Genomic DNA, 85,453 nt, shown 5'->3' on the forward strand with positions numbered 1-85,453 from the left:
TCGTATCCAGGAAGCTATTACACCTTACCGAGATAATGTGTCAATCGCAGCGATAAATGGGACAGAAAGCGTGGTTATCTCTGGCAAACGCACCTCTGTGATGGCAATTGCTGAACAACTCGCCACCGTTGGCATCAAGACACGCCAACTGACGGTTTCCCATGCCTTCCATTCACCACTTATGACACCCATCTTGGATGAGTTCCGCCAGGTGGCAGCCAGTATCACCTATCACCAGCCCAAGTTGCTACTTGTCTCCAACGTCTCCGGGAAAGTGGCCGGCCCTGAAATCACCAGACCAGATTACTGGGTACGCCATGTCCGTGAGGCAGTGCGCTTTGCCGATGGAGTGAGGACGCTGAATGAACAAGGTGTCAATATCTTTCTGGAAATCGGTTCTACCGCTACCCTGTTGGGCATGGCACTGCGAGTAAACGAGGAAGATTCAACTGCCTCAAAAGGAACTTCGTCTTGCTACCTGCCCAGTTTACGGGAAAGCCAGAAGGATTGTCAGCAGATGTTCACTAGTCTGGGTGAGTTGTACGTACATGGATATGATATTGATTGGGGTGCATTTAATCGGGGATATCAAGGACGCAAGGTGATATTGCCAACCTATCCGTTTCAGCGACAACGTTATTGGCTTCCCGACTCTAAGTTGGCACAAAGTTCCGATTTAGATACCTTTCAAGCTCAGAGCAGCGCATCATCACAAAATCCTAGCGCGGTGTCCACTTTACTGATGGAATATTTGCAAGCAGGTGATGTCCAATCTTTAGTTGGGCTTTTGGATGATGAACGGAAACTCTCTGCTGCTGAACGAATTGCACTACCCAGTATTTTGGAGTTTTTGGTAGAGGAACAACAGCGACAAATAAGCTCAACCACAACTCCTCAAACAGTTTTACAAAAAATAAGTCAAACTTCCCATGAGGACAGATATGAAATATTGAAGAACCTGATTAAATCTGAAATCGAAACGATTATCAGAAGTGTTCCCTCTGATGAACAAATGTTTTTTGACTTAGGAATTGATTCCTTGATGGCGATCGAACTGCGTAATAAGCTCTGTTCTGCTATAGGGTTGGAACTGCCAGTGGCAATAGTATTTGACCATCCCACGATTAAGCAGTTAACTAACTTCGTACTGGACAGAATTGTGCCGCAGGCAGACCAAAAGGACGTTCCCACCGAATCCTTGTTTGCTTCTAAACAGGAGATATCAGTTGAGGAGCAGTCTTTTGCAATTACCAAGCTGGGCTTATCCCCTGCTTCCCACTCCCTGCATCTTCCTCCATGGACGGTTAGACCTGCGGTAATGGCAGATGTAACAAAACTAAGCCAACTTGAAAGAGAGGCCTATGGCTGGATCGGAGAAGGAGCGATCGCCCCTCCCCATCTCATTGCCGATCGCATCAATTTACTCAACAGTGGTGATATGCCTTGGTTCTGGGTAATGGAGCGATCAGGAGAGTTGGGCGCGTGGCAGGTGCTACAACCGACATCTGTTGATCCATATACTTATGGAAGTTGGGATGAAGTAACTGACCAAGGTAGACTGCAAGCAACCTTCGACCCAAGTGGACGCAATGTGTATATTGTCGCGGGTGGGTCTAGCAACCTCCCCACAGTAGCCAGCCACCTAATGACGCTTCAGAGTTTATTGATGCTGCGGGAAACTGGTCGTGACACAATCTTTGTCTGTCTGGCAATGCCAGGTTATGCCAAATACCACAGTCAAACAGGAAAATCACCGGAAGAGTATATTGCGCTGACTGACGAGGATGATATCCCAATGGACGAGTTTATTGCACTTTCTGTCTACGACTGGCCTGTTACCCCATCGTTTCGTGTTCTGCGAGACGGTTATCCACCTGATCGAGATTCTGGTGGTCACGCAGTTAGTACGGTTTTCAAGCTAAATGATTTCGATGGAGCGATCGAAGAAACATATCGTCGTATTATCCGCCATGCCGATGTGCTTGGTCTCGAAAGAGGCTAAATTTCAGGCGTTGGTGAATAGAAAGTATGAATTTTTCTCACGCAGAGACGCTCCAGGTACAGAGAGGAGCGGTCTGAGACATGGAATTTTTGATTTTCATACTTGAATTCTGTAACGCCAAATTTCAACTATACTTGATGGTGCAAATAATATGTATATGGCAATAAGCTATATATCTATGTGTCACTAATCGCCATAATAGATTAATAAAAGGTCTTATGAATAAAAAACAGGTAGACACATTGTTAATACACGCTCATCTTTTTACTATGCAGGGAAATGGCGTGGGATATATTGCGGATGGGGCAATTGCGGTTGAGGGTAGCCGGATCGTAGCAGTTGATTCGACAGAGGCTTTACTGAGTCAGTTTGAAGGAAATAAAACAATTAATGCTGTAAATTGTGCGGTATTGCCTGGACTAATTGATGCTCACATACATACGACTTGTGCTATTCTGCGTGGAGTGGCACAGGATGTAACCAATTGGCTAATGGACGCGACAATTCCTTATGCACTTCAGATGACACCCGCAGTAAATATAGCCGGAACGCGCTTGAGTGTACTCGAAGGACTGAAAGCAGGAACAACCACATTCGGCGATTCTGAGACTCCTTACCCGCTCTGGGGAGAGTTTTTCAAGGAAATTGGGGTACGTGCTATTCTATCCCCCGCCTTTAACGCCTTTCCACTAGATTGGTCGGCATGGAAGGAGGGAGACCTCTATCCCTTCGATATGAAGGCAGGACGACGTGGGATGGAAGAGGCTGTGGATTTTGCCTGTGCATGGAATGGAGCCGCAGAGGGACGTATCACCACTATGTTGGGACTACAGGCGGCGGATATGCTACCACTGGAGATCCTACACGCAGCTAAAGAGATTACCCAACGGGAAGGCTTAATGCTGCATATTCATGTGGCCCAGGGAGATCGGGAAACGGAGCAAATCGTTAAACGATATGGTAAGCGTCCGATCGCATTTCTAGCTGAGATTGGCTACTTGGACGAACAGTTGCTCGCGGTTCACCTCACCGATGCCACAGATGAAGAAGTGATACAAGTAGCCAAAAGTGGTGCTGGCATGGCACTCTGTTCGGGCGCTATTGGCATCATTGACGGTCTTGTTCCGCCCGCTCATGTTTTTCGACAAGCAGGCGGTTCCGTTGCGCTCGGTTCTGATCAAGCCTGTGGCAACAACTGTTGTAACATCTTCAATGAAATGAAGCTGACCGCCTTATTCAATAAAATAAAATATCATGATCCAACCATTATGCCAGCGTGGGAAGTCTTACGGATGGCGACCATTGAAGGAGCGCGGGCGATTGGTTTAGATCACAAGATTGGCTCGCTGGAAGTGGGCAAAGAAGCCGACTTGATCTTAGTAGACCTCAGTTCCCCTAACCTCTCGCCCACCCTGCTCAACCCTATTCGTAACCTTGTACCTAACTTGGTGTATGCTGCTTCAGGACATGAAGTTAAAAGCGTCATGGTGGCGGGAAAACTTTTAGTGGAAGACTACCAAGTCCTCACGGTAGATGAGTCCGCTATTCTCGCTGAAGCGCAAGTACAAGCTCAACAACTCTGCCAACGTGTGACCGCTGACCCCATTCACAAAAAGATGGTGTTAATGGAAGCGATGGCTAAGGGTAAATTATAGATAGAAGCTTATCTGCAACAACATTTCTGAATCAAACCTGGAGGGGCAAACCAATGACCATATATGAAAATAAGTTGAGTAGTTATCAAAAAAATCAAGATGCCATAATATCTGCAAAAGAACTCGAAGAATGGCATTTAATTGGACTTCTAGACCATTCAATAGATGCGGTAATAGTACCGAATTATTTTCTTGAGCAAGAGTGTATTACAATTTCAGAGCGAATCAAAAAGAGTCAATATTTTCATGCTTATCCCGGTCACCCATCAGTTAGTCGCTTGGGACAAGAACTGTTTGAATGTGGTGAAAGTGAGATCGAATTAGCAAAGCAGCAAGAAAAAGCACTCACATTAATTAAAGAAATGCGGAGGCTGGTACATCCATATATAAGTCCAATTGATAGGCTGAGAATTGAACTTGATGATATTTGGAGATGTGGCTGTAATTTAGCGAAACTTGGTGATAAAAAAGTATTTGCTGGGGTAGTTAGAGAGCATCAAGAGGATAGTCCCGGTCAACCACATTGTGATGTAATGGGATGGGGTTTTCTCGAATCCTATAAAGATAAACCGAATCTCATCAATAACATTGCGGCAAATGTATATTTGAAAATGCCTGAATCAGGGGGAGAAACAATACTCTGGGATGAATGGCCAACCCAAAGCGAATACAAAAATGGTGAATATAGTATAGTACATAACACAGATGTTCCAGATAGTGTTAGTTTTGATAGCACAAAAATCGCACAACCAAAACTTGAGATCCAACCGAACCAGGGAGATTTAATTCTCTTCAATTCCATGAGAATTCATGCGGTGAAAAAGATAGAAACTGGTGTACGTATGACATGGGGATGTTTGATTGGATACTCTGGAACTGATAAACCGCTTGTTATTTGGACTTAATATAGCGTTTCCATTTGAGTCGTGGAAAAATATTGTCGTGACCCTACAGGTTACGGTTTTCACAAATCGTTTGGAAATGCTATAAGTAGTCGTGCAAAATAAATTTGGTTCTACCGCTCCCTTTATAATATTTTGGAATAGATATGGCGTAAACCCTTGCCCTGATTAGGTTTTAGTCTTTAATATACTCAAAAATAGGCGATAGCGAAGCGCTCCGTAGGAATCACTATTAATTTAGATAAAACCCATATACAGCAATGGTTTTGGGCATCTAAAAGGGATATTTAATCACAATGGGAGCGGTAGAACCATAAAAAGCAGTCACCCTATAATTAGCTTTATGTCTCGAGAGAGCCTGGGCTTATACTGTCTTCATATTTTTATTATTAAAACTGCTGTGAGCTTGTCTCAGAAATTTATTGGCAGAATAGATGGAACAAATATTTGTTTTGCTTCCCTGGTGGATGTTTTAGTTATTCTTGCTATTTGTTATCCTTTATCTCACCTGTGGAACGAGATACAAAAAGCAATCAGCAATCAGGGTAAACGCATCTAAATATTCTAGAAAAAACCTACAAAGTATGTGAGAGTAAGCTGATTAAAACTCTGCTATTGGGGGATAAAAGGATCTATCACCTCACATTTAATTTATCAATGACCTTTAATCCGTCCCTACCTCCAATTTTTCAGCTACCATCTGTTGACTGGTTTTTTCTATAGTCAAAGTCAAGGCACGAGAAGCTTCTAAAGCTGGAATAGATACACTATCATTCTCAACTACACTCTCAAATGTCTTAGGTAACTGTGCCCCAAACATCAGCATTCCAATGGCGTTGAACAAAAAGAAAGCCAACCACAAGATATGGTTACTCTCAAATTTAACAGCGGCTACATCCGCAGGTAAAAATCCTACACCAAACGCGATTAAGTTAACATTGCGGAGAGTATGCCCTTGAGCCAAACCCAAGAAGTACCCACATAGTATGCAACATACTGAATTGCATACTAGGACAAGTACCAACCAGGGAATAAAAATATCAATATTCTCAATAATTTCTGCGTGGTTGGTTAACAACCCAAAAACATCATCGGGAAATAGCCAACACGCTCCGCCGAAAACCAGACTCACTAGCAGAGCCATTCCCACAGAAACTTTTGCCAGAGGTGCTAACTGTTCTGTGGCTCCTTTCCCTTTAAAATTTCCTGCCAGAGTTTCTGTACAGAATCCCAATCCTTCAACAATGTAGATGCTCAAAGCCCATATCTGTAAGAGCAAGGCATTTTGAGCGTAGATAATTGTCCCCATTTGTGCCCCTTCGTAGTTAAACGTTAAGGCGGTAAACATACAAACTAAATTGCTGACAAAGATGTTTCCATTGAGAGTTAAGGTGGAGCGTATAGCTTTTATGTCCCAAATTTTTCCAGCTAATTCTTTTACCTCTTGCCACGGGATTTCTTTGCAGACAAAAAACAATCCCACCAATAGGGTGAGATATTGACTTGCAGCAGAAGCTACTCCTGCCCCCATGCTCGACCAGTCTAAGTGGATAATAAACAAGTAGTCGAGTGCGATATTGGCAGCATTGCCCACAACCGACAACAACACAACTAAGCCATTTTTTTCCCGTCCCAGAAACCAGCCAAGCAGGACAAAGTTGAGCAAAATGGCAGGCGCTCCCCAACTCTGGGTGTTAAAATACGCTTGAGCTGAAGACTTCACCTCTGGGGCGACATCTAGTATAGAAAACCCCAACACCCCCAACGGGTACTGTAACAGTATGATCGCCACCCCCAACACCAGAGCAATTAAACCATTAAGCAGTCCCGCCAACAGTACGCCCTCTCGGTCATCTCGTCCGACTGCTTGTGCTGTTACCGCAGTGGTACCCATTCGTAAAAACGATAAAACAAAGTAGAGAAAGTTAAGCAGGTTTCCAGCAAGGGCTACTCCAGCTAGGTAGTGGATTTCCGAAAGATGACCTAAGAACATGATACTGACTAAATTAGCCAGTGGTACCATAATATTCGATAGGACGTTGGTAAGAGCTAGTCGGAAGTAGCGGGGTATAAAGTCATACTGGCTTGGAAACGTCAGGCTCATAAGATTAATTTGACAGTGTTATTCGCAATTTGAGACAGGCTTTTTCGTCTACTTTCCCCTAATAGTACCCCAATATATTTCCTAAACTCCCTTTTTTGGGCTTGATATGTCCAGAGAACATCAAAGCCTTTACCCCATCTATCGAAGCAAGGAGGCATGGCGGCGGAATGGGTCAGTTTTTATAGAACCCATTTGATATCTTTTTGGCGATTGAGTAGAATCAACAGAAATTAGGAGCAAGAACAAGGAAGAGAATGAGAGTTATTCGTTACTGTCACTAAGTTTTCGCCACCTTTAAATTCACTTCTTGAAACCCTTGCTAGAAGGGAGTCGCAAAATGGGATTATATAAATGGCGAAAACTTCGTGACACTAACAAAGGGCAATCTGGATTTGTGCCTGTTGCTGCTAGGTGGGTGATTGAAAGATAAAATGCTTGGGTTGAAAGATGTAAAAGTTTGGTCAAAAATTTCGACCGCACACTCGAACGTTCCAATGTCAAGGTCAACCTATGTTTTATTCGACTAATGCTCAAACGGTTATCTATCACAAATACCGTCTGAAAAGATATTAAATGGGTTCTATAAGAGAGTTTTAACAATACAAATAAAAGACTTTTGACAACCAGACTGGGTATTACTTAGTTTCAGTCTTTCATCTCAAGTTTACGTTATTCTGAAGCGAACATGAATCTTATAACAACAAAAAAACAGGTAGATACATTAGTGATACACGCTCATCTCTTTACCATGCAGGGAAATGGTGTGGGATATATTGCAGATGGGGCACTTGCGGTTGAGGGTAGCCGTATTGTAGCAGTTGATTCGACGGAGGCTTTGCTGAGTCATTTTGAGGGCAGAAAGGTTATTGAGTCCGCGAATTGTGCCGTCTTGCCTGGGCTGATTAATGCTCACGTAGACACAAGTTTGGTGCTGATGCGTGGGGCGGCGCAAGATGTAACTAATTGGCTAATGGACGCGACCATGCCTTATTTTGCTCACATGACACCCGTGGCGAGTATGGCTGCAACACGCTTAAGGGTGGTAGAAGAGTTGAAAGCAGGCACAACAACATTCTGTGACAATAAAATTATTAGCCCCCTGTGGGGCGAATTTTTCGATGAAATTGGTGTACGGGCTAGTTTAGCTCCTATGTTCGATGCACTCCCACTGGAGATGCCACCGCTTCAAGACGGGGAGCTTTATCCCTTCGATATCAAGGCGGGACGGCGGGCGATGGCAGAGGCTGTGGATTTTGCCTGTGGGTGGAATGGGGCAGCAGAGGGGCGTATCACTACCATGTTAGGAATGTATTCGCCAGATATGATGCCGCTTGAGATGCTACGCGCAGCCAAAGAGATTGCTCAACGGGAAGGCTTAATGCTGCATTTTCATGTAGCGCAGGGAGATCGGGAAACGGAGCAAATCGTTAAACGATATGGTAAGCGTCCGATCGCATTTCTGGCTGAAATTGGCTACTTGGATGAACAATTGCTGGCAGTTCACCTGACAGATGCCACCGATGAAGAGGTGATACAAGTAGCCAAAAGTGGCGCTGGCATGGTACTGTGTTCGGGAATGATTGGCACTATTGACGGTATCGTGCCGCCCGCTCATGTCTTTCGGCAAGCAGGCGGACCCGTTGCGCTAGGCAGCAGCTACAATAATATTTTCCATGAGATGAAGCTGACCGCCTTATTCAACAAAATAAAATATCACGATCCAACCATTATGCCGGCTTGGGAAGTCCTGCGTATGGCTACCATCGAAGGAGCGCGGGCGATTGGTTTAGATCACAAGATTGGCTCTCTTGAAGTTGGCAAAGAAGCCGACCTGATCTTAATAGACCTCAGCACCCCTAACCTCTCACCCACCCTGCTTAACCCCATTCGTAACCTTGTACCTAATTTCGTGTACGCTGCTTCAGGACATGAAGTTAAAAGTGTCATGGTGGCGGGAAAACTGTTATTAGAAGACTACCAAGTCCTCACAGTAGATGAGTCTGCTATCATTGCTGAAGCACAATTGCAAGCCCAACAGATTTCTCAATGCGTAGCATCTGACCCTATCCACAAAAAAATGGTGCTGATGGAGGCGATGGCAAGGGGTCAATTGTAGGAATGGTCTTGAGTTATCTAGTAAGCTAAGTTGCCAACTAACAATTAAAAATACGAAGCAGGTGATAAGGCAGAATTACAGCAGGTTGTCTTTCGGATCGCTCGTTGGATCTTTGTACCTTCCCTAGTCATGGCGATCGCCCTCATCGTCTTCGCCCAACCCGTGATGAGCCTGTTCGGTGCAGAGTTTGCTGTGGCTCATTGGCAACTGCGTATTCTTGTTTTTGGGCAACTGATCAATGCCTGCTATGGACCTGTGTGGTACTTAATGAGGATGACAGGTCATCAACGGAAATCCCTAGTGGTCTTCGGCTCTAGTGCGTGTCTAAATGCTGTCTTGAATGCGATCGCCATTCCCCGCTACGGGGCAACAGCTGCTGCTGTCACCACCGCATTAACCATGATTTTGTGGAATATCTGGTTAGGGCATTTGGTCATTAAACATATTGCCATCTACCCTTCTATTTTTCATAACGTACTGGGGAAAATGCTGGGTAAAAAGTATGCCGATACCATCCCTCCAACTGACTTGTCATGATAGTCATGGTGCGACTTTCCCTTCGGTACTGATAAACTGGGATTGAATCCCTTTCAGAGTCATCATGATAGATTTGGGAAGTCTAAATGTGGTCGAGAAGAAAGTGCTTTTCCCATGTTGAGAATAGTCACATTAACATCAGCATCAAAACGCCTAATTCTAGATTTTATCTATGGTTTCAGCCAAGGTAAAGGAACTGAGTCTAAATTACACGCCGTCATGAGATAATATGATTATTTTCTGTATAGCCCAGTTAATTATACTTGATTGTAGGCTATTTTTATCCTCTTCTAATGAAGAATCCAGACTAATCCTTATGTACGGGAATATGTTATGCAAGAAAAACGAATCGCAATGTGGTCTGTGCCACGAAGTTTGGGTACAGTGCTGCTACAAGCCTGGTCGAGTCGGCCAGATACCGTAGTCTTTGATGAACTTCTCTCCTTTCCCTATCTCTTTATCAAAGGGAAAGATATGGGCTTTACTTGGACAGACCTTGATTCTAGCCAAATGCCCCACGCAGATTGGCGATCCGTCATCGATCTGTTAAAGGCTCCCCTGCCTGAAGGGAATTTGCGATCCGTCATCGATCTGTTAAAGGCTCCCCTGCCTGAAGGGAAATCAATTTGCTATCAGAAGCATCAAGCGTATCATTTAATCGAAGAGACCATGGGGCTTGAGTGGATATTGCCCTTCAGCAACTGCTTTCTGATTCGCCAACCCAAAGAAATGCTCTTATCTTTTCATAAGATTGTGCCACATTTTACCTTTGAAGAAACAGGCTGGATCGAATTAAAACGGCTGTTTGACTATGTACATCAAACGAGCGGAGTAATCCCGCCTGTCATAGATGCACACGACTTGCTGAACGATCCGCGGAGAATGCTCTCCAAGCTTTGTCAGGTTGTAGGGGTTGAGTTTACCGAGACAATGCTCAGTTGGCCCCCTATGTCGGTCGAGTTGAACGAAAAACTAGCGCCTTGGTACAGCACCGTAGCAAGTTCTACGCATTTTCACTCGTATCAGCATAAAAATAAGTCGTTGCCGCTATATCTTGTCGATATTTGTAAACGCTGCGATGAAATATATCAGGAATTATATCAATTTCGACTTTATTAGAGAGTATTGGTAATGAAAATTCTATATATCTTTAGAGCGATGGTTTTTATTGGGTTTATTGGGCGTACTACTGATCAAATACCGACTTGCCAGCCTCTGATATCCTTTACCTTTTGGTTACAGCAGCAGCCTGATTTCGCTACTTTTTTGTTCGGCACTTGTGATTCTTTCATGTCTTAAAGGTAATGCCCAACTACCTGAATTTTCTGGTGTCCAGGCAATTGTGCTATATCCTTGACCAATGGTAATCGGTTTATTTTCCGCTATGGATGTGCCACTATTGCAATCTTGTCTTGTAATGTTTCATAGATGCTTAGTCACTTGTGTCTAAATACTGGCGATAAAGACAACTCTGCTAGACAATAAACATTTCTAGTTGGCAATATCGCATCTATCAATTCAAAGGCAGCGTCTTTAGCTCTACCTTTGAATTGATAGGCGGCTTGACGGAATTCTTCTAATCTGGCACGTTTCATATTGGCGGGTGAGAGTTGGTAGTACTTCTCTCAGCCTTCACCAAAAGGCGGACTGTATTCAATCAGACCACCTTTTTTTCTTGAACATGACCGATTTAGTCTCAACTCCAGTATACAAGGGAAAACTATGAAAAAAAAACGAGGTTTTATACTGTGGCTGACAGGACTCAGCGGTGCAGGCAAAAGTACACTTTCTAAGGGAATAGAGAGTTTACTCAAGGAACGCGGAATTTTAGTAGAAGTTCTGGATGGAGATATAGTCAGAACAAACCTTTCTAAAGGTCTGAGCTTTAGCAAAGAAGACCGCGATATTAATGTTTATCGTGTTGGTTTTGTTGCAAATCTACTGAGCCGAAATGAAGTAGGAGTAATTGTTTCTTTAATTAGTCCCTATCGAGATGTGAGAAATAAACTTCGTAATATAACAACAAATTTTATAGAAGTATATGTCAATGCTTCCTTAGAGGTTTGTGAAGCACGAGATGTAAAAGGTCTTTATCTAAAAGCCAGAACTGGAGAAATTAAAGGCTTTACTGGCATTGATGATCCTTATGAAGAACCACTTTATCCTGATATTGTTTGTTATACATCAGTCGAAACTATCGAAGAAAGTATAGCTAAGGTAATTGGTTTTCTCACAGAACAAAATTACCTTACAGATGATTAATTCATAATTGGAGAGCGAAAAATTTTGGGGGAGATAGGGCATAGGTTCAGCAATTCTCATTTTGAAAAAAATAAGATAAAATTCTCTTAATTTAAGTGGAGAAACTGTATTAAATTATCATTTTTTGATAGATAATTATCATCCGACGCTGGAGATAGACAGGTTTTTAAAAATCTTTAAAAATCTAGACATGAAGAGAAGAAGGATTTTACTAGTACACTGCGGCGTAAGTGAATGAACCATTATATTGCTTCATTCACAGCTACACTCAGGAACAAGTATTTTTCAATACTTATTATGGAGGATATTGCTATGCACCACTTTATATTTTCTGTGGAAAACATTTATTAGCAGCTAAACTTAGGGCTTCCAATGTAGATCCAGCAGAGGGAGCATTATCAGAATTACAGAGAGTTATTAAACAAATACGTACAAGGAGGGTAGAATGTAGAAATTTTAGTGCACGGACATTTACCCTACGAAAAACAACAAGAATTGTTGTGGGAACTAGGTCAAATAGAAATTGGGGTGGGAACATTAGTAGCCACAAATGAACGAATAGATAGTGCAGTAGCGCAAAGTATTGACAGCCTCAAAGAGTGGATTAAACTTACCCAGCCCAATATCCATGCGGATGAAACACTTTGGGTAGTCAAAGGTGTAAAAGAATGAACATTACGTTTAGCCGTGACAAAACGAAAAGTCAGTGGCAGTATATTGACGGTTATACAAACTTGTCGTCGTCAAGGACGTTCTGTGATTGAGTTTTTTGACCAAGCTATCAAAGCTATGGTTAATCCTAACCCTGTTTTGTCAGATTGGAAAAATTCAATACCTGAAAGGTTCACGGGGCTTTGGTTTTAACATTTTATGCAGCAATTTTATTTTTTAATACATAAAAAAGTGCCAACCCTTGATCAAATAAGAGTTACAAAAGATGGATTCGATTATTGTTTTCCGAGAGTGACAAAACAGGGCTAATGTGCAGACCCCGGATTTAATCTCTCAAATTTAGACCTGAATCCTTACAATTTAAACTTTATCCATATTCTTGTCAACAACTGTGGAATCAGATTTGCCACCTATTTTATTGAAGATATTACTAGTTAGAACTGCTTGTAAATAATGCTACTAATGTCAAACTCAAATTTCTAGAAAATAATACAAAGGTACTAACGAGATGCACGCTTTGACTGTTGCCCAACCAAATGAGATTAACCAATATGCAAATAAATCTATTGATGTATTACTTGATATGTGGCTACATGGTAAGAGTCAAGCTACTCAGGACAGTTACAAGCGCGTTGCTAATAAGTTTTTAACTTTTGTAAACAAACCACTTGTTAATGTTGGTTTAGATGATTTACAGCAGTGGGTAGATTCTTTAAGTTCTAATGACAACACTAAAAAGACTTATAGCAATATTATTAAGAGTCTAATTAGCTTTGTATATGAGTTAGGGTTGATTAAGTATAATGTTGGGAAACCCCTAAAAACTCCTAAACCTAAAGACGCTTTAACAGAACGGATTTTAACGGAACAGGAAATTACTATCCTGATTCACAGTGAGAACAATAACAGGAATAAACTGATCTTAAAGATGTTGTACTACTGCGGGTTACGTGCTACTGAGTTAAGCGGTTTAACTTGGGGTGATTTATCAGAGCGTGGTGATGGTCACGGTCAAGCCACTATATATGGTAAGGGTAGTAAAACCCGTGTGGTGATTATTCCCAGTAACTTGTATAAGGAATTGGAACAGTTAAGGGGTGATGCTGGTAAAGCCGAGCCGGTGTTCCGTAGTAGACAAGGTAAGGGTTTTTTAACCAGGGCGATGATTTGGGAGATAGTCAAAAAAGCTGCTAAGAGGATTGGACTTGATAACCCTAGTCCCCACTGGTTACGTCATGGACACGCTTCACACTCATTAGATAGGGGCGCACCTATTCATCTGGTTAGTCAAAGTTTGGGTCATGCTAGTGTTGCCACGACTTCACGGTATTTACACGCTAAACCGAGTGATTGTAGTAGTTTGTATTTGGGGTAGTTTTGCCCTGCATTTACCCTGGTTTTTCCTATCTGCTGTCTCTACTTTGTCTTTGCTTTGTCGGGGCGATCACCATCCTACTTTTAAGAAAAAGCAGGTGGCTTGACTTAAATTTGACTTAATGAGACGATATTTTTTATGTATTAATTTAATATTTATGTCTGAAAAAACACGACAAGAACTAGAAAATTTATCAAACAAAGAATTGAAAGAGATTCTATCCCCTTTAATTTTTTTGATAAAACAACTACCTGAAGAGGTAGAAATATGCAAAAGCATGGATATGGATGTAGATAGTAAAAAAAAGGAATTATATGATAATTTCATAGAAAAAATCGTATTGGATTTAACAAAAGCAATAACGAATTATTTAACAGTAAAAAACCATATACGATCAACGCAGAAACATTACATAATCAAGGCTTACCAGGGTGCTTGTGATATAGATAATTTTTCTAACAAAATGACTGTTTTATTAGAGGATTTAATGAACAGGACAAAATTAGAAAAATTATTTATAGGGTAAGAGTATTCATACCCAATCAAGGGGTTTGTTTTTGGCTAGACTGTGCTTAAACGGGAAATTTGTACGTTAAGAAAACCTCAAAAAGTTGAAACCATTAACTACCAATAGTTTCAGAAAGTGTCATCCAAAAGAAATTTTTTGTATTTAAGTCCAATGGGCGATTGCTCTGATTTCTTAGCGTACAAAACTCCCAGTTTTGCACAGTCTAGCCATATACTAAAAAAGTATACGGACAAGCTTTACCAAGCATATTTTCCGTTTTTATACGGATATCGGCTCAATAACATTAATAATAAAAATTGAAAATCATGTCTGTTTTTAACAAGTCTGCTATTGAAACTTTGAACCGCCTTGCGGCACAAAAAATTCTCGAAAAAATGCGGATTTCAAGAATGTCGTCAACTGAAAATACTAAAAGACGCTGGATTTGGGAACTTTTACAGAATGCAAATGATAAAGCAGCAATTGATTTTCCTAAAGAGCAAGTTTCAATATTTATAGAACTTACTACAAAATATATAAACTTTAGTCATAACTATAGTTATTTTACATCTACAAACGTAGAAGGGCTGATTCGTCAAATCAGTTCTGAGGACAAAGATTGGGGACAAGTTGATAGAACACAAATTCCTAAAACAATAGGCAGATTTGGAACAGGATTTTTGACAACTCATTTACTTTCTGAACAAGTCAATGTAAGTGGAGTTTTAAGAAGCGAAGCAAATAATGAAACAGGGAATAAAAATTGTTATTTTCAAAAAATTACTTTTCCTATCGATAGAAGTGGAAGAGAACTATCCAATCTAATTAAGAGTATAAATGATTCATTCCAGTATATAGAAGATAAATTGTCTTTTTTACCCAAGGCTCGAAAACAAGATTTCAGTGCTTTTAATACCAGTTTTCAATACGAGCTTGATGAAGAAGGTAAAAGCATTGCTGAAATTGGGCTGGATGATTTAGAAAATTCACTGCCTTATACATTAATTTTTGTAGATAAGATTGAAAGTGTAAAAATAGTAAGAAATAATAATGAAATTTTTTATAAAAAGCAAGAAGGTTACAATTTGAATAGTGATATCAGAATTGTTGAATTTGATAAATCTATAAATGGACAAGTTGAAAAATTAAATTTTGCTGTTTTATCAAATGATTTAACAAGTCTAGCTATTCAAATTACCATCAAAGATAATCAAACATTTATTAATTCTTTTGCTCATAGTACACCAAAAATATTCCTTGGCTTTCCGTTAATTGGAACAGAAGATTTTAATTTCCCAGTTGTTATCAATAACCCATTTTTTGAACCTACGGAACCAAGGGATGGCGTTTTTCTTACAGATAAAAGAGAAGAAAATATTATTAATAACAAAAAAATATTACAAGATTCTATTAATTTATATTTCATACTTTTACAACACGCTGAAAGTAATAATTGGCAAAATTTATATCTACTTGCCAGTACGGATTTACCTAAAAATAAAGATTGGATTTCAACAGATTGGTATAAAAATGAAGTTCAAAAAATCTTAAGAGAAGAGTTAATGCGCTCTATGATTGTCTATACTGACAATCCACTATATCCAAAGATTAAAGTTGAAGATGCCTTATTTCCTTATAATGCTTCAAAGTCAAAAATTTCAATAATTTGGGAATTTGCTAAAGCACTTTGGAGTAATCGTTTACCCAAAAGAGAACATATTGAATTTTGGTATGAAATCATAGACGATACTTGGGAAAAAGATTTGCGTTACAATTTAAAAGAGCTTGTTGAAGATATAGCATCATTTGAAAATGTCAATCAGATGGCTACTCGTATTAGTCAATCAGAAAATGATGCACTGAATTGGTTAAACCAAGTGATTGAATTTGTTTTCTCTGAAAAGCAAGAATTATTAGATAAATACGCAATTATTCCGAACCAATATGGTGAATTTATAACGAAAGAAGAACTATGGGCAGATAATAATATTCCAGAAGAACTCAAAGATATTTTAAAAATATTGCAAGAAGATTGGCGTGCTAAATTAAAGCATAATCAGATTAAAACTTCTCATTTAACTATTACTAAAGGAATTAAAGATATTGTTTATTCTATAAATCAAATAATCAAGGATCAGCAGAATAAAAATATAAAATTGGCTGTATTCGAGCTAATCGCTTGTTTTCCTAGTTACAATCATAAAGAAGGTTATGATTTTTGGAAATTTTCAAAAGAATTTTATCAGGAAACACCCAGCCAAAAAATATTGATAAATTGGGAATCTAAAATTTGGGAAGAATGCCACAATTGGTTTATTAATAATATTTGTCAAGATATTGAAGACAATGAAAAAGTTACGAACTTAACAGCATACTTAAAGCAAGATGCTTTGAAATGGTTACGTATTTTTGTTAATTTTATTATTGAGCATGATTTTGAAAATTGTTTAAACAATTATGCAGTTTTACCAAATCAAAGAGGTGATTTTAAACATAAAAAAGAATTATTCATAGATGATAAAGTTGATGATACGCTTAAAGATATTTTAGAAGAATTAGGTTCCGATTGGCGAAGTAATTTACTAGCAATAGAAGTAGAACTTGATATTGAAGATAAAATTTTAACTTCAAAAAAAGTTGCTAATGAAACCGTTGAAAGAGTACAAGAAATCTTGAAGAATGAAGGTATAGGGCAAAGACCAGAAAAAACAAGACAAATTTTTGCTAAAATTTTGTTATGGTTTCACGAAAATGAAAATTTGGCAAAGGAAATTTTTAGTGATTTATATGAAAAACGCTATCGTCTGAGAAGTGATGAAGAAATTATTGAAGACATTAAATTTAGACAAGCTATTATAAATAACTCAAATGGCTATACAGAAGAAGAAATTTTACAGTTAATAAATACGCCCAAAGATGAGTTACTCAAATTTCAGCAATGGAAAGAAAGGGAGGATACGGGTACTCAAGAGGAAGCTGAAAATTTAATTAATCATGATCCACAAGACTTGTTAACAGGTTTGGGTATTTATTCACCTGAAGAACTTGAGCGAGCTAAACGTATGTTGGTAGGGACGAAAATTGTTGAAGCATTACGTCACATTCCAAGTAACTCATTAGAAGCTTTCAACCATGTACGTATTATCATTGAACGTGCCAAGAAGAATGTAAAAACTTATTTAAATAACAAGGATGAATACAATTGCGAAAAATGGTACGAAGAAACTTTTACTGTTATTGCAGGTATCAAAAAATACGGTATACCAATTAAAATTGTAGTTAGACCTTCAGATGGAGGACAAGTAATAATTTTTTATCAATCTGAGTTTGACGCTTTAGAAATTTCTGATACAGAACTCTGGATTGACAATAATAAAGTGCAAGAAATTTTGACTCTCGGAAAGGTTCTAAAAACTACAGGAATTGATCGAATACCTCTATACAGAATACTGTAATTAAGTAGCGACTGTCTTGATTGTCAAGCGATAGCTTTGGCGTTGAAAATGGAATAGCAAAAACGAGGCTTGGCATTATTACCTTCAAATCTTTGTCAGTAAAGCTTTTTCCACCAACGTGTCTCAGAAATTATACTTTTTGAGACATACCAAAATCATGTCTCTTTTTATGTCTCAATATGCAATTCTCTCAAAGTCTAAAGAATAATGAGACGTTATCTTAGAAAATCTGCCACTTCTCACTCATAAAAATCCTAATCCTCCTTTTCGAGGGTTTGTACAAAAACCCCCAGAATCAGCAGTCGGAGGATTTGAGTCTTTAAAAGTCAGCGTCGAAGACAGTGAACTGTACATTGGCTTTTGTAGCATAAATGTAGCTTTTTGGTAGTTTTTTTGATTCAAGTAATTTGAAATTCATTGAAATCATCAGTTTTAGCTCAAAAAAACTGCAATCAAGTGTTGTCAAACCATAATAATTGGAACTATGCTATAAACCTTATCTAGAGGCAGTTTGGGATCATCGCAGTTATGCTTTATTCATTTATAACCGGAATAGATATCTTAAATCGCTACAAGGCGGAATTGGCAAGAGGACAGTTTAAAGTGGTGATCTTTTTTCTTGCAACAGTTTATGATAGTCAGCTTCTAGAAGATATAAAGAGGTTAGATAGAGATATTGACAGATTAACGGGGCCGCACGCTCTCGCTATAGCCTTTATGCCACCTTCACTGAATGATTCGCTTCCACGCATTGGTAACAACTTCAACAAAAATACAGACAGTTTTGAAGCTGCTGGCAGGAATTGGAACCCAGGAGAATTTGATAGTTTTGCTAATGCGATGACGCAAAATGCCTATGATCTTGCTGACCTATTTTACATCCCCTATAATGACTTGCCTAGTATTGTATTTGTTAATCCTCAGGATCTTTCAGAAGTAGCGACTTTAAAACTTGATGATAAAGGGCTGTCTCCTGTTTATGGACGCATTCGTGAAGTCTTTGGGGAGTGGTACAAGGAACATAGAAAAATGCTCGATAAGGCAGATCAACTTCTTCTTTTCGCAAATAATCCCTTAACTATTGGCTTTCCTGGTAGTTCCTCATCCTCTTCTCTTGGAGAACACTTTAAGACATCTCGTATGCGTCGTTTATTTGACGATTTTATCAGGGAAACAGTTTATCTAATAGTGGAAAAAGGTATGTTAGAGCTTATTTCAAAAACTTCTGTCGATGAGGGAAAAGTTAAACAGCAACTTATAATGCTTTATAAACACCCTCTAAAGCTAGAAAGCCGGCAGAGCGGCATCCTACGAAAACAGCGTGTGGTAGACTTTCTGAAAGAGGAAAACCTATCAATTAATTTGATAGGAGAGCAAATTACTTGGGATAGGTTTCAGAGTCGCTATTTTGAACTCATTTCTAATGCTGCCAGTCAAGAATTACAAATGAGGAAAGTAAATCCTCCACCGTTCCCACTGCGTAAATTAGAAAATATTGACAAAAACGTAATATTCAAAAAACCTTCTAAATCTCGGTTCAGAGGTGCCTTACAGGCAGGGGGAAAAGAAGCATTCAAAGAGTTAATTGACCATCCCCTAGTTAACATTTTTGTAGCAGCTATTGAGGCGTGGCAAGAAGCGGATTAATTGCCAATTGCAAGGCTTTTAAGCAATATTTGATTGATCATGAGTTATTTTTTCATCTGAAAAATCATCAACAGGAAGTAGAAAAAAAGCTAAAAATAAAATTAGCACTTGATAATGATACCTATGCAGTGCGAGAATTGAAGAAGGAGTCAGTAGGCGTAGATATAGCGAAGCTGTCACCAGGGGCGTGCTACGTGAAAGTTGTGTATTTGTCGGTGGAACCATAATATTGCCGTTTTTACGTGCTTATGCTTCTAATTCAAATTGGCAATATTATCCTTCCAGTGTCTCTAATTCTTACAGACTATACATTTGGCAATAAAATGGTTGATAACGAACTTGGACTAAAAATGTCGGATAGAAATCCACTAAAAACCGGAAGCTCTTTTGGCATAAGCATTTGGTATTGAGCCGAGATAGAAGTAAAAACCTGCAAGATGGTCTGGAAACTCTTGCGCTGTATAGGTTTCAGCAATTTTCAAGTAAAATTGACAGGAGAGTGCTTTTCTTGAGTATATATCGCTACAGAAACCGAAGTATTTATTAACTTTGTTTACAATTTTTACAGATGAGATGATGAGCAACATTGAAAACTAATTAGCGAAAACTTTTGTGAACACTGGGTTAGAGACTGAAAATGGCACTGCATTTATGCAGAAATTCTAGTTCGATATCAAAAAGGCTATAACGTAGATATAGTAAGGGTTTTCAGACCATCTTGCAGGTTTTTACTTCTATCTCGGCTCAATACCAATATGAGCCGGAACACAATCTTAATTGCAATTAATCTGAGCCAGAAAATTTCTTGTTTGCGAGCCGGAGGGTTTATGATTGCAAGCCGTAACACTTAGAGAGAAAAATAGCGATCGCCCCCCCACATTTTATATTTCTGCGTCTTTGACACCTAACACTAATAATTTTATTTCAAAGAGTGATCGCCGCATTTTCCCCCAAGAACCATAAGTATTAGCCTTGACTTTATCTAATTCAGATTGTTTAGATAAATATCCCTCAGTATCATTATTGCCACGAATATAGCGCAGTTCAAATACCTTAAATTGATCAATAGCTCTTGCTCCGACAACTTGAGCTATTTGGAAATCAGTTTTACCTTCGTCGAATTTCACCAGAGCTACTGCCACTTTTTCTCTAGTCATATCTGCAAGTTGCGCTCTAGCTCGTTGTAATTCCGCTACTTTTATTTGGAGGTCGGAGATGGCGATCGCATTTCTGTTAGCTTCCGTATTTACTCCTTGAGAGCCTACAAATAATGGTAGGCCAACTACATTTATCAATCCATTAATTAATCCAGTTTTACCATTAAATATTCCCAATATATTATCTATTAATCCATTTCCTTGTTGTGGACTTCCGGCAGTAGGAGTTGGACCAAGTAAATATTGTAAAGCAGGGGTCAAAATTGATAATCTAACAGTTTTGGCATTTTTACTTCTAGCTTCATCTATTTTGCTAGTTGCTTCTTGAATCCTAGTATCAAGTTCCTTGAGAAGTGGTGAACCTGTAACAGCTTTGGTTTGCAATTGATCTAAACAATTTGATGTAGTTTCTAGGCATGGTAAACCACCGCGCATAATCCGCCACATATCATCATTAAATTGATTGGTTAAAAGTTTATCAATATCAGGTTTAGAAAATGGATTTTGTTGAGTTTTTGGCACTACCTGATCTGATTCGGCTTCCGCTTCTTCAGGGTCTGTATTTTGTTCTGTTTCTGTCGGGATTTGTGATTCAGTCTCGGCTGCGGGGTTTACTGTCGGTGTTTTTATTCCATTACCAGTAGGGGTTACAGGCTTTTTGGCGGGGTTTATTGTCGGTGTTTTTATCCCATTATTAGCAGGGGGTACAGGTTTGGTTGCGGGGTTTGTCGGTGTTTTATTGACGGGTTTCGCTGTCGGTGTTTCTATCCCATTATTAGCAAGCTGTACAGGTTTGCTGACGGGGTTTGTCGGGGTTTTATTAACGGGGTTGACGTGGTTCGCTGTCGGTGTTTGTCGGGGTTTTATTAACGGGGTTGACGTGGTTCGCTGTCGGTGTTTGTCGGGGTTGAGCGATTTCTATTGTGGGTATTGCGATTTCTAAGGAGGGTTGCGCGATCGCTGTCGCTGTTTCTATTCTTAGGGGAAAAATTACAATTGATAAAATTATGAATAATTTGATTTTCATGGAAATAAAAACCATTAACTATTCGTATATTTTATACAAAAAATCCCCAGTTATCAAAACTAGGGAATTGCTGAATCAATCTAGACATTTATTTTACCACTGCCAGATGTCCCTAAAACTACAGCGTGTCCGTTTCTTAAAGTAGTCGGATTCCAATAGCATTAAGAATATTCCAGAGTGCGATAGCGAAGCGCTGCTGCAAGCAGATCGCTCTTTCTCAATTACTTTATTTTGTGGTTTTGCGATTCCTTCGGAGCGCTTCGCTATCGCAGGAATCGGACATTTTATCCAACGGGAAGCACCCCAGACAGTAATTGAAGCCGTGCTTGCCCGCATACAAAGTTGATACAGAAATCAGGTTTTATCTTGCTAAATATACTGAGACTTTAACCAATGTCAGCCCAGGTTTCGGCTAATCAAGCAACGATCGCAAAATCAGCAGTAGTCACACTAGGTAAATTAATCAAATTAGCAAACTCAGCACCAGTCCCAAACCCAGCAGCACTACCATTTTGGTTATAGTAAAGACTGCCACTACCGATACTGTAAACCAAGTATGCAGTACTAGTTGCAGCTAAATCATCATCCTCTACAGTAGTAAAATCAGAAACTTGACTCAACCCATCACCTACAACACTACTTAAAGCAGTAAAAGTCTGTTTACTCAACACCAACTTGTCACTGGCAGATGTAAAGTCAGTCAGGGTATCAACACCAAAGTCGCTACTGGTAAAAACTCGTCCACTACTATACCAAAAGCGATCGCTCTCACTCCCACCAGAAAGAATATCATTTCCCGCCCCACCAGTTAAAATATCTGCACCGCTTCTACCTGTTAACACATCATTGCCACTGCCCCCATTGAGATTATTATTGAGGCTATTGCCAATCAGGCGATCGTTTCCACTACCAGTGACTATATTTTCAATCACATTATTAGCAGATAGAGTCAACTTCAAGTTACTGTTGACTGTCTGCGTAGTAATCACACCCAAATTTAGGCGGACATCAGTAGTAGTACCACTAAAACTGATAGTATCGTTGCCGCCTGTGCTGATTTCTTGTATGGTATCGCTACCTAATGGGGTGGAAGCATTGAATGCGTAGGTATCATTTCCACTACCACCAGCCAGAATATTATTACCACTATTGCCCGTCAATATATTATTGCCACTATTGCCAGTGCCATTAATATTGCTCGTTCCAGTTAGAGTTAAATTCTCGATCCCATCAGCTAAGGTTGTGGTGGTACTAGCCTGCAAAGTGTCAGTGATGGTGACAGTCCCAGAGGATTTTTGCAAAGTTGCATTGGTAGGGCTGGAAAGGTTAACTTTAAAGGTTTCGTTGGCTTCGCTGAGACTATCATTCAGAATAGGAATAGTAATTGTGCCAGTGGTAGTATTGGCAGCAAAAGTTAAAGTACCGCTACTACTGGTATAGTCTGCATTGGCAGTAGCAGTTACAGGGGCTGTAGCGTATTGAACTGTAACTGGTTGACTAGAGGCACTGCTAAGAGTGATAGTTAAGACAGCTTGCGGAGTTTGCCCTTCGACAACAGTGATGTCATTGATGGACAGAGTGGGCAGAGTGTCATCATTGGTTATGGTTCCCACTCCCTGGTTATCTGCAATAGTGGCATTAGTGGCATTGCTAAGGTTAACCAAGAAAGTTTCGTTTGATTCAATTGTCATATCGCCAGTCACAGCAACATTGAGAATTTTACTGGTATCACCGGGATTAAAAGTTAATGCACCTGTGGTGGCGGTATAATCACTACCTGCTGTGGCTGTGCCGTTAGCAGTAGCATAGTTAACTGTGACAACAGAGGTACTAGCGGCAGAAAGAGTCACAGTAAAGGTAGCGTTCTTTGTGCCTGTATTACCTTCGGTAACAGTAATATCTTTGATGCTGAGGCTGGGTAAGGCTGCTGCTTGTACCTCAAATGCGCCGATATCGACTCCACCTCCAACAAGCCGCGTTAAACCTCGTTGGTCGTAGGGAATGGGTTCTGTTCTATTTCCATCGCCATCAAGGTCTTCTGTATCAGCAGGGATTAAGTTGTTGTTACCAGCGTTAATCGCCGGACTACCAGGAAGGAGAGCATGAGTAAGGGTGAGTCCACCGTTATTTTGTAAGGGTCTGAGTCCGGGGTTGGGGTTAACAATATCTGTACCAGTGCCTACAGTGCCTTTAGCGCCAGCCAGAGAGCCAATTAAGTTGTTATTGTTACCATTAAATAGCGCTGAACTCAAAAAAGAAGAGAGAAGATCAGGAGCATTACTATTTATATTCCCAGCCACAATCGTGTTTTTGAGGTTAACCGTGGCACTAAGACTATAAATACCGCCACCGCCATCGCCGTATTCGGTGCTGATAGCAGTATTCTTGGTAACAGTGCTGTTGATCAAATTGAATACTCCATTAGTAGAAGCATATATACCGCCCCCATTTCTCGCACTATTACCACTGATTGTAGTATTGAGTAAAGTAACTGAAGTGCCATTACTTCGTATGCCGCCCCCATTTCCCGCACTATTACCACTAACGGTAGTATTGATCAGAGTCACCGATCCAGATACAGTAGAGATGCCGCCACCGTAAACTCCCCCTTCGTTGTTACTAATTGTCGAGTTAGTTGCAATTAGTGTACCGCCGGAATTGTATATGCCGCCGCCTTCTTGAGAAGAGTCACCAGCAGCGATATTATTACTAACTATGCTGCCGTTGCGTAGGTAGACGAAACCACTGTTGTAGATGCCGCCTCCGCTATTAGAAAAACCGGACGCTTTGTTGCCTGTAACTGTCGAATTATACAAATCGAGAGCGGCATTAGAATCAACTCTAATACCTCCACCATCACTAGATATATTGCCGCCCGTAACCATTACATTCTGTAAGCTTAGTTGACCTCCATCCAGTACCTGAAAAACGCGATCGCTATTTAATAAACCTGACGCATTAATAGTTGCTTGTCCACCAACTGCCACAATATAAAGCACATTACTGCGACTTTTAATATCTAAATCTCCTTTCAAGGCTGCATCTTCATTAATCCCATTTGATGTGAGGTTGTAAGTTGTTCCTCCAGTTAAATGGATTTCATAATCAGTAGTCGGATTCGCATTGGCGATTAAAATCGCATCCCGCAGAGATAAATTATTAAGATCCTTATCATTACCATCATTTTGATCGGCTGTGGTAGTAACTGTCAGAATAGTATGAGCCATTTCACTTTCCTCGTATTACAAGCTGCATTTGAGTTGTCATGTCTATACTACACCTTCGTCAACCTGGAAGGTCAAGGTGATTATACTCGAACCATGAACTCCCTATAACTTGGCAAAAACTATAGGTCTAGAAAATGTCCTATAGGTTTTTTTTACAATTTTACCAGAGGTCTAAGACTATAAATTCAATTCCGTTAGGTTGAATAATCTGAAATTGTCCATCAACCTTTGACCGATCGCTGGCTCTCACTCCCTTAATATTAGTAATGATTCTATGAGTTGCACCCGAACTATTATAAACACCCTGTACCCCTGATGTAGAAGCAATCAAGCGGTTAAACTGGGTTAAAATTCCCCCCTTACTATTGATGCTAAAAGCTGATAGAGCGATCACTGTAAAACCTGTAAATAAAGTTAATAAATACCCAAGATTTGTGCAAAAGTGTTAATTTTACTCAAGCATCGCTGAAACCTATATATATCAAGAGTTTCAGCCTATCTTGCCTCTGGTGACAGCTTTGCGATCGCATCCACCCCTACTTATTCTCACTCTTAGAAGCACTCATAGAAACAATAGTAATAGTAGTAGTGTATTTACCATCCTTACCTACCCAAGGTTTAATCTTTCTCACATAACCATCTTTAGGACTTCTAACAATAGGAATATCTGCTAATTTATCCTCAATAGCTGATAGAGAAATTCCTAATTGTGCAAGTTGATAATCCTTATTCCTGACAGCTTCATCATACTGTAGCCTAGAACGTTCAAAATCCTGTCTAGCTTGTGTTTCAGTCTGACTACGCTTACCCTCCTCCACAGATGCTTGATACTCTTGAATTTGGCGGCGATTTTTAGCGGATTCTAACCTTGATTTAGCAAGCTGTAGTTCTGAATCGGTCAAATTAACATTAGTTTGTAACTGTTCTAATTCCTGATTTTGAATAATAGCAGCAGCCGATAATTTAGCTTGTGCCTGTTCAACTTCCGATTGTGCCTGATCTAATTCTGATTGCAGTTTTTTCAATTTAGATTGTTCATGTTGTAAAATCTCAGACTGCATTTTCATATCATTCATAGCAACAATCATTTGCTCTTGCTCTTGTACCTTCTGTTGTGCGATCGCTAAACTAGCCCCAGCCTTTTCAAATTCAGCCCGGCGTTCTGGATTGTCAGTTTTCAATAATTTGGAACGACTAGATAAAATTAATCTAGCTTGTCTTAACTTCAATTCAGCTTGAGATATGTGAGCTTTTTCCTCTTCAAAAGCAGATGGTGGTAAATTTTTTAGTAGTGGTATTGGTTGCGGTGGTGTTGGAGCTATGAGAGTTTTAGAGTTAAGATTATCAATTTGTAATTTAATAGCTTGTCTTTGACGGTCTAATCGTTGCCTTTCGTTAGAATTGTCAGATATAACATCACCTATTTTAATTTTATCATTTAACTTGACCTTTAAAAATGATTGATTGTCAACAGATATACTCATTTTCAGGAGACGGTCACTGAGTGGGGTCGAAGTGCGGTTTTCTTGCACTATGGTAGTTGGTAATTCTTCTTTATTCACCACTTCAGATTGACTAACAGGTTCAGCAACTGCCTGTCTTTCCTGTGGTTTTAATTTTCCTACGAGAATTGTTGATAGTGCGATAGCGAAGCTCACCGCAGGTATCGCAATTGCAAAAAAGATATTTATTGCCAAATTATTATTTTTCATAAAATTCACCAAAACTAAAACACAGTGAACCATCAATAATATAACATTTTATTTTCCACTATAATTAAAGAGCGATTCTTACGCTATAGAGTGCTTTGTTATTGCTATATAAAAAGAGGTATTTATATTATTATTCATATTAAAATATTGTAAAATTGTAGTACCAGAACCAAAGGAGAACGTCGTAAATTCTCCATTGGCTGTTTCACTGGTAGTCCATTCATACACAATGAACTATGACTAGCATAACATTTGACCAAGATTTTGCATTGTCTCTTTATTTTTCTGATGATCAATTTCCCATAGATTTTGACGACGCATGGCAGTGGTTGGGGTATTCTACCAAGCAAAAAGCTAAGTTAAAACTTCAAAGAAATTTTGAGGTAGAAATAGATTTTACTTCATTTAACCAAGTGGTTAAGTGCGCTGATGGCAAGGGTTCTAGCCGATGTGAGAAGATTATTTTAACCGTTGATTGTTTTAAGTCAATGGGCATGACTATTTTAAAATGCTACAATAGTTGTAATCGCAGAGTAACCCAATATTTTGCAGCAAAATGAATAATAAAATACCTTTTATTACCCCCAACTTGGTTGAAGATTTATCAAAAACTGGGATTTATTGCATTACACAAAAAAGCACAGGGAGAAGATATATAGGAAGCACATCGGTAGGGTTCTATCAAAGATGGAAACGACACTTGAAAGAACTGAAAAGGTTAAAACATCATAGCTTATTCTTGCAACGAGCCTGGGATAAATACGGCTCTGAAGATTTTGTTTTTGAAATCATTGAAACCCACGAAATACTAACGGATAAAAACAATCAGGGGTTGTTGGACTTAGAGCAACATTATTTAAATACTTTTAAACCAGAGTTTAATGTATCACCTTCCGCTCATAACAGAAAAGGCGTAAAAGCATCTAAAGAGACACGTATTAAAATATCTTCAGCAAGAAAGAGGCAAGCCAAAAGACCTTGTAGCGAAGAAACTAAAAAGAAAATATCTGAATCAAATAAAGGGAAACATTGTGCAAGTATTGAAACCAGAAGAAAAATGTCTGATGCAAAGAAGGGGTTATCTGTTAGAGCGATCAATACTTATTTTTTGACATCTCCAAATGGTGCGACCATAACAGTTAACAACTTGAAAGAATTTTGTAAAGAAAATAACTTGAATTATCAAAACTTATTTGCTGTAGTAAGAGGCACTAGAAAGACCTCTCAGGGTTGGAAAATTATCAAAATTGATAATTAGTGGCTGGGACTGAGCAAGGAAAAAAAATTAGAAGCTATTTTCTTCAGTGTGAGGCGATCGCCAAAGAAGCTTGCAAAAAGATTCCTAAAATGGAAATGCAAATTCAAGAGCTTCAACAAAATTTTGCTCAAATGCAAAATCCTCAGCAGTTGCAACTTGATTTTATGCCACCTGGTTGGGAGTCTGAAGTATGGGATTTATTACCGCCACAGGATAAACGGCATTTTAGATTCATGTACACTGAGCGACGATTTATTCCCGGTGATGATGACATCAAAAAATTACCAATCAATTTAAGTGCAGAACAAAAATTGAAACAACAATTGGAAGTGGAAAAATTTAGACTCGAATTGACAGAAGCAGAGAAGGAAGATTTAGCTCAAACCAAGAAAAAATTGTTAAGGGATTACTTAGAGGGCTAAAAACTAATTGTAGCGATTTCTATGGAGCGATCGCTATATTTCCCACTAGAATAGAAAGCGATCGCTATATTTTCCACTAGAATAAAAAGCGATCGCACCCAATAATCCAATATTTATTAATAATTGTTTACCCTTGGTAACGTTCATAAAATGGTAAAAAAGTAGAGACTTTCAAAGGTTCTCTACTCTAGTTTACAACAAAGTTAATTAAAACAACGGAATTTGAGTGTAATTTAGTTCGGTTTTTCCAAGAATTTTAAGTATCTTCTTCCATTGAGTAAGTGAATAAAACTCTTGAGATTTATACCACTCCATTGGATCTGCATTTTGCTTACTAGAATTGCAGATTAAGCAAGCAGGAACTATATTACCTAAACAATCAGGTCCACCTTTACTAACTGGAATAAAATGATCACGAAAAAGCTTAACATTTTTACAGCAGTAAGCACAAGAATTTTGAAATTGCTCATATCGTTCTCTAATCTGCTTATCTGTGTAATTAACTAAATGAACTCCACGCTTTCTAGCTTTTCTTCTTTTACTGGTTCGCCTTGCTGTTAGTTTACCTTTTTCTGTTTTAAAGTAACTTTTTCTCCTTTCAGATATTAACTCGGAATTCTCAGAATAATATTTACTATGATAGTCACTCCTCTTCTCTTTGTTGGTTTCTTCCCATTTTTTCATGTAGGCTTTTATTTTTTCTTTATTTTTCTCTCTGTATTTTTTCTGGCTTTCTTTTACTCTCTGTGGATTCATATCCCTGCACTTTTTAGCAGTCTGTAGCCTCTTTTCTCTGTTTTTTTGGTATTGCGCTCTTTGCTGCTCTGGTGTTGGTCTGTTCTCTTTAATACACTGAACGCAGCGATTAATTGAGCAATAGCGTAAACTTTGTTCAAGTTCATTCCATTTATGGTTATGATGACAAAGTTTACCTAAATAAAACTTATCTTTATCAAAATCCATTTTTACCTCACTTAATTATCCGAAGAATTGCAACTAAAATGATAAAAACTCGGTAATCTTTATCAGTTGACTGTTGAACTTGAACAAATGAAGAATTGGAAATATTTAATGAAAACCTAGTGTTAATAGAAACAAACGAACCACTAACTAAATATTCATTTTTAACAAACTGAGGTTCTGTTGTAGTTGAATTTTGAGCAGAGTAATTATTATTAGTTTGAGAACTATCAACAACGATGCTTGACTGATTAAAACTTTCTAAAAAAACTGATAACTCATCTATTTGTTGAGAATTAAAGTTTTGAACAACCTGCTTAACTAAAGCTAATTATTCTGTTGATTCTAAGCTTTTAATTGCTGCTAATATTTCTTGCATCTGTCTTTCCTTAAATACATGATTAATTAACCCCCCACTGAGTGAGAGGTTAAAAGTGATGGCTTATATTGCTATTGCGGCGATAGCTTCACTGTCAGTTACCCAAACTTCTCGGTTTGAAGTGTAAAAAGGTTGAGAAATCCAAAAACCATCATCTCTTCTGTAAAAAGTACCGAGTAACTTTATACCAAGCCAAACACGATATAAACTTCCAAAATCTTCATCATGTAATGAATCAATTTCAATTTCAGGAAGGATTGAAGAAACAGCAGCAGCTTGTTTTTCCAGTTTTTCAAATAACTCAACGTGAGCTAAGTTGAATTCGTTGGTTAAATATGTCATGATGAGAATTCCATTAATAGTGGATTAGAGAGTGATTGCCTCTGTCTCGCAAACTTAGCGATCGCTCTCTATATTACTAATCATAGTATTATTAATTGTAATAGACAAGCTTTGTTCAATAGCAATTTATGATACTAAAGTCATTTATGATTAAATTTTCTTATTACTATTTGTGGTACTACTATTTGTGTTATAGTTAGTATTATTCGTAGCTATAAGTAGTAAAAATGAGTATAAAAATTAATCTCAAAGAAATTAGAGAGATTAAAAACATATCGCAATTTGAGCTTGCCAAACTTTCAGAAATGTCGCCTCAAAACATTCAAAAGTTAGAACAAGGAAGAGCAAAAGGAATTCAATTTGATGTATTAAATAAACTTTGTGATGTGTTAAATTGTGAAGTCAAAGATTTAATTATCAAAGAATAGTTATTTCTTTATACGCAGGTAGTAAGGTAAAATTTTAGTTTTCATACCATCTCCATCCATCCTGACTAATGCCTCTAAGGGTTGCAAAGAAGCAATCATAGTTTCAGAAAATCTAAATCTCTTTTTAACACTACTAATTTCAGTTTCATCTACAGCTAATACCAGCTTGAGAGACGAATTGGCTAGGACTTCTCCTGAGATATGGGCATCTCGTTGACTAGCCACAATTGTACATAATCCAAATTTACGGGCTTCTGCTGATATTCTGGCAAGGGTTTCCGATGATTTAACTTCTTTACATTCATCCAATATCACATAGCTGCGAGGTGTTTTATCTGCAATTTCACCCTTCAATTTATGAGAATCAAGCAATTGTTTTAAAAGAGTTTCTGCGGCTATAGCTGATAATCCAGGTACTTTAGCTAATGCTGATAAGTCAAATCTAACGAGTGGGAAATCTAAGGACGGCTGTGGTTTGCTAAATATGCCGTACTTAAATGTAGCAGCCATTTTTAACAATAGTTTCTCTGAATCTTTACAACCATCCTCTACACGGCTTTCTAATTCAGCTTCTAAATCAGCAAAGGTAGGAGGTTGATTAGTCCATGTTGATTGTTGCTTCTGAAATATTCCCCTGTTTTCGTAGCAGCTTATAAAACAGTTAAGTAGTAATCCTTGTTGATTATCTCCCATTTTTAAGGATTTTCTAAGAATTGATGAAATGCCGATCGCTTGCAAATCGGGACCACCACCTCTAGGATCTAAGTCTAAAACCAGTGGATTAAGCCCGTGTGGTGATTCTGCATCTAACCTATAGCAAACTTCATTAGGTAGTCCTAAATCCCCATGCAAGTCTATTAAAATAACTTTAATTTCTGGGAACAGTGACGGTAATTCATAAGCCATTGATTTTAAGGTTTGAGTCTTACCACTTCCAGAAGTCCCTAAAACCACTGCATGACCATTTCTTAAAGTAGCCGGATTCCAATAGCATTTATCACCTAAGAATATGCCAGAGTGCGATCGCTCTTTCTCAATTACTTTACCCTGTGGCTTCAATGTAGCTTGTGGTAATGGTTTCATTATTGAATGTTATATTTGTTTTAGCTTAGTTTAAGAAATAAGTCTTTAGAATGACATCATTAGTTACTGGAAATAATTGATCTGACTTCTAAGCTACCTGATGCAAATTCATCTCCTAAAAATTTAATCACGGTATTCAGAGGTGCAGCATCTAATTTAATTGTACTTGGTGAAGCAGTAATAAATTTGAATTGAAAAGGATCTGGTGTTAATACAGTAGTATCAAAATCATCTACCGACAATCCACCACTCACAAATACCATTGCTCCTGACCTGTTAAATTTGGAAATCACTTCTCCAATTACGTCATCTTCTAAAACGATAGTTTCAACGTTGGTAACAGCAGGTTTGCCCACATCAGCAGTAATTTGTTCAATAATAATTTGACTATCCGGGTCTGTTGCGGCCTTGTAAATTTTATTGGTATTAGGATCTAAGACTATAAATCCTGTACCATTGTCTTGAATAATAGTGAATTGTCCATCCATTCTTGATCTATTAACAGCACTGATACCTTTGATATTGGCAATAATTCTATGAGTTGCCCCTGACTTATTATAAATTCCCTCTACTCCTGATGTTGAGCCAATTAGCCTGTTAAATTGGGTTAAAACTCCACCTTCATTATTGATACTAAATACTGATAATGCGATCGCTATTAGAGCAACAAGTACAATATATTCGGCATTACTGCCTGTTGTTAACCGAAAATTACGATTGCCAGGACAAACACATCGAACAGGATTTGGCCAGAACATTTCTGCACCGCCTTTAGTAAAACAATCCGCAAACCAGCCAAATGTATAACCAATTGTTAGGGCGCTCGCTATCGGTATGAATTGTGGGAAAAATAGTGCTATTCCATAAAAGGCGATCGCTACAACACCACTAGCAACCAATGAATGGGTGCAGCTTCTGTGAGGCATGGTACTTTCAAAATATCCAGATATCCAAGGAAATAACCGACCGGCTGGTGAGGTGGAAATATCAACATCTGGAAGTAAACCACCCATTGCCGCAACAATAATTACTACAGGATCAGCAGTTTCGAGTAATAAACTGGCCGCAGTACCACTAATTAATAAGTGTGATAGCCCTAACATTATTTAATTTCTCCTTTTTTTCAATTTGATACTTTTTGATCAACTAAGGATATGCCAAGCCAACATAAATAATTTTGCTAAACAAGTATACTTATTCTTTTAACGGGTTAGTGAAATACTGAGAAAGTCAGAGATTTGTTGAGCTATTTCAGGATTTCCCTGGGGTGCGCTGTTGTATCTAGTAGTTAAGTTTATTTCTTTTTTGGATTCTGTTATTAAGCTGATATAGTAATGAGGATCTTCTATTTGTGCTAGTACCATTTTTATAGTTGCAATGTCTGCAAGTAAATATTCAGTAGTTTTAATTCCTGACAAAAAACTTTTTTCATTGAGAGTAAACTTACCTGTAGATTTATCAAAATCGCAGCTTTCTGGATAATCACGAATTAAGTAAGACAAGCCAAGAATAATAAAAATACTTCCTATTAGAAAAATAGTTGCTCCTTTACTAGAATATTTGAAACTATCTATTGATAACAAATTAGTAAATATCAACGCATAGAAAAATACAGAAAAAACTCCGATTATTAGAAAAAAACTTCCCGTTACCAATTCAGAATTTGTTCCTAGTTTTAGTTTTAATTGTTGTGAATTTTGTTCTAGTATTAGCATTTAAACATTTCCTGTGATTTAAGATAAAACAAAAAATATTTATAAATTGTCTTAGCGACCATTCCCGAAAATATATTAAGTTGTTGGATGTATAATAAATCAGATTATATAGTTTTATGAACAACAAATCAATGATTTATCTTTCACTTTTGTGTAAATTTTTGTGACTATTCAGTGTATTAATTGTGTACGGGTTTAGGATTGCTAATCCCGTACAAATCTAGGTTTTTTGTTATTTTACTTTCATCCCATGTCCCAACCGTTTTGAGTATATACAATATTTAGGTTTGTTCCTAATCATCTGATTCTTCTGTCCTCCCGTGGCAAGCTATAAAGTAATCTGGATACTCCCAGAAATATCGCTGCACTAATTCCACTAAATATATAGAGAGCTTGGTTATTAGTCCCTAATCCGATAAACCGCATAATCACGAAAAATACCCCCACGATTAACATTAGTGGTATGATATCGAAGTAACGGCGGTGATCCGCTCCCTCCATTTCTATCCCTAAATATTCCTCTTCAATGGCACGGATAGCTAACATTGGATTTCCCCCTGCTCGTTCCTGTAATTTGGATAAATCTGCTGCTGTTAAGGCGATCGCTCTTTCAATTGCTGCACGTTTCATAATTTGCCTAACAGCCTTCTCTGGTAATGGTTTTAATTCAATTCTGGGAATGTTAATAAAGATATCGGAACGCGGTGGATCTGTGGCTAAAACCAACATCGGCACACCCTGACGGCGTAACTGTTTGAGCCAAATTCTAAATTTCATATCACAGTTTTGAGCATCATCGAGAATCACAAACGCTGTATTTTTTTTCAAGAAATCAGCGATCGCTCTTTTGAGTTTATCCACAGTTAGATTTTTCCCATCTAAATCCTCAGTTGCCAGATCAAACTGTTGAGCAATTTGCAACAGCATTTGTTTGGTCGTTGTCGGTTCAACAAAGGCCACTAAAAATCCGTCATCACTTAATCTCTCAACTACTGCGTTTCCTAATACAGATTTACCGCTACCTTCTTCACCGACAATTAAAATTGCCCCATTGGCGAGTAATGATGCGGTGGTGCGGTTTAGTTCGGCTTGTCTATAAATGGTAAATTCTTCCACTGCTTCCGGTTCATCTTCATAATCTTTATTTTTAGGGGATGACTTAGGTAGCTGTGGAAAAAGTGAGAATAGTGTAATAGCTAAACTAATGGGATTAAACGAAGTTATTGCTAATAACAAACCGCTTAAAAACAATTTTAACCAATTAGTTTGAGGTCGTCCTGTTTTTTCTTGAGTTTGTTCATCATTATATTGATCAGATTCTGGGAATCGTATGCAGCATCGTCCGTGTTGCTGCGTTGCTGCGTAAAATTTTGGTTGATTACCTCCAGTCTAGCTTTGAGTTCGGGTGGTAACAGATCAGGATTTTCATAAAAATGGGTTGTCATTGCTTTTTTAGCAACGTGCATATTAAACGCGGCTTTTGCGCTTGATTGCATCATGCCTTCCGTTTCAATATCAGGAATAAATTCACTATTTATTGATGTTACTTTTAATTCTTCTGGGCTTTCCGTAATCTCAGATGTTTCGGCTTTGATAATATTAGAAGTTGTACTTTCTTCTTCTTCTGATTGTACAAATCTTGATTCTCTCCATTCTTTAATGATGGGACAAATTGTACTGAAACTGCCACCACCTAACTTTTCTCGTACAACATCCCTGTTTATTTTTTCATTATTTTTATATAGATTTTCACAAATTTCAAAAACCTTTGCTCTTAATTCTTCACCCTGATTTATGGTAGTCATAGATTTTAATTAATGAAGGTATTAAAAAGTATGTACTCTTACATTTTAAAACATTAATTTATATATTGGCAATTGTATCGAGAATTTAGCAAAAAAATGACTTGCTACAAGTTGTACAGTCCAGTTAAAAATAAGAGTATGAAGATTTTATACTAAGGGTTAGGCGGCTGTAATTTTATCTAAATAGCCGGATTTTTGAGAATTATTGTTTAAGAACATATCCACATTCTTTATAAGCTACAAGCAGTTTAGTTAGCAAATCACTTGATTAATATACGCTTCTAAATCTCCACGTCTAACTCGCCACGATTTACCAATTTTCTTTCCTGCTAATTCTTGGGATGCAATTCCAGGGCGATTCCTAGGTCGCGCAACGCTTGCGCCTATTTAAGCATTTCCCTTGGGAATCCCGTCAACTGGTAACATTCATCAATAGTTAGAACTAGCTGATCACTGGCCTTTAATTGTTGACCCATCAGCAACAGTTTTACCATTGCCGACAATTTACTAATATCGCTATATAGTATATACTTGATGCAGTAATTAATTCAGTAATGCAGTAATGCAGTATGGCAGTAAGCAAATCAGTAATTGCATTTATCAATCAGAAAGGGGGCTGCTCAAAGTCCACCTCAGCCGTGCATTTAGCCTATTGGTTATCGCGCAAGGGTCATAAAGTCAGATTGTTAGATGCCGACGCACAGCGCAGTAGTTCAGTGTGGTTGAAGTCTATGGAATCGGAAATTGCCACAACGGTATTAAATGTACCTGATGAACTTTTGGAACAAATCCCAGAATTAGCAGCCGAATGTGACTATTTAATTGTGGATGGACCAGCAGGATTATCAGAAGCAAGTCGGGCAATATTATTTAGGACTGATTTAGCTGTTATTCCTTGTCAACCCACTGGTTTAGATTTACAATCTGCCAGTGATGCAGTGCGCTTAATCAAACAAGCTCAATCTGTACGCGGGGGTTCACCATCAGCGGCAGTATTTATTAGTCGTGCTGTTAAGGGTACTAAGTTAAAAGATGAGGCGATCGCCCTGCTATCAAAAATCCAGGAAGTATCGGTGTTAAAAACGGTGATTCACCAAAAACAAGCAATAGCAGATACCTTTGGACAAGGTACAACTATTTGGGGATTGTCCGGTCGTCCAGCGGCGGAATCACAACGGGAGTATGAAAAATTGTTTAAAGAAATTGTAGGGATGCTGAAGTGAGTACCAAGAAACCTCGAAAGTCCCTAGATGATGCCCTGGCAAATGAGTTTGTCTTTGGCAGTACACCACCGGAAATAGAACAGCCCCAGGTTGATACCGTGGCAGAAACCATATCAGCGCCGACAATCGAAAATGATTCCTCAGTCGTCACACAAACTATCAAAACTATCACCCCATCCCCAGAATCTAAATCATCAATTATGTCTCAACTTCAACAAGTTCCCCCCAAAGAAGCAACAGTGCGTTTAACCGTTGATTTAACTGAATCAATGCACCGCAAATTATCTATGTGGGCTGCGAAAACAGGTCGCAAAAAGTCTGAACTTGTCCGTTTCTTACTTGATCAAGCACTTCAAGAAGTTAATGAGTAATACAGTAAGTAATGCAGTAAGTAATGCAGTAAGGAAGTATCTGGTTCTGACTTTGTTGGCAAATCCTCAATGAATTATGACTGTAGCACTCACGTCACACGATTTTCACTAGAGGAAAGTAAAATATTAATATGTAGCGTGTGCATTTCATTTATTATGGGATACCCCAAACACTGGAAAAAACTAGCCAAAGCCATCAAGGAAAAAGCTAATTGGTGTTGTCAGAAGTGTAATCGCCTTTTACCTCCAGATCAACCAAAGGAATCCCGTACATATCTACAAGTTCACCACTGGAATCGTGATCCATCTGACAATAGACTCGAAAATTTAGTAGCTTTATGTCCAAAATGTCATCTTAGTTATCATCGTGGTGGTAAGGGTAATATTTCTGTGGGGCAGTTGTCGTTGTTTGATATTTCCCAATTTTAGCCATGAAAGGTACTGACAATAAATTACCAATTTCGGTGCAAGATTGTTAGTTGTACATTTGAGGTACTATGAATGTTTAAATTATCAGATATACCTACATTACCCGAAATTATTGATGATTTGCCAAATATCTGCGGTTGGGAACAGGAAGTGTTGACTGTAGTTAACCACAATGAGCCTATTTTTTTACCGATTACTAATCTGAAATTAGCAGATATTAATGCAGTATTTGCTATCGCTCTGCATATGCACCAACCCACTATCCCAGCCGGAAATAATGGTTCATTAATCAGCAATTTGCAATATATGTTTACACATCAGCAAGAAGGAGATAACCACAATGCTGCCCCTTTTGCTAATTGTTATAGTCGCATGGGAGATTTTATTCCTGAATTAGTTGCACAAGGTTGTAATCCCCGTGTGATGTTGGATTATTCTGGTAATCTTTTATGGGGACTGCAACAAATGGACAGAAGTGATATTCTAGATAATCTTAAACGCATCACTTGCAATCCTACCTACCAGCCCTATGTAGAATGGTTAGGGACTATGTGGAGTCATGCTGTCATCCCTTCCACACCCATAGCAGATATTAAACTCCATATTATCGCTTGGCAACATTATTTTGCCGCAATTTTTGGCTGGGAAGCATTAGCAAGAGTCAAAGGATTTTCCCCTCCAGAAATGCACTTACCAAACCATCCAGATACCTTGTTTGCATTTATCAAAGCCTTGAAAGAATGTGGTTATCGTTGGTTATTGGTGCAAGAACATACTGTAGAAACAATTAATGGTCAGTCTTTAAATTATAAACATTTACCACATCGGTTAATAGCTCGCAATTCCCAAGGGGAAGAAATTAGTATTACTGCATTGATAAAAACCCAAGGTTCAGACACTAAATTAGTCGCCCAAATGCAGCCATACTATGAAGCCAAAACTTTATCTAAACAAAAATTAGGTGATGTTGTCGTCCCTCCCATAGTTAGTCAAATAGGTGATGGTGAAAATGGTGGTGTGATGATGAATGAATTTCCCGGCGGTTTTAAACAAGCTTGGGGGGATATGGTGCAAAATGGAGGAGGTAAAACTGGTGTTGTTGGTGTTTGCGGTACAGAATATTTAGAATTATTAGCAGCAGCAGGTTGTCAACCCGAAGACTTTCCTACTTGTCAAGCAAGTGGACAACATCAAATTTGGGCGCAAATTGCCGAAGATAATTATCAACCAGATGCTGTAGAAAATGCGATTCAACAACTGAAAAAAAATCACCCCAATTTTCATATTGATGGCACATCATGGACTAATCATATTAGTTGGGTGCAAGGATACGAAAATGTTTTATCTCCCATGTACAAATTTAGCAATTTATTTCATCAGAAATTTGACGATTTATTATCAGATCAATCCAGTGTAAATCTGACTCAAGACAGTCAATATCGCCAACTGCTATTACATAATCTCTTATTACAAACTAGCTGTTTTCGTTATTGGGGGCAAGGTACTTGGACAGACTATGCCCAAGAAATTTACCGACTTGGAGAGAAATTACTTTAATTAGGGGAAAACCACTGCTAAATTTTCTTGGGGGAAAAAATCAGGCTGTGGAAAACCGGAATTGAGAACACCGTGCAGAATTTTCTTGGGGGAAATCTCAAATAAGCGATAGCGAAGCGCTCCGCAGGAATCGCAAACCACAACCGAGCGATCGCAAACCACAACCGATCGCCCCACAGAAATCGCCCCATCAACACCAAATAAATTTTCCCCAGGGAAAAGGTAAAAGTACAATATTACTTATGAGAATATAACTAGCTAGAAGGAATCTTCGGATAAGTAAATGAATGAATCCCCGCAAATTGGTGAAATAACTGTTGTCAATTCCCTAGCTTTGACTGCACCCACCCCCCTAACTGAACACCCCGCTGCTGTCTATCTTTCTTCTCTATCCCCCGGTTCTCGTTCCGCGATGAGGCAATCTTTAAATGCGATCGCTCGTATCCTCACCAGCAATGAATGTGATGCACTAACTTTAAATTGGGCTGAACTGCGTTATAAACACACAGCTTTATTACGGTGTATAATAATGGAAAGATATGCACCAGCCACAGCTAATAAAATGCTGAGTGCGTTAAGGAGAGTCTTGAAAGAATCATTACGACTTGAATTAATGGACGCTAGAGATTTTGCTAGGGCTGTAGACATCCCGAATATTAAGCTGTCTAAGGAATTGAAAGGGCGCTTTTTATCTGAAGCTGAAATTAATGCCCTGATGCAAGTATGTTTTGATGACCCTACTCCCATTGGTTATAGGGATGCGGCGTTGATAGCAATTTTGCGGGGTGCAGGTTTACGCCGGGGGGAATCGGTAAATTTAATGTTGAGTGACTTCCATTCTGGCAGTGTTAAAGTTCGCAGTGGTAAGGGTGGTAAAGATAGAACTGTTTATTTACCAGATGCAGTTTTACCAACTATCGAAGACTGGTTAGAAATTAGAGGGCGTGTTGCTGGGGCTTTAATCTGCCACATTAATAAATCCGGGGCGGTGACTTTACGACAACTGACACCCCAAGCGGTATTATTTATTTTAGAAAAACGGGGTACAGAAGCTGGTGTTACTAACTTTTCTGCCCATGATTTTCGCAGGACTTTTATCTCTGAGTTGTTGGATTCTACTGATATTGTTACCGTCCAGAAATTAGCCGGTCATGCCTCACCGGAGTTAACATCAAGATATGACCGCCGGGGTGAGGAAGTTAAACAACGGGCTGTACAGGCGATTAATGTTCCCAAACGTCGTTAACAGCTTAATCTCTACACAATAACAAAGTTTGTTATTTTCTGTTATTTCCAATATAATGATCTGTAGAAGCCTTTTTAGCAATCTTAAATGAACGTTTCTCTCACCACCGAACTAGAAAAGTGGGTACATTCTAAAGTAGAAAGCGGTATGTATACTTCCGCCAGTGAAGTAATTCGGGAAGGACTGCGGCTACTCAAAGAACATGATGCCCTGAAAGGAATACGTCTTGCTGAGTTACGACAAGAAATTCAACAAGGTATTGATAGCGGAGAATCTACACCCTTAAACATGAGTGAAATCATTGCCAAAGCCAAACAACAGCGGCAGGAGAAACAGTCTAAATAATGGCAATTATTCTGAAAAAACCCCTTGCTGAAATTGATTTATTAGCTACTTGGGATTTCATTGCTAATGAAAGCCTTGAAAAAGCAGATGGTTTCCTACAAAAGATAGAAAATAAACTCAAAATCCTCGCAGAAAATCCTGGTATGGGCAGAAAACGGGATGAATTAGTGCCAGGTTTACGGAGTTTTCTAGTAGGAAGTTATCTGATTTTTTACTACCCCCTCAACCAAGGAATTGAAGTTATCCGTGTTTTGCATGGAGCAAGAGATATCCCCAGCTTTTTTGAGGATTCTTTAGAAAATGAATAAATAATTACCTTTAAAATTATTTACTACTGCTTAACCGGATAATACAGCCCATCACTAACCTGAAATTTCCACCCCAAGCTCATGGGATCTCGATTCCTGGACCAACTGATAAATTCTTTCTCACTCTTGGTTTCCCGTTCTGTAGTTAAACTTTGCTGTGTTACCCCCAATCGTTGCGCTAAGTTCTCAGGAGCAAAAAATTTTATCTCTACTGGTTGCTGTTGATATTGATACCCGGAATACCTTTGTCTGGAGTTACCACCGCTATATCTACCAGAGGCCAGCGCCTTTTCAATCTTTTCCAACTGTTTACTAAGCGCTTCTATTTTAGAGTCCACCTGTTGATCTTGTTGGCAAAGGTGTGTTTCCAGTTCCCCCAGCTTCTCCTCCACCTGCTGTAATTCGTCAGTTACTTCTAGTTTTACACTGCTATCGAACTGCGCTATCAATTCCTGTAATCCTTGCAATAACGCTGTTGTGTGACCGTCGCGGTGGATTTTGGCTAAATGTCGTACTACAGGAATTAGTACAGTTGGTACGCGAATCATCTCGCTGGGTGGGGTCTTGTTGGCAGTCATGATATCTGTAGTTGATATCGAATATTGTAAACTAAAAGGCGGTGCAGCCGGGATACCCTATCAATGGAACACGCTGTAAAGTTTTGTCAACTTAATGCTCAAAACCAATGATGTACCGTTGTTTCGATCTGCTTGCAGCAGCGCTAGTTCCCTCCGGGACGCACTCGCGTTCGCTATCCGTGGCTTTAGCCCTGAGAGTGTCAAATCATTTGTATATGCACAAAAATTGTGCAGATTCAGGAGTATCTTTGTATAAGCATTCAAAACGAACAAAATTGTGCTTTTGCGCCAGTTGGTACAAAGTAGTTTGAGTTTCGGGAAAATCAAAAGTAGATATATGATTTTCAATCATGGACACATTGGTGACAAGTTAAGGAAAAGGGGAAATTGTCAAGGGTGGTATTTGTAGTGGTCAAAACATGGGAAACTCAGTCTAGACAGGTAATTGAGCGATTGAGTCCAGCCATGACAACCAGTAAAAAAACCAACAGAGACCACGCAAAAAAGAAACAGCGACCAATGGTGGAAGACGAAGTAATAGCCAAGCAATTGGAAAGATTACTGACACCAGCGATTACAAATCAAGAAAATTACTACCGAAAACTAGGACTCAGAGAAAGGATACTGAATTTGCCGTTGATGATGGCGGCGGTGTTAACCCTGCTGTGGAGAGATGTAGCAGGAGTGAGAGAAGTGACAAGAATGTTAGCCAGAGATGGTTTTCTGTGGTGTAATCCCACAAAAGTTAGTCAACAAGCCGTATCACAGAGATTTTTGACATTTCCATCGGAATTATTTGAAAAAGTATTTAAAGATTTATTGCCTAGTTTGAGAACAGCTTGGCACAGTAGAAATAAACGTCCCTTGCCAGAAAGTATTCAATTTACCTTATCAAGATTTGAGAAAATTTGGATAGTAGACGGATCAACATTGGAGGCATTGTTTAGGAAATTACAAAGTTTGGAAGAAGCTCATTATGGACAATTAGCAGGCAAGATGAGTACAGTCATTGATTTAATGACCAGATTACCTGTAGAGATTTGGTTTGCAGAGAATCCCAAAGCTTCTGATACTAAACTTGAAGAAAATATTTTGAATTTAGTGACAGAGAGTACCCTATTGTTGTTAGATAGAGGGTTTTATCACTTTAATTTTTGGTTACAATTAATTGATAAAAAAGTGGACTTTATTACGAGAATAAAAAAAGGAGCAGCAATCAAGGTAGAACAAATATTTACAGATAGTTATGGATTGCGAGACCGAAAGATAAGTCTGGGTTCTGGCACTAAAAAGACTCCATTTATCACTTTACGTTTGATTGAAGTGCGGTCAGGAAAAACATGGCATTCTTATTTAACCAGCGTGTTAGATCCTAATGTTTTACCTCCTTATGTGGTAGCGGATTTATATCGGCGACGTTGGCGGATTGAAGATGCTTTTAATATAGTAAAAAGACTCTTGGGGTTAAGTTATTTATGGACAGGTTCAATTAATGGAATTAAATTACAGATTTGGGCAACTTGGATATTTTATGCGGTTTTAGTCGATTTAGGTGATGCTGTAGCTGACGAACTTTCTCTCCCCTTTGATGATATTTCATTAGAAATGATTTATCGTGGTCTTTATCATTTTACTATGGCTCATCAAAAAGGTAAGGCAACAGATCCTGTTAAGTATTTTGCTGACCCTCAAAATCGAGATTTAGGTATTATCAAACAGAAACGAAAACCAAATGTTAAGTTAATTGTCGCGCCTTTTCCTGATCTCCAGCGGGGGTCTGACGAGTTTTTTTTCAATAATTATCCAAAAGTCTCTTGACAAAAGACTTACAGCCTTAACTTGTCACCAATGACCCAATACCAATAGCTTGATCTCAAAGAGCGATCGCAAGGCGCTTCGCAGGAATCGCAAAGCACTACCACAAGCGATCGCTATGGATTGCTTATCTATTATTATCTAAGTTGTAACTTCAGAGGATGGCTTTGGCTTTTTCTCAAAAGTCTGGATATTAGGTTCTAACAGCACAAAACCGTTATCAGTTGCCTCTCCCATTTTCCCAGCAATAGCACCTACCCACTGGGGATAATTGGCCTGTGCGTCGGTCAATTTCTTCCAAACTTTAGGTTTAACAGTGACGCTAATTATCCTTCCATCGCAGTCAATCTCAAATTGTTGCCAACCATTTTCTACAGTCTTAACTTCTGGCAGTTCGTTGATTTTGATAGTTAGTTCTAATTTTCCTTCAATCATAAATACATCCTTATAAATTAGCTGAATTCATTAATCCACACTTTTTACAAAAAAAGGGAATAGGGAACAGATAAAAAACTGTGATGGAATTATCTCAATCATTTGATTTCAACTTATTCGCTAATTTTTTATCTAATGTTACTAACTCAATTTGATGATACTTAGCTGTAGCCGCAATAATAGAATCTGGTAATTTTGTTTTATGGGTATATCTAAAATTAATAGTTTCGTCCTCAATTTCTGATGTAATTGCTAAATAGGTCATCTGATTTAATAAAGATTTAATCGCTTCTTTTTCCGTAGAACTTATAGAAGGAAAGCTCAGTAACTCCATCCGAGTTATAGCACTATAAGCACATTCATTAACTTTAATCAGCTTGTCTTTTAGCAGATTTAAGATTATTAAATCACGTTGAAACAACCCAATTAAAATATTTGTATCTAACAGATACTTAAGTCCATTCATCACGTAATACTTTTTGTAATTCTAAGGGGTCTTGATTTTTAAATACAGGAAAATCAGGTAAATCATTAACTATATTTACCAATAATTGAGATGATTGTTTTTGTCGTTCTACTAACAACATTTTTTTGATAACTTCTTGGACAACCATTTCCATATTAGGCAACTCTAAAAGTTGTTTTCCTAACTCATCAGGTAACTCTATCACAACTTGCATAAGTTTTATTCTCCTAAAATGATAGCTCAATTCCCAATTCTTTACAGAATAAACTGATTTTAACATCAGTTACTTTACTTTGTTGCTAATCATAGATCTTGATTATACTGTAATCGAGAACATTTAAAATCTTGTCTAGCCTGTGTTTCCCACTTCAATAACCCCATCCCTCCCATCTTTTACGATAGCTATCTCTACTATTGCTCCAATGAATGCCCCTAGAATGTCTGGTGCTAATTCCCTGGTAATCCTGCTAAATGCCTGATAACCAATAGCTTTAGCCACTTCTAGCAATCCCTGGACAACTTCTGGAGGCGGGTTATCTTTGATTAGGGGTAAATAGTCATTGACTAAGAATTTTTCATCGTCTGAGAGGTCAGAAAAATTATTACTACCCCTATATAGAGCTTCTATTAGGACTAGTAATATTTTTTTGAGGGCATTGAACCCACCAAATTTACTAGCAATTTTAGAAATATAGGGCTGTGATAATTTGCTTATTTTAGCAACGGCTTTTTGTGTACACTTAATTCCTGTATCTATACATTGCTTAAATGCTTCTAATAGATAATATCTGCTTACCTGTTCTCTATCACCTGCTGTTGGTGTAATCTCAAAAGCAGTGGTTTTGGTTAAGGTTGCACCGGGGTAATAATCCAGTAGGTAACTCAGATCATCATCACTGGTGAGATAAATTGTTAGTGCTTCATCAGGGCGGCGGTTTGCTCGGAGTCTGCCTCCCATCTGAATAATCTCTGCTTTTACTAAATGCTCTATATACTCCTGAAATTGAGGATTATCTTTACTGGTGTTGTAATCCCCTGTTAAAGTTGCGTATTTAGAAGCTACAGCCCCTATATCCTGATAAGGTGAACCGATCGCAAATAAAGCATCGTGATTCATGTATTTATTAGTACCGCGATTATCCTTAAACCAGTAACCTTCACCATCTTGTTTATGCTTGAGGTGGTCAATCACTCCCAAATTTTGATGATTGGATGCTAATGCTGTTTTTGTGGCATCTAATTGTTTAACTTTTGATTCACTTCTGTCTTTACCACATAATCCTAAATCAGTAATTTGTACCACTTTTAAATTTGAGTAGTTAGGTAACTTTTCACAGATGACTAAGATTTCACTGGCATCTATTCCTAATTCAAAGGCTACTGTTTTCCGGGTAGCTGTGGCATCCAGTAAAAATACATTTTGGAATTTACTTAGTACCTCTAGTTGTCTGGTGTTTTTTGTGGTAATAATTAACTTGTGATGTTTAATCCTCAATGCCCCAGGACTAATATTAGCAATGATTTCTAATAATGGTGTTAACCAATTCACTATTAGGTTATCTAATAATTCATGGGATTCTTGACTCGCTTCTTTACCGAATGTATAACGAATATATTTTAAGGTTTTGCGGCTTATTCCCTCTCTTTCACTTGTGTCAATTCCATCTAAGGATACGCTATCAGGAGATTGAAAGATACCTTCTAAGTCAGGTGATAGCACTTTTAAAGCCTCAATAATATTGAGGATAATTTTATGGTCAATGTCTCCAAATATAGACCTTACTTGATTATGATTATAACCATAGTAATTTTCTTTATGCTGGGAAGATAAATATTGCTCCAATGGTGAGATAAAATCTTTGATTTGTTCCCAAACCTCTGGTAAATGTCTAGCAATTTCTCCTAAAGTCTTTTGGTAGTCTGTTAATGATAATTCTGTAGTTTCTACTAGATTAATTTGACGACTAGATTCATCTACAAAAGCTATGGATTTTTTGGGTATTTCTGATGGTAATGAATTAATATGGCATCTGATTCTATCTTTCATCAGTGCCTCACGCCGATCTCTCCTGAAAGTTGCACCGTTTATTTTATCCAATAGATTACCTTCAATATCTACACCTTGACAATTGGCTTTGAATTTACAAGTATGACAAATGGGATTTAATGATGATTCACTGTTTGATTCTTGATGATAGCCTTTAGATGCTAATTTATGAAATAAAGGTGTTTTGTGACAATTCCCTGGAATATTGGCAGCTTGATTTTTAGGCCAGTTAATAGTGGGATTACCCAAGGGGGTTAAGTTGTTATCATCTGCATACAGTCCATTATTTCTAACTGGTAAATCTGTATAGTTTTCTTCTATTGATTTAGTGGTGGGATTGCGGTGTTCACTGGATATGTACCACAATTTATTGACTTGTAACCATTCTGGTATAGTTTTTCCTACAAAGTCAGATTTACCAGCCCCGGTACTGGAAATATCTAATATATATTTTTTGCCACTTTGAATACTTTGATTGTAGGTTTCTAATCTATTAGTAGGATTAAACCATACATCAACATCTAAATTACTCCTAGATGATTGTTTAAGTGGGATAGATGCTGGTATAGATTGTGGGATATATGCTTGCTTGAGCAGGGTTTCGATAAATAGTTTACATTCCCAATCTTCCCTAGATATTTCCTGATTAACAGGTTGTTTTACTACTGCTAATATGGCATCTATGTATATATTTAGATGTTCTTTATAAGCTGTCTGAATTTCATTCTCTAGTAATTCTCTACTGTATAATCCATCCGCTATTAAATCAGCGATATCATAGCCATCTGTGCTATCTGGATTTAATCTCTGGGGATTTAATTCAATGTATGGTAATTGTATTTTGTTTGCTGCTATTCTTAATTTATTAGCTTTGTTGTAACCTGCTTTGTCATTGTCAGGATAATATACAATACCAGCAATATTATGAGATTTTAAGCATTGGCAATATTGTTCTAGTTTGGCATCTGTCCACTGTGAACCCTGAAAGGTAGTGGTAACTAAATTTTGTTGTCTAGCAGCATCAGTACATTTTTCTCCTTCAACTACTAAGACAAATTGGCCTTGACCATGTTTGATGATTTCCTCTTGATGGTAAACAGGCCAAGGTTGGTCACCAATTCCTTTAACACTGTTACCAAGAATATCTAGATAGTAAGGAATGGTGAGTTTTTTCTGTTCACCATCTTCTATAAATTCGTATCTAACTACATACTGTGCATCTGAGTATGTATAGATGATTTGTGATCCTCTACTGTTATGTTTCTTTTGAGGAACAAGACCAGGGGCGGGTAATTTGGCTAATTCAATGTTTTGGGGTAATGGTGCTGGTAACGGATCTGGTTTTTTGGCAGGGGTAATCTGTTGGTAGTTGATTCTGCCATTGTCAATACCCGCTTGTTTTAAAGCATCTTCTAAGGGATTAACAGCTTCTCGGATATCTTTTAAATGCTGTTTGTTGTCAGGTTCTCCCCAACATTGGTACTTACCAGTTTTAATATCTACGGTTAATGAACCTTCACAGACTGGGCAAATATATCTATTTTTGCCTTTTTTGGGAGTGAGTCTGTCTAGGAAGTTCCTAATATCAAAGGTTTCTAGGTTCTTATTCATGCCACACCCCCACTAATTGCAATGGGTTGGCAAGAATTAGAAGAAAAATGTTTACACTTTTGTACTTTGCAGTCTATAATCAAAGGATAAGACTGCCATGAATTGGTTCTCATGGTTTCTGGTTTGTTGATCCAGAATTTACTTAGGTTAGTTTTCCACGACGTAGACTAAGTAAAGAACTGGGTTTGCTAATTTTTAGATTTTCTAAGCTCTCAAATTGTTGTCAAGACAGTTTGGGAGTTTTGATTTATACTGGTAATCAAGGGTTATCATTCTTCAAAGAGCTATAAAGCATGATTGAAAAATTGACTACTGATTACAATCATACTATATCAAAGAAAACCAATTTCAGAAAAATTTATTTTTACTATTAAAATTTCTTAATCTGTATTGTACGTGTCTAAAAGCTTATGTACATGAGAGTTTTTACTATCCTTTAGTGATGTGGGGAATGCGATCGCTTATTTTAGAGATGTTAGGCGATCGCATTTGTTGGGATGATGGGCGATCGCTTATTTGTTGGGATGATAGGAGAGCGATCGCTACAGGGTTTACTCTCAATGTTTCTATTACATTATTACTCCCGGTTCGCCCATTTTTGTGGGAGTTAAGAAAAAGAGGCAGCCAGAAGTATACTTAGAGACATATTGCACAAAAGAAGCTAGGTAAGTATATGTTCTAATGGCATAAAAGTAGTATTTTCATCTGTTTCACCGACTTCGTATAAAGTTTCTCTACCTAATCTTTCAAGACAGCGATCAATAGACCAAGGTCTCATCACTGAACCACAAATACTATCTCTATAAAGTCGCTCTAAAGGTAAAGACTTTAATAGAGCTTGTCCTCCACAAACCCGCAGGGCTAAACTACACAGTTCATTAGCATATTCCATCACAGTATAGTTAGTTGCATAAGCACGCAGCATTTCAGCTTTGCTCGGATGAGCTTTTGCATCATGAATAGCTCGATAGAATAAAGATTTCATTTGCTCTAATTTAATAAACATTTCGGCAACAGCATATTGTTTAGTCGTATCTTGTCGTCGTTTAATAGGAGCTATTCCTTCAATTTCACCTCGGAGGTATTTAACTGTAAAATCATAGGCAGCTTGGGATATTCCTACGTATGTTGGGGTAAGTGTCAAAAACATATGAGGCCAAATCTTGGTCATCTGAAAATATAAATTTTCAGGCAACAATTGTGCATTATCTGGAACAAATACGTTATCAAAAATTAGGGTGCGGGAAACTGTTGCTCTCATGCCAACTGGATTCCAATCTCCCACAACTTTTACGCCTTCTGCATTTGCGGGAATAGCAAGATAAAGTGAATCATTTAAAGATGCGTTTTCCTTAGCTTTTGTGCAAATTACACCATAATAATTTGCCGCTCCTGATAGGGAGGCAAAGACTTTTTTGCCATTGATAATCCATCCCCCGTCAACCTTACGAGCATTAGTTTGATATGTTTTTCCTAATGATACACCAGCACCTTCTTCAGAAATAGGTTGAGCATAAATGGCTCCTTCTTCCACCACCCGTCGGAAATGCTCTTGACGATAGCAATGATGCTGTATCCTTTGATATTCTTTCATGGGCAAATCATTACTTAAAATCCCCGTCCAGAGTAGGGAACAAGTGTGCATATTATAGGTGAGGGCAGTTGCTCCACAGTAGCGCCCGATTTCAGATGAAACTAAGCAATAAGTCGGGAAATCTGCACCTAATCCACCGTATTGTTCAGGAATGGTGAGTGCTAATAATCCGTGTTCCCGTAAATCTTGATAATTCTCAAAAGGAAAAGAAGCAGTTTGATCGTACCAAGATGCACGAGGCGCAAATTTTTCATGTCCCAACTCGCGCACCAGTTCAATTAATTTTTGTTGCTTAATTGTTAAAGGGAAATCCATTTTTTTTCTCGATTATGTTTTTATTAAATTAACTAGGCTAGACTGTGCCAAATTGGGAGTTTTGTACGCTAAGGAATCAGAGAAATCGCCCAAAGCCTTGTCAATAAAGATTGTTAGCGTTCAACTCTCTTGAAATTTTTTAACGACCATCGGACTTAAATACAAAAAATTTCATTTGGATTACACTTCCTGAAACTATTGGTAGTTAAGGTTTTCAGGTTTTTGAGGTTTTCTTAGCGTACAAAACTCCCGTTTCGGCACAGTCTAGCCTCTTTTGGAGATGTCTGCGGCGACCGAAGCGATCGCCCCCCCACATTTTATAGTTCCGAATCTTTGACACCCAATACCAGTAACTTGATTTCAAAGAGCGATCGCCGCATTTTCCCCCACGAACCATAAGTATTAGCCTTGACTTTATCTAACTCAGATTGCTTAGATAAATATCCCTCAGTATTGTTGTTGCCACGAATATAGCGTAATTCAAATACTTTAAATTGATCAATAGCTCTTGCTCCTACTACTTGAGCTATTTGAAAATCAGTTTTACCTTCATCGAATTTCACCAGAGCTACTGCCACTTTTTCTCTAGTCATATCTGCAAGTTGCGCTCTAGCTCGTTGTAATTCCGCTACTTTTATTTGGAGATCCGAGATAGGCTCAAATTAATTGCATAGTTGGTTTTACGCCCGCGGTGTGATGGTGCGAAGCACACTCTTTATTTCAATTGTTCTATAATTGCAAGTAAATTAGAGAAAGATAACGATGGCAGCTAAAGATAGATTTCATGCTGTGGTTAGAATTGCTTTGGAAAAGGAGCAGTGGCAGATAACCGATGATCCCCTGCGACTCGAAGTAGGCGGAACAAAGTTTGAAATTGACTTAGGTGCCCAGCAACTATTAGCAGCAGAGCGAGACCAAGAAAAAATTGCAGTTGAGATTAAAACTTTTTTGAGTGATTCACCACTAACCGATTACCATGCTGCGTTAGGACAGTTTTTGAATTATCGGCTGGCCTTAGAAATCAGTGATCCAACTCGTATTCTCTATTTAGCTGTGCCTGTAGTTGCTTATGAAACTTTTTTTAAGCGGGAATTTGCACAAATTTCATTAGAAAGATATCAAATTAAACAAATTATTTATGACCCGATTCAAGAGGTAATTGTACAATGGATACCATAAAGTCTTATCGGCATATAATTCAGTCGTTGTTGACAGATTACGCTGCTATCCCCATCGCTAATGGGTCGATAGATTGCTACACTGTTTTTGATCCGAAACAAGACCATTACCAGGTCATGAATGTGGGATGGGATGGCCATCGGCGGGTATATGGTTGTGTTTTACATTTGGATATTAAGCAAGGAAAGATTTGGATTGAGCAAAATATGACGGAAATGAGAGTAGCCCAAGAACTTGTGGATCTGGGGGTAGCAAAGGAAGATATTGTGTTGGGGTTTCAAGCTCCGGAAATGCGGCAATATACGGATTATGCAGTTATATAATTTAAGAGAAGGGATAGCGATAAATTTCAGTATGGAAGGCATCCCTCCCATCTTTCACGATAGCTATATCTACTATTGCTCCAATAAATGCCCCTAGAATGTCTGGTGCTAATTCCCTGGTAATCCTGCTAAATGCCTGATAACCAATAGCTTTAGCTACTTCTAGCAATTCCTGGACAACTTCTGGAGGTGGGTTGTCTTTGATTAGGGGTAAATAGTCATTGACTAAGAATTTTTCATCGTCTGAGAGTCCAGAAAAATTATTACTATCCCTATATAGAGCTTCTATTAGGACTAGTAATATTTTTTTGAGGGCATTGAACCCACCAAATTTACTAGCTATTTTAGAAATATAGGGCTGTGATAATTTGCTTATTTTAGCAACGGCTTTTTGTGTACACTTAATCCCTGTGTCTATACATTGTTTAAATGCTTCTAATAGATAATATCTGCTTACCTGTTCTCTATCACCTGCTGTTGGTGTAATCTCAAAAGCAGTGGTTTTGGTTAAGGTTGCACCGGGGTAATAATCCAGTAGGTAACTTAGATCATCATTACTGGTGAGGTAAATTGTTAGTGCTTCATCAGGGCGGCGGTTTGCTCGGAGTCTGCCTCCCATCTGAATAATCTCTGCTTTCACTAAATGCTCTATATACTCCTGAAATTGGGGATTATCTTTACTGGTGTTGTAATCCCCTGTTAAAGTTGCGTATTTAGCCGCTACAGCCCCTATATCCTGATAAGGTGAACCGATAGCAAATAAAGCATCGTGATTCATGTATTTATTAGTACCGCGATTATCCTTAAACCAGTAACCTTCACCATCTTGTTTATGCTTGAGGTGGTCAATCACTCCCAAATTTTGATGATTGGATGCTAATGCTGTTTTTGTGGCATCTAATTGTTTAACTTTTGATTCACTTCTGTCTTTACCACATAATCCTAAATCAGTAATTTGTACCACTTTTAAATTTGAGTAGTTAGGTAACTTTTCACAGATGACTAAGATTTCACTGGCATCTATTCCTAATTCAAAGGCTACTGTTTTCCGGGTAGCTGTGGCATCCAGTAAAAATACATTTTGGAATTTACTTAGTACCTCTAGTTGTCTGGTGTTTTTTGTGGTAATAATTAACTTGTGATGTTTAATCCTCAATGCCCCAGGACTAATATTAGCAATGATTTCTAATAATGGTGTTAACCAATTCACTATTAGGTTATCTAATAATTCATGGGATTCTTGACTCGCTTCTTTACCGAATGTATAACGAATATATTTTAAGGTTTTGCGGCTTATTCCCTCTCTTTCACTTGTGTCAATTCCATCTAAGGATACGCTATCAGGAGATTGAAAGATACCTTCTAAGTCAGGTGATAGCACTTTTAAAGCCTCAATAATATTGAGGATAATTTTATGGTCAATGTCTCCAAATATAGACCTTACTTGATTATGATTATAACCATAGTAATTTTCTTTATGCTGGGAAGATAAATATTGCTCCAATGGTGAGATAAAATCTTTGATTTGTTCCCAAACCTCTGGTAAATGTCTAGCAATTTCTCCTAAAGTCTTTTGGTAGTCTGTTAATGATAATTCTGTAGTTTCTACTAGATTAATTTGACGACTAGATTCATCTACAAAAGCTATGGATTTTTTGGGTATTTCTGATGGTAATGAATTAATATGGCATCTGATTCTATCTTTCATCAGTGCCTCACGCCGATCTCTCCTGAAAGTTGCACCGTTTATTTTATCCAATAGATTACCTTCAATATCTACACCTTGACAATTGGCTTTGAATTTACAAGTATGACAAATGGGATTTAATGATGATTCACTATTTGATTCTTGATGATAGCCTTTAGATGCTAATTTATGAAATAAAGGTGTTTTGTGACAATTCCCTGGAATATTGGCAGCTTGATTTTTAGGCCAGTTAATGGTGGGATTACCCAAGGGGGTTAAGTTGTTATCATCTGCATACAGTCCATTATTTCTAACTGGTAAATCTGTATAGTTTTCTTCTATTGATTTAGTGGTGGGATTGCGGTGTTCACTGGATATGTACCACAATTTATTGACTTGTAACCATTCTGGTATAGTTTTTCCTACAAAGTCAGATTTACCAGCCCCGGTACTGGAAATATCTAATATATATTTTTTGCCACTTTGAATAGTTTGATTGTAGGTTTCTAATCTATTAGCAGAATCAAACCATACATCAACATCTAAATTACTCCTAGATGATTGTTTAAGTGGGATAGATGCTGATATGGATTGTGGTATATATGCTTGCTTGAGCAGGGTTTCGATAAATAGTTTACATTCCCAATCTTCCCTAGATATTTCCTGATTAACAGGTTGTTTTGCTACTGCTAATATGGCATCTATGTATATATTTAGATGTTCTTTATAAGCTGTCTGAATTTCATTCTCTAGTAATTCTCTACTGTATAATCCATCCGCTATTAAATCAGCGATATCATAGCCGTCTGTACTATCTGGATTTAATCTCTGGGGATTTAATTCAATGTATGGTAATTGTATTTTGTTTGCTGCTATTCTTAATTTATTAGCTTTGTTGTAACCTGCTTTGTCATTGTCAGGATAATATACAATACCAGCAATATTATGAGATTTTAAGCATTGGCAATATTGTTCTAGTTTGGCATCTGTCCACTGTGAACCCTGAAAGGTAGTGGTAACTAAATTTTGTTGTCTAGCAGCATCAGTACATTTTTCTCCTTCAACTACTAAGACAAATTGGCCTTGACCATGTTTGATGATTTCCTCTTGATGGTAAACAGGCCAAGGTTGGTCACCAATTCCTTTAACACTGTTACCAAGAATATCTAGATAGTAAGGAATGGTGAGTTTTTTCTGTTCACCATCTTCTATAAATTCGTATCTAACTACATACTGTGCATCTGAGTATGTATAGATGATTTGTGATCCTCTACTGTTATGTTTCTTTTGAGGAACAAGACCAGGGGCGGGTAATTTGGCTAATTCAATGTTTTGGGGTAATGGTGCTGGTAACGGATCTGGTTTTTTGGCAGGGGTAATCTGTTGGTAGTTGATTCTGCCATTGTCAATACCCGCTTGTTTTAAAGCATCTTCTAAGGGATTAACAGCTTCTCGGATATCTTTTAAATGCTGTTTGTTGTCAGGTTCTCCCCAACATTGGTACTTACCAGTTTTAATATCTACGGTTAATGAACCTTCACAGACTGGGCAAATATATCTATTTTTGCCTTTTTTGGGAGTGAGTCTGTCTAGGAAGTTCCTAATATCAAAGGTTTCTAGGTTCTTATTCATGCCACACCCCCACTAATTGCAATGGGTTGGCAAGAATTAGAAGAAAAATGTTTACACTTTTGTACTTTGCAGTCTATAATCAAAGGATAAGACTGCCATGAATTGGTTCTCATGGTTTCTGGTTTGTTGATCCAGAATTTACTTAGGTTAGTTTTCCAGACATAGACTAAGTAAAGAACTGGGTTTGCTAATTTTTAGATTTTCTAAGCTCTCAAATTGTTGTCAAGACAGTTTGGGAGTTTTGATTTATACTGGTAATCAAGGGTTATCATTCTTCAAAGAGCTATAAAGCATGATTGAAAAATTGACTACTGATTACAATCATACTATATCAAAGAAAACCAATTTCAGAAAAATTTATTTTTACTATTAAAATTTCTTAATCTGTATTGTACGTGTCTAAAAGCTTATGTACATGAGAGTTTTTACTATCCTTTAGTGATGTGGGGAATGCGATCGCTTATTTTAGAGATGTTAGGCGATCGCATTTGTTGGGATGATGGGCGATCGCTTATTTGTTGGGATGATAGGAGAGCGATCGCTACAGGGTTTACTCTCAATGTTTCTATTACATTATTACTCCCGGTTCGCCCATTTTTGTGGGAGTTAAGAAAAAGAGGCAGCCAGAAGTATACTTAGAGACATATTGCACAAAAGAAGCTAGGTAAGTATATGTTCTAATGGCATAAAAGTAGTATTTTCATCTGTTTCACCGACTTCGTATAAAGTTTCTCTACCTGGTATTGAGCCGAGATACGTGTAAAAACCTGCAAGATGGTCTGGAAACGCTTACTGTGTCTACATTTCAAAGATTTCTGGAGGGAGATTAATCGCCGCCTCCAAAGGTTGAGGAATATTATGTAAATTCACCACATAATCACCGTATCTTTTGATATGTCTTGTAATATAAGGACTCAAAGCAGCAAGGTATCGCATAGGAATCACCTCACCCTGTGACATCAACGTTTGAATCGCCAAAGACATATCCACCGTATTCTGCAAAATAACCGCACTGGCAACCAAATCCAGATACTTTAACCGCTTTTCCTGCTCAATCGGATCATTCTCAGTAATCATCCCTTGCTTACCAAAAAATACCCAATCCAGAAAACCATTGTACATTTCCACAACATTTGTTACCGCCGTAATTTCCCGTCTCAAAGTAACATTAGAAATATAATCCAGCAGAAACATAGTTCGCACCACCTTACCCAACTCTTGAAAAGCTTGATAAAGACGATTTTTCCGACTGTAGCTCCCCAACTTACGTAACAACGTCGAAGGCATCACCTTACCAGCCTTAATTGACAGCACCACTCGCATCATGTCATACCAGTGAATCTGAATTAAACTCCAATTGACCACACCCTTAAACAGCGGTTCAATATGCTGATAGCTCACATCCGTACCAGGACGCACAAAACTAAGATCCTGCCAATTACGGATACGTGGCATCAACTTAATACCCAGAAGATAGGAAATAGCAAACACAGGTCCAGATTGACCTTGAGTATCTGCGTGTAACGTATCCGGCTGAATATCCGAAAGATTTTTCAACAACCCATCCAAAATATAAACCGCTTCCCAAACCCCACAAGTAATAAAATGAGTAAACAAAGCAATGTATTTATCAGAGACATGATGATAGGCAATACCACCGTAACCACCGTAACGGATATGATATTCACTGTGTAAATTATTTTCGTATATCTCAAACTTACTACCATCCGCCGCCGCCTTTTTCCCTGTCCCCCAACAAGAAGGTAAGCTAAAACGGTTATAAGCATTAATAATATCCCGAATTGCCGCTTCAATCTTGGCAGCACTAACATGGCGACGGTTAGTATAAGAAATCTCATGGGCAGTCACCATACCCCCCGAATGACGAGCCATTTGATTAGGTCCAAGATTGCAACCGTAACCAAAAGTAGTAAAAATATAACGTTCCCCAGGGTCAGATATTTTCGCTTCACTTCCCGACATTAAACCAAAATGTCTAGTCCAATTCAACCAATGCTCAACATTGCATAATATGTCTAAAATACTCCGTTCCGGCATCAGCGCCCGGATTTTTGACTCCAATAAATCCACCTCTGGAGGTTGGGTAAATGATGGCGGTTTCTTTAACACAGGGTTGCCTTCCTTATTAATTGTAAATTGTTTATCGACAGCACAAATATTATCTACTTTCTCAGCAACTTGTGTTAAACATAAGCGTAAATGTTCGACAAAATCCGTTGGATTAGCCGGAAAACCAATTAAGTCACAGTAATCTTTTATTAACGGTTCACACTCATCAGGACTTAATAATTGTTCGCGGAAATCCGCGTAGCTTTCCGACCCCACAACACAGGCATCTCCAGTTTTAAATTCAGTCGCCAGATTGTGAAAGATGCAAATTTCTAATTGCTGACGTACCAAAACCTCAGTGCCATCAATTTCTACTACAACTAGCGCCCGCCAGTTATTACTAATAAAGTCCAAATCAATATCAAAAGGTAAATATTTAGAGCGTTTGTGTTCATGATCCAACACAAATTGCAAAGCTTCAATAACTGATTCATCCGCAGAAGTAGAGAGAATATCTAGAGAACGCACTAAACTAAACAGTGCTTTGCGGTTGGCAGCATAAAACCGCCACATTAATGGTAAATAGTTATTGGTATTGTACGCCGCAATTTCATCTAATTTTTGCATCAGCAATTCTGCCCCACCATGTTCATCCAAAATTAACTGCACCTGTTCTCCAAATACAGCATTATCCTGGGTTTCCTTGGCTTGTTTGGATGCTTGTAATACTTGTCCCAATGTTGCTAACAACTCTGATGTTTCTGTCAGATGTTTATCCCGGAGTTCCTGCAATCGCAGTTTGGCATTATTTTGAATCTTCAGAATACGTTTAATAAACATCTCAACCAGATAATCACGAGTTTTTACCTGTGCTTCGTACAATAGACATAATAGCAATGTCCGCCGTTTGGGTAAATTAATATCTTGAAGTTCCCTGATATCTAAAGTTCTAGCATAAGCAGCAAAATGTCTAACTTTGGTAGGGGTAATATTTTCTAGTAATCGCTTGGCATCTCCAAAAGTCATGAGCATATCAAACTTATTTTGCAGGAGTTTCATCCCATTTAGTTTGGCACTTTTAGGTGGTGCTTTTAATAAATTCAGGGTGGCATTTTCATCATCCTCATCCTCCTTGTTTATCACCACGAGTAATTGGTCTAAATAAATTTGTTCGGTAGTTGAAAGTCCTTGAGAACAAAGTGCAAATAACCGATTATTGACCATTGACCGAATGTGGCGAATTAATCGGTCAAGGGTGCTAAATGCTGGTAATTCGTATCGTTCTTTAACTAATTCTTCAATTGCGACATTGATTAAATCAGCAGGGTGGTCTTTAATTTGGGCAGCTTCTGCAACTATTGTGGCTATTAATCTTTGACCTGTTTTATCATATTGTTTGACCCCTAAATACTCCCGAATAATATTTTTATAGGTATGACGTTGGCGTTCGGAGGGTATTGCTTTTACTGAGTCTTGTAACTTTAAACACGACCGTAAATGTTTAATTACTGCAATTGGGATCTGTTCAGGATGAGGGAAATATCCCAGACGTTGAAAGGATTTGAGCATCACCATTAACCGTAGTAATCCTTCATGGTTCTTGGTTTTAGACTTGACAAACTTGATTTCTATCAGTGTTGGAGTGTAAAGTTCTGCCAGTTCTTTGGGGTCAGGAAATTGTTTAAATTTGGGGTAAGCGGTACGGTTAATTGAAGCCATTCAAGTAATATTTAAAACATATAAAAAAATCGGGGGAAAAATCCACGCGCAAATCTATATTCAACAAGGCTTTTATCTAAAAACCCGGTTAGAAATCAAATACGAGTCTCATATAATACTAAGATTACCCAAAATGGTTTTATCCCTCACTCTCCTACCAAAGAGTATTTTATATTCTTTTGGGTAGAAATTAACAATGCCGATAAAAATGCTGTTTTTTAGCTCAAAAAGTTGTCAATAATTATGAATTATCTGGTGACTCAGTTCAGCTTTGTAGTTCTGGATTAATCAGCATATTTAAGGCATGACGGGCGGCTGATTCGGCTTTTTGGGAGGTAACTTTCTGGTAGCGTAATGTGGTTTGAATGCTTTCATGTCCCATGAGTGAACGTAATTCTTCTATGCTGATTAATCCTACTCGTTCTGTAGCATAAGTATGGCGTAAATCATGAATGCGTACCCCGGTTAATTCGGGATTTGTATTGGTAATTTCTCGCCAATAATCATGCAATGTATGATAGCTAATTCTACTGACTTTGAGGGTAACTGGATGTTGTGCTGTGAACAATGCGTTAATATTTTGATGTCGTGTGTGTTGGAAATATTTATTTAGTGATTGGGCGGCATCATTGCTATAAAAGCACCACCTTTGTTTGTTGCCTTTTCCCAATACCTGAAATTTCTGATTTTTGATGTCTATGTCTGATAAATTCAGGGCTAAAAGCTCTCCTATTCGGCATCCTGTGCGATGCAATAGATGAATTATTGCTGACAGCCGCAGGTTATCTTTGGTTGCTGTATAGAGGATATTTAGCTGGTCTGATGTTAGATATCTTATAGGAGTATCACTTTTATGTTCACCTTTTTCTCGTTGTGGGGGACGCTGTTTTAATCCCTGAATTGGGTTGATTTTTATATAATCTTGTTGGACGGCAAAGTTAAATAGACTTTGCAGTATTGCTTGATGCTTGTGGTGGGTTGTGTATTTTAAATGTGAGAGACTATCTAGATACTCGATTAATGTTTGCTTACTGATTATTTCGATTGGCCAACTTCCATACTTTGCCAGGAAGTTTAAGAGGGTTAGTTCGTAGGTTTTTATGGTACTGGGTGCTACTCCAGTCCGTTCTAGAAATTTGACGGCAACGGTGGCTAATGTGACAGCTTGCTTCACGGAAATTTGTGTGTTTTTAGCAAGGTTATTTATTCCTAAATTATATATCTTTTAGGGAGAAATATTGGCAGCGTTTTATGGATACTTTTAAAACTCCAAAACCAAGAGAATCTCTGTCCGACTATGTTTTGCGGATGAGAAAGGAACTCAATTTAACTCAGTTTGAGGTGGCGAATGCGGCTGGTATTCATTCTCGTTCTGTGGGGAAGATTGAACGGGGATTGACAAGGAAACTCAGCCATAAAACTCTTGGCGGACTTGCTTTAGCTTTATCTGTGCCTGTTGAGTATTTGCAGGCTGTTGTCAGGGGGGAAGAGGTTGTGGCAATGGCAGCAATTAAGTTTTGCCCCCAATGTTGGAATCCTGGTGGTGCTGTAGATTCGATGTGGGGAAATGTTCGGGCTAGGTTTTGTTATCTATGCGGTACGCAATTACGGTCTAGTTGTACTAATTGTGGTGAGTTGGTGGTGTCGTTGAGGTATAAGTTTTGTCCTCTGTGTGGAAAACCTTATAAGGATGGGGGTGAAAATTGTTGAAAGCTAGACACAGTAGGCGTTTCCAGACCATCTTGCAGGTTTTTACACGTATCTCGGCTCAATACCACCATCTGGACCCATAATTGCTTCTCGCAGCCGTCCATATTGACCTTGCAAATACACCTCATGACGCTCAACTTGTTGGGGAGACTGGGGGTTGAAAACAACGCGCTGCAAATGTTGAGAACGAAGAGTGGCAATTATTAAGCTCCCTTTCCATTCAGAAATAGAATTGCCAGTATAAATTACTGCCCCACCAGGAGGTAAAGCTTCACGCCAAACAATTGACGGAGTAACCATTCCTTTCTTTGATTCACAACGGTAGATAGTAGGCCAGCCCAGATTGTCTCCTGCTTTTGCTAAACTGAGTTCATCGTGACCTCTTCTTCCCAAATCCCCACTAGGTCCGTGATCTGTCACCCATAGTGTCGATTTATCCAGCCAATCAAACCCCTGAGTGTTGCGAATCCCAGTTATATAGACAGGATTCTTACTAAACGGATTGTCTTGGGGTACTTGTCCGTCAGGTGTCACACGCAGGATTTTACCAGCAAGGCTATTAACATCCTGGGAACTTTGCGGTTCTCTGGCATCACCTGTGCCAATGTAAAGCATTCCATCTGGTCCAAAGCGAATGCGACCACCGTTATGAAATTGTGCTACGGGAATATTATCAACAATTACTTTATCCGGGGAAGCACTCAGTCCATTCTCAGATAGTCGCCATCTTTCCACACGATTAACCTGTGATCCATTTCGATCAGCAGTGTAGTAAATGTAAAAAAATCGGTTGTTAGCAAAGTTAGGATGAGTGGCAATACCCAATAAACCATCTTCACCGCTTTCTGTGACATTGATAGTAGCTACTGGTTGGGAAATAAGTTTACCATTCCGCACGAGGCGGACTCGTCCCGGTCGTTCGGTAACTAACATATCTCTATTTGGCAGAAAAGCTATTCCCCAAGGAACTTCTAAACCTGTTACGACTTCTTCTACCCGCAGTTTTACCTGTCCTTGGGAACCGAAGCCATTTTCTACTAAAGTACAGGCTTGATTTTTAGTAGCAGTTTGTTGGCTGACTTGTTGGGCTGTTTCTGTTTGTTGATTATTAGTGTTTGCGGACTCAGTTGTTGCTAAGTTGCAAGCTGAAATTCCTACTAAAACCATGCCGAAAAGTAATTTTGCTGCCAGAGTTTTTGTCTGTTTCATGATTTGGCAATGGCGTGTTCTTTTGTTTGACCATAACATTGCCAATTCTGTCTGGTATCATCCAAAGACGATGACATCTGGCAAATGTACTGTCCATTGTCTGGAGGCTATACTGTGATTGTAATACTTCCAGTAGTGTCATTGTTAACTTCCATCATAATATTAAATGTGCTTAAAAGGGGAAGTTTTAAACCGTTCGGCTGACGCTCACGGCGGAAGCCTTGAATGAAACGAAACAATTATCAATTAATCAAAGATTTCTGGTCTTTCAATCATGAACCATTCATGATACAAAATTGCTAGAAAGAAGTTTTCATTTTTTAGACGGTCACAAACTGTCATAAAGCCAGAAAAGAAGGGATCATCTTCATAGGTGGTATCCGATAAAAATAGCGTGAGTGATTTTTTATCTTCAGCCCAAATAGAACGGATTACGGAAATATTGGGGTGATGAGATTTATCTATAGGTAATAATACTGGATATCCATCAATTTCCATAAATTCCGGTTCGCTATATTGCAAAACAGATGACCAATCTTCTGGTCCTTCATGTTTTTCAATAATCCTATCCCACCTCACCAGTTTGATTTTTTCTAAAGTTTCAGGTGATAAATCTGATAATTTCATATTTTTTCCCCAACTAAAAACTGAAACTTATCGCTGTTACACAAAAATGTCTGGAAATCAATCAACTGCTCAATCAGATATGATAAGTGTATCTCTGATGAGCAGTAAAATTCGCCAATAGAAATAATTTCAGCAAATTATTTTTTCTCAGCGCAACCTATTCGCACTGTCCTACCCAAAATTAAAGTTGCTGTGTAGGGATATTTTTTATCTGACATACCATCGCTACAGAAGCCATTAGCTTTCTGAATCATCAGCATATTATCTGCTCCACCACGTAAGCGATAAACTCTAAGCACATCTAAAGGCCGTCCGTCTGCTGCTTGGGGATTTACATAAGGAAAGGTTTGTTTTCTAATTTTATCTGCCACCCAGGAATAAACGATACCTTTTTGGCTAACATTTATATTCCAAAATGGTTCATTACCTACTACGTTAAATTCTTCTACTCGGCTGCTGGCAATATGATTTTGTGCCGATTTAATTGCAACATTTGCTGTTGCGCTGGCAGTAGCTGGGGTTAGGGATATACTGGCTAATCCCATACATAATATTTTTAAACACAACAGCTTGTTCATGAATTTTCTACCTGGATTGGGTATCTACAACACGATTAACTAATATATTGAGCGCGATAAGTAATACACCTATTTAGGTGTCAAATAATTAAACAAAAGGAGATCCCTAATTTCCTAATACAACAGAAAAAAAGTCAATGATGTATAATTTGCTAACTTTAACATTTATGATTCTGGAAAAAAGTCTAGTAGTGGTCTGTCAAGCTAAAAATTGTGAATTTGAGGGAAAATGGAGGGGCTATTCACTGTAAATCTCAGCAGATATCCTAATAACTGATTATGCTTAAGACCTATATTGTCCGGTTAAGTCAAGAAGAACGGCAGTATCTACAAAATTTGGTATCCACCAGAACAGAGTGCTGAATTTGTATCTAACGTGGGGGATAATATCGAGCTACGAAGTATTGATTTAAGTTTTCCCATTGAGTCGGTTTATGAGGATATTGTTTTTGAGGAATTAGGATAAATCGCTAGTATTTCTAAGCTGTGACGCAGCTAAAAGAACTCCACAAAAAAGATGAACTGCTTGCAGCAGCGCTAGTTCCCTCCGGGACGCACTCGCGTTCGCTATCCAATTTTACCAAATCAAAACGACTTTTCCTCCCCATGCTCCCTGCTAGAAAGCCCCCTGCCTACAAAGTTTTATATTGCTATTGCTCGAAAAGCTTAATTTGGCGTTACTTATGGCTCATGTTATGGTTCACAATTTGGATTATGGTTCAAGTCACATAGGTAGAGTCGAGGGCGGGTATTATCCCGCGCCCCTCTCTGTTAAATCTGGGCGTGCAGCTTTCACTGCACCCAGCTTCCGATGTTCTTAGCTTTCGTTTTTGCTCATGTGAATATAATCGTGGCAGCTTTCATGAATTGCTAGAAGGTTGTTTGGTTTCCAATTGTTATGATTGGCATCAACATGATGTAAGTGTACCTTCTCATCATTGAGCATTTTAAGACCACAATGACCACATTTATGGCTTTGCCGTTTGAGGGCTTTAGAGGTATTGTTGTTATAGAGCTTGCTGTTACGTTCGCTCCAATAACTTAAATCTCCGTCATAAGGTGATTTCTCACCTTTGACATTGATGTGTTTGTTTTCGGAGTAAGGGACTGCTGGAAACGCCTTATCTAGTAATTGCTTACTGGTATAGCGATTCTGTTTAGTTTCCTTGTTGAATACCCTAAATGCTCTGTTTTGGATGTGAAATAACGAGTTTCTTGACCCGTCCATCTTGCAGAAGCGGTGGTAATTCCTCCAGCCTCTAACTACAGGGGCTAATTTCTCAGCCTTTGTGGTAGCACCATAATTCGAGTTGTTGACGATGTATTTTACTTTCTTGCGAAAAGATTTAAAATTGTCCACTGATGGAGCGCATCTAAACTTCCCGTTTTTCTGGACTAAAAAGTTCCAGCCGAGGAAATCAAACCCATCTGTCGCGGCGGTTAGCTTTGTCTTTTTCTCGCTGACTTTCATTCCCCGCTCTGCTAAAAACTGACTGATTTTGTCAAGTATTTCTGTGGCATCGTCTTGAGGTCTGAGTATTATCACCATGTCATCCGCGTATCGGATTGTTGGTTCTATTACTTTACTTCCGGCATCTTTATATCTGTGGATGCTTTCAATGCCGTTTAAAGCGATGTTAGCTAGTAGTGGACTTACCACTCCGCCTTGAGGCGTTCCCTGTTCAGGAAATTCTGGGTTGACTCCGGCTTTGAGACATCGGAAAATACCTTGTCTTATGCTCTTGGGAGCTATGAGTCTATCCATGATGGCGGTGTGGTTTATCCTATCAAAGCATTTTTCGATATCGAGTTCTATAACCCTTTTATCTATTCCATTTCGCGCAGAGCATAGGTTTATGAACAGGATTTTCTGTGCGTCATGCGCTGAACGTCCCGTCCTAAACCCGTAGCTCCTAGCATGGAAGGTTGCCTCGTGCGCTGGTTCTAATGCGTATTTGACAAGGCATTGGTAAGCTCTGTCTGCAATAGTAGGGATTTTCAGCATCCTCATCGTACCGTCCTTTTTGGGGATGGGTATTTCTCTTAGTTCCTGGTGTTTCCAGTTGCTAACGGATGCTTTTAGCAGTTCATTAAGCTCAAAGCGTTCCTTAAAGGTAAGGGACTTTTTGCCATCAATTCCTGCGGTCTTTTTACCAGCGTTTAGCTGTGTTACTTGACGGATAGCCATTAATCTCGCTGCGGTTGATTTCAGAATCAGCTTTTGTAGGGACTTAGCTTTGCGCTTGTCTCCAACTTGAACCGCTTTGTACACTCGTTTTTGTAGGCGGAATAAGTTACGGCGGAATTTCTTCCAGGGTAAGGTCTTCCAAGATTCACTAGAGTTGTCTCTGTGTCCAATCATGCTCTGCTCCAGTTTGTGTATTCTGAACACCTCAGACCAATTACGGTCTGTCCTACCCGGATTGAGGGAATTCCGCTGCTCGTCCAGCCTACTTGTAGGGTTCGACCGCCCTTAGACCCTCAATCCGTTTTTATTCGTTCCCTCGGTTGATTATTAGTTCCGTTAGGTGTAGCCATTTCAACCACTGGAATCCCTGGACTCGTACCGCTATGGGACTAAGATGCGGCGGGAATTAACTCCAATGAGGTCGGGTTTTTTGTATTGTGTCCCGCCTCTCGATAAGTTGCTTTTCCAGGCTCTGTTTCACCGTGGGAACTCCCCATTAACGCCAGTGTCACCCCACAACGGATGTCTGATTGCGTCCTGTTCCTAGCTTCGACCTCCCGAAGCCGAGTCGGGTCATCGTAGGCAGATAGGGAGTCATACCTGAGTCTGGCAGATGGGACTTGCACCCATATCAGACCGAGAGTTCAACCTTCTTCTATTGCTAGATTGGGTTGGTTAGCTTATGTACGGGCTGGATACCGTGATTCAGCTAACAACGAATCGCACGAGTCCTTCTAGTAAGGCTTTTGGGCAAAAAAGCAAATGCGTAACAGCTTAATAGTTACAAATCAAAATCAAGAGTAAATGTTTCGCCATCAACATCTTTGGGATTTTCTGGTAATGATGGAGTTGAAGGGGGCTGGTCTTGTTGACTTGGGTTTGTAGCAATCGGGGTGAAAGCTGGGGTATGTGTAACTATTTGTTGCATTGGGAATGCCCCCTTTTTGAAAGCAAAATAGCAATCAATAATAAAGTAAAGCGTCTCTAAGTAACTTTTATCTAGTTGCTGTGATTCGGCAAATATACGTTCTCGGTAGCTATCTTTAATCCGAACTTTTTCCGGTGTCATTGGCTTCGTTCCCATTCAAATTGGTTGATTCAAAATTCGCGCATTATTACCCCTCAAACTCAAGCCAGGGGCAGTCAATCAGCAGGACTACAGATTTTTGTTGATCATGGCTTTTGCCATCTCTAGTAATCCACAGGCATTAGCTTCTACGGGATTGTCCAGAATTTGAAACCCGTTCTTCTCCAATAACTTCTTAAATCCAGGTAACAAACAGCCACCACCAATTGCCCAAATTTCATCCCCTTGGTGCTTGGCATCTAGTGTCAGGCTTACGGGTTTCTTTAAGAATTTTTCATACCAATCTTTCAAACAATTGGTGTAGATATCTTTGATGTCAATGTCACGACTGTACTTGGTATGTCCCCTTTCCAAACAAAATCGAATCTGGGAGGTGTTGCCGATTTTCCCTCCGTTGAGACGTTTCATTTTTTCGGCAATGTCTTCGATGAGAACTTCTACACCTGCGGGGTAGGGAGTATGAACTTCTCGCTTTCCCTGGTTGTAACGAGAATAAAGTGTGGTTCCATTCCCAAAATCTAGGACAGTGAGCTTGGGTGGAAGTTGATGTCCAAACAATGCACCCATCCCCTCTGGGACAACTTTAATTATTTCTAGGGTGACATCTGATTTTTTGCCCGCAAGTATTGGTTGATATTCTCCGTTGAGTGCTTGTTTTAAATCTTTTGCCAGTCCTATGTCATGTAAGCTGACGACTAATTTTAAATGCCAAGCTTTACGATGTGGCAAATGTGCTAATCCACCAAATAACATCAACAGCGCATTTTTAATTTTGTTTTCGTTGTGGTCCGTATTGCGGTCAAAATGATAACCTGTACGAAAAGCAGATTCTCCCACGGTGTAAGCTGCACCATCTAAAACGATTCTTCCTGGTACATCTTCCATCTCTGCTGTAGAAATATAACTGGGGATACGAACGACTTCAAATCCATCGACGAAAAGTTTCAGACTACCGTAACCGTTATCGAATCCTGCTGGAAAGATTTTTTGCAAGGCGTGAATGTTAGACATGGGGGTCAAGTGGGATACAAAAAAAGGGTGGCACAAAAATACCCTAAGTATCTCCTATATATACCCTAGATAGGGGCTAAAAGTTTAATTATTTTCAATTTTCGCGTTAGGGTATATTTATCCCACAAGTAACCCCTATATATACCCCAAATTATTTTATTTTAGCAATATAGACCCTATATAACCCCTATGCAGGTTATAAGCAGGTTATACATAGGGGTCAAAGGAAATAAATACAAGTCTCTAATCTCTTTTTGGGGTATATATAACCCCTATAAAACACCTAAATATACCCTAAATTAATTTTAGTTAGTAATTTTACGAACGTATAATATTGCGTGCGAATAGCAATGGAACCAAAATATACGTTAACGACTGATTCATGTGATAACAATAAAATTTATACCTTTTTCAAGGTCTCATTTTCATAGTAAATTCAGGCTTTCAGGTTTTTTTCTGTGATAAAAATTGTTATTACCGGAAAAGTTATATTTTAATGCAACGACTCAAAATCAATGACAGCAAGGATTTTTGGCTTAACATACACTCCTGTTCTCATGCTACTCACGGGCGAACATCAATCTTCTTCTAGTAAATTTTCCATTTGAAATAACAGTTTTTCTAATTGTTTTTGCTTTTGGGGATTGGATAAAACCTTTGTTTTTTGCACTCGTCCCAAAATGGATGTAATGCGCTGTTTGAGAGGATTTGAGGTATCCTGGCTAGGTTTAGTTTCGTTAAGACTACGGATACGTTCTTTAATTTGAGTTAGTGATAATCGACTAGCGATCGCTTCTGCTAGTAAACTTTGGCGTAACTGTTCATTCTTCACCCGTGCAATGGCATTGGCCTTGGTGTACTCAATTTTCCCGGAACGCAGCGCCTCTAAAATATCTATAGGTAGTTTTAGTAAAGGTAGACGATTACTCACAAAAGACTCCCACCCCATCAACCCTAAATCAGTAAATATCGCCTTAATTGCTTCAGATTCTGGTTGACTAATAACGTTATTAGTCAATCGGGAAACATCATTCAACATCCGATAAAGCAAGGCTGTGACTTCATTTGGAGTTGATTCTAATCGCAGTGACAGTAGCTGCAAAATACCTTCAGTTTCTTCTACTGGATTCAGGTCTTCCCGTTGGAGATTTTCTACTAGGGCAATGGTAAAAGCTTCAGAATCAGTTAATGTGCGGATGGTAACAGGAACTTCTAATAATCCCACAGCTTGCGCTGCCCGATAGCGTCTTTCTCCGGCTACTAATTCATACTGCCCTGGTTGACTTAAAATTGGTCGAATGAGCAGATTTTCTAAAATGCCATGCTCTTTCACAGATTGAATGAGTTGCTCCATCTTGAGCGGATCAAAATAGCGCCGGGGCTGTTGAGAGGGCAGACTAATAGCAGATAAAGCCACCGTTGCTGTTGGCAGTGGTGAATCTTTTGTTGGCTCAGTGCTTTCATATAAAAAATCTTTGAGTTCCCGCCTTTTACTTGACATTCAGCACCTCCAAGGCTTCTTGAAAAAGTGCCTCATAATCACTTGCGGCTTCGGTTGCGGCTTTGCCTGACATTTGAAATACAGTACACCCCTGACCAGGGGCATCAGCGATACACTGTTTTTGATAGATAGCAGTTTTTAGTAAATGGGTTCCTGTGGCAATCAGAGCTTCTCTAGCTTCTCTCTCTAAGACTGTACCTTTGGTGGCTCGGCTCAAAAATAAAGCAGCTTTTGGATAACCAGAGCGCAATTCAGTCGCGTGTTTGATAAAACGCAAAATTTTATGACTGCTGTGTAAATCTAAGCCAGAAGGTTGGCAGGGAACTAAAGCAATATCACAACGAGCCAGTATTGCTTTAGTAGTTTCAGAAAGTGAACCAGGAGCATCAATCACCAAGGCTGAATACTGGATAGCTAAGTCAGGAATTTTTTCAAACAACTCTTCTGGGTCTTGAATGACTTGGTAAACCAGACCTAAAGATTTAGCCCAGACGGAACTACTTTGTTGGGCATCGGCATCAACCATTAGTGTTTTTTGGCGTTGACTAAACCAATAGGCCAGATGAACAGCCGCAGTTGATTTGCCTACGCCACCTTTTTGATTTGTAAAGGCAATAATCATAAAAATATATGGTAGGGGTCACTCGATTTTGGATTGACGTTAGCGCAGCGCGTATTTTGGACTTCGACTTCGCTCAGTCGAACGATTTTGGATTAACTCCACTCTAAAGTGTAGAAGCTCGAAGAAAATGGATTTGGGATTGACGTTAGCGAAGCATACGCAGCGCGGCGAGTATTTTTCTGCACTGAAGGACGGGGCTTTTACCAAATTTTTTTAATCTAAAATTGCCAGTAAATATAGCGAGAGGTAAAAGTCCTCAAAACGAACAGGACGATTATATCAATTCTATTAACTTAGTTTAGTTGTTTGTTTAGCAACCAAATATTGCTCAATCGCTTCACGAATCAAATCAGGTACTGTGCATTTTTCTAGATCAGCCAGATTTTTCAGATGCTGTTTCATCTGTGGATGCATCAATACTTTCACTTGTTCTGAAAGTGGCTCGTCTCTGCCATAGTCAAAGCGATACTTGATTCCAAAATCGGGATTACCACCAGGTCTCGCCATTAGTTGCACACTTATAACGACAATCTCAATTATATCGCAATTAGCATCAGACAAATACTTCTAAGCCAGATACTTTAATTGCGTGGTACTACGTTATAATTATGAAAATAACTAACCAGGAACGCAAGTGATATGGTTAATGCGCCGCTTGACAAGACTACCACTGTTATCAGTGAGAATTTGGCTGTTGATGCTAAAAATGGTGATGCTGTTAATACTACGATAGCAATATTTACTACTAAAGAACTAACTAAAGAAGAAGAGGGCGATCGCTTCCGGTTAGAGCGTCAAGTAGAGAGGGCGTTCTCCGAAGCTGGAAAAGCCTTGAGACAATTGAGAGACAGAAAACTATATCGCAACTCCCACAAAACTTTTGACGAATACTGCAAAGACAGGTTTAGCTATAACCGTTCCCGTTCCTACCAACTTATTGACGCAGCTAGTGTTGTGGACAACCTAGAAGAATGTCCACAAATTGTGGACATTTTGCCAACAGCAGAAGGACAAGTGCGACCATTGACAAAATTAGAAGCAGAGGAACAAGTTAGATGTTGGCAAGAAGCAGTAGAGGCGGCAGGTGGTAAAGTACCATCAGGACGCATTGTTAAAAGTATTGTGGACAAATTACAGGAGCAACCGAATTTACCTAACACCCACTATTTAGGGCAAGTGTGTGAAATTCTCCCTAAAGATGATTTAGAACTCAAGGGCAAAAACGGTTGTTGGGGAATTATTACTCATGTCGGCAATTTTAGCTACACAATTATTACATGGGATGGAGAGTATCTAGTGAAGATGGAAAACCTGAAGCCGTTGGATTATTCTGAGAGTGATAGCCAATATATGCAGCAATTGTGTCAACGTCTTGTCAGATTGCATCGAATGAGGAATATTGATGATGCTGTTATTTGGCTACTAGCTGGTTTAAGTAAACGATATCAACCATGTTTGACACCACTGCAAGAAAAGTTACTAACTATTGCTGAAGAAGAGTGTGGACTGATCTAATGTCATTCCTTCTAATCCCAAAATAATGTAGTGTTTCGTAGTCAAAAGTAGGAATAAGCATCTTTGCTGTGGAGTTTTTTAAAATCAGTTAGTTTCCCACCGATTCTTTTCCCTATTATTTTGATATCAAGTCCTGATCACAAAGAAGCTGTTGATATAGGTAAATAAACTGTAAAAATACTGCCTTCCCCTACGGTCGATTCCACAGAGATATTTCCCTGATGGGCTTCAACAATTTGAAGAGACAAATATAATCCTAGACCATTCCCCCGGCGCTGGTGTTTGCCCTGTCGAAAGCGTTCAAATAAACCTACTTGTTCTGATTCACTGATGCCAATACCTGTATTTTTTACTACAATTGTTACGTATTGATGATGGCGATGAAGCTGAATTTCTACTGAACCGCTATCTGTAAAACGAATAGCGTTGCCAACTAAGTTAATCAGCAATCGGTATAATTCTATCCTATCACCCCTGACTCTTAATAATGATGATTGTTGCCTGTTGAATGTTGTTGTCAGAGTCAAGTTTTTCATCACAGCCAAAGGTTTGAGTTCCTGCACTACCTTTTGGCTTAACTCGCACAAATCTACAGGAAAAAACTCTAACTCTTTATTACCTGCTTCATATTGATAAACATCGAGAATATTTTCAACCATATCCAATAGCGTTTGATTACTTTCGGTAATTTGTTGGAGATATCCCTGCATTTCTGAGAGATTATCCCCAAAAGTTCCTTTCTTCAGCATTTTTAGCATTTGAATTGCTGAAGTTAAAGGAGTGCGTAAATCGTGAGTCATATTAATCACAAAATCTTCGCACCATTGCTGGGTAATTATATCTCGGTGATTGATACTGTGTTTTAGTCGCAAGAGCGAACGCACTTTTGCCAACAATTCTTTTTGTTCTACAGGCTTAATCAAAAAGTCATCAGCACCAGCCTGTAAACCTTGAATGAAAGAGGACTCGTCACAATTGGTAACGAGTAACACAGGTATGAAAGGTAAATGGGAATTCTGCTTGATCTGTCGAGTGATTTCATAGCCATCAATACTTGGAGTGAACGTATCTAATAGGACTAAATCAGGTGGAGATTCGACAATCTTAATTAAGGCTTCACTATCGCTATCTGTTACTGTTACCGTGTATCCTTCTTGCTTGAGAGTAGATTTTAGTACACAAACATTCTTGGTTGAGTCATCTACCAAAAGGATACTTTCTGTTGAACTTGAGTTCCAAGAGAAAGGTGTCATACAAATACCAGTAGATTTATTTAAATCAAGTTGGCTATTTCTTTTCTTTAATGAATCTTAACACTTAAATCGGCTTTCTTCACTAAAACTTTAAATTTTACCTACGTCAATAGGCATATTTTTTGATATGATTTTTTGCTTTATCTATATCAATAGATAGATTTTTTGCTGTTATACCTTATTTTGCCTCCATCAATGGGTAGACTTTGCTAGAATCCTAAAAAATTTAACCGATAGACTGAGCCGTTTGTAGTCAACTATTTCCCACGTTAGAAAGAGTACATTTAGCTAGTTGTTGAGGTAGGTAATGGCAAATATTAGAGCGGTAATTATCGAAGACCATAATTTGACTAGAGTAGGTATCCGTAGTTGTTTGAATGAGCAAAAGAATATTCAAGTGATAGGAGACACAAATACTGCTGCTGCTGGTCTAAAATTGCTTCAGAATACTAAACCAGATATTGCTATTGTTGATATTCGCTTACCAGATATGGATGGGATAACATTAGTGCAGCGGTTTCGACAATCTATGCCACCAGAAACAGCAGCGCAAACGAAGATCATGATGCTCACTTCTTTTGCTCAAGAAAAAATGGTCTTAGCAGCTTTTGCATCTGGGGCAGATTCTTACTGTGTTAAAACCACTAAGTTTGAGTTGCTATTAGAAGCACTGTACATGACTTATGAGGGTTATTCTTGGATTGATCCGGTAATCGCTCGTATTGTTCTCAAACATATTCGTCAATTGAAAATACCTACGGTAAAATTAAATATTGCTCAAACAGTGCCAATTTTTGCGCTTGATCCAGAGCAAGCCAGTATTCTAAAAGCAAATCCACTGACTAATCGGGAAATGGAGGTATTGGAACTAATTGTCCAAGGATTCAGCAATCAAGAGATTGCGGATCAACTCTATATCAGCTTAGGAAGCGTAAAAGTATATGTACGCGGTGTTTTAAACAAACTTTTTGCCAGTCACCGCACCCAAGCTGCTGTCATCGCCTTACGGGCTGGTTTGTTTGATTAAAATCACTCTTGAATTAATTAGTAGTGAGGGGAGCAACGCCATTTTGTGAAGTGCGAAAACTAAGACCAAAAATAGGCTATTTTAAGTTGCGATGGCTATGCCTAGCAAAAGCATTGCAACAAAAAAACCTGGAGTTATTGATAATTTAACCTCGCTCTCACATTTTCGGGTTGCTCCCCCTTGAATTATTGTCTTACTCTATTCCCAACCTCAACAACAATAGCTGTATAAGTCCTGATTACCGGAATAAATAACTATGGTAATAGTGAATCTTTGAAGTCTTGAATTGCCGTGGCTGTCAAAGCATAAACAACCCGCTGCTTACGTTCAACACGAGTACCATCTACTGGAATTCCTTTCTTCCAAGCAGCAATAATCGCTTTTTTATCTGCTGAGTAAACAGTCTTTTCTCTGCGGTATTTTGGAGGTAATTTTTCTGCATCTACTACTACATCACAACTTGGTGGATTTTCTTTAATCGTAATGCGAAGTGAATTACCAATCATTTGTTCAGGTAGAATTCCTATGGCATTTTGTTCTAAAATAGTTTCATCTAATTTCTGTCGCCAGCGTTCTAGTCTTAAAAGTGCTGATTGATGCACAGCTTTGAGATGTTCTAGTCGTTGCTTAACAGCAGCTATTTCTGCATCTAGTTGTAATGCCAATTCAGCTTGAATATCAATAGCTTCTGATTGAACTTCTTGAGTTTCCCAAATAGCGGTGATGATAGCAGATTCTTCTTCGGTAGTTTGACAATTAGTTAGTTGTTCCCAAAGATGAGCAGCAGTTTGAGAGAGTCCTGCTAAGGATTGTTGAGCGAGTGATAAAACCATGATTACCACTCTCCACAACTTTGATAGTATTCGTGTTCAGCTTCAATTTGGTTGAGAATAGCTATCATACCTACATCTAAATTAGTGTCGAGTAATAAATCTGAAGTAACCTTTTGTGTCACTTGAGGATTTTGCTCAGGAATGGCAATAATTTTAGGTTTCATTGTTGTTATACTTTCTGTTACAATTACTGTTAGTTGTTGCATTGTTTTGGTTGCATAACGCCATCATTTTGAGCGCGTTAGCGCATCTACCCATGTTAATATTCAACTAAAACTTAAAGTTTTTGAGTTAAGTTGGTATCAACTATTCATGATTTCGTAAATATCAAAAGTTACATCTGCCACTAAATATGAAACTCATCAAAAAATCTGACAAACTCCTTCAAGAAACACAAATTATAGATAAAACAAAAGAGCCAAATCTGCAAGTTGATTTTATTAATAAAATAGAGGAAATAGCAGTTGAAGAACAGCTAAAACGAGATAAAGAGTATCAAGAGCCTAACTATGTGCCAATGCGTGTTAATCCTGTAATTCTATCTGTTGGCAAGACGGGATGGCAGGTTTCTGATATTTGGAAAGATATTAGATTGGATAGTTTTTAACTATTACTTAATTCCACTGCTTTTTGATTGGTGAATTTTTATAAAAAGTGTGGTTATGTCTAGTGGTTATTATCCCGTTATTCTTTATCCACCCTTAGCTAGACGGTTTATTGGTGGTAATCAAGAACAGAAGCATCTCAAAGCTTCATTTCAAGGATGTGTGGCATTACCAAATGATAAGAGTACAGCCAAGCAAGGTGTGAGTAAAAAGCAGTTTTTTCGGCATTTACTGGCGGCTTTTTCTGGAAATTTGATTTGTCAAGCGGTTGAGTTTGAAATTCCAGGTTTTTCTCTCCGCTACTCGGCTGATTTTATCTTTTATCATCACTCATCTGGGTTAGCTCTCGATATAGAGATTGATGAACCTTATACTGGAGACAAGGGTAAACCTCACCACTGTATTGATGTTGATGATGATAAAATTCGTAACCGATTTTTCTTAGAACGGAATTGGGGTGTAATCAGATTTGCAGAGATTCAGGTGGTGCATCATCCTTGGAATTGTTGTAAGGTTATTGCTCAAACAATTGCTAAGTTGACAGGAGATAATAGTGTGTTTATGCTGCTTCAAAGATTAGCTGATGTACCTTTACAAAAATGTTGGACAAGGCGTGAAGCTAGGCTGATGGCTAAGAATAATTATCGTCAGTCTTATTTGCCAAAAATGCTAAAATAAAGCGATATATTATTGTTCCAATACAAAAAAACATTTACAATATATTTCAGAGCCTTCTGGTTAAAATCTCTTAATAGGAATTTTATAAAGATGCAACAAATAACTTTTTCTCTCGGTCAGCAGCAAAAGCAAGACAAGCCTTAATATCTTCAGAGGTCAGTTCTGAAAAATCTTCCAAAATTTCGGTTTCTGTCATCCCACCTGCTAAATATTCTAAAATGTCGTACACAGTTATACGCATTCCTCGAATACAAGGTTTTCCACTGCGTTTTCCAGATTCAATCGTAATAATGTCTTGATAACTCATGATCTCTCCTGCGGTTTAATCTTTAGTTTATATAGATTCTAGAGTTTCGACATCTGATTGAAAATCCTCTACATCATAATTGATACAAAGTCCCCGTAAAACAAGTTGATGTTGAAACTCAATTACTGTGAGTCCAGTCCAAGCACGAACTTTACCACTACTAATTTTTTCTTGCTGATAAAGCATAATAGCGATTTCTAATTTTAGTTCCCCTTCCGTCATTTTGCTGGCTCGGAGAATATCATCAGGTATTAAGACACTCATAAACAAGTTTACAATTGTAATTTATCTAATTTTAGGATAATTCATAGGGTGATAGATGGAATAGGTAGCGATCGCTCAAAATAATTAATACAAAGTCCCCATAAAGCAACCATAAGGTGTTTTATAGGATTTTTAAAACAGCCCATTATGCTACAATGTACTTCTTTTTAACAAAAAGAAATTGCTCCCACTCATAAAAAAGAGCAGCAAGCTACATCGCAATATGGTATTGCTTTAATCCAACTATAAAAAATCAGGTTGTTTAAGTAGAAACTTAATATTCAGGTTCTACTTTAACTAAGTGCAAAACCAAGTATCGCTTAATCTCATCATGAATCTCTTGCGGCAACACAGATATCAAACAGGCAATTAAAAAGGCTTTAATTTCTATCGTCGCTGCATTCACAGCCCTAGAAAACCCTTGCCAGCCAAGATGTTCACTAAACGTAATCACATCTTCAATGATCATTTCCGCCGATTCACCCCCGCCTTCACAGTCATACTTAAGCAGAGGTAAATACTCATCAATAAACCACTGTTCCTCCTTAGTCAAAACCTCCAAAGAATTATTATTAACCCTATAAAGAGAGTTATATAGGAGTAGTAATAATTTTTTAAAGCTGTTCCACCCCCCAAAATACTTCTTAGCAACTTGACTGAGCCAGGATTGAGAAATCCCAGCAGCTTTAGCTAATACCCCCTGACGAACCTTCTGCCAATCTGTCACCCCTGCTGCCACCAGTTGCTTGAATGCTGTTAATATGCCCTTACGTGTCTGTTGGATTTCCGTTCCGGCATCTGGACAAATATCAACAGCATCAGACTTAATGAACCTAGCATTAGGGTAATAGTCCGCTAAATAGGACAAATCTTTCTCACTAACCACATAATAAGTTACCCGCTCTGCCCTGCGATTAGCTCTAGTTCTACCTACACACTGCACAACCTCAGTCTGAACCAGATGATTAATCACCTCTTGAAAAGCTTCATTCTCTTTACCAACACTTCTATCTCCCGTTAAAGTTATATAAGCTTGTTCAGATGCTCCAATATCTTGATAGGGAGTACCAAAACTACAAATAGCTTGCTTATTTTCATAAGCATTACTACCACGATTATCAACAAACCAATATCCATCACCCTTGTTTTTATGTGCTAAGTGGTCTATGTAAGCAATATTGCCATCATGACGCAAATCTAATTCTTTTCTTAATGCCGTAACTCGTTCTTTTAACGGTTCGCTACGGTCTTTATTCAGCAATCCAAAGCCCGTAATTTGGTGAATAGTCAGATTACTATAATCAGGTGGGATTTCCGATATCACCAATATTTCCTCTGGATTAATCCCCAACTGCATAGCCATATTGTCACGGGTAGCAGTAGCATCCATCAAGAAAACAAACTCAAAAGCTTTGAGAACATCAACATGACGGGTGTTTTTAGTAGAAATAGTTAACTGTTTGTTCTTAACCCGTAAAGACCCTGGTTTAATGTCGCCAATGATTTCTAGCAGGGGAATTAACCATCTCACAGGTAAATTTTCGATATTCCTGTAAGTTTCTTGAGCAGCTTGTTTATTGAGGTGACTACGGATTAATTTCAAGGTTTTTCTGCTGATATTTGCGCGATCGCTCTTATCAACCCCATCTAACGTAATACTATCAGCTTGTTGTACCAATTCCTCAATATCTGGAGCAATAGTTTCCAGTTCCGCAATAATTTCTGGGATATCTGTGGGAATTTCCCCTAATAAATCCCGGATTAATTCATCATTGTACCCATGATAAGTTTCCTGCACACGGGGGATGTTTCCAGTCAGCAGTCCCCGCAATGGTAGAACCAAACCTTTGATTTTGTCATAGACTGCGGGTAATAGCGTTTGCACCTCCATCATCGAAGAGTCAAAATCCTTAGAACTAACCCTGATAAATTCCACAGGTTGTATTTGTCTGGAAGCTTCATCAACAACACCACCTGCCTTCATCTCAATCATATCTTTGGCTTGAGGTAGGGAGTTGATATTGGCACGAATTCGTTTAGAACCTAATGCCTCCCTTCTATCACGTCGAAACGTAGAACCATTGACTCTTGGCAGGGCATTACCAGCAGCATCTCTACCCGCACAATTAGCTCTGAGTTTACAGCCGTTGCAGATAGGATTAAGACTGGCTTCTGCGGATGTTTCTTTTTTATATCCTTTATTTGCCAGAGCATTAAATAAATGTGTCAAAGGACAAGTTCCCTCAACATTGGTTTCCTCCCCTAATTGAGGCCAGTGGACTTGGGGATTGCCTAACGGTGTGAGTTTGTTAGCATCTGCCACTAGTCCATCGTGACGGACTGGTAAATCAGTCCAGTTTTCAATAGTTGCTACAGTGGGGTTACGATGTTCGTTGCTGAGGTAAAACAGCATATTGACTCCAAACTGTTCTGGCATAAATTCCCCCACCGTATAAGATTTACCAGCACCAGCGTGTGATAAATCTAAGATGAATTTATGACCTGATTTGATTGCATTTACATAAGTGTGAGTCCGTTGATTTGAGGTAAACCAAATATCAACGTCGAGGTTGTTGTTGGCGACAAGTATAGTTGGTTCTATTGGGCAAACTATATTACCTATTAACCGTTGAGCTTTATTAGTGACAGTGATTAAGGTTTGGATAAATTCTTGAAAGTCTCTCTTTATACCGTGTTTAGCAAGCCATTCTTGTTTGCTGATTATGGGATCTGTGATGCTGGAGTGTAGGCTTTTATTAAATTCCTGATCTTGGTAATTACTATTAACAATATTCCGTTCAACTGAGGGAAATCTAAACCCATATTCTTTAGCAATGTGAAATAGCGTACCAATTGATATACCAGAACGACTGCGAAAACTCCTAATTTTGTCTCGAATATTCCAACTCGTTCCCTTAATCGAAGGACTCCACTGTTCTCCTATAATTTCCGCATCTACAGCACCATAATGAGAAGTTAGTGCCATTAATACATTTAGGCACTCATTGTAGTTGTTGCTGCCAGGACTTCGTGTGGGAATATAAGTTAATGCTTGTTGAATTAGTTGATCAATATCCCAGTTGTTAGCTTCTGCCCGTTCTTGAAATTGTAGCCGACGGATTGTAATTTCTGCTATCCGTTTTTCGTATTCAATTTTTTCTTGATAAGCGGTGGTTACAGCTTCATCTATCCAAGATTGAGGTAGTCTGACATGAGATTGAATTAAGGGGAATGTGGCTTGGCTATTGCCATAAAACACTCGTGAAGCATCTTTACAGGCGGGGTCATGGGGCAGATGCTTCATTAAGTAGCGCGTTAACACTTCTACTGTCTCTGCACCTTGAACATATTCAGGTAATACGAATACTAGTCGAAATTTGTCCCAGCCGGGTTTATGACTGGCTGTGGTGTAGATTAACGCGCAATGTTGTTTGATAAACGGATGTTCTATTGCTTCGTCTAAATTTAGCTGATGTTGGTAGATTTTTTTGGCTTGTCTACCATCTGATTTTTCAATCACATTACCGTTAATATCTACCCAGGCTTTATTAATCTTGATTGGTATACCATTTTCATCTAATGGATTACCATTTGCATCTGACCAAGTTGCGGCGTTGTCAATATCTAGTAATAACCACTGAGAACCAATTATATGAGATTTACTCCGCCATTGACCACCAAGTAAACCAGCACATAAGGCGTGTCCTTCTTCTACGTGCCTAGCTACATCCCAAATAGTACCTGTTCTGTCTTGGAAGTTGGCTGCTAGTTTCCGAAAATCCCAGTTTTTATCTTTACCAGTGGGGTTAAAAGCGAATTTGATTCTGTCGTTTTGGATAGGCTCTGGTTGTAACCGTGGTGTAAAATGAGTCTGTTGAATGATTGGTTGTTGTGGTTCTAGCTGTTGTTCGATCTTGGTACTAGATTCAAAAACAGACTGTTGTGGAGGGAAAGGAGGTACAACGGGATATTTAAACGGCGATTGTACTCCACCTGCATATAAGCCACTTAAAGAAGTGCTGGGTTGTGACCTCTGTTCCACTTTGTTCCACGTCAGCGAGGAAGGAGATATTCCCCCTGCTCCCGTTCGGCTTACGCTAACGGCAAAAGCCTGTTCTCTTTCCCCCTGCTGCTGCTGTTGAACGTGGGGTTGTTGTGATTCTGATAAGTTGTGAAAATGCTGTTGAACCGTTGCTTGTTGCGGTTCTAATTGGTTATCAACTTGTTGTTTAGCGTTTGGGGTTTGTGGTTCTGATGAGTTGTTAAATTGTTGTTGTGACATGATAGCTAATCCTCCAGTAATTGTGTTGGAGGAATTGAAGCTATTGGAGTTATCCCTTATTAGTAATCTTTTAGACGAATATTCAGAAATATAAGTAAGTAATTTTTCTGAATCGCTTTTTCATTAGAACTTACGCATGACGTATAAAAAATATCCGTTTGATACTGTGACGATTACGCTGTCCGAAGGCGGAAGCAATAATGAATACACACTATTTTTGCGTAAATCTTATTTATTTGTAAAATCAGTGTTCTTCTGGTTTTACATCTCAACTTTTTTGAGATAAGATAACTAACAGGGATATTTAAATTAGGCTTGTCAACCCAATACCCCCCTCCAATAGCTTCAATTCCATGATGGAATCTACTTTGAAAACCTTGTTGTCCCACCGGGACGTGAGGTTTTCGCATTTTAATCTATTCGTATTTTGTTAACCAAGCTGTAATAAACTCGGTTATTTCTTCTTTTTGGATCACAAACGCAGTGCCTTTTCTCCTAAGAGCTAGAATTTTCATATTTCCTACTTCAGCATAAAGATGGTCTTTGTGACTTGTGACTGCTTTGGTAGGAGGCCATAAAACTAAAACTTTAGCTGTGGGTGTCTTTTGAGCTTCACGGGAGGACATCCCAAATAAGGCTCTATTTTTGTCAAGCCACTTTTCATAATCTGCTAATTCAACTAGAGGGCAGGGTGTCCATACCTTTAGTCCATGCTTATCTTTTCTTCTAATTTGCAAAGCTTCTCTAGTTTCGTTATAGACAACTTTTCTATCTCCCCGCGAACGAATGGAGATAAATAGATGAGTTTTGCGCGGAAACCTGATAAACAAGTCAATAGGGTTCTTGTCTTCAATCTGAATGACTGGAAAAACTTGTATTCCTTTGCTTTTAAACTCCTCCAACAGTACGGTTGTTAATTTTTCTAGTCGCGCAATCTTTTCCACCCTGACCAATGGCTTGTAAGCCAGTCCAAAAAGCAACCAGCCAGCCGGGCTGATTGTGCTTGTAGCAATTGCTGAACCACTAGCTGCTAGAACAACAGCGGAATCAACGTTTTTTGCTTCCCTAAGTCCTTCTAACGCCGCTTCGTTGTGCGGCGGCAGTTGAAAATCAGTAGGTAGGTCTTTCACGGTTAACATTGTGACATCAAAAAATTAATGATGTGAAAATAGCACTTCTTTTCTAAATACTAATGCCTAACATAGCATTTTGCATTAATACTTATTTAACGATTAACAAAAATAATTCGCTTTGATACATATTACTTACGTTAATCAAAATTAAAGATTGTAACCAACTGTATCTAAAGTTTGTTCCCACAAGCGTTGTGTGTTTTTTGATTAGATGCGCCTAAAAGTAGTGGATACCAAAATTGAGTATCTCTTTGTAGTCTAAGTGAGTATTATCTCGAAAAATATTCAGTATTTCCCTGCATATACTTAAAGTTCCCAATCTAAAGTTTGTGTGATTTGCTGCTTTTTGACTGGTTGTTTTTTGTCAGTTAACAGTTTATTCCAACCAGCTTGACCGGGAGAAACTCGTTTGGATTGTGGTAGTTCAGCTATTATCTCAGATATCAAGTCTTCATTTTTCTCATGATCTTTAAAAGCGATGATCACTGTATCAAGAGACTGTAAAAATTCTAAAGGTATTTGTTCGTGATTACCTACACTCCAATACAACGTTGATTGTTGTTGTTTTTTGTCAACAGTTGATTCTAAGGCAATGACAGACAGAACCTCGATAGGGTCACTGAGTAACACCGCTCTTGTGACTGTGGTATCCGTAGCAATCCAAAAACTACCGTTTTTTGTTGCTTCAGAGTTGAGAGGAATAGCAGTAAATTCACCTGTTGGTTCTAGCTGCTTGGCTTGAGTGGGAATATTATCAAGTGTGCGTTCTACAAATACTGGTTGACCTGTTTGATTGGAATATAACCAACCCTTTTGATACAATTCATTGAGTAGAGCAATGGGTAAATGGTACTGCTGGTTTAAGTTTTGGCGTGTTTGTTCCCAGTTGGCAGGTTCTGGTGTTGGTAAAGAATTTGTTTGGTTGATAGGTGGTGTTGAATTCTCAACAAGTTGGTTGATTTCAATGTGTTTGTTATCCAGTGGTGAAGAAACTTTTATTGTGCTATTTTTAACATTTGATTTAATTTGAATGTGTTGCTCATCCGGTTTTGACTGATTGGATGTAGCATTTTCAACAGTTTGTTCCATCAGTTTTTGGATGCGTTTATCATCCCGCTTGGGAATATAGCTGACACCACGATGCTTTTGTAAACCAGGAAAAGTATATGCTTTACCGAGATGTGTACCACTGAAAGCTACACCATCAAGTTTAGGTAGAGTCGAGGGGGAATATTATTTCCCGCCCCTCTCTGTTAAATCTGGGCGTGCAGCTTTCGCTGCACCCAGCTTCCGACGTTCTTAGCTTTTGCGTTTGCTCATGTGAGTATAATCGTGGCAGCTTTCGTGAATTGCTAGAAGGTTTTTAGGTTTACCATTCTTATGGTTTCCATCTATATGATGTAAATGTACCTTCTCATCATTGAGCAATTTCAGTCCACAATGACCACATTTATGGCTTTGCCGTTTAAGGGCTTTAGAGGTATCGTTGTTATAGAGCTTGCTGTTACGCTCGCTCCAATAACTCAAATCTCCGTCGTAGGGTGATTTCTCACCTTTGACATTGATATGTTTGTTTTCGGAGTAAGGGACTGCTGGGAATGCCTTCTTTATTAGCACCTGGCTAGTAAGGCGGTTCTGTTTAGTTTCCTTGTTGAATACCTTAAATGCTCTGTGATTGATGTGCCATAGGGAGAACCTTGACCCGTCCATCTTGCAGAAGCGGTGGTAGTTCCTCCAACCTCTAACTACAGGGGCTAATTTCTCCGCCTTTGTGGTAGCACCATAATTCGAGTTGTTGACGATGTGTTTTACTTTCTTGCGAAAAGCCTTAAAGTTATCCACTGAAGGGACACATCTAAACTTTCCGTTTTTCTGGACTTTAAAGTTCCAGCCGAGGAAATCAAACCCATCTGTCGCGGCGGTTAGCTTTGTCTTTTTCTCGCTGACTTTCATTCCCCGCTCTGCTAGGAACTGACTGATTTTGTCAAGTATTTCTGTGGCATCGTCTTGGGGTCTGAGTATTATTACCATGTCATCCGCATAACGGATTGTTGGCTCTATAATCTGTTCCCTTGAGGTTTTGTCTGTAATTCTGTTCTTAGATATCACATGATATCTATGAATACTTTCAATCCCATTTAAGGCGATGTTGGCTAAAAGTGGACTTACCACGCCCCCTTGGGGTGTTCCTTGTTCAGGAAATTCTGGGTTGACTCCGGCTTTGAGACATCGGAAAATTCCTTGTCTTATGCTCTTAGGAGCGATGAGTCTATCCATTATGGCAGTGTGGTTTATCCTATCGAAGCATTTCTCGATATCGAGTTCTATAACTCGTTTATCTTTTCCATTGCAAGCTGAACGTAGATTGTTAAACAGGATTTTCTGTGCATCATGTGCCGAGCGTCCTGTCCTAAACCCGTAGCTGTATGCGTGGAACGTTGCCTCGTGTGCTGGTTCTAATGCGTACTTGATAAGGCACTGATATGCCCTGTCCGCAATAGTAGGGATTTTCAGTATCCTGGTAGTACCGTCCTTTTTGGGGATAGGTATTTCTCTTAGCCGCTGGTGTTTCCAGTTGCTAACGGATGCTTTTAGCAGTTCATTAAGCTCGAAGCGTTCCTTAAAGGTAAGGGACTTTTTGCCATCAATTCCTGCGGTCTTTTTCCCAGCGTTTAGCTGTGATACTTGACGGATAGCCAGTAATCTTGCTGCGGTTGATTTCAGAATCAGCTTTTGTAGGGACTTTGCTTTACGCTTGTCTCCAACTTGAACCGCTTTATACACTCGTTTTTGTAGGCGGAATAAGTTACGGCGGAATTTCTTCCACGGTAACGTCTTCCAAGATTCACTAGAGTTGTCTCTGTGTCCAATCATGCTCTGCTCCAATTTGTGTATTCTGAACACCTCAGACCAATTACGGTCTGTCCTACCCGAATTGAGGGATTTCCGCTGCTCGTCCAGCCTACTTAGGGTTCGACCGCCCTTAGACCATCAACCCGTTTTTATTCGTTCCCTCGGTTGATTGTTAGTTCCGTTAGGTGTAGCCATTTCAACTATTAGAACCCCTGGACTCTTGCCGATACTTAGTTAAAGGTTCGGCGGGGTTTTTAGCTCTAATGAAGTCAGGTTTTATTGTTGTGTCCTGCTTAGGCATAAGTTGCTTTTTGAGGCTCTGTTTCACCGTAGGAACTCCCCATTAGCACCAGTGTCACCCCACAACGGATATCTGATTGCGCCCTGTTCCTAGCTTCGACCTCCCGAAACCGAGTCGGGTCATCGTAGGCAGATAGGGAGTCATACCTGAGTCTGGTAGATGGGACTTACACCCATATCAGACCGAGAGTTCAACCTTTCCTCTATTACTAGAGTTGGGTTGGTTAGCTTATGTACGGGCTGGATACCGTGATTCAGCTAACAACGAATCGCACTAACTAATGCCCTTGACTTTGCCTGTGCGAGTATAGCTGACACAGACATTAATTCCTTGTTGTTGCGTTGGTGAAGTCGGTCTAAGGCATCGCTCTATTAACTCTGGCATAGTTGGGCGGTCATAGGTTGCTGCATCGAGCGATCGCTGAAGTTTAACTCTCACGCTTTCTTCTCCAGTCCTAGCAAGTTGCCTACGTTCACCAGTAGTTGGACTGTGTTGATCTTTTTCCCAGCTAGGTTGTACTGATTGTAAATTGTATTCTTTCTCTAATTTGCGAATCACAGCTTCACTTCTGGGGTTGTCCCAACTATCAGAAACTGTAATGCCATTTAATTGAATGCGACTGGCGGCAATATGGGCATGATCATGAGTTCGGTCAGTGTGTCGTACTACAACATATTGGTTCATATCAAAACCCATTGCTTGCAGATACTTTTGGGTGATTTCATCCCAAGTATCATCATCTAAGTGTTCGTTGTGAGCCAAGCTGAGAGAAGCATGATAAACAGCCCTACTTACCTTTGGATTTAATCTTCGAGATATACCAAATTCAGCCGCTAATTCCCGTGGGTTTGTTCCTTCCATATTCCCACCGATTTGTCTTGCTCCCTCTTTACCAAAAAGGTAGTTTAGTAGTCCTCGGAAACTTGTACCTTTGACGTGCTTGCCAATCATAAAACCTCGCTTATTCGGAGAACTTAGCAGCTTTAGCTTTAAGAGTATTAAGTTAACATCCTTTTTTATTACACCTTCTTGTACTCGTTTTTATCTTATTCCGTAAGGAATAAAAGAGTTGATAGTGCATAATTTACGCTTCATCTTGTATATCAGTAATTAAATCAATTTCAGCAATCTCTCGTCGCACTTGTTTTACCAAATTTCTTACCTGTTCCAACAATCCTCTATCAACAACCACTGGCTCACCCATGAGTACCGATGTATTGATAGCTTTAGCGATTTGGTTAAGGTTATTACCGATTTTCCCCAACTCCCAATAAGTTTGACCTGCCACTTTGGTGACACGCCGGGGCAATCTATTTTTGATGGTTTTGGCACGGAATAGCTCTGCCATCGTCAAGCTGTTTTCTGCTGCCATTTGTCGCACCTGTTCTTTTTCTTCTAGTGTGAGGCAGATATGAAATCTAATTGTGCGGTCTTTTTGAGGCATCGCTTAAATTATTTCAAACATATCTTTGTATTTCCATTTTGAAATATGCAAATTAATCAGTCATTAGCCAAGTGGATATTTTTTCTTGTTTTTTTGCAACTGATGTTAAAAGTGAATCTTGCTTTCGTTGAGTTTGATTTTTTTCGTATCATCTTTCCCTCCGTCACGGTGGTTAACCTACTGAGGTAGGGGAACCGTGAAAGGAGGGCAAGTTTGTCGCTGCTTTTTGACCAGGGCAAATTTTTTGCATCCTAGAGATGCACATTGCGACATAGCTTGCTACTCACCCAACGTTCTTTTCGACTGCTCGAATCAACAATTTGAGTGGCGTTGAGTTGGCATTCAATTGGCGTTGAGATGGCGTTGGATTGGCTTTTTTTGACCATTATTTTATCAATAAGGCTTTTTATTGACAGGTTAAATATATACATAATGTACTTAATAATGTAATATTGGCGTAAGCATGGCGTAGTATTGGCACTTAATTGGCGTAACATTGGCGTAAACATGGCGTAGTATTGGCACTTAATTGGCGTTGAAATGGCACATTTTTGGAATCGAAATTTTGATTAAAAAAGGAACGATTTGATCAACGCTTGTGAAAAAAAATAGCCAACTGGATAAAACTGGATAAAAATTGCTGCAAAAAAATAGTCAATAGGTGGATTGGCATGATTCATATTTGCCTTTAACTTAGAGGAAAGCTGTGAGGTGAACCACAATCA

Annotated in this window: 76 protein-coding genes and 8 pseudogenes (1 of these 84 only partly in view); 39 read left to right on the forward strand and 45 right to left on the reverse strand. The window is 38.8% G+C overall.

Going from position 1 to position 85,453, the window contains the following annotated elements:
• The 4 genes from EZY12_27140 to EZY12_27155 all read left to right on the forward strand — a co-directional run.
• Positions 1–2,002, forward strand: the final stretch of a protein-coding gene (locus EZY12_27140) for an acyltransferase domain-containing protein (protein ID QSX70879.1). Its footprint begins 2,072 nt before the window's first position; 2,002 of the gene's 4,074 nt are visible here — the last part of the coding sequence; its start codon lies off the left edge, out of view; the stop codon is at positions 2,000–2,002.
• Between the two features lie 218 nt (positions 2,003–2,220).
• A complete protein-coding gene (locus EZY12_27145) occupies positions 2,221–3,657 on the forward strand; it encodes an amidohydrolase family protein (GenBank protein ID QSX70880.1) in 1,437 nt (478 codons plus the stop codon).
• Positions 3,658–3,710: 53 nt separating this feature from the next.
• Complete coding sequence (locus EZY12_27150; GenBank protein QSX70881.1) at positions 3,711–4,562, forward strand: 2OG-Fe(II) oxygenase; 852 nt, start codon at positions 3,711–3,713, stop codon at positions 4,560–4,562.
• Between the two features lie 340 nt (positions 4,563–4,902).
• On the forward strand, positions 4,903–5,118 hold the full coding sequence (locus EZY12_27155) for a hypothetical protein (protein QSX70882.1): 216 nt from the start codon (positions 4,903–4,905) through the stop codon (positions 5,116–5,118).
• 105 nt (positions 5,119–5,223) lie between these two features.
• On the opposite strand, the gene EZY12_27160 is transcribed toward EZY12_27155, so the two are convergent.
• Positions 5,224–6,663, reverse strand: coding sequence for an MATE family efflux transporter (locus EZY12_27160; GenBank protein QSX70883.1), 1,440 nt, complete (start codon positions 6,661–6,663; stop codon positions 5,224–5,226).
• 376 nt (positions 6,664–7,039) lie between these two features.
• Between EZY12_27160 and EZY12_27165 the strand changes: the two are divergent.
• The 5 genes and pseudogenes from EZY12_27165 (at position 7,040) to EZY12_27185 (ending at position 10,435) form a co-directional block, all read left to right on the forward strand.
• Positions 7,040–7,225, forward strand: a pseudogene (locus tag EZY12_27165) (transposase).
• Between the two features lie 123 nt (positions 7,226–7,348).
• Complete coding sequence (locus EZY12_27170) at positions 7,349–8,779, forward strand: amidohydrolase family protein (GenBank protein ID QSX70884.1); 1,431 nt, start codon at positions 7,349–7,351, stop codon at positions 8,777–8,779.
• Positions 8,780–8,908: 129 nt separating this feature from the next.
• Positions 8,909–9,316 (forward strand): polysaccharide biosynthesis C-terminal domain-containing protein, encoded by a 408-nt coding sequence (locus tag EZY12_27175; protein ID QSX70885.1) that lies wholly within the window; start codon positions 8,909–8,911, stop codon positions 9,314–9,316.
• A 42-nt stretch (positions 9,317–9,358) separates the two neighbouring features.
• On the forward strand, positions 9,359–9,544 hold the full coding sequence (locus EZY12_27180) for a hypothetical protein (protein ID QSX70886.1): 186 nt from the start codon (positions 9,359–9,361) through the stop codon (positions 9,542–9,544).
• A 105-nt stretch (positions 9,545–9,649) separates the two neighbouring features.
• Positions 9,650–10,435, forward strand: coding sequence for a sulfotransferase (locus tag EZY12_27185; GenBank protein ID QSX70887.1), 786 nt, complete (start codon positions 9,650–9,652; stop codon positions 10,433–10,435).
• A gap of 150 nt (positions 10,436–10,585) precedes the next feature.
• On the opposite strand, the pseudogene EZY12_27190 reads toward EZY12_27185, so the two are convergent.
• Positions 10,586–10,911 (reverse strand): annotated as a pseudogene (locus tag EZY12_27190) (hypothetical protein).
• A gap of 127 nt (positions 10,912–11,038) precedes the next feature.
• Here EZY12_27190 and cysC point away from each other — a divergent pair.
• The 9 genes and pseudogenes from cysC (at position 11,039) to EZY12_27235 (ending at position 19,462) form a co-directional block, all read left to right on the forward strand.
• Positions 11,039–11,578 carry an adenylyl-sulfate kinase gene (cysC, locus tag EZY12_27195; protein ID QSX70888.1) on the forward strand — a complete coding sequence of 180 codons (540 nt, stop codon included), beginning with the start codon at positions 11,039–11,041 and terminating at the stop codon, positions 11,576–11,578.
• A 269-nt stretch (positions 11,579–11,847) separates the two neighbouring features.
• Positions 11,848–12,046: pseudogene (locus tag EZY12_27200) on the forward strand (transposase).
• Positions 12,041–12,247, forward strand: a pseudogene (locus EZY12_27205) (transposase). The pseudogenes EZY12_27200 and EZY12_27205 overlap by 6 nt, the downstream one beginning before the upstream one ends.
• Positions 12,248–12,265: 18 nt before the next feature.
• Complete coding sequence (locus EZY12_27210) at positions 12,266–12,442, forward strand: hypothetical protein (protein ID QSX70889.1); 177 nt, start codon at positions 12,266–12,268, stop codon at positions 12,440–12,442.
• Positions 12,443–12,833: 391 nt separating this feature from the next.
• On the forward strand, positions 12,834–13,625 hold the full coding sequence (locus EZY12_27215) for a tyrosine-type recombinase/integrase (protein ID QSX71022.1): 792 nt from the start codon (positions 12,834–12,836) through the stop codon (positions 13,623–13,625).
• 157 nt (positions 13,626–13,782) lie between these two features.
• Entirely contained in the window at positions 13,783–14,151 is a 369-nt protein-coding gene (locus EZY12_27220; protein QSX70890.1) for a hypothetical protein, read from the forward strand.
• 308 nt (positions 14,152–14,459) lie between these two features.
• On the forward strand, positions 14,460–17,588 hold the full coding sequence (locus EZY12_27225) for a hypothetical protein (protein ID QSX70891.1): 3,129 nt from the start codon (positions 14,460–14,462) through the stop codon (positions 17,586–17,588).
• A 528-nt stretch (positions 17,589–18,116) separates the two neighbouring features.
• Complete coding sequence (locus tag EZY12_27230) at positions 18,117–19,235, forward strand: hypothetical protein (protein ID QSX70892.1); 1,119 nt, start codon at positions 18,117–18,119, stop codon at positions 19,233–19,235.
• Positions 19,217–19,462 (forward strand): hypothetical protein, encoded by a 246-nt coding sequence (locus tag EZY12_27235; protein ID QSX70893.1) that lies wholly within the window; start codon positions 19,217–19,219, stop codon positions 19,460–19,462. Before EZY12_27230 ends, EZY12_27235 begins: the two co-directional genes overlap by 19 nt.
• Before the next feature lie 654 nt (positions 19,463–20,116).
• On the opposite strand, the gene EZY12_27240 is transcribed toward EZY12_27235, so the two are convergent.
• The 5 genes and pseudogenes from EZY12_27240 to EZY12_27260 all read right to left on the reverse strand — a co-directional run bounded on the left by EZY12_27240 (position 20,117) and on the right by EZY12_27260 (position 26,358).
• Positions 20,117–20,839 (reverse strand): hypothetical protein, encoded by a 723-nt coding sequence (locus EZY12_27240; protein ID QSX71023.1) that lies wholly within the window; start codon positions 20,837–20,839, stop codon positions 20,117–20,119.
• A 373-nt stretch (positions 20,840–21,212) separates the two neighbouring features.
• Positions 21,213–21,419, reverse strand: coding sequence for a hypothetical protein (locus EZY12_27245; protein ID QSX70894.1), 207 nt, complete (start codon positions 21,417–21,419; stop codon positions 21,213–21,215).
• Between the two features lie 416 nt (positions 21,420–21,835).
• Entirely contained in the window at positions 21,836–24,646 is a 2,811-nt protein-coding gene (locus EZY12_27250) for a M10 family metallopeptidase C-terminal domain-containing protein (protein ID QSX70895.1), read from the reverse strand.
• Between the two features lie 150 nt (positions 24,647–24,796).
• Positions 24,797–25,037: pseudogene (locus EZY12_27255) on the reverse strand (metal-dependent hydrolase).
• Between the two features lie 145 nt (positions 25,038–25,182).
• Complete coding sequence (locus EZY12_27260; protein ID QSX70896.1) at positions 25,183–26,358, reverse strand: hypothetical protein; 1,176 nt, start codon at positions 26,356–26,358, stop codon at positions 25,183–25,185.
• 236 nt (positions 26,359–26,594) lie between these two features.
• On the opposite strand from EZY12_27260, the gene EZY12_27265 reads away from it, so the two are divergent.
• The 3 genes from EZY12_27265 to EZY12_27275 are packed head-to-tail and all read left to right on the forward strand — an operon-like array spanning position 26,595 to position 28,038.
• Positions 26,595–26,918, forward strand: coding sequence for a hypothetical protein (locus EZY12_27265; GenBank protein QSX70897.1), 324 nt, complete (start codon positions 26,595–26,597; stop codon positions 26,916–26,918).
• Positions 26,915–27,616, forward strand: coding sequence for a GIY-YIG nuclease family protein (locus EZY12_27270; protein QSX70898.1), 702 nt, complete (start codon positions 26,915–26,917; stop codon positions 27,614–27,616). Before EZY12_27265 ends, EZY12_27270 begins: the two co-directional genes overlap by 4 nt.
• Entirely contained in the window at positions 27,616–28,038 is a 423-nt protein-coding gene (locus tag EZY12_27275) for a hypothetical protein (protein ID QSX70899.1), read from the forward strand. Before EZY12_27270 ends, EZY12_27275 begins: the two co-directional genes overlap by 1 nt.
• Before the next feature lie 207 nt (positions 28,039–28,245).
• Here the strand turns inward: EZY12_27275 and EZY12_27280 are convergent, their stop codons facing one another.
• Together EZY12_27280 and EZY12_27285 are read right to left on the reverse strand one after the other, a co-directional pair.
• Positions 28,246–29,001, reverse strand: coding sequence for an HNH endonuclease (locus EZY12_27280; GenBank protein ID QSX70900.1), 756 nt, complete (start codon positions 28,999–29,001; stop codon positions 28,246–28,248).
• A gap of 439 nt (positions 29,002–29,440) precedes the next feature.
• Positions 29,441–29,719, reverse strand: coding sequence for a hypothetical protein (locus tag EZY12_27285; protein ID QSX70901.1), 279 nt, complete (start codon positions 29,717–29,719; stop codon positions 29,441–29,443).
• Positions 29,720–29,946: 227 nt separating this feature from the next.
• Here EZY12_27285 and EZY12_27290 point away from each other — a divergent pair, with 227 nt between their 5' ends.
• Positions 29,947–30,147, forward strand: coding sequence for a helix-turn-helix transcriptional regulator (locus EZY12_27290; GenBank protein ID QSX70902.1), 201 nt, complete (start codon positions 29,947–29,949; stop codon positions 30,145–30,147).
• Here EZY12_27290 and EZY12_27295 read toward each other — a convergent pair whose 3' ends face one another.
• The 5 genes from EZY12_27295 to EZY12_27315 form a co-directional block, all read right to left on the reverse strand.
• Positions 30,148–31,230 carry an ATP-binding protein gene (locus tag EZY12_27295; GenBank protein ID QSX70903.1) on the reverse strand — a complete coding sequence of 361 codons (1,083 nt, stop codon included), beginning with the start codon at positions 31,228–31,230 and terminating at the stop codon, positions 30,148–30,150.
• Positions 31,231–31,289: 59 nt separating this feature from the next.
• The gene (locus EZY12_27300) at positions 31,290–32,333 is read right to left on the reverse strand and encodes a metal-dependent hydrolase (GenBank protein ID QSX70904.1); all 1,044 of its coding nucleotides are present in this window, start codon (positions 32,331–32,333) and stop codon (positions 31,290–31,292) included.
• A gap of 99 nt (positions 32,334–32,432) precedes the next feature.
• Positions 32,433–32,945, reverse strand: coding sequence for a hypothetical protein (locus EZY12_27305; protein QSX70905.1), 513 nt, complete (start codon positions 32,943–32,945; stop codon positions 32,433–32,435).
• Between the two features lie 297 nt (positions 32,946–33,242).
• Positions 33,243–34,151: an ATP-binding protein gene (locus EZY12_27310; protein ID QSX71024.1), complete on the reverse strand. Its 909-nt coding sequence runs from the start codon at positions 34,149–34,151 to the stop codon at positions 33,243–33,245.
• A gap of 47 nt (positions 34,152–34,198) precedes the next feature.
• The gene (locus EZY12_27315; GenBank protein QSX70906.1) at positions 34,199–34,750 is read right to left on the reverse strand and encodes a DNA-binding protein; all 552 of its coding nucleotides are present in this window, start codon (positions 34,748–34,750) and stop codon (positions 34,199–34,201) included.
• 569 nt (positions 34,751–35,319) lie between these two features.
• On the opposite strand from EZY12_27315, the gene EZY12_27320 reads away from it, so the two are divergent.
• The 4 genes from EZY12_27320 (at position 35,320) to EZY12_27335 (ending at position 38,330) form a co-directional block, all read left to right on the forward strand.
• Entirely contained in the window at positions 35,320–35,973 is a 654-nt protein-coding gene (locus EZY12_27320; protein ID QSX70907.1) for an AAA family ATPase, read from the forward strand.
• On the forward strand, positions 35,970–36,344 hold the full coding sequence (locus tag EZY12_27325) for a CopG family transcriptional regulator (protein QSX70908.1): 375 nt from the start codon (positions 35,970–35,972) through the stop codon (positions 36,342–36,344). The genes EZY12_27320 and EZY12_27325 overlap by 4 nt, the downstream gene beginning before the upstream one ends.
• A gap of 156 nt (positions 36,345–36,500) precedes the next feature.
• Entirely contained in the window at positions 36,501–36,773 is a 273-nt protein-coding gene (locus tag EZY12_27330; protein ID QSX70909.1) for an HNH endonuclease, read from the forward strand.
• 72 nt (positions 36,774–36,845) lie between these two features.
• The gene (locus EZY12_27335; GenBank protein ID QSX70910.1) at positions 36,846–38,330 is read left to right on the forward strand and encodes a glycosyl hydrolase family 57; all 1,485 of its coding nucleotides are present in this window, start codon (positions 36,846–36,848) and stop codon (positions 38,328–38,330) included.
• Here EZY12_27335 and EZY12_27340 read toward each other — a convergent pair whose 3' ends face one another.
• Positions 38,331–38,564 carry a hypothetical protein gene (locus EZY12_27340; protein ID QSX70911.1) on the reverse strand — a complete coding sequence of 78 codons (234 nt, stop codon included), beginning with the start codon at positions 38,562–38,564 and terminating at the stop codon, positions 38,331–38,333.
• A 49-nt stretch (positions 38,565–38,613) separates the two neighbouring features.
• Between EZY12_27340 and EZY12_27345 the strand changes: the two genes are divergently transcribed.
• The 3 genes from EZY12_27345 to EZY12_27355 all read left to right on the forward strand — a co-directional run bounded on the left by EZY12_27345 (position 38,614) and on the right by EZY12_27355 (position 40,229).
• Positions 38,614–39,576, forward strand: a complete 963-nt coding sequence (locus EZY12_27345; GenBank protein ID QSX70912.1) for a tyrosine-type recombinase/integrase — start codon at positions 38,614–38,616, stop codon at positions 39,574–39,576.
• An 87-nt stretch (positions 39,577–39,663) separates the two neighbouring features.
• Positions 39,664–39,921 (forward strand): type II toxin-antitoxin system ParD family antitoxin, encoded by a 258-nt coding sequence (locus tag EZY12_27350; GenBank protein QSX70913.1) that lies wholly within the window; start codon positions 39,664–39,666, stop codon positions 39,919–39,921.
• Positions 39,921–40,229 (forward strand): type II toxin-antitoxin system RelE/ParE family toxin, encoded by a 309-nt coding sequence (locus EZY12_27355; protein QSX70914.1) that lies wholly within the window; start codon positions 39,921–39,923, stop codon positions 40,227–40,229. The genes EZY12_27350 and EZY12_27355 overlap by 1 nt, the downstream gene beginning before the upstream one ends.
• A gap of 23 nt (positions 40,230–40,252) precedes the next feature.
• Here EZY12_27355 and EZY12_27360 read toward each other — a convergent pair whose 3' ends face one another.
• Positions 40,253–40,807: a hypothetical protein gene (locus tag EZY12_27360; GenBank protein ID QSX70915.1), complete on the reverse strand. Its 555-nt coding sequence runs from the start codon at positions 40,805–40,807 to the stop codon at positions 40,253–40,255.
• A gap of 519 nt (positions 40,808–41,326) precedes the next feature.
• Between EZY12_27360 and EZY12_27365 the strand changes: the two genes are divergently transcribed.
• A complete protein-coding gene (locus EZY12_27365; GenBank protein ID QSX71025.1) occupies positions 41,327–42,625 on the forward strand; it encodes an IS4 family transposase in 1,299 nt (432 codons plus the stop codon).
• Between the two features lie 138 nt (positions 42,626–42,763).
• Here the strand turns inward: EZY12_27365 and EZY12_27370 are convergent, their stop codons facing one another.
• The 4 genes from EZY12_27370 to EZY12_27385 all read right to left on the reverse strand — a co-directional run bounded on the left by EZY12_27370 (position 42,764) and on the right by EZY12_27385 (position 47,181).
• Positions 42,764–43,057: a fertility inhibition FinO-like protein gene (locus EZY12_27370; GenBank protein ID QSX70916.1), complete on the reverse strand. Its 294-nt coding sequence runs from the start codon at positions 43,055–43,057 to the stop codon at positions 42,764–42,766.
• Positions 43,058–43,151: 94 nt separating this feature from the next.
• A complete protein-coding gene (locus EZY12_27375) occupies positions 43,152–43,523 on the reverse strand; it encodes a type II toxin-antitoxin system VapC family toxin (GenBank protein QSX70917.1) in 372 nt (123 codons plus the stop codon).
• Entirely contained in the window at positions 43,510–43,737 is a 228-nt protein-coding gene (locus tag EZY12_27380) for a hypothetical protein (protein ID QSX71029.1), read from the reverse strand. The genes EZY12_27375 and EZY12_27380 overlap by 14 nt, the downstream gene beginning before the upstream one ends.
• A 135-nt stretch (positions 43,738–43,872) precedes the next feature.
• Complete coding sequence (locus EZY12_27385) at positions 43,873–47,181, reverse strand: hypothetical protein (GenBank protein ID QSX70918.1); 3,309 nt, start codon at positions 47,179–47,181, stop codon at positions 43,873–43,875.
• Between the two features lie 451 nt (positions 47,182–47,632).
• Between EZY12_27385 and EZY12_27390 the strand changes: the two genes are divergently transcribed.
• Positions 47,633–47,821 carry a hypothetical protein gene (locus tag EZY12_27390; GenBank protein ID QSX70919.1) on the forward strand — a complete coding sequence of 63 codons (189 nt, stop codon included), beginning with the start codon at positions 47,633–47,635 and terminating at the stop codon, positions 47,819–47,821.
• 21 nt (positions 47,822–47,842) lie between these two features.
• Here the strand turns inward: EZY12_27390 and EZY12_27395 are convergent, their stop codons facing one another.
• Both EZY12_27395 and EZY12_27400 read right to left on the reverse strand, forming a co-directional pair.
• Entirely contained in the window at positions 47,843–49,090 is a 1,248-nt protein-coding gene (locus EZY12_27395) for an acyl-CoA/acyl-ACP dehydrogenase (protein QSX70920.1), read from the reverse strand.
• 317 nt (positions 49,091–49,407) lie between these two features.
• Positions 49,408–49,743 (reverse strand): annotated as a pseudogene (locus EZY12_27400) (hypothetical protein).
• Between the two features lie 109 nt (positions 49,744–49,852).
• On the opposite strand from EZY12_27400, the gene EZY12_27405 reads away from it, so the two are divergent.
• Together EZY12_27405 and EZY12_27410 are read left to right on the forward strand one after the other, a co-directional pair.
• On the forward strand, positions 49,853–50,269 hold the full coding sequence (locus EZY12_27405) for a XisH family protein (protein QSX70921.1): 417 nt from the start codon (positions 49,853–49,855) through the stop codon (positions 50,267–50,269).
• Complete coding sequence (locus EZY12_27410) at positions 50,257–50,592, forward strand: XisI protein (protein ID QSX70922.1); 336 nt, start codon at positions 50,257–50,259, stop codon at positions 50,590–50,592. The genes EZY12_27405 and EZY12_27410 overlap by 13 nt, the downstream gene beginning before the upstream one ends.
• A gap of 1 nt (position 50,593) precedes the next feature.
• Here EZY12_27410 and EZY12_27415 read toward each other — a convergent pair whose 3' ends face one another.
• Positions 50,594–53,911: a hypothetical protein gene (locus tag EZY12_27415; protein QSX70923.1), complete on the reverse strand. Its 3,318-nt coding sequence runs from the start codon at positions 53,909–53,911 to the stop codon at positions 50,594–50,596.
• Between the two features lie 450 nt (positions 53,912–54,361).
• On the opposite strand from EZY12_27415, the gene EZY12_27420 reads away from it, so the two are divergent.
• On the forward strand, positions 54,362–54,550 hold the full coding sequence (locus EZY12_27420) for a hypothetical protein (GenBank protein QSX70924.1): 189 nt from the start codon (positions 54,362–54,364) through the stop codon (positions 54,548–54,550).
• Between the two features lie 159 nt (positions 54,551–54,709).
• Here the strand turns inward: EZY12_27420 and EZY12_27425 are convergent, their stop codons facing one another.
• Both EZY12_27425 and EZY12_27430 read right to left on the reverse strand, forming a co-directional pair.
• Positions 54,710–57,700, reverse strand: coding sequence for a Tn3 family transposase (locus EZY12_27425; GenBank protein QSX70925.1), 2,991 nt, complete (start codon positions 57,698–57,700; stop codon positions 54,710–54,712).
• Between the two features lie 265 nt (positions 57,701–57,965).
• On the reverse strand, positions 57,966–58,874 hold the full coding sequence (locus tag EZY12_27430; GenBank protein ID QSX70926.1) for a tyrosine-type recombinase/integrase: 909 nt from the start codon (positions 58,872–58,874) through the stop codon (positions 57,966–57,968).
• A gap of 77 nt (positions 58,875–58,951) precedes the next feature.
• Here EZY12_27430 and EZY12_27435 point away from each other — a divergent pair, with 77 nt between their 5' ends.
• Positions 58,952–59,410 (forward strand): zinc ribbon domain-containing protein, encoded by a 459-nt coding sequence (locus tag EZY12_27435; GenBank protein QSX70927.1) that lies wholly within the window; start codon positions 58,952–58,954, stop codon positions 59,408–59,410.
• A gap of 42 nt (positions 59,411–59,452) precedes the next feature.
• On the opposite strand, the gene EZY12_27440 is transcribed toward EZY12_27435, so the two are convergent.
• The 9 genes from EZY12_27440 to EZY12_27480 all read right to left on the reverse strand — a co-directional run bounded on the left by EZY12_27440 (position 59,453) and on the right by EZY12_27480 (position 68,740).
• Positions 59,453–60,619 (reverse strand): PQQ-dependent sugar dehydrogenase, encoded by a 1,167-nt coding sequence (locus EZY12_27440; GenBank protein ID QSX70928.1) that lies wholly within the window; start codon positions 60,617–60,619, stop codon positions 59,453–59,455.
• Between the two features lie 246 nt (positions 60,620–60,865).
• Positions 60,866–61,246, reverse strand: a complete 381-nt coding sequence (locus EZY12_27445) for a hypothetical protein (protein QSX70929.1) — start codon at positions 61,244–61,246, stop codon at positions 60,866–60,868.
• A gap of 137 nt (positions 61,247–61,383) precedes the next feature.
• Positions 61,384–61,791 (reverse strand): hypothetical protein, encoded by a 408-nt coding sequence (locus EZY12_27450; GenBank protein QSX71026.1) that lies wholly within the window; start codon positions 61,789–61,791, stop codon positions 61,384–61,386.
• 850 nt (positions 61,792–62,641) lie between these two features.
• On the reverse strand, positions 62,642–64,186 hold the full coding sequence (locus EZY12_27455) for a reverse transcriptase N-terminal domain-containing protein (GenBank protein ID QSX70930.1): 1,545 nt from the start codon (positions 64,184–64,186) through the stop codon (positions 62,642–62,644).
• 607 nt (positions 64,187–64,793) lie between these two features.
• Positions 64,794–65,081: a hypothetical protein gene (locus EZY12_27460; protein QSX71027.1), complete on the reverse strand. Its 288-nt coding sequence runs from the start codon at positions 65,079–65,081 to the stop codon at positions 64,794–64,796.
• An 87-nt stretch (positions 65,082–65,168) separates the two neighbouring features.
• The gene (locus tag EZY12_27465) at positions 65,169–66,110 is read right to left on the reverse strand and encodes a ParM/StbA family protein (protein ID QSX70931.1); all 942 of its coding nucleotides are present in this window, start codon (positions 66,108–66,110) and stop codon (positions 65,169–65,171) included.
• A gap of 577 nt (positions 66,111–66,687) precedes the next feature.
• The gene (locus tag EZY12_27470) at positions 66,688–67,611 is read right to left on the reverse strand and encodes a ParB/RepB/Spo0J family partition protein (GenBank protein ID QSX70932.1); all 924 of its coding nucleotides are present in this window, start codon (positions 67,609–67,611) and stop codon (positions 66,688–66,690) included.
• Positions 67,601–68,233, reverse strand: coding sequence for an AAA family ATPase (locus EZY12_27475; GenBank protein ID QSX70933.1), 633 nt, complete (start codon positions 68,231–68,233; stop codon positions 67,601–67,603). The genes EZY12_27470 and EZY12_27475 overlap by 11 nt, the downstream gene beginning before the upstream one ends.
• 288 nt (positions 68,234–68,521) lie before the next feature.
• Positions 68,522–68,740 (reverse strand): CopG family transcriptional regulator, encoded by a 219-nt coding sequence (locus tag EZY12_27480; protein QSX70934.1) that lies wholly within the window; start codon positions 68,738–68,740, stop codon positions 68,522–68,524.
• A gap of 132 nt (positions 68,741–68,872) precedes the next feature.
• Here EZY12_27480 and EZY12_27485 point away from each other — a divergent pair, with 132 nt between their 5' ends.
• Positions 68,873–69,748 carry a hypothetical protein gene (locus EZY12_27485; GenBank protein ID QSX70935.1) on the forward strand — a complete coding sequence of 292 codons (876 nt, stop codon included), beginning with the start codon at positions 68,873–68,875 and terminating at the stop codon, positions 69,746–69,748.
• Positions 69,749–69,885: 137 nt separating this feature from the next.
• On the opposite strand, the gene EZY12_27490 is transcribed toward EZY12_27485, so the two are convergent.
• Entirely contained in the window at positions 69,886–71,001 is a 1,116-nt protein-coding gene (locus EZY12_27490; GenBank protein ID QSX70936.1) for a hybrid sensor histidine kinase/response regulator, read from the reverse strand.
• 307 nt (positions 71,002–71,308) lie between these two features.
• On the opposite strand from EZY12_27490, the gene EZY12_27495 reads away from it, so the two are divergent.
• Positions 71,309–72,028 (forward strand): response regulator transcription factor, encoded by a 720-nt coding sequence (locus tag EZY12_27495; GenBank protein QSX70937.1) that lies wholly within the window; start codon positions 71,309–71,311, stop codon positions 72,026–72,028.
• 254 nt (positions 72,029–72,282) lie between these two features.
• On the opposite strand, the gene EZY12_27500 is transcribed toward EZY12_27495, so the two are convergent.
• Together EZY12_27500 and EZY12_27505 are read right to left on the reverse strand one after the other, a co-directional pair.
• Positions 72,283–72,861, reverse strand: a complete 579-nt coding sequence (locus EZY12_27500) for a siphovirus Gp157 family protein (GenBank protein ID QSX70938.1) — start codon at positions 72,859–72,861, stop codon at positions 72,283–72,285.
• A gap of 2 nt (positions 72,862–72,863) precedes the next feature.
• A complete protein-coding gene (locus tag EZY12_27505; protein QSX70939.1) occupies positions 72,864–73,067 on the reverse strand; it encodes a hypothetical protein in 204 nt (67 codons plus the stop codon).
• Positions 73,068–73,213: 146 nt separating this feature from the next.
• Between EZY12_27505 and EZY12_27510 the strand changes: the two genes are divergently transcribed.
• Together EZY12_27510 and EZY12_27515 are read left to right on the forward strand one after the other, a co-directional pair.
• Complete coding sequence (locus EZY12_27510; protein ID QSX70940.1) at positions 73,214–73,468, forward strand: hypothetical protein; 255 nt, start codon at positions 73,214–73,216, stop codon at positions 73,466–73,468.
• Between the two features lie 55 nt (positions 73,469–73,523).
• Positions 73,524–74,144: a hypothetical protein gene (locus EZY12_27515; protein ID QSX70941.1), complete on the forward strand. Its 621-nt coding sequence runs from the start codon at positions 73,524–73,526 to the stop codon at positions 74,142–74,144.
• Between the two features lie 82 nt (positions 74,145–74,226).
• Here the strand turns inward: EZY12_27515 and EZY12_27520 are convergent, their stop codons facing one another.
• The 8 genes and pseudogenes from EZY12_27520 to mobC form a co-directional block, all read right to left on the reverse strand.
• Entirely contained in the window at positions 74,227–74,451 is a 225-nt protein-coding gene (locus EZY12_27520; GenBank protein ID QSX70942.1) for a DUF433 domain-containing protein, read from the reverse strand.
• A 27-nt stretch (positions 74,452–74,478) separates the two neighbouring features.
• Positions 74,479–74,715: a UPF0175 family protein gene (locus EZY12_27525; GenBank protein ID QSX70943.1), complete on the reverse strand. Its 237-nt coding sequence runs from the start codon at positions 74,713–74,715 to the stop codon at positions 74,479–74,481.
• A 274-nt stretch (positions 74,716–74,989) separates the two neighbouring features.
• On the reverse strand, positions 74,990–78,997 hold the full coding sequence (locus EZY12_27530) for a PriCT-2 domain-containing protein (GenBank protein QSX70944.1): 4,008 nt from the start codon (positions 78,995–78,997) through the stop codon (positions 74,990–74,992).
• Positions 78,998–79,413: 416 nt separating this feature from the next.
• On the reverse strand, positions 79,414–80,136 hold the full coding sequence (locus EZY12_27535) for a hypothetical protein (protein QSX70945.1): 723 nt from the start codon (positions 80,134–80,136) through the stop codon (positions 79,414–79,416).
• Between the two features lie 300 nt (positions 80,137–80,436).
• Positions 80,437–81,342, reverse strand: a pseudogene (locus tag EZY12_27540) (relaxase).
• An 87-nt stretch (positions 81,343–81,429) separates the two neighbouring features.
• Complete coding sequence (locus EZY12_27545) at positions 81,430–83,004, reverse strand: reverse transcriptase N-terminal domain-containing protein (GenBank protein QSX70946.1); 1,575 nt, start codon at positions 83,002–83,004, stop codon at positions 81,430–81,432.
• A 556-nt stretch (positions 83,005–83,560) separates the two neighbouring features.
• A pseudogene (locus EZY12_27550) lies at positions 83,561–84,235 on the reverse strand (relaxase/mobilization nuclease domain-containing protein).
• Between the two features lie 133 nt (positions 84,236–84,368).
• Positions 84,369–84,656 carry a plasmid mobilization relaxosome protein MobC gene (mobC, locus tag EZY12_27555; protein QSX71028.1) on the reverse strand — a complete coding sequence of 96 codons (288 nt, stop codon included), beginning with the start codon at positions 84,654–84,656 and terminating at the stop codon, positions 84,369–84,371.
• Positions 84,657–85,453: the final 797 nt, after the last annotated feature.

The sequence above is a fragment of the Dolichospermum sp. DET69 genome (genome assembly GCA_017355425.1).
GTDB lineage: Bacteria > Cyanobacteriota > Cyanobacteriia > Cyanobacteriales > Nostocaceae > Dolichospermum.

Excerpts from the sequence above, each read along its gene's own strand:
- EZY12_27145 (QSX70880.1), top strand. The coding sequence starts at position 2,221 with ATGAATAAAAAACAGGTAGACACATTGTTAATACACGCTCATCTTTTT.
- EZY12_27150 (QSX70881.1), top strand. The coding sequence starts at position 3,711 with ATGACCATATATGAAAATAAGTTGAGTAGTTATCAAAAAAATCAAGAT.
- EZY12_27155 (QSX70882.1), top strand. The coding sequence starts at position 4,903 with ATGTCTCGAGAGAGCCTGGGCTTATACTGTCTTCATATTTTTATTATT.
- EZY12_27160 (QSX70883.1), bottom strand. The coding sequence starts at position 6,663 with ATGAGCCTGACGTTTCCAAGCCAGTATGACTTTATACCCCGCTACTTC.
- EZY12_27170 (QSX70884.1), top strand. The coding sequence starts at position 7,349 with ATGAATCTTATAACAACAAAAAAACAGGTAGATACATTAGTGATACAC.
- EZY12_27175 (QSX70885.1), top strand. The coding sequence starts at position 8,909 with ATGGCGATCGCCCTCATCGTCTTCGCCCAACCCGTGATGAGCCTGTTC.
- EZY12_27185 (QSX70887.1), top strand. The coding sequence starts at position 9,650 with ATGCAAGAAAAACGAATCGCAATGTGGTCTGTGCCACGAAGTTTGGGT.
- cysC (QSX70888.1), top strand. The coding sequence starts at position 11,039 with ATGAAAAAAAAACGAGGTTTTATACTGTGGCTGACAGGACTCAGCGGT.
- EZY12_27215 (QSX71022.1), top strand. The coding sequence starts at position 12,834 with ATGTGGCTACATGGTAAGAGTCAAGCTACTCAGGACAGTTACAAGCGC.
- EZY12_27220 (QSX70890.1), top strand. The coding sequence starts at position 13,783 with ATGTCTGAAAAAACACGACAAGAACTAGAAAATTTATCAAACAAAGAA.
- EZY12_27225 (QSX70891.1), top strand. The coding sequence starts at position 14,460 with ATGTCTGTTTTTAACAAGTCTGCTATTGAAACTTTGAACCGCCTTGCG.
- EZY12_27230 (QSX70892.1), top strand. The coding sequence starts at position 18,117 with ATGCTTTATTCATTTATAACCGGAATAGATATCTTAAATCGCTACAAG.
- EZY12_27240 (QSX71023.1), bottom strand. The coding sequence starts at position 20,839 with ATGTGGCGGATTATGCGCGGTGGTTTACCATGCCTAGAAACTACATCA.
- EZY12_27245 (QSX70894.1), bottom strand. The coding sequence starts at position 21,419 with ATGAAAATCAAATTATTCATAATTTTATCAATTGTAATTTTTCCCCTA.
- EZY12_27250 (QSX70895.1), bottom strand. The coding sequence starts at position 24,646 with ATGGCTCATACTATTCTGACAGTTACTACCACAGCCGATCAAAATGAT.
- EZY12_27260 (QSX70896.1), bottom strand. The coding sequence starts at position 26,358 with ATGAAAAATAATAATTTGGCAATAAATATCTTTTTTGCAATTGCGATA.
- EZY12_27265 (QSX70897.1), top strand. The coding sequence starts at position 26,595 with ATGACTAGCATAACATTTGACCAAGATTTTGCATTGTCTCTTTATTTT.
- EZY12_27270 (QSX70898.1), top strand. The coding sequence starts at position 26,915 with ATGAATAATAAAATACCTTTTATTACCCCCAACTTGGTTGAAGATTTA.
- EZY12_27280 (QSX70900.1), bottom strand. The coding sequence starts at position 29,001 with ATGGATTTTGATAAAGATAAGTTTTATTTAGGTAAACTTTGTCATCAT.
- EZY12_27285 (QSX70901.1), bottom strand. The coding sequence starts at position 29,719 with ATGACATATTTAACCAACGAATTCAACTTAGCTCACGTTGAGTTATTT.
- EZY12_27290 (QSX70902.1), top strand. The coding sequence starts at position 29,947 with ATGAGTATAAAAATTAATCTCAAAGAAATTAGAGAGATTAAAAACATA.
- EZY12_27295 (QSX70903.1), bottom strand. The coding sequence starts at position 31,230 with ATGAAACCATTACCACAAGCTACATTGAAGCCACAGGGTAAAGTAATT.
- EZY12_27300 (QSX70904.1), bottom strand. The coding sequence starts at position 32,333 with ATGTTAGGGCTATCACACTTATTAATTAGTGGTACTGCGGCCAGTTTA.
- EZY12_27305 (QSX70905.1), bottom strand. The coding sequence starts at position 32,945 with ATGCTAATACTAGAACAAAATTCACAACAATTAAAACTAAAACTAGGA.
- EZY12_27315 (QSX70906.1), bottom strand. The coding sequence starts at position 34,750 with ATGACTACCATAAATCAGGGTGAAGAATTAAGAGCAAAGGTTTTTGAA.
- EZY12_27320 (QSX70907.1), top strand. The coding sequence starts at position 35,320 with ATGGCAGTAAGCAAATCAGTAATTGCATTTATCAATCAGAAAGGGGGC.
- EZY12_27330 (QSX70909.1), top strand. The coding sequence starts at position 36,501 with ATGGGATACCCCAAACACTGGAAAAAACTAGCCAAAGCCATCAAGGAA.
- EZY12_27335 (QSX70910.1), top strand. The coding sequence starts at position 36,846 with ATGTTTAAATTATCAGATATACCTACATTACCCGAAATTATTGATGAT.
- EZY12_27345 (QSX70912.1), top strand. The coding sequence starts at position 38,614 with ATGAATGAATCCCCGCAAATTGGTGAAATAACTGTTGTCAATTCCCTA.
- EZY12_27350 (QSX70913.1), top strand. The coding sequence starts at position 39,664 with ATGAACGTTTCTCTCACCACCGAACTAGAAAAGTGGGTACATTCTAAA.
- EZY12_27355 (QSX70914.1), top strand. The coding sequence starts at position 39,921 with ATGGCAATTATTCTGAAAAAACCCCTTGCTGAAATTGATTTATTAGCT.
- EZY12_27360 (QSX70915.1), bottom strand. The coding sequence starts at position 40,807 with ATGACTGCCAACAAGACCCCACCCAGCGAGATGATTCGCGTACCAACT.
- EZY12_27365 (QSX71025.1), top strand. The coding sequence starts at position 41,327 with ATGGTGGAAGACGAAGTAATAGCCAAGCAATTGGAAAGATTACTGACA.
- EZY12_27370 (QSX70916.1), bottom strand. The coding sequence starts at position 43,057 with ATGATTGAAGGAAAATTAGAACTAACTATCAAAATCAACGAACTGCCA.
- EZY12_27375 (QSX70917.1), bottom strand. The coding sequence starts at position 43,523 with ATGAATGGACTTAAGTATCTGTTAGATACAAATATTTTAATTGGGTTG.
- EZY12_27380 (QSX71029.1), bottom strand. The coding sequence starts at position 43,737 with ATGCAAGTTGTGATAGAGTTACCTGATGAGTTAGGAAAACAACTTTTA.
- EZY12_27385 (QSX70918.1), bottom strand. The coding sequence starts at position 47,181 with ATGAATAAGAACCTAGAAACCTTTGATATTAGGAACTTCCTAGACAGA.
- EZY12_27390 (QSX70919.1), top strand. The coding sequence starts at position 47,633 with ATGCGATCGCTTATTTTAGAGATGTTAGGCGATCGCATTTGTTGGGAT.
- EZY12_27395 (QSX70920.1), bottom strand. The coding sequence starts at position 49,090 with ATGGATTTCCCTTTAACAATTAAGCAACAAAAATTAATTGAACTGGTG.
- EZY12_27405 (QSX70921.1), top strand. The coding sequence starts at position 49,853 with ATGGCAGCTAAAGATAGATTTCATGCTGTGGTTAGAATTGCTTTGGAA.
- EZY12_27410 (QSX70922.1), top strand. The coding sequence starts at position 50,257 with ATGGATACCATAAAGTCTTATCGGCATATAATTCAGTCGTTGTTGACA.
- EZY12_27415 (QSX70923.1), bottom strand. The coding sequence starts at position 53,911 with ATGAATAAGAACCTAGAAACCTTTGATATTAGGAACTTCCTAGACAGA.
- EZY12_27420 (QSX70924.1), top strand. The coding sequence starts at position 54,362 with ATGCGATCGCTTATTTTAGAGATGTTAGGCGATCGCATTTGTTGGGAT.
- EZY12_27425 (QSX70925.1), bottom strand. The coding sequence starts at position 57,700 with ATGGCTTCAATTAACCGTACCGCTTACCCCAAATTTAAACAATTTCCT.
- EZY12_27435 (QSX70927.1), top strand. The coding sequence starts at position 58,952 with ATGGATACTTTTAAAACTCCAAAACCAAGAGAATCTCTGTCCGACTAT.
- EZY12_27440 (QSX70928.1), bottom strand. The coding sequence starts at position 60,619 with ATGAAACAGACAAAAACTCTGGCAGCAAAATTACTTTTCGGCATGGTT.
- EZY12_27445 (QSX70929.1), bottom strand. The coding sequence starts at position 61,246 with ATGAAATTATCAGATTTATCACCTGAAACTTTAGAAAAAATCAAACTG.
- EZY12_27450 (QSX71026.1), bottom strand. The coding sequence starts at position 61,791 with ATGGGATTAGCCAGTATATCCCTAACCCCAGCTACTGCCAGCGCAACA.
- EZY12_27455 (QSX70930.1), bottom strand. The coding sequence starts at position 64,186 with ATGATTGGACACAGAGACAACTCTAGTGAATCTTGGAAGACCTTACCC.
- EZY12_27460 (QSX71027.1), bottom strand. The coding sequence starts at position 65,081 with ATGACACCGGAAAAAGTTCGGATTAAAGATAGCTACCGAGAACGTATA.
- EZY12_27465 (QSX70931.1), bottom strand. The coding sequence starts at position 66,110 with ATGTCTAACATTCACGCCTTGCAAAAAATCTTTCCAGCAGGATTCGAT.
- EZY12_27470 (QSX70932.1), bottom strand. The coding sequence starts at position 67,611 with ATGTCAAGTAAAAGGCGGGAACTCAAAGATTTTTTATATGAAAGCACT.
- EZY12_27475 (QSX70933.1), bottom strand. The coding sequence starts at position 68,233 with ATGATTATTGCCTTTACAAATCAAAAAGGTGGCGTAGGCAAATCAACT.
- EZY12_27480 (QSX70934.1), bottom strand. The coding sequence starts at position 68,740 with ATGGCGAGACCTGGTGGTAATCCCGATTTTGGAATCAAGTATCGCTTT.
- EZY12_27485 (QSX70935.1), top strand. The coding sequence starts at position 68,873 with ATGGTTAATGCGCCGCTTGACAAGACTACCACTGTTATCAGTGAGAAT.
- EZY12_27490 (QSX70936.1), bottom strand. The coding sequence starts at position 71,001 with ATGACACCTTTCTCTTGGAACTCAAGTTCAACAGAAAGTATCCTTTTG.
- EZY12_27495 (QSX70937.1), top strand. The coding sequence starts at position 71,309 with ATGGCAAATATTAGAGCGGTAATTATCGAAGACCATAATTTGACTAGA.
- EZY12_27500 (QSX70938.1), bottom strand. The coding sequence starts at position 72,861 with ATGGTTTTATCACTCGCTCAACAATCCTTAGCAGGACTCTCTCAAACT.
- EZY12_27505 (QSX70939.1), bottom strand. The coding sequence starts at position 73,067 with ATGCAACAACTAACAGTAATTGTAACAGAAAGTATAACAACAATGAAA.
- EZY12_27510 (QSX70940.1), top strand. The coding sequence starts at position 73,214 with ATGAAACTCATCAAAAAATCTGACAAACTCCTTCAAGAAACACAAATT.
- EZY12_27515 (QSX70941.1), top strand. The coding sequence starts at position 73,524 with ATGTCTAGTGGTTATTATCCCGTTATTCTTTATCCACCCTTAGCTAGA.
- EZY12_27520 (QSX70942.1), bottom strand. The coding sequence starts at position 74,451 with ATGAGTTATCAAGACATTATTACGATTGAATCTGGAAAACGCAGTGGA.
- EZY12_27525 (QSX70943.1), bottom strand. The coding sequence starts at position 74,715 with ATGAGTGTCTTAATACCTGATGATATTCTCCGAGCCAGCAAAATGACG.
- EZY12_27530 (QSX70944.1), bottom strand. The coding sequence starts at position 78,997 with ATGTCACAACAACAATTTAACAACTCATCAGAACCACAAACCCCAAAC.
- EZY12_27535 (QSX70945.1), bottom strand. The coding sequence starts at position 80,136 with ATGTTAACCGTGAAAGACCTACCTACTGATTTTCAACTGCCGCCGCAC.
- EZY12_27545 (QSX70946.1), bottom strand. The coding sequence starts at position 83,004 with ATGATTGGACACAGAGACAACTCTAGTGAATCTTGGAAGACGTTACCG.
- mobC (QSX71028.1), bottom strand. The coding sequence starts at position 84,656 with ATGGCAGCAGAAAACAGCTTGACGATGGCAGAGCTATTCCGTGCCAAA.